General features: G+C 44.4%; 106 protein-coding genes, 1 riboswitch and 1 other annotated feature (1 of these 108 running past the window's edge). Of the genes, 68 read left to right on the forward strand and 38 right to left on the reverse strand.

The window, feature by feature from the left end:
* Positions 1–354 precede the first annotated feature (354 nt).
* The 13 genes from cmk to L1D60_RS20445 all read left to right on the forward strand — a co-directional run bounded on the left by cmk (position 355) and on the right by L1D60_RS20445 (position 16,908).
* Positions 355–1,035 carry a (d)CMP kinase gene (gene cmk / locus L1D60_RS20385; protein WP_239842704.1) on the forward strand — a complete coding sequence of 227 codons (681 nt, stop codon included), beginning with the start codon at positions 355–357 and terminating at the stop codon, positions 1,033–1,035.
* 107 nt (positions 1,036–1,142) lie between these two features.
* Entirely contained in the window at positions 1,143–2,813 is a 1,671-nt protein-coding gene (gene rpsA / locus L1D60_RS20390; RefSeq protein ID WP_239842705.1) for a 30S ribosomal protein S1, read from the forward strand.
* 100 nt (positions 2,814–2,913) lie between these two features.
* A complete protein-coding gene (ihfB, locus tag L1D60_RS20395) occupies positions 2,914–3,198 on the forward strand; it encodes an integration host factor subunit beta (protein WP_239842706.1) in 285 nt (94 codons plus the stop codon).
* Positions 3,199–3,326: 128 nt separating this feature from the next.
* Positions 3,327–3,599 (forward strand): lipopolysaccharide assembly protein LapA domain-containing protein, encoded by a 273-nt coding sequence (locus tag L1D60_RS20400; protein ID WP_239842707.1) that lies wholly within the window; start codon positions 3,327–3,329, stop codon positions 3,597–3,599.
* A gap of 23 nt (positions 3,600–3,622) precedes the next feature.
* Complete coding sequence (gene lapB / locus L1D60_RS20405) at positions 3,623–4,798, forward strand: lipopolysaccharide assembly protein LapB (protein ID WP_239842708.1); 1,176 nt, start codon at positions 3,623–3,625, stop codon at positions 4,796–4,798.
* Positions 4,799–4,894: 96 nt separating this feature from the next.
* Positions 4,895–5,605 carry an orotidine-5'-phosphate decarboxylase gene (gene pyrF, locus L1D60_RS20410; protein ID WP_239842709.1) on the forward strand — a complete coding sequence of 237 codons (711 nt, stop codon included), beginning with the start codon at positions 4,895–4,897 and terminating at the stop codon, positions 5,603–5,605.
* A 400-nt stretch (positions 5,606–6,005) separates the two neighbouring features.
* A complete protein-coding gene (locus tag L1D60_RS20415; protein ID WP_239842710.1) occupies positions 6,006–7,028 on the forward strand; it encodes an ABC transporter permease subunit in 1,023 nt (340 codons plus the stop codon).
* Positions 7,025–8,068, forward strand: coding sequence for an ABC transporter permease subunit (locus tag L1D60_RS20420; protein ID WP_239842711.1), 1,044 nt, complete (start codon positions 7,025–7,027; stop codon positions 8,066–8,068). The genes L1D60_RS20415 and L1D60_RS20420 overlap by 4 nt, the downstream gene beginning before the upstream one ends.
* 83 nt (positions 8,069–8,151) lie before the next feature.
* Complete coding sequence (locus L1D60_RS20425; protein WP_239842802.1) at positions 8,152–9,960, forward strand: extracellular solute-binding protein; 1,809 nt, start codon at positions 8,152–8,154, stop codon at positions 9,958–9,960.
* An 11-nt stretch (positions 9,961–9,971) separates the two neighbouring features.
* Positions 9,972–10,862, forward strand: coding sequence for an ABC transporter ATP-binding protein (locus L1D60_RS20430; RefSeq protein WP_239842712.1), 891 nt, complete (start codon positions 9,972–9,974; stop codon positions 10,860–10,862).
* 4 nt (positions 10,863–10,866) lie between these two features.
* A complete protein-coding gene (locus tag L1D60_RS20435; RefSeq protein WP_239842713.1) occupies positions 10,867–11,688 on the forward strand; it encodes an ATP-binding cassette domain-containing protein in 822 nt (273 codons plus the stop codon).
* A 191-nt stretch (positions 11,689–11,879) separates the two neighbouring features.
* A complete protein-coding gene (locus L1D60_RS20440) occupies positions 11,880–12,752 on the forward strand; it encodes a hypothetical protein (RefSeq protein ID WP_239842714.1) in 873 nt (290 codons plus the stop codon).
* Positions 12,753–12,780: 28 nt separating this feature from the next.
* Entirely contained in the window at positions 12,781–16,908 is a 4,128-nt protein-coding gene (locus tag L1D60_RS20445; RefSeq protein WP_239842715.1) for a zinc-dependent metalloprotease, read from the forward strand.
* Positions 16,909–17,059: 151 nt separating this feature from the next.
* On the opposite strand, the gene miaE is transcribed toward L1D60_RS20445, so the two are convergent.
* Positions 17,060–17,824 (reverse strand): tRNA isopentenyl-2-thiomethyl-A-37 hydroxylase MiaE, encoded by a 765-nt coding sequence (gene miaE / locus L1D60_RS20450; RefSeq protein ID WP_239842716.1) that lies wholly within the window; start codon positions 17,822–17,824, stop codon positions 17,060–17,062.
* 127 nt (positions 17,825–17,951) lie between these two features.
* The gene (locus L1D60_RS20455; protein WP_239842717.1) at positions 17,952–18,716 is read right to left on the reverse strand and encodes a DNA repair protein; all 765 of its coding nucleotides are present in this window, start codon (positions 18,714–18,716) and stop codon (positions 17,952–17,954) included.
* Between the two features lie 342 nt (positions 18,717–19,058).
* Between L1D60_RS20455 and cysB the strand changes: the two genes are divergently transcribed.
* Entirely contained in the window at positions 19,059–20,033 is a 975-nt protein-coding gene (gene cysB, locus L1D60_RS20460; protein ID WP_239842718.1) for an HTH-type transcriptional regulator CysB, read from the forward strand.
* Between the two features lie 114 nt (positions 20,034–20,147).
* Positions 20,148–21,350: a methyltransferase gene (locus L1D60_RS20465; protein WP_239842719.1), complete on the forward strand. Its 1,203-nt coding sequence runs from the start codon at positions 20,148–20,150 to the stop codon at positions 21,348–21,350.
* Between the two features lie 108 nt (positions 21,351–21,458).
* Here L1D60_RS20465 and ald read toward each other — a convergent pair whose 3' ends face one another.
* Complete coding sequence (gene ald / locus L1D60_RS20470) at positions 21,459–22,583, reverse strand: alanine dehydrogenase (protein WP_032552080.1); 1,125 nt, start codon at positions 22,581–22,583, stop codon at positions 21,459–21,461.
* A gap of 174 nt (positions 22,584–22,757) precedes the next feature.
* On the opposite strand from ald, the gene lrp reads away from it, so the two are divergent.
* The 6 genes from lrp to L1D60_RS20500 all read left to right on the forward strand — a co-directional run bounded on the left by lrp (position 22,758) and on the right by L1D60_RS20500 (position 30,459).
* Positions 22,758–23,252, forward strand: a complete 495-nt coding sequence (lrp, locus tag L1D60_RS20475; RefSeq protein WP_004734558.1) for a leucine-responsive transcriptional regulator Lrp — start codon at positions 22,758–22,760, stop codon at positions 23,250–23,252.
* A gap of 129 nt (positions 23,253–23,381) precedes the next feature.
* Positions 23,382–26,480 (forward strand): DNA translocase FtsK, encoded by a 3,099-nt coding sequence (locus L1D60_RS20480; protein WP_239842720.1) that lies wholly within the window; start codon positions 23,382–23,384, stop codon positions 26,478–26,480.
* Between the two features lie 83 nt (positions 26,481–26,563).
* On the forward strand, positions 26,564–27,160 hold the full coding sequence (lolA, locus tag L1D60_RS20485; protein ID WP_239842721.1) for an outer membrane lipoprotein chaperone LolA: 597 nt from the start codon (positions 26,564–26,566) through the stop codon (positions 27,158–27,160).
* A 43-nt stretch (positions 27,161–27,203) separates the two neighbouring features.
* A complete protein-coding gene (locus tag L1D60_RS20490; RefSeq protein WP_239842722.1) occupies positions 27,204–28,553 on the forward strand; it encodes a replication-associated recombination protein A in 1,350 nt (449 codons plus the stop codon).
* A gap of 143 nt (positions 28,554–28,696) precedes the next feature.
* Complete coding sequence (gene serS / locus L1D60_RS20495) at positions 28,697–30,004, forward strand: serine--tRNA ligase (RefSeq protein ID WP_032552084.1); 1,308 nt, start codon at positions 28,697–28,699, stop codon at positions 30,002–30,004.
* A 188-nt stretch (positions 30,005–30,192) separates the two neighbouring features.
* Positions 30,193–30,459 (forward strand): DksA/TraR family C4-type zinc finger protein, encoded by a 267-nt coding sequence (locus L1D60_RS20500; protein ID WP_239842723.1) that lies wholly within the window; start codon positions 30,193–30,195, stop codon positions 30,457–30,459.
* A 104-nt stretch (positions 30,460–30,563) separates the two neighbouring features.
* Here the strand turns inward: L1D60_RS20500 and bioA are convergent, their stop codons facing one another.
* Positions 30,564–31,841, reverse strand: coding sequence for an adenosylmethionine--8-amino-7-oxononanoate transaminase (gene bioA, locus L1D60_RS20505; RefSeq protein WP_239842724.1), 1,278 nt, complete (start codon positions 31,839–31,841; stop codon positions 30,564–30,566).
* A 161-nt stretch (positions 31,842–32,002) separates the two neighbouring features.
* Here bioA and bioB point away from each other — a divergent pair, with 161 nt between their 5' ends.
* From bioB to bioD, 4 genes are read left to right on the forward strand one after another with little or no spacing between them, the layout of a single operon-like run.
* Entirely contained in the window at positions 32,003–33,055 is a 1,053-nt protein-coding gene (gene bioB, locus L1D60_RS20510) for a biotin synthase BioB (RefSeq protein ID WP_032552087.1), read from the forward strand.
* Positions 33,042–34,205 (forward strand): 8-amino-7-oxononanoate synthase, encoded by a 1,164-nt coding sequence (bioF, locus tag L1D60_RS20515; RefSeq protein ID WP_239842725.1) that lies wholly within the window; start codon positions 33,042–33,044, stop codon positions 34,203–34,205. Before bioB ends, bioF begins: the two co-directional genes overlap by 14 nt.
* A complete protein-coding gene (gene bioC / locus L1D60_RS20520; RefSeq protein ID WP_239842726.1) occupies positions 34,206–35,009 on the forward strand; it encodes a malonyl-ACP O-methyltransferase BioC in 804 nt (267 codons plus the stop codon).
* A complete protein-coding gene (gene bioD / locus L1D60_RS20525; RefSeq protein ID WP_239842727.1) occupies positions 35,006–35,689 on the forward strand; it encodes a dethiobiotin synthase in 684 nt (227 codons plus the stop codon). Before bioC ends, bioD begins: the two co-directional genes overlap by 4 nt.
* 122 nt (positions 35,690–35,811) lie before the next feature.
* On the opposite strand, the gene L1D60_RS20530 is transcribed toward bioD, so the two are convergent.
* On the reverse strand, positions 35,812–35,979 hold the full coding sequence (locus L1D60_RS20530; RefSeq protein WP_167332347.1) for a hypothetical protein: 168 nt from the start codon (positions 35,977–35,979) through the stop codon (positions 35,812–35,814).
* A gap of 275 nt (positions 35,980–36,254) precedes the next feature.
* Between L1D60_RS20530 and htpX the strand changes: the two genes are divergently transcribed.
* Entirely contained in the window at positions 36,255–37,118 is an 864-nt protein-coding gene (htpX, locus tag L1D60_RS20535; RefSeq protein WP_032552091.1) for a protease HtpX, read from the forward strand.
* 248 nt (positions 37,119–37,366) lie between these two features.
* On the opposite strand, the gene purB is transcribed toward htpX, so the two are convergent.
* From purB to mnmA, 3 genes are all read right to left on the reverse strand, one after another.
* Positions 37,367–38,737, reverse strand: a complete 1,371-nt coding sequence (purB, locus tag L1D60_RS20540; RefSeq protein WP_117234328.1) for an adenylosuccinate lyase — start codon at positions 38,735–38,737, stop codon at positions 37,367–37,369.
* Between the two features lie 142 nt (positions 38,738–38,879).
* Entirely contained in the window at positions 38,880–39,497 is a 618-nt protein-coding gene (gene hflD / locus L1D60_RS20545) for a high frequency lysogenization protein HflD (protein WP_032552093.1), read from the reverse strand.
* Between the two features lie 23 nt (positions 39,498–39,520).
* Positions 39,521–40,657, reverse strand: coding sequence for a tRNA 2-thiouridine(34) synthase MnmA (mnmA, locus tag L1D60_RS20550; RefSeq protein WP_152469003.1), 1,137 nt, complete (start codon positions 40,655–40,657; stop codon positions 39,521–39,523).
* Positions 40,658–40,861: 204 nt separating this feature from the next.
* On the opposite strand from mnmA, the gene L1D60_RS20555 reads away from it, so the two are divergent.
* Complete coding sequence (locus L1D60_RS20555; RefSeq protein WP_032552095.1) at positions 40,862–41,131, forward strand: hypothetical protein; 270 nt, start codon at positions 40,862–40,864, stop codon at positions 41,129–41,131.
* A 102-nt stretch (positions 41,132–41,233) separates the two neighbouring features.
* Complete coding sequence (locus tag L1D60_RS20560; RefSeq protein ID WP_239842728.1) at positions 41,234–42,538, forward strand: inosine/guanosine kinase; 1,305 nt, start codon at positions 41,234–41,236, stop codon at positions 42,536–42,538.
* A 677-nt stretch (positions 42,539–43,215) separates the two neighbouring features.
* On the opposite strand, the gene L1D60_RS20565 is transcribed toward L1D60_RS20560, so the two are convergent.
* Positions 43,216–43,626 (reverse strand): H-NS family nucleoid-associated regulatory protein, encoded by a 411-nt coding sequence (locus tag L1D60_RS20565; RefSeq protein WP_239842729.1) that lies wholly within the window; start codon positions 43,624–43,626, stop codon positions 43,216–43,218.
* 365 nt (positions 43,627–43,991) lie between these two features.
* Positions 43,992–44,169: riboswitch (Lysine riboswitch) on the forward strand.
* 115 nt (positions 44,170–44,284) lie between these two features.
* Here L1D60_RS20565 and L1D60_RS20570 point away from each other — a divergent pair.
* From L1D60_RS20570 to hisIE, 9 genes are all read left to right on the forward strand, one after another.
* Positions 44,285–45,877: a Na+/H+ antiporter NhaC family protein gene (locus tag L1D60_RS20570; RefSeq protein WP_239842730.1), complete on the forward strand. Its 1,593-nt coding sequence runs from the start codon at positions 44,285–44,287 to the stop codon at positions 45,875–45,877.
* Between the two features lie 187 nt (positions 45,878–46,064).
* Positions 46,065–46,201, forward strand: a sequence feature (His leader region).
* 53 nt (positions 46,202–46,254) lie between these two features.
* Positions 46,255–47,151 (forward strand): ATP phosphoribosyltransferase, encoded by an 897-nt coding sequence (hisG, locus tag L1D60_RS20575; RefSeq protein WP_239842731.1) that lies wholly within the window; start codon positions 46,255–46,257, stop codon positions 47,149–47,151.
* Positions 47,151–48,455: a histidinol dehydrogenase gene (hisD, locus tag L1D60_RS20580; protein WP_239842803.1), complete on the forward strand. Its 1,305-nt coding sequence runs from the start codon at positions 47,151–47,153 to the stop codon at positions 48,453–48,455. The genes hisG and hisD overlap by 1 nt, the downstream gene beginning before the upstream one ends.
* A 22-nt stretch (positions 48,456–48,477) precedes the next feature.
* Positions 48,478–49,518 (forward strand): histidinol-phosphate transaminase, encoded by a 1,041-nt coding sequence (gene hisC / locus L1D60_RS20585; protein ID WP_239842732.1) that lies wholly within the window; start codon positions 48,478–48,480, stop codon positions 49,516–49,518.
* Positions 49,519–49,610: 92 nt separating this feature from the next.
* A complete protein-coding gene (gene hisB, locus L1D60_RS20590; RefSeq protein ID WP_239842733.1) occupies positions 49,611–50,699 on the forward strand; it encodes a bifunctional histidinol-phosphatase/imidazoleglycerol-phosphate dehydratase HisB in 1,089 nt (362 codons plus the stop codon).
* A gap of 9 nt (positions 50,700–50,708) precedes the next feature.
* Positions 50,709–51,323, forward strand: coding sequence for an imidazole glycerol phosphate synthase subunit HisH (hisH, locus tag L1D60_RS20595; protein WP_239842734.1), 615 nt, complete (start codon positions 50,709–50,711; stop codon positions 51,321–51,323).
* A 42-nt stretch (positions 51,324–51,365) separates the two neighbouring features.
* On the forward strand, positions 51,366–52,103 hold the full coding sequence (hisA, locus tag L1D60_RS20600) for a 1-(5-phosphoribosyl)-5-[(5-phosphoribosylamino)methylideneamino]imidazole-4-carboxamide isomerase (RefSeq protein ID WP_032552104.1): 738 nt from the start codon (positions 51,366–51,368) through the stop codon (positions 52,101–52,103).
* The gene (gene hisF, locus L1D60_RS20605) at positions 52,085–52,858 is read left to right on the forward strand and encodes an imidazole glycerol phosphate synthase subunit HisF (protein WP_032552105.1); all 774 of its coding nucleotides are present in this window, start codon (positions 52,085–52,087) and stop codon (positions 52,856–52,858) included. The genes hisA and hisF overlap by 19 nt, the downstream gene beginning before the upstream one ends.
* Positions 52,855–53,490 (forward strand): bifunctional phosphoribosyl-AMP cyclohydrolase/phosphoribosyl-ATP diphosphatase HisIE, encoded by a 636-nt coding sequence (gene hisIE, locus L1D60_RS20610; RefSeq protein WP_239842735.1) that lies wholly within the window; start codon positions 52,855–52,857, stop codon positions 53,488–53,490. Before hisF ends, hisIE begins: the two co-directional genes overlap by 4 nt.
* 171 nt (positions 53,491–53,661) lie before the next feature.
* Here the strand turns inward: hisIE and L1D60_RS20615 are convergent, their stop codons facing one another.
* The 4 genes from L1D60_RS20615 to L1D60_RS20630 form a co-directional block, all read right to left on the reverse strand.
* Positions 53,662–54,171, reverse strand: a complete 510-nt coding sequence (locus tag L1D60_RS20615; RefSeq protein WP_239842736.1) for a YchJ family protein — start codon at positions 54,169–54,171, stop codon at positions 53,662–53,664.
* A 100-nt stretch (positions 54,172–54,271) separates the two neighbouring features.
* Positions 54,272–55,489 carry an EAL domain-containing protein gene (locus L1D60_RS20620; protein WP_239842737.1) on the reverse strand — a complete coding sequence of 406 codons (1,218 nt, stop codon included), beginning with the start codon at positions 55,487–55,489 and terminating at the stop codon, positions 54,272–54,274.
* Between the two features lie 116 nt (positions 55,490–55,605).
* Positions 55,606–56,349 (reverse strand): UDP-2,3-diacylglucosamine diphosphatase, encoded by a 744-nt coding sequence (gene lpxH / locus L1D60_RS20625; protein WP_239842738.1) that lies wholly within the window; start codon positions 56,347–56,349, stop codon positions 55,606–55,608.
* A 79-nt stretch (positions 56,350–56,428) separates the two neighbouring features.
* Positions 56,429–56,923 carry a peptidylprolyl isomerase gene (locus L1D60_RS20630; RefSeq protein ID WP_032552110.1) on the reverse strand — a complete coding sequence of 165 codons (495 nt, stop codon included), beginning with the start codon at positions 56,921–56,923 and terminating at the stop codon, positions 56,429–56,431.
* 191 nt (positions 56,924–57,114) lie between these two features.
* Between L1D60_RS20630 and cysS the strand changes: the two genes are divergently transcribed.
* Positions 57,115–58,497 carry a cysteine--tRNA ligase gene (gene cysS, locus L1D60_RS20635; RefSeq protein WP_239842739.1) on the forward strand — a complete coding sequence of 461 codons (1,383 nt, stop codon included), beginning with the start codon at positions 57,115–57,117 and terminating at the stop codon, positions 58,495–58,497.
* Positions 58,498–58,593: 96 nt separating this feature from the next.
* The gene (locus L1D60_RS20640) at positions 58,594–59,172 is read left to right on the forward strand and encodes a thymidine kinase (RefSeq protein ID WP_239842740.1); all 579 of its coding nucleotides are present in this window, start codon (positions 58,594–58,596) and stop codon (positions 59,170–59,172) included.
* A gap of 98 nt (positions 59,173–59,270) precedes the next feature.
* On the opposite strand, the gene L1D60_RS20645 is transcribed toward L1D60_RS20640, so the two are convergent.
* The 3 genes from L1D60_RS20645 to L1D60_RS20655 all read right to left on the reverse strand — a co-directional run bounded on the left by L1D60_RS20645 (position 59,271) and on the right by L1D60_RS20655 (position 61,134).
* Complete coding sequence (locus L1D60_RS20645; protein ID WP_275665776.1) at positions 59,271–59,915, reverse strand: YdcF family protein; 645 nt, start codon at positions 59,913–59,915, stop codon at positions 59,271–59,273.
* Positions 59,899–60,741, reverse strand: coding sequence for an NAD-dependent epimerase/dehydratase family protein (locus L1D60_RS20650; protein ID WP_239842742.1), 843 nt, complete (start codon positions 60,739–60,741; stop codon positions 59,899–59,901). The genes L1D60_RS20645 and L1D60_RS20650 overlap by 17 nt, the downstream gene beginning before the upstream one ends.
* Before the next feature lie 162 nt (positions 60,742–60,903).
* A complete protein-coding gene (locus tag L1D60_RS20655) occupies positions 60,904–61,134 on the reverse strand; it encodes a TIGR02647 family protein (RefSeq protein WP_239842743.1) in 231 nt (76 codons plus the stop codon).
* A gap of 260 nt (positions 61,135–61,394) precedes the next feature.
* Here L1D60_RS20655 and L1D60_RS20660 point away from each other — a divergent pair, with 260 nt between their 5' ends.
* Positions 61,395–62,702 carry an ATPase gene (locus L1D60_RS20660; RefSeq protein ID WP_239842744.1) on the forward strand — a complete coding sequence of 436 codons (1,308 nt, stop codon included), beginning with the start codon at positions 61,395–61,397 and terminating at the stop codon, positions 62,700–62,702.
* A 362-nt stretch (positions 62,703–63,064) separates the two neighbouring features.
* Positions 63,065–63,907, forward strand: a complete 843-nt coding sequence (focA, locus tag L1D60_RS20665) for a formate transporter FocA (RefSeq protein ID WP_239842745.1) — start codon at positions 63,065–63,067, stop codon at positions 63,905–63,907.
* Positions 63,908–64,191: 284 nt separating this feature from the next.
* Here the strand turns inward: focA and L1D60_RS20670 are convergent, their stop codons facing one another.
* Positions 64,192–64,986 (reverse strand): ABC transporter permease, encoded by a 795-nt coding sequence (locus tag L1D60_RS20670; RefSeq protein ID WP_239842746.1) that lies wholly within the window; start codon positions 64,984–64,986, stop codon positions 64,192–64,194.
* Positions 64,987–65,423: 437 nt separating this feature from the next.
* Between L1D60_RS20670 and torE the strand changes: the two genes are divergently transcribed.
* Genes torE through torA form a run of 3 tightly spaced genes read left to right on the forward strand, consistent with a single transcriptional unit; the run spans position 65,424 to position 69,325 of the window.
* Entirely contained in the window at positions 65,424–65,606 is a 183-nt protein-coding gene (gene torE / locus L1D60_RS20675) for a trimethylamine N-oxide reductase system protein TorE (protein WP_032552119.1), read from the forward strand.
* Positions 65,607–65,656: 50 nt separating this feature from the next.
* Positions 65,657–66,838 carry a pentaheme c-type cytochrome TorC gene (gene torC / locus L1D60_RS20680; RefSeq protein WP_239842747.1) on the forward strand — a complete coding sequence of 394 codons (1,182 nt, stop codon included), beginning with the start codon at positions 65,657–65,659 and terminating at the stop codon, positions 66,836–66,838.
* Positions 66,839–66,862: 24 nt separating this feature from the next.
* Entirely contained in the window at positions 66,863–69,325 is a 2,463-nt protein-coding gene (gene torA, locus L1D60_RS20685; RefSeq protein ID WP_239842748.1) for a trimethylamine-N-oxide reductase TorA, read from the forward strand.
* Positions 69,326–69,575: 250 nt separating this feature from the next.
* On the opposite strand, the gene L1D60_RS20690 is transcribed toward torA, so the two are convergent.
* Complete coding sequence (locus L1D60_RS20690) at positions 69,576–70,100, reverse strand: putative manganese transporter (RefSeq protein WP_239842749.1); 525 nt, start codon at positions 70,098–70,100, stop codon at positions 69,576–69,578.
* A gap of 215 nt (positions 70,101–70,315) precedes the next feature.
* Here L1D60_RS20690 and L1D60_RS20695 point away from each other — a divergent pair, with 215 nt between their 5' ends.
* Positions 70,316–71,221: a manganese-dependent inorganic pyrophosphatase gene (locus L1D60_RS20695; protein WP_239842750.1), complete on the forward strand. Its 906-nt coding sequence runs from the start codon at positions 70,316–70,318 to the stop codon at positions 71,219–71,221.
* A gap of 163 nt (positions 71,222–71,384) precedes the next feature.
* Positions 71,385–71,774, forward strand: a complete 390-nt coding sequence (locus tag L1D60_RS20700) for a DUF2750 domain-containing protein (RefSeq protein WP_032552123.1) — start codon at positions 71,385–71,387, stop codon at positions 71,772–71,774.
* 9 nt (positions 71,775–71,783) lie between these two features.
* On the opposite strand, the gene L1D60_RS20705 is transcribed toward L1D60_RS20700, so the two are convergent.
* From L1D60_RS20705 to pspF, 7 genes are all read right to left on the reverse strand, one after another.
* The gene (locus L1D60_RS20705; protein ID WP_239842751.1) at positions 71,784–72,563 is read right to left on the reverse strand and encodes a DUF2927 domain-containing protein; all 780 of its coding nucleotides are present in this window, start codon (positions 72,561–72,563) and stop codon (positions 71,784–71,786) included.
* 39 nt (positions 72,564–72,602) lie between these two features.
* Positions 72,603–73,385: an ATP-binding cassette domain-containing protein gene (locus tag L1D60_RS20710; protein ID WP_239842752.1), complete on the reverse strand. Its 783-nt coding sequence runs from the start codon at positions 73,383–73,385 to the stop codon at positions 72,603–72,605.
* Positions 73,382–74,383, reverse strand: coding sequence for an oligopeptide/dipeptide ABC transporter ATP-binding protein (locus tag L1D60_RS20715; RefSeq protein ID WP_239842753.1), 1,002 nt, complete (start codon positions 74,381–74,383; stop codon positions 73,382–73,384). Before L1D60_RS20715 ends, L1D60_RS20710 begins: the two co-directional genes overlap by 4 nt.
* Positions 74,383–75,270, reverse strand: coding sequence for a putrescine export ABC transporter permease SapC (sapC, locus tag L1D60_RS20720; protein ID WP_032552127.1), 888 nt, complete (start codon positions 75,268–75,270; stop codon positions 74,383–74,385). Before sapC ends, L1D60_RS20715 begins: the two co-directional genes overlap by 1 nt.
* Positions 75,257–76,219: an ABC transporter permease subunit gene (locus L1D60_RS20725; RefSeq protein WP_239842754.1), complete on the reverse strand. Its 963-nt coding sequence runs from the start codon at positions 76,217–76,219 to the stop codon at positions 75,257–75,259. The genes sapC and L1D60_RS20725 overlap by 14 nt, the downstream gene beginning before the upstream one ends.
* On the reverse strand, positions 76,219–77,844 hold the full coding sequence (gene sapA, locus L1D60_RS20730) for an ABC transporter substrate-binding protein SapA (protein ID WP_239842755.1): 1,626 nt from the start codon (positions 77,842–77,844) through the stop codon (positions 76,219–76,221). The genes L1D60_RS20725 and sapA overlap by 1 nt, the downstream gene beginning before the upstream one ends.
* Positions 77,845–77,946: 102 nt before the next feature.
* Positions 77,947–78,960 (reverse strand): phage shock protein operon transcriptional activator, encoded by a 1,014-nt coding sequence (gene pspF / locus L1D60_RS20735; protein ID WP_239842756.1) that lies wholly within the window; start codon positions 78,958–78,960, stop codon positions 77,947–77,949.
* Between the two features lie 240 nt (positions 78,961–79,200).
* Here pspF and pspA point away from each other — a divergent pair, with 240 nt between their 5' ends.
* From pspA to L1D60_RS20780, 9 genes are all read left to right on the forward strand, one after another.
* Entirely contained in the window at positions 79,201–79,872 is a 672-nt protein-coding gene (pspA, locus tag L1D60_RS20740; protein ID WP_032552131.1) for a phage shock protein PspA, read from the forward strand.
* A 14-nt stretch (positions 79,873–79,886) separates the two neighbouring features.
* Positions 79,887–80,120, forward strand: coding sequence for an envelope stress response membrane protein PspB (pspB, locus tag L1D60_RS20745; protein WP_239842757.1), 234 nt, complete (start codon positions 79,887–79,889; stop codon positions 80,118–80,120).
* Complete coding sequence (gene pspC, locus L1D60_RS20750) at positions 80,113–80,499, forward strand: envelope stress response membrane protein PspC (protein WP_239842758.1); 387 nt, start codon at positions 80,113–80,115, stop codon at positions 80,497–80,499. The genes pspB and pspC overlap by 8 nt, the downstream gene beginning before the upstream one ends.
* 158 nt (positions 80,500–80,657) lie before the next feature.
* Positions 80,658–81,692: an efflux RND transporter periplasmic adaptor subunit gene (locus L1D60_RS20755; RefSeq protein WP_239842759.1), complete on the forward strand. Its 1,035-nt coding sequence runs from the start codon at positions 80,658–80,660 to the stop codon at positions 81,690–81,692.
* Position 81,693: 1 nt separating this feature from the next.
* A complete protein-coding gene (locus L1D60_RS20760; protein WP_239842760.1) occupies positions 81,694–82,779 on the forward strand; it encodes an efflux RND transporter periplasmic adaptor subunit in 1,086 nt (361 codons plus the stop codon).
* Positions 82,772–85,867: an efflux RND transporter permease subunit gene (locus L1D60_RS20765; protein ID WP_239842761.1), complete on the forward strand. Its 3,096-nt coding sequence runs from the start codon at positions 82,772–82,774 to the stop codon at positions 85,865–85,867. The genes L1D60_RS20760 and L1D60_RS20765 overlap by 8 nt, the downstream gene beginning before the upstream one ends.
* Positions 85,868–85,953: 86 nt before the next feature.
* Entirely contained in the window at positions 85,954–86,526 is a 573-nt protein-coding gene (locus tag L1D60_RS20770) for a DNA-3-methyladenine glycosylase I (RefSeq protein ID WP_239842762.1), read from the forward strand.
* Between the two features lie 95 nt (positions 86,527–86,621).
* Entirely contained in the window at positions 86,622–87,503 is an 882-nt protein-coding gene (locus L1D60_RS20775) for a winged helix-turn-helix domain-containing protein (protein ID WP_239842763.1), read from the forward strand.
* Positions 87,491–87,961, forward strand: coding sequence for a hypothetical protein (locus tag L1D60_RS20780; RefSeq protein WP_239842764.1), 471 nt, complete (start codon positions 87,491–87,493; stop codon positions 87,959–87,961). Before L1D60_RS20775 ends, L1D60_RS20780 begins: the two co-directional genes overlap by 13 nt.
* Positions 87,962–88,053: 92 nt before the next feature.
* Here L1D60_RS20780 and L1D60_RS20785 read toward each other — a convergent pair whose 3' ends face one another.
* Positions 88,054–89,238, reverse strand: a complete 1,185-nt coding sequence (locus tag L1D60_RS20785; RefSeq protein WP_239842765.1) for a cystathionine beta-lyase — start codon at positions 89,236–89,238, stop codon at positions 88,054–88,056.
* Between the two features lie 147 nt (positions 89,239–89,385).
* Complete coding sequence (gene cls, locus L1D60_RS20790; RefSeq protein ID WP_239842766.1) at positions 89,386–90,840, reverse strand: cardiolipin synthase; 1,455 nt, start codon at positions 90,838–90,840, stop codon at positions 89,386–89,388.
* 366 nt (positions 90,841–91,206) lie between these two features.
* Here cls and L1D60_RS20795 point away from each other — a divergent pair, with 366 nt between their 5' ends.
* From L1D60_RS20795 to L1D60_RS20810, 4 genes are all read left to right on the forward strand, one after another.
* On the forward strand, positions 91,207–92,640 hold the full coding sequence (locus tag L1D60_RS20795; RefSeq protein ID WP_239842767.1) for a sodium-dependent transporter: 1,434 nt from the start codon (positions 91,207–91,209) through the stop codon (positions 92,638–92,640).
* Positions 92,641–92,834: 194 nt separating this feature from the next.
* Positions 92,835–94,451, forward strand: a complete 1,617-nt coding sequence (locus L1D60_RS20800) for a methyl-accepting chemotaxis protein (RefSeq protein WP_239842768.1) — start codon at positions 92,835–92,837, stop codon at positions 94,449–94,451.
* 130 nt (positions 94,452–94,581) lie between these two features.
* Positions 94,582–95,280, forward strand: coding sequence for a TIGR01621 family pseudouridine synthase (locus L1D60_RS20805; RefSeq protein WP_239842769.1), 699 nt, complete (start codon positions 94,582–94,584; stop codon positions 95,278–95,280).
* An 8-nt stretch (positions 95,281–95,288) separates the two neighbouring features.
* Entirely contained in the window at positions 95,289–96,236 is a 948-nt protein-coding gene (locus L1D60_RS20810; RefSeq protein WP_239842770.1) for a class I SAM-dependent methyltransferase, read from the forward strand.
* Positions 96,237–96,332: 96 nt separating this feature from the next.
* Here L1D60_RS20810 and L1D60_RS20815 read toward each other — a convergent pair whose 3' ends face one another.
* The 5 genes from L1D60_RS20815 to L1D60_RS20835 all read right to left on the reverse strand — a co-directional run bounded on the left by L1D60_RS20815 (position 96,333) and on the right by L1D60_RS20835 (position 101,140).
* Complete coding sequence (locus L1D60_RS20815; RefSeq protein ID WP_239842771.1) at positions 96,333–96,950, reverse strand: CDP-alcohol phosphatidyltransferase family protein; 618 nt, start codon at positions 96,948–96,950, stop codon at positions 96,333–96,335.
* Positions 96,940–97,590, reverse strand: a complete 651-nt coding sequence (locus L1D60_RS20820; protein ID WP_239842772.1) for an ATP-binding cassette domain-containing protein — start codon at positions 97,588–97,590, stop codon at positions 96,940–96,942. Before L1D60_RS20820 ends, L1D60_RS20815 begins: the two co-directional genes overlap by 11 nt.
* Positions 97,556–99,256, reverse strand: coding sequence for a thiamine ABC transporter permease (locus L1D60_RS20825; protein ID WP_239842804.1), 1,701 nt, complete (start codon positions 99,254–99,256; stop codon positions 97,556–97,558). The genes L1D60_RS20820 and L1D60_RS20825 overlap by 35 nt, the downstream gene beginning before the upstream one ends.
* A 5-nt stretch (positions 99,257–99,261) precedes the next feature.
* A complete protein-coding gene (locus tag L1D60_RS20830) occupies positions 99,262–100,425 on the reverse strand; it encodes an ABC transporter substrate-binding protein (protein WP_239842773.1) in 1,164 nt (387 codons plus the stop codon).
* A gap of 268 nt (positions 100,426–100,693) precedes the next feature.
* Positions 100,694–101,140, reverse strand: coding sequence for an META domain-containing protein (locus L1D60_RS20835; protein ID WP_239842774.1), 447 nt, complete (start codon positions 101,138–101,140; stop codon positions 100,694–100,696).
* Between the two features lie 177 nt (positions 101,141–101,317).
* Between L1D60_RS20835 and L1D60_RS20840 the strand changes: the two genes are divergently transcribed.
* Both L1D60_RS20840 and L1D60_RS20845 read left to right on the forward strand, forming a co-directional pair.
* Positions 101,318–101,581 (forward strand): DUF1289 domain-containing protein, encoded by a 264-nt coding sequence (locus tag L1D60_RS20840; protein WP_239842775.1) that lies wholly within the window; start codon positions 101,318–101,320, stop codon positions 101,579–101,581.
* Positions 101,582–101,676: 95 nt separating this feature from the next.
* Complete coding sequence (locus L1D60_RS20845) at positions 101,677–101,844, forward strand: hypothetical protein (RefSeq protein WP_239842776.1); 168 nt, start codon at positions 101,677–101,679, stop codon at positions 101,842–101,844.
* A gap of 124 nt (positions 101,845–101,968) precedes the next feature.
* Here L1D60_RS20845 and L1D60_RS20850 read toward each other — a convergent pair whose 3' ends face one another.
* Positions 101,969–102,190: a hypothetical protein gene (locus L1D60_RS20850; RefSeq protein WP_032552151.1), complete on the reverse strand. Its 222-nt coding sequence runs from the start codon at positions 102,188–102,190 to the stop codon at positions 101,969–101,971.
* 313 nt (positions 102,191–102,503) lie between these two features.
* Positions 102,504–103,736 carry a DEAD/DEAH box helicase gene (locus L1D60_RS20855; RefSeq protein WP_239842777.1) on the reverse strand — a complete coding sequence of 411 codons (1,233 nt, stop codon included), beginning with the start codon at positions 103,734–103,736 and terminating at the stop codon, positions 102,504–102,506.
* Positions 103,737–104,011: 275 nt separating this feature from the next.
* On the opposite strand from L1D60_RS20855, the gene L1D60_RS20860 reads away from it, so the two are divergent.
* Positions 104,012–104,368, forward strand: coding sequence for a PilZ domain-containing protein (locus L1D60_RS20860; RefSeq protein ID WP_239842778.1), 357 nt, complete (start codon positions 104,012–104,014; stop codon positions 104,366–104,368).
* A gap of 100 nt (positions 104,369–104,468) precedes the next feature.
* Here L1D60_RS20860 and L1D60_RS20865 read toward each other — a convergent pair whose 3' ends face one another.
* Positions 104,469–105,593 (reverse strand): M14-type cytosolic carboxypeptidase, encoded by a 1,125-nt coding sequence (locus L1D60_RS20865; RefSeq protein ID WP_239842779.1) that lies wholly within the window; start codon positions 105,591–105,593, stop codon positions 104,469–104,471.
* 73 nt (positions 105,594–105,666) lie between these two features.
* A complete protein-coding gene (locus L1D60_RS20870; RefSeq protein ID WP_239842780.1) occupies positions 105,667–105,942 on the reverse strand; it encodes a nitrogenase-stabilizing/protective protein NifW in 276 nt (91 codons plus the stop codon).
* A 317-nt stretch (positions 105,943–106,259) separates the two neighbouring features.
* Here L1D60_RS20870 and L1D60_RS20875 point away from each other — a divergent pair, with 317 nt between their 5' ends.
* The 5 genes from L1D60_RS20875 (at position 106,260) to L1D60_RS20895 (ending at position 113,385) form a co-directional block, all read left to right on the forward strand.
* Entirely contained in the window at positions 106,260–107,354 is a 1,095-nt protein-coding gene (locus tag L1D60_RS20875) for a NapC/NirT family cytochrome c (protein ID WP_239842781.1), read from the forward strand.
* 24 nt (positions 107,355–107,378) lie between these two features.
* Positions 107,379–109,826, forward strand: coding sequence for a molybdopterin guanine dinucleotide-containing S/N-oxide reductase (locus tag L1D60_RS20880; protein ID WP_239842782.1), 2,448 nt, complete (start codon positions 107,379–107,381; stop codon positions 109,824–109,826).
* A 239-nt stretch (positions 109,827–110,065) separates the two neighbouring features.
* The gene (locus L1D60_RS20885) at positions 110,066–110,530 is read left to right on the forward strand and encodes a DUF2846 domain-containing protein (RefSeq protein ID WP_239842783.1); all 465 of its coding nucleotides are present in this window, start codon (positions 110,066–110,068) and stop codon (positions 110,528–110,530) included.
* Positions 110,531–110,835: 305 nt separating this feature from the next.
* Positions 110,836–113,046 carry a TonB-dependent siderophore receptor gene (locus L1D60_RS20890; protein ID WP_239842784.1) on the forward strand — a complete coding sequence of 737 codons (2,211 nt, stop codon included), beginning with the start codon at positions 110,836–110,838 and terminating at the stop codon, positions 113,044–113,046.
* 126 nt (positions 113,047–113,172) lie between these two features.
* On the forward strand, positions 113,173–113,385 hold the full coding sequence (locus tag L1D60_RS20895; RefSeq protein ID WP_239842785.1) for a TIGR02450 family Trp-rich protein: 213 nt from the start codon (positions 113,173–113,175) through the stop codon (positions 113,383–113,385).
* Positions 113,386–113,471: 86 nt separating this feature from the next.
* Here L1D60_RS20895 and L1D60_RS20900 read toward each other — a convergent pair whose 3' ends face one another.
* Together L1D60_RS20900 and L1D60_RS20905 are read right to left on the reverse strand one after the other, a co-directional pair.
* A complete protein-coding gene (locus tag L1D60_RS20900; protein WP_239842786.1) occupies positions 113,472–114,203 on the reverse strand; it encodes an HAD-IIB family hydrolase in 732 nt (243 codons plus the stop codon).
* Between the two features lie 263 nt (positions 114,204–114,466).
* On the reverse strand, positions 114,467–114,838 hold the full coding sequence (locus tag L1D60_RS20905; protein ID WP_239842787.1) for a nuclear transport factor 2 family protein: 372 nt from the start codon (positions 114,836–114,838) through the stop codon (positions 114,467–114,469).
* Positions 114,839–114,952: 114 nt separating this feature from the next.
* On the opposite strand from L1D60_RS20905, the gene L1D60_RS20910 reads away from it, so the two are divergent.
* A protein-coding gene (locus tag L1D60_RS20910) for a LysR family transcriptional regulator (protein ID WP_239842788.1) crosses the window boundary here: on the forward strand, positions 114,953–115,343 show its 5' end (the start). It continues 488 nt past the right edge of the window; 391 of the gene's 879 nt are visible here — the first part of the coding sequence; the start codon lies at positions 114,953–114,955; the stop codon falls past the right edge of the window.

The following is a 115,343-nucleotide window of genomic DNA, read 5'->3' on the forward strand; positions in this document are numbered from 1 at the left end:
TTGAGCAACATCAACAGCGCATTCTTCGAGAAAATCAGTAAAACAGTTTTGAATAGACATAAAAAATCGGAAACCTAGAAATAGGTTTCCGATTGTCTCTCATCAGAAGGATCGGTCAACCGATCCTTATCTGATCTACATTGCGCATAGTCGCGAGGTTTTTTTATTTTAGTAACTATAAATTTAAACTTGAGCATATGAAATTTATAGATATCTTGCTGTCTGAGTTCTAAAGGGATTAATGTGAGATTTACCTCGCCCCGACACCAATTTTTCTCTATAATATGCCGCCTGTTAACGCAGTTGTATTATGCGAGTGCGGAATAAAACTTACGAAGAAACGTGGAGTAAAACATGCCTTCTCAAAGCCCAGTGATTACGGTTGATGGCCCAAGTGGTGCAGGTAAAGGTACCCTATGTATGTTGCTAGCTGAAAAGCTAGGTTTTCACTTACTAGACTCGGGTGCTATCTATCGAGTGCTTGCATTAGCGGCAATCCATCACGGTGTAGACACAGAGTCTGAAGACGCTCTAGTACCTTTAGCAACGCATTTAGACGTCCAGTTTATTGCTGAAGGTGAGTTGGTAAAAGTGATTCTTGAAGGCGAAGATGTCTCTGGCGAGCTTCGTAAAGAAGAGACGGGTATGGCAGCTTCAAAGGTTGCTGCTTTACCACGTGTTCGTGAAGCACTGCTACGTCGTCAACGTGCATTCAATGCTGAGCCAGGACTTGTTGCAGATGGCCGTGATATGGGTACAGTTGTTTTCCCGAGTGCTGAAGCGAAAATTTTCCTAGATGCTAGCGCTGAAGAGAGAGCGAATCGCCGCCTTAAACAGTTGCAAGGCAAAGGCTTAGATGTTAAATTTGACGACCTTTTGAGCGAGATCCAAGAGCGAGACGACCGAGATCGTAATCGCCCAGTAGCGCCATTACGCCCTGCTGAGGATGCGCTTGTGCTTGATTCTACCTCAATGAATATTGAGCAGGTAGTTGAAAAAGCACTACACTATATTGAATCGAAACTGGCTGGGTAACTTTTACCGAGCCGGCAAGAACGTTGGTTGCAAGGATGATAACCGGCGAATTTATCAACCCCATGCGGTAGGATACCCATGGACGTTTAATTATTGAAGATTAAATAATGACTGAATCTTTTGCTCAACTCTTTGAAGAGTTTCTAAACGAAACAGAATTCCAACAAGGCAGCATCGTTAAAGGTACTGTAGTAGCTATCGAGAACGGTTTCGTTCTTGTTGATGCTGGTCTTAAGTCTGAATCTGCTATCCCTGCTGAACAGTTCAAGAACGCTGCTGGCGAACTTGAAGTTGAAGTTGGCGCTGAAGTAGACGTAGCTCTAGACGCTGTTGAAGACGGTTTCGGTGAGACTCAACTTTCTCGTGAGAAAGCTAAGCGTCACGAAGCTTGGATCGTTCTTGAGAAAGCTTGCGAAGAAGCTGAAACTGTTGTTGGTATCATCAACGGTAAAGTTAAAGGCGGTTTCACTGTTGAACTAAACGGTATCCGTGCTTTCCTTCCAGGTTCTCTAGTAGACGTACGTCCTATCCGTGACACTGCTCACCTAGAAAACAAAGAGCTAGAGTTCAAAGTAATCAAGCTAGACCAGAAGCGTAACAACGTTGTTGTTTCTCGTCGTGCTGTTATCGAATCTGAGAACAGCGTTGAGCGTGACGAACTTCTTGAAACTCTACAAGAAGGTACTGAAGTTAAAGGTATCGTTAAGAACCTTACTGACTACGGTGCATTCGTTGACCTTGGCGGTGTTGACGGTCTTCTACATATCACAGATATGGCTTGGAAGCGCGTTAAGCACCCATCAGAGATCGTTAACGTTGGTGACGAAATCCTAGTTAAAGTTCTTAAGTTCGACCGTGAGCGTACTCGCGTATCACTAGGTCTTAAGCAACTAGGCGAAGATCCATGGGTAGCAATCGCTAAGCGTTACCCAGAAGGTCACAAGCTTTCTGGTCGTGTTACTAACCTAACTGACTACGGCTGCTTCGTTGAAATCGAAGAAGGCGTTGAAGGTCTAGTACACGTTTCTGAAATGGATTGGACTAACAAGAACATCCACCCATCTAAAGTTGTTAATGTTGGCGACGAAGTTGAGGTTATGGTTCTTGATATCGACGAAGAACGTCGTCGTATCTCTCTAGGTCTGAAACAGTGTAAAGCTAACCCATGGCAGTCATTTGCAGAAATGCAAGCTAAGGGCGACAAAGTTACTGGTAAGATCAAGTCTATCACTGACTTTGGTATCTTCATCGGTCTTGAAGGCGGTATCGACGGTCTAGTACACCTATCTGACATTTCTTGGAATGTTGCTGGTGAAGAAGCTGTACGTGAGTACAAGAAAGGCGACGAAATCTCAGCAGTTGTTCTTGCAGTAGATGCAGAGCGTGAGCGTATTTCTCTTGGCGTTAAGCAAATGGAAAACGACCCGTTCAACGCATACGTTGCTGACAACAAGAAAGGTGTTCTTGTAAACGGTACTGTTACTGCAGTTGACGCGAAAGGCGCTACTATCGAGCTAATCGAAGGCGTTGAAGGTTACATCCGCGCTTCTGAAGTTTCTCGCGACCGCGTAGAAGATGCGTCTCTAATCCTAAGCGTTGGTGACAGCGTTGAAGCGAAGTTCACAGGTGTTGACCGTAAGAACCGCGTAATCAACCTATCTATCAAAGCTAAAGATGAAGCTGAAGAGCAAGAAGCAATGGCTTCACTGAACAAGTCTGACGAAGGCGCGTTCGGTAACGCAATGGCAGACGCATTCAAAGCTGCTAAAGGCGAATAATTTAATTTTTCGCTAAGAAAGGGACCTTTGGGTCCCTTTTTTTTTGCTTATTTTTCCGATAGGTCTATAATTTCTAAAAAGAAAACCAACGAGGGTAACTATGACTAAGTCTGAATTAATTGAAAGGCTATGCGCTGAGCAAACGCATCTTTCTGCAAAAGAAATTGAAGACGCTGTAAAAGACATTTTAGAGCACATGGCTTCAACATTAGAAAGTGGTGATCGCATCGAAATTCGTGGTTTTGGTAGCTTTTCGCTGCACTACCGTGAGCCTCGCATTGGCCGTAACCCAAAAACGGGTGACAAAGTAGAGTTAGACGGTAAATACGTTCCTCACTTCAAACCTGGTAAAGAGCTACGCGAGCGAGTAAATACAGGAATGTAGACTACTTATCGGAATTTAGAAAAGCGGCATACTACAATGTATGCCGCTTTTTTATGACCATAATATGGTGGTCTGATAAGTAATTTTCCTGCATAATCGTACTGCTAATTAACCAATGAGTGATGAATATGAAAATTATAAAAATAGTCGCTGTTATTGCACTTTTCCTAATTGCACTGGCTTTAGGCTCTCAAAACCAAACTATCGTGAACTTCAACTATCTGCTTGCCCAAGGTGACTTCCACCTATCTACATTACTTGGTGTAGTATTTGTATCGGGTTTTGGTCTAGCATGGATTGTGTTTGGCAGCATGCACATGAAATCTCAGCTACAGATCCATCGTTTAAAGAAAAAGCTAAACAAGCAATCAAAGCAAGTCGCTGTAGAATCAAAAGCTTGATAGCTGAGAAAGGCTAATACTGAATGTTAGAGTTACTGTTCTTACTTTTACCCATTGCAGCTGCTTACGGTTGGTATATGGGTAATCGTAATGCTCAGCAAGAAAAGCAAAAGCAATCTCATCAGATATCTCGTCAGTATGTGACAGGTCTGAATCTACTTTTATCTGATCAGTCAGATAAAGCGGTAGACCACTTTATTGAACTGCTTCAAGTTGATAACGAAACGATTGATACACACCTAGCGTTAGGTAACCTGTTTCGTTCTCGAGGGGAGGTTGATCGCGCTATTCGAATCCACCAAAACCTTATTTCCCGTTCTGGTCTTACTATCGACCAAAAAAATCTCGCACTACAGCAACTCGCAAAAGACTACATGGCTTCAGGCTTTTTAGACCGAGCAGAGAAAATCTTTGAGCAACTCGTCGATGAACCTGAGCATAAAGAGAGTGCGCTTCAACAGTTGGTTTCTATCTACCAGCAAACTCGAGAATGGAGTAAAGCCATTCAATATGGCAATGTGCTGATTAAGATTAGCAAGAAGAAGCTTAAGATGCGTGCTACGGTTGCTCATTTCTGGTGTGAAATGGCGATGCAGGAGCAGGCTGAAGGTAATAAATCAAAGGCGATACAGCACTTTAAAAAGGCACTCAGCGAAGATCCTAAATGTGTTAGGGCTAGCATTGCATTATCTAAACTTCATTTAGCCAATGAAGAATATAAGAAGACGATCGAATATCTTGAATCTGTTATCGATCAAGACATCGACTTTATCAGTGAAGTACTACCGACTTTAGCGGATTGTTATCATCACTTGGGGCAGGAAGCTCAACTTGTCGAATTCCTCAAGGCTTGCATTCAAAGAAAAGCAGGCGTATCCGCTGAGTTAATGTTGGCACAATTGGTTGCTCAGCATGAAGACATCGGCTCTGCACAAGAGCTTCTGACGAAGCAACTTCTGAAAAATCCTACCATGAAAGGCTTCTATCGATTGATTGATTATCATATTGCAGAAGCAGAAGAGGGTCGCGCTAAAAACAGTTTGACCACTTTACAATCTATGGTTGGCGAACAATTAAAAATGAAGCCTCACTACCGCTGCCGGAAGTGTGGTTTCTCTACCCACTCTCTATATTGGCACTGCCCTTCGTGTAAGGGGTGGGGAACGATCAAGCCGATCCGTGGACTTGATGGTGAGTAAATTTATGGTCAATGTTAGACCAAATTATATAGTGCAGCTTTCGGGCTGCATTTTTATGAGTAAAATTTAAGACAATAAACTGCGTTAGGAGATGAAATGAACGATCAAAAAATCATTGTAGCACTGGATTACGACAACCAAGCAGACGCTTTGGCCTTCGTTGACCGAATTGATCCAGCATCTTGTCGCCTAAAAGTAGGTAAAGAGATGTTCACTCTATTCGGGCCAGAGTTTGTACGTGAGCTGCATAAGCGTGGTTTCTCGGTTTTCTTAGATTTGAAATTCCACGATATCCCAAATACATGCTCTAAAGCGGTACGTGCAGCAGCAGAAATGGGTGTTTGGATGGTGAACGTCCACGCTGGCGGTGGTGAGCGTATGATGACAGCATCACGTGAGATTCTTGAACCTTACGGAAAAGACCGTCCATTGCTGATTGGTGTAACAGTACTTACAAGTATGGAGCGGCAAGATCTTGCAGGTATTGGGCTTGATATCGAGCCACAAAAACAGGTAATGCGTCTGGCAAACCTAACTAAAAATGCAGGTTTAGATGGTGTTGTTTGTTCAGCGCAAGAAGCCTCTTTGCTTAAGGGTGAATTAGGCCAAGAATTCAAATTGGTTACTCCAGGTATTCGTCCAGTAGGCGCTGAAGTCGGTGACCAAAAACGTATTATGACACCAACAAAAGCGATTCAATCCGGCTCAGACTACTTAGTTATTGGTCGTCCAATCACTCAAGCCGCTGATCCTGCTGAAGTGTTAAAGAATATTAACAACGAATTGTTACATATGAACAACAACTAATTATTCTGCAGGTGCATGGTTTTACTTGTTTGATTAAATTAGCAAACGTTTAAACTGTGCACCTTGTAGTGATAATCACTATATAAACCTGTTTCTATAACTTTCCCTTCTAAAATATATACTTATCAGCATATTCCTTCGATTTTATTTTCACTTAACCTAATTATGGGCTAAATAAACCGACGCATATTGTGGTTTTACATCGGGATTTCCTAAGTTTAACTATAATAATATGACTTGGGTCGATAATTTTTAATGTTAATTGGATGTAATTATTTAATTCAATATTCTTATGAATTAGAGTTTACGAATTGTTAACTCATCAGACCAGTGTGTAAGTTGGTAATAATACCTACAGGATGTGGTTTAAATGTAATTAATTGGTACGGAGTACTTCCAATTGTTAGCTTATATATTGAGGCGTTTATTACTTGTCATTCCAACATTTATAGGAATAACAATCTTAATATTTGCCATTACTCGTTTTGTTCCAGGTGGGCCGGTGGAAAGAATGCTGTCAAAAATGCATTCTGGAACGGACAGCGCTGCAGTAAGTGTCGCAGGTAATAATTCATCATTATCAGATGAACAAATTGCCGAGCTCAATGAGTTTTATGGATTAGACAAACCTATATTAGAATCTTATGTTGATTGGTTGTCTAAGATCGTCGTATTAGATTTTGGTGAATCAACACGCTATTACGAACCTGTAAATGACATGATTGCTGAACGTTTACCAATCTCGTTGTTTTATGGAGGCATGACGTTTTTTATCAGTTATTTTATATCCATTCCACTTGGATATTATAAGGCGATAAAGCATGGCTCGGTATTTGATTCTGCATCTTCTATTTTAATATTTATTGGTTACGCATTACCCGGGTATGTGGTTGGTGTATTTTTAATCACTCTATTTGCTTATAACCTTGATTGGTTCCCAATGGGTGGGTTCGTCGGAGATGATTTTGAGGACTATGAAAATTGGGTAGATCAATTTAAGGACATTATGTGGCATGCAGTACTTCCTCTCATTTGTTATTTGATTGGTGACTTCGCTACATTAACGATGACCATGAAAAATAATCTGATGGAAAACCTTTCTGCAGATTACATTCGAACAGCAATTGCAAAGGGGCTACCTTTCAAACAAGCGGTTAAAAAACATGCATTGCAGAATAGTTTAATTCCGATAGCGAGTCATTTTGGTAACTCATTATTGTTCTTTATGTCGGGTTCTTTTCTAATTGAAGTTATTTTTAACATTGATGGCATTGGCTTGTTAGGTTACGAGTCAATAATGGAGCGTGATTATCCGGTTGTTATGGGGATAGTTGCTATCAACGCGGCGATGTTGATGATTGGTAATATTCTATCTGATCTTTGTGTTGCGGCTGTCGACCCTAGAGTGAGGTTTGGAGCATGATTAGATTAACCCCACTTACACAGAAAAAGATCAAACACTTTAAAGAAATAAAGCGTGGATATTGGTCGTTGATCGTCCTCAGTTCACTGTTGATTCTGTCTATTTTTGCTGAGCTTTTAATTAACAGTAAGGCGTTGGTCGTCAGCTACAAAGGAGAGTGGTCATTTCCAGTTTTCTCTGACGTCAGGTCGGGTACGGACTTTGGGTTGAGTTACGCGAGTGAAGCTGATTATAGAAAATTGCAGCAGATATTTGCAGAAGAAGATCAGGGCGACTTTGTCATTATGCCTATCGTACCGTGGAATCCATATGAACAAGACTTTTCCGGAGACTTTCCTCCGCTAGCACCGAGTATTGATAGCAAACACTATTTGGGTACAGATGCGATAGGCCGCGATATCTTAGCTCGTTTGGTCTATGGCTTTCGTATAGCGATGGGCTTCGCGTTGATGACAATGGCGATCTCTTATGCAATAGGCACTGTAGTTGGATGCTGTATGGGGTTCTTTGGCGGTAAGTTTGATTTGTTTGTTCAAAGGCTTATAGAGATTTGGTCAATGGTACCATTTCTCTACGTCATTATGATTTTGGTCTCAATAACTCAACCGACGTTCACACTGTTTGTTGCTATTAATGTGTTATTCGGTTGGATGGGTATCACTTGGTATATGAGAACCATGACGTATAAAGAATCAGCTCGCGAATACGTTATGGCAGCAAGGGCTTTAGGGGCCTCAACAACACGTATTTTAGTGCATCATATCTTGCCTAATACTATGGTTATGATTGTTACATTAGCGCCCTTTACGATCGCCGCTAATATTACCGCTCTCACGGCGTTGGACTATCTAGGGCTTGGTTTAATGCCTCCTACGCCGAGTTGGGGGGAACTATTGCAACAAGGTAAATCGAATCTTGACGCCCCTTGGATTGTGGCTTCAGTAGTTGGGGCGATAGTAGCGGTATTGGTCATGGTGACCTTTATAGGTGAAGCGATACGCTCGGCATTTGATCCCAAAAAGTTTACACGTTACGTATAGCTTGAATTCAGACATTTACAGGAAGTATCCAGTTACAGGATGTAATTATGAATAAAACACTCTCAATATGTATTTCCGCGCTGATGGCAAGCTTGTCACCATCAGCCTTTTCTCAAACCGCGACTTTACCTCAGGGCTTGGAGTGGTTATCCAATAACAATGAACCTCTATTCGCTTCGGAAGATGCGATACGCGGTGGTACATTGCGTACATTCATGGCTAGCTTCCCTCAAACTCTACGTAGCGTTGGGCCAGATGCGAACTCGGGATTACGTCATTATTTTATGGATGGCGCTCCGAAGCTGGCTCAGCGACACCCGAATACAGGAAAGTGGATCCCTCAGTTAGCAACTGATTGGGCTTTTTCTGAAGATAACAAGACAGTTTATTTTAAGCTTGATCCTAATGCGATGTGGTCGGATGGTGAGAAGATAACGGCCGATGATTACCTGTTCATGCTCACTTATTACCGTTCTAAAGACATCGTCGATCCTTGGTACAACGATTTTTTCTCAACGTCTATCGTCGATGTAACCAAGGTTGATGAATACACCATTGCAGTAGAGACAGCCGTAGAGCAGAGTCAAGATGCACTTATGGTGCTGATCAACATGCCAAGTAATGGCTTTCAGCCAAGACCTGAACACTATTTTGCAGGCGAGAAAGACGCTAATAATGACGGAATGGTGGATAATTTTGTCCGAAAATATAATTTTAAAAGTGAACCTACAGCTGGGCCTTACTACCTAGACAAAGTGAAAAAAGGTAAGAGTGTGACCTTTAAGCATGTCGGAGAAACTTGGTGGGGTTACTCCAATCGTTATTATCAGAATCGTTATAATGTCGATAAGGTGCGCATTACCGTTATTCGAGACTTTGATATCGCACTTAAGCATTTTGAAAAAGGAAAACTGGACTATTTTGATTTAGTTCTTCCAGAGTACTGGCATGGAAAATCTGACTCTCAAGCGTTTAAAGACGGTTATATCCAGAAGTTTTGGGGCTTCAACCAAACGCCTCAAGGTGCCGGTGGTTTGTGGATGAATACAGCGCAGCCATTACTAGAGGATATCAACGTCCGCAAAGGTATTATGCACGCTACGGATTATGACGGCATGATTAAAAACATCATGCGTGGGGACTATTCTCGTAAGCCACATGGGTTGGGCTTTGGACATGGGCAATACGATAACCCAGCCAATAAAGCACCTGAGTTTGACCCTCAGTTAGCGGCTGAACACTTCGCAAAAGCGGGGTTTGATATTATCGGATCAGATGGTATCCGCATCAATAAGCAAGGGCAGAAACTTTCATTTGCGATTACGTATGGTTACAACGCTTGGACGCCAAGAATTGCGTTCCTTCGAGAGCAAGCGAAGTTAGCGGGGCTCGACTTTACACTTAACTTAGTCGATGGCTCATCAGCTTTTAAATATATCCTAGAGAAAAAGCACCAGTTGGCTTTTCTTAATATGGGATCAGGCGAAATTCCATCTTACTGGGAGTATCTGCATTCAGACAATGCGAACAAGCCGCAGACCAATGCACATACCAACTACAGTAGCCCTGAGCTGGATAAATTAATAGAAGCCTATGATGCTGAGTTTGACCAAAACAAACGCTACAAGCTCTCTTATCAGATTCAAGACTACGTTACACAAGCAAACATCATCGTCCCAGGTTATATGGTGCCATACTCACGTGCAGCGCATTGGAGGTGGGTTCAGTACCCGGAGAACCCAATGACCAAGCAGACTGAGTCTATTTTCCATCCGATGGATATTGGCAGCTTTTGGATAGATTCATCGGTTAAAAAAGAGACGCAATCGTCGATGAAGTCAGACAAAACCTACACTCCGGTTTCATTTGTTGATGATCGTTTTAAACTGTGACGGATGTTGGTATGAGCGTGGAATATAAACAAGATCCCAATTGCGATGTGGTGTTGGAAGTAAAAGATCTGGAAGTCACCTTTGATACTGACTCAGGAGTTGTACAGGTACTCCATGGCGTTAGCTTTAAAGTGAAGAAAGGAAAAACCTTAGGTCTCGTTGGCGAATCTGGTTGCGGTAAAAGTGTCACGTCGATGTCGATTATGGGGCTGCTCCCTAAACCTTATGGTCAGGTTGTCGGTGGTAAGATTCTTTACAACAATCAAGATCTCGTCACTTTGCCACCACACTCTATGTACGAAATGCGCGGCAACGCGATCTCTATTATCTTTCAAGATCCAATGACGGCGCTGAATCCAGTGCATAGTATCGGAAAACAGCTGACGGAGGTTTTAGCCCTACATCGACCTGAGCTGAAAAAAAATGATAGGCGAGAGTATGCAATCAGAATGCTCGAAAAGGTCAAAATCCCAATGCCTGAGAAGCGTATTGATGAATATCCTCACAACTTATCTGGGGGGATGAGACAGCGTGTAATGATAGCGATGGCACTTGCCTGTAAACCGGATGTCTTGATTTGTGATGAGCCTACGACGGCTCTGGATGTGACGGTTCAAGCTTCTATTTTGGAATTAATGATAGAGCTACAACATGAGACTGGAATGGCGATGTTGTTTATTACTCATGATTTAGGTGTTGTGGCAGAGGTGTGTGACGATGTGGCTGTTATGTACGGTGGGCGTATTGTCGAGCATGCAGACGTATTTGAATTGTTTGATTCCCCTAAACATCCTTATACAAAACGATTGCTAGGTTTGATGCCAAGCTTAGATCACCCACCGAAACAACAGATAGAGATCAAGCCTATTGATACTTCCCTGTTTCCTGAGTTTAAGGGGTAGTTAAATGTCGGAAATATTGAGAATAGAAAACCTTACTCAGCATTTTATCTCCGGAAAAAGGCTGTTCTCAAAAGGGTATGTGATAAAAGCCGTCGATGGTGTTTCTTTTTCTTTGCACCAAGGGAAGACCTTGGGGTTAGTAGGGGAGTCAGGATGCGGAAAGAGCACATTAGGGCGCACGATCTTAAAGTTATTTGAACCGACTTCTGGACGAATCTTCTTTGAAGGGCAGGACATCACTGATTGGAAAGCTAAGGAGATGAGACCACTTCGTAAAGAGATGCAGATCGTCTTTCAAGACCCAATGGAATCTCTAAATCAAAGGCATACAATTGGTATGATTTTGGAGGAGCCCTACATTATCCATAATGTAGGTACTCATAAAGAGCGCAAGCAGTGGGTATTAGAGTTACTCGACAAAGTAGGATTAGCTAGAGAGTCGGTTGATCGATACCCTCATGAGTTTTCTGGTGGACAACGTCAACGAATTGGAATTGCTCGCGCTATTGCTCTGAAACCTAAGCTACTTATCTGTGATGAGTCTGTTTCAGCACTAGATGTGTCAGTTCAAGCCCAAATTATTAATTTGCTCTTAAACTTACAAAAAGAGATGAATCTGGCAATTATCTTTATTTCACACGATCTTTCTGTTGTAAAACAGGTCTCTGATGATGTTGCTGTCATGTATTTTGGGAAAATTGTGGAATATGGCTCTGCAATAGATTTATATAAAAATCCACAAAATGATTATACAAAGAAGTTGCTTTCGGCAATACCAATAACACACCCTAATCGCAGGAAGCGTATAAAGGGAAAAAAGCACTAATACAATTCTGTACAAAATAATACAAAGAAAAAATGTAATTTAATTGTAAAGTAATTTGGCAGCAAGGTTCTGTTGCTAAAAAGTCTATCGATATTTAGTGATAAATATTGAAGTATTCGTTCACTTAAAATTCGATGGGCTATTTAAATAAGCTCAATAATTGAGCTTAACATTCATGGAAGTTAAAAAGCATGCATAACACAATAAAGTGGAAGGTGAATCCGATCGCAATATTGTTAGGTACTATGTTTTCTTTATCTGTTTACGCAGAGGAAGGTAATAGTGTTGACAATATTAACGATAAGGTTGAATCAACACAAAATGAAAGCGATGCATCTTGTATAACTTGTAATATCAGCGGCTCCGTTACCGCTGGTTATTCAACAAATATATACAATAAAGATGACTATCGTGCAAAGCGAAGCTTCTCATGGAATGGCACACTGAAATATACACTTTCCGAAAGTATGAAAGCGTATATATCTTCGGGCGGGTATCGAGCATTAGATGATGAGGTAGGGACTTACGCTACCGACTCAGTAATAGGGCTAAGTCACTCGAAGTTATATGAGTTTGGTGAAAGTGGAAAAATAGGTGCAAGTGGGCAATTTACTATTCCTACTTCTGAAGCGTCTCGTAACGATAAGTTACAAACTGCATTCAGGCTAGCTGTTCCAATTAGTTTCGAACACTGGGGGGTGAGTTTCAATATATCGCCTCGGATAAGAAAGAACTTCCATCAATATAAAACATATGGTGGCAAGTCTCTCACTGAATGGACTTATTCCTTATTTACAGGAGCAAGTTACAGTTGGGAAAAATTAACTTTGGGAATTGATGCTTTGGGTGGAAACACTATCAGTTATCAAGGAACCAGACGTGATTCAGTAGACTATGGCGGTTCTATCTATGGAGCCTATGACTTTAACGATAATTGGTCATTCACTCTTAAAGCTGCAACGTCAGGCGCATACGCAGATGCAGAGCGAGGCACATTGGGCAATATCGATCTATTTGATGCAGATAAAGCCTCTTACTCAGCAGATATAACATTCTCATTCTAGGGAAATAAAAATAATAAAAGGATTCAATATGGACTTTAAAAAGATTGCATTAAGCTCCGCAATCACGGCTATTTTGGCTGGGTGTGGTGCTGATGATCAAGCATATGAGCTTCAAGAACGAGACTCTAAGGAAGTCGCAGTACAAGATCTTAAAGATGGTCGTTGGTTTTATGTTCCCACAACAGGTGCTGCTCCACGATTTGCACTCAACCAATTTCCATTCTTACAAGGTATGGGGCGCTATGTAGAACTCTGTTATACCAAACACGGTTTAGAGGTTCGTGCGTTTGATAAGGATTACCCTGAATCTTCGTTACCAAAAGACGAAAACAACTATTGTGAAAACGAAGACGAAGATATTATCGCCAGTGATGATGCTCTCAACTTCGCACAAGTGTTACAAATTCCGGGTGACTTTGCCGCTTACCGCTGTAAGGAAGATGCTTACGACGACTGTACTAATACCGAAGAGATCAATGAAGATAAAAGTTTAGACTATCGTAAGAAAACTCACTTCACACCTAAACCAGAAGAACTGATCGTATCTGAGTTTAACTACGAAGACTTATACGGTTTGAAGGATGGGATTACTGAACAGGGAACTGCAAAAGTTGTATCTTGGGACTTTGATCCTAAAAACGGTATTCTCAATTTCGAGTTAGAGCGTACTTTCCGAGTCGATTTAGATAACCTTTCTGACTACATTAATTTCTCAACTAAATCTGGCTTAGAAGAAGCACTGGTTGATGGTGCATTCAAGGCGCGTTTCTACTACTCACTGGTTCACGAAAGCGTAGTTGCATCTGACAACTACCAACCTGTGATGTACCCAGTCGGTGATGAAAACGATATTGGTTTCTTTACTACACAAACGAAAAAGCTCAACCCGATCACCAACAAATATGATCGTGACGTGGTGTATTTGAATCGATTTAACCCAAATAACGGTACGATCAAATACTATCTGACGGACAACTTCTTCGAAGATAAGAATAAGCTTTTCTTAGACTCGACTATTCAAACTATCGACAAAATGAACAAAGCGCTGTCTTTGTTTGGCAATGATGCCGGTAAACCTGCGATTGAAATCGTAAACTCAACGGCGCCAGCAGGTATCCACCCTGGTGACCTGCGTTATAACATCATTAACTTAGTCGACGAGCCATTAGCTAATGGCCTATTAGGTTATGGTCCTTCGGTAGCTAACCCAATGACGGGTGAAATCATCAAGGCGCATGTTAACCAATATGCAGGGGTGGCAAGAACAGGTGTACCTTATTACTGGGATAACCTAGCGCGTTTTTACAACCGAAATGAGCTGTCTCTGAACGGTTTACCAGCACTACCGACTGAAGATGATGCAGCTCCTGCCGTTGCAGAAGTAGAAAGTCGTATTCAACAGCTATCGACGATGGCAGCAATGTCGAAGTTGCCGCAAGTTGATGACGCAGCGCCAGCCTTGACTAAAGAAGAGCTCACGGGTGACCGAACTCCTTCGCAAGCACCGACTATTCTTACTAAGAATTTTAGTGATGATATGGACTTTGAAGATGTCGTAGCCGCTGAAGAGAATCGTTTGGCATTTTGGTCTGAAAACAATGCTTACCCAATTGAAGCATCATGGGTCTCTTCAACCAGTAAAGCGATGCTTGATAATCTTAAGTTCGATGATGACCGCTATTTCAACATTAAGGTCGATGATAATGGCGTAGAAACGTCACGAGAACTACGACGCTGGAAGTATTTACCAAAGGATCTCCAACAAGAAGCGGCTGACGCGATTACTGTTGCGACTTACAGCAATACACTTGTTCATGAGATTGGCCATAACGTTGGTTTACGTCATAACTTTAAAGGTTCAAATGACAAGGAAAATTACTACACCTTGGAACAGGCTCATGCTCTTGGGTTGAATAACATTCCAGCCTACAGCTCAACCATGGACTATGCACCAAGCATGTTGGATGAAACGCCAACATGGGGTCTATATGATATTGCAGCGTTCAAGTTTGGCTATGGGCGTAAAGTTGAGACCATTCAAGACTCTTCATCAACAATGCCAACGGCAGTTGCCAACCCAGGTGATGAAGGTACTGACGAAGAGAAAGCGGCATATCAGCAATATCTTGCGGATCTGCAGTCGTATCAGCAAAGCTTTGCCAACCGTTTTGGCAACAATGTGGATAACGACTCATTGATGGTATGTAGTGAAATCATGACGTTATCGGGTGATCAAGCGGGTAAGTCTCTATACAACTGTGACTTTAGTCGTTTCGATATTGCCGCGTTAAGTGATGATCCTGAAGATTATGCCAAAACTCGATATGGTGTGCTTTACTACCTAGATAATGTTCACAATATCGAGCGTAAGAGTTACGGCTTCTGTACCGATGGTAACGTTTCTCTCAACAGTGATTGTAACCGATTTGATGAAGGTACAAGTCTTAACGAGATCGTTGCGTATGAATGGCAGAGCTACTTAGACAGCTATGACCGTCGTAACCTTGCAGAATACAGCACCAACGGTTTGTACTCTTCAGATTACCCTGGCTACATTGTTCGTCGTTATCGTGAGATGACATCAATCCGTGACAAGATGGAAGATCTAGAACGCATTGATGATCTATACAATAACCTAGGCTACACCTCTTCTACGGATAAGCCGGGTGATTTCTTACTGCGATTAGCTTCTAACGAGACTTACTGTACAACACCAGGCGCTGAAGCAAATTTCTGGTTCTGTGATTATGCAGATGGTGCGAAGAACGCAGCAGCATACTTCTTGGATGTGTTAGCGACGCCAGAGCATCAATGTGTTATCGAAAATAAGGATGGCAATCAAAAGGTCATTTCATTTGGTCAGCTCCTTAACAACAACTCTCACTTGCTACCTGCTAACTACGATTTAATTGATGCGAACTGTTTTGATGAACAAGCTGCTAAATTTATCGAAGATTCAGATAGTGGCTATGTCGCTGTAGCTGAGACGAAAAATGGTCGCTTCTTGACTTCGATTGGTAGTTTTGATCCTGATTATCCGTGGTCAAATGCAGTATCTGTATTGGGTAGCTGGCCAGACAAAGCGTTAGCAAGCTATTTCCTGGCTCGTCGTTACTCAAATCGTTATACCGATGAAGTGAGCTTCGCATCGCTATTAGATCTCCCTGGAGTTCAAGAACAGTATGAAGATATCATCTCTAATATGATCTCAAACGAAGGCTTGAATACACCAGTAGAGTTGGTTGATGCTGAAGGTAAAGCCTACACCAACCTAAAGGGCGTTGATGTAAATCTGCACATTACGGAGAAGATGGAATCATTGCCTCCAATGCCGCGAGGTATTGAGCGATTCTTCGGTATATCTGGTCGAGACCGTCAACGTATTGGTGACTTGATTTTGAGGCTGGGCGTTTACCAAATGCAGTCGAATGACTATACGGTGAGGTCTCTGGGTAAGGCTCAGCTGGATGCCTTTACTAAGCAACAAGACCGTTATGGTTTGATTGCCGGTGACAAAGTTGAGTTTGTGATTGATGGCGAAACTTACGTGGCGACTAAGTCAAATAAATTGGCTTATGAGGCAGCGACTCAGCTGGTTAGCACTGATGGCTATGCGTTGAAAGTTTACTTAGATAATTATGATCCAGTGGATCTAGCCAACATTGCGTCGGGTATTGAAACTGCATGGGGAAGTTTTAGAACTGATATTCTTCCATCGTATCATGATGCTGTTCTATTGCTCGATGCACCGATGGTGAATGCGATGAAGGCGAACATCGATGTGGATATCGCAGCAGGAACCTTAAACTTTGCAACGTCATTTAGTAACTTTGTTGACGCAGGTATTGCTTCGGGTGATGTTGTTTACGATGCATCAGCAGGCACTGTGCAATATAAAGGTGGTGAGGCTCATGCTGTATCGAAAGCTTATGCAGCGTATTCAGATGCTATGATTCTGATCTTTAATGACTTAGGTGACTCTATGATGTCGGCTGTTGATAATGTACATGCAGGCTACGTTGCTGCACCGGACGCAGACAAAGACTTATGGCTGAAAGATTTCAATATGATCCAAGCTTATATTGGTGGTGATATTGCAGCGGTAGCTGGTAAATACTACGAGCTGCTTGATCGTCTACCATACTTAACTCGTTAACTCTAATTTTTGACAATCTTGTTAGTTTAATTATGTTGGCTATGCTGCTCTTACAACGGTCACATAATTTTAATAAACGGTTTCAAAAATAACAAAAGGCTCGCATTTGCGAGCCTTTTCGTTTTTTAAGTCATATTCTCGTTAGGTGTCACTAAGCAGCGATAACCGGAGCACCACTATGGAATTTAAAGTCGCTGTCTTCGGATGTAATGAGTTCTGCTTCTACACGAGCGAAGTGAGCAACGCGTTCCGAAATGTCCTTTCCTGCAATTTGTTCCGCAAGCTCTAGATAATCTTGATAGTGGCGAGCTTCCGAACGAAGAAGAGAAACATAGAATTTTTCCATATCATCTTCTAGGAAAGGTGCGAGCTTGGCAAATCGCTCACACGAACGCGCTTCAATAAACGCACCGATAATCAATTTGTCGACCAAAGCATCCGGCTCATACGTTTTCACATGTTTGATTAACCCTTTGGCATAGCGACCTGCTTCGATAGGCTGATACGTTACACCTTTCTTTTCCATTAGCTCCATCACTTGGTAGAAGTGATGCAGTTCTTCTTTGATTAATAGCACCATCTTATCGATAAGATCGTCGCCATAAACACAACCATCTTTGGCTGTGATCTGCTTTGACGCATTGCTCTTACCACGCAGCGATTCTAAATCACCTTTACGACGGTAAGCGAACTCTTCGTATGGCTTAATCCATTCGTTTAGCTGAACTGCACTCTCTTTATCAACCGCGTACTTGCGAATCAGAAATAGCGCACTTTGAGCCGCTTTTAGTTCACACAACATATGGTCGCGCAAAATAATGTGCAAGTTTTCAGGTTTCTTGGCTTCGTCGATCCAAGAGTCTGGCGTTTCGGCTTTTAGGAATGAGTGGATAGGAGCTAATAGTTCTTGATACATGCTAGAGCTTGAATAGTTTGGAAAAACGAGATATTACCACAGGAACTTTAAGGTTAGGAGGGACTTTCTTGGTGTAAAAAAGGCCGCCAGTGAGGCAGCCTTAGAATGGGGAATCAAAAGAGTGGGATTACCACTTCTTCTTCTGACCAAATAGTGCATCCATATCGTCTTCGCGTTCTTTTGACTCCATTTGTTGAAGTTCTTGTGCGTTGCGATCTTGGCGCTTTTGATCAAGGTCGTTAAGCATCTCTTGTAGCTTTTCGCGAGCCTGATTTGAATATGGATCGTTTTTCGTGGTCAGTGCGTCGATGCCCTTGCGCAGCAGTTGAATGGCTGTGCCAGGCTGACCGCGAGCAATTGAGTCGTTCGCACGTTTAATTACGTTCTCGATGTTGATTCGAATCTGGATTGTCTCTAGACGAGCATTCTCTGCAACGTACGCTTGAGTCTCGAAGCGGCCTTTGTTGTGTTCACTGCGAATTGTGTCGCGCAGGCGCTTAACCAACTTCAGCATCATGATGGCTTGCTTATCGCTACTCGGTACACGGAAAGCCGTGCTTTCGCCACCTTGGTAATTCTCTTTGAGCTGAGTGATTTGTTGCTTCACACTCTCAATACGCTGAGCGAGCTGTTTGTTCTTTGGGTCCAGCTGATACATGTTTTCAAGCGAGTCGAGGATTCGTGTGTTTAAACACACTAGCAGGTCTTGGCTAAACGGCATGTGATGCGCGTTACCAATCAGTTCTTCCGTTCCATCGATAATGGTCAAATAACGAGAAGATTCCTGTTTCTTCGCTGTTTCCACCTTAACTTTATACTGAAGCATGATGTTGTAGCCCAATACCAACACCAAAAGAATGGCTACTAAGGCAATAATTAAACCAATATTCATATAATTGCGTCTGCTTGTTGTGTTCTATCGCTAACTTCAGAGGATACACGATTCCATAGAGTATCTACACCCGTAAATCGCTTATCTGGCTTGTAAATCGTGATTTGTGATTATCTCTTGTTCATGCAGCCACGTAATCAAAAAGTGAAAACTATTTATTGATAATGAGGGATGGATTACAAACGAGTGGTGACGGTTTCATATCAAGCTCTATAAAAACTCAATTTTTCTATCATTTTCGCCTGTAAGACGTTATAACTAATTATTATATTTACTAAGTTTAACTCGCTCACTTTTTTAATAAGTTAGCACTGAAATGAGTAAAGGATTACGAGGTCACCGATGAAGTTACAACAACTGAAGTACATTGTTGAAGTAGTCAACCACAATCTAAATGTGTCGGCGACGGCTGAGAGTCTCTACACTTCCCAGCCGGGCATCAGTAAGCAGGTTCGTTTACTGGAAGATGAGCTAGGTATTCAGATCTTTGAACGTAGCGGTAAGCACTTAACTCAAGTGACGCAAGCGGGTGAAGATATTGTTCGTATCTCGCAAGAAATTCTTGCCCGTGTAGAGAGTATCAAAGCGGTGGCTGGAGAACATACTCATCCAGAAATGGGTACCCTGAATATCTCAACCACTCACACACAAGCTCGTTATGCACTGCCTGATGTGATTAAAGGCTTCACGGCTCGTTATCCAAAGGTATCGCTTCATATGCACCAAGGTACGCCTAGTCAGATGTCAGAAGCGGTCGCTAAGGGGACGGCTAACTTTGCGATTGCGACAGAAGCACTCCATCTCTATCAAGATGCAATCATGCTGCCGTGTTACCACTGGAATCGCTCAATCGTAGTGACTAAAGATCACCCGTTGGCACAAAAGCAGAACGTAACCATTGAAGACTTAGCAGCATACTCTTTGGTGACGTATGTCTTCGGCTTCACTGGTCGTTCAGAACTGGATACCGCCTTTAACAAGGTTGGATTAACACCACGCGTTGTATTTACAGCGACTGATGCCGATGTGATCAAAACTTACGTACGTATGGGCATCGGTGTTGGCGTTATTGCGAGTATGGCGATAGATGCTGAGCAAGATACGGATTTGGTCGCAATAGACGCTAGTCATTTATTCGGCGCAAGTACAACCAGCATTGGCTTCCGTCGTGGTACGTTCTTACGTTCATACATGTATGATTTCATGGAGCGTTTTGCACCACATTTAACGCGCCCTGTCGTTGAACAGGCGATTTCTTTGAAGTCTAACGAAGAAATTGAAGAGATGTTCAAAGACATCGAGCTCCCAGTAAGATAGCTAAGATTACTTACAGGCCTACTTTTTGAGTAGGCCTGTTTTCTTTCAACTCTTCACCACTACTTCCTATTTGTGTGGGTTCCACCTACAATCCCTTCCATTATAGGGGGCCACATGCTATCTAAATTCCAAACTCTCGATACCTTTCTTTATCAACATCAGGTTTATTGGCGATCTGAACCGTTTCATCTTTGCCAACAGGATGAGCTCCCGTGGCGACGTTACAACGAGACTTTGTTTGCTTGGCTGCAATCACTCGATGAGCAGCAAATCCAGGTGTACAAAGATCAGCCTGAGTCCTTGGCTGAAGAGCTAGGTGCGTTTTTCCCCGACTTAAATGACATTGTTGATGTTATCCAGATACCAACATTAAATCGAGAAGGGTTAGATCTACCCAAAGGAACGGATACAGGCATACCTGGGCGGAAACTTGAACAAATCATGTCGATGAGTGAAGCGGTATTGGGTCATCACAAGGGCAGTGAATGGCTTGAGTGGTGTTCTGGTAAGGGGTTTCTCGGCCGGATTCTATCGCAGCAATCGAAACAACCTGTGACCAGTTTTGAATGGCAACAATCTTTGTGTGACAGTGGTCAGGCGATTGCCGATGCACAGCAATTACCGATGCAGTTTGTTCAAGGAGACGCTTTCTCTGAAGACGCAAACAAGGTGTTTAACCACAATCAACATGCAGTAGCACTTCATGCTTGTGGTGACTTGCACGTGACTTTGCTTAATAAGGTTATTAATTATTCGCTTCCTGCGGTTACGATTTCGCCATGTTGTTATCACTTGATTCAATCGGAACGCTATCAAGCGATTTCAACCGTAGCGCAATCTGCACAACTCTCTTTATCTAAGTCGGATTTGCGAATTCCATTGCAGGAGACTGTCACTGGTGGAGAGCGTGTTAAAAGGCATCGTCAATTGGAGATGAGTTTTCGATTAGGCTTTAGCCAATTACTTAAGCGTGAGCTTGGGGTTTTAGAGTATCTACCAGTACCAAGTATCAAAAAATCGGAGCTTGCCGAAGGCTTTGAAGCGTTCTGCTGGTGGGCTGCGAATCAAAAAGAGATAGCTTTGCCGAGTGGGCTGGATTTTGATTTTTATGAAAGGTTAGGGGAACAGCTTTTTTGGAATATGGAACGGCTTAGCTTGGTACAGCAAGTGTTTAGAAGACCATTAGAGATGTGGTTAACCTTGGATAGAGCGCTTTACCTAGAAGAACAGGGCTACCAAACGTCGGTTGAACAGTTCTGCGAAAGACATATCACACCACGTAATATTCTTATTCGAGGCTGGAAGGTGGATAAGTGAAGTAAGCACTAACTAGTATTGACGGCTATAAGATATAAAAAAGCCAGCTTGAAAAGAATCAAGCTGGCTTTTACATTTCTAGTCAGTCAAAACTGTCTATCAATGTTCTTAGTTGAACATTGCGATAGCTTCAGCTGGGTCTACGTATTCTAGGTCAAAGCTTTCTGCAACTTCTTTGCAAGTTACTTTACCGTGGATAACGTTTAGGCCTTCTAGGAAGCCTTTGTCTTCTAGAAGAGCTTCACGGTAGCCTTTGTTCGCTAGCTTAACAATGTAAGGAAGTGTTGCATTGTTTAGTGCGAATGTTGAAGTGCGAGCAACAGCGCCTGGCATGTTAGCAACACAGTAGTGAACTACGTCGTCAACGATGTAAGTTGGTTCCGCGTGTGTTGTTGCGTGAGAAGTCTCGAAACAACCACCTTGGTCGATTGCAACGTCAACAACAGCTGCGCCTGGCTTCATCTTAGCGATGTGCTCTTTTGTTACTAGTTTAGGAGCAGCTGCGCCTGGGATTAGTACAGCGCCGATAACTAGGTCAGCTTCTAGAACGTGCTTCTCGATAGCGTCTTCAGTAGAGTAAACCACTTTTGCGCGACCTTGGAACTCTTCATCTAGGCGACGAAGTGTATCAACGTTACGATCTAGGATAGTTACGTCAGCACGTAGACCAACAGCCATACGAGCTGCGTTAGCGCCTACTACGCCGCCGCCAACAACAACAACTTTTGCTGGCTCAACACCTGGAACGCCGCCAAGTAGAAGACCACGACCGCCGTGAGATTTTTCAAGAGTTTGTGCACCCGCTTGAATAGACATGCGACCTGCAACCTCAGACATTGGCGCAAGTAGTGGCAAGCGACCCATATTATCTGTTACAGTCTCATAGGCTACGCAGACAGCTTTGCTCTTGATAAGCTCTTCAGTTTGTGGAAAATCTGGTGCAAGGTGTAAATAAGTAAATAATATTTGCCCTTCACGAAGCATAGCTCGCTCGACAGCTTGAGGTTCTTTAACCTTTACAATCATATCTGCTTTCGCGAATACGTCAGCAGCAGTAGGAAGAATGGATGCGCCTACAGCGATGTAATCATCGTCTGAAAAACCGATACCATTACCGGCATTGGTTTCAACAAAAACTTGGTGACCATGTGAGATTAGTTCTCTCACGCTAGCTGGGATCATACCAACACGGTACTCGTGGTTTTTGATTTCCTTAGGTACGCCAATAATCATCCTGACTCCTCATTTTATTTTGGTTGTATAATCTATAGTAGTTGTATTAACTGTGTGTAGGGTAATTCTGTCGAATTAATATCTAGTATAGATATGTTGAGATAAAATTTGATACTGAATATTAAAAAGTTGTAGTATATTTTTTTGCAAGGAAGTAATAAGGTGGAATAAAAAATGGCAGACAACTATAAGAAGCCGTCCAAGGAACTAGACCGTATCGACCGCAACATTCTTAATGAGTTGCAAAAAGACGGTCGTATTTCGAACGTTGAACTATCAAAACGAGTGGGTCTCTCTCCGACTCCGTGTCTTGAGCGTGTTCGTCGTTTGGAGCGTCAAGGGTACATTACAGGGTATACAGCGCTGCTTAATCCTCAGTACTTAGATGCATCACTATTGGTGTTTGTAGAAATCACATTGAACCGCGGTGCGCCAGATGTGTTTGAACAATTTAACACTGCCGTTCAAAAACTAGACGACATCCAAGAGTGTCATTTAGTGTCGGGTGACTTTGACTACCTTCTAAAAACACGTGTATCGGATATGGGTGCTTATCGTAAACTTCTAGGTGACACGCTACTGCGTCTACCTGGTGTGAACGACACTCGAACTTACGTGGTAATGGAAGAAGTGAAACAAACCAACCAGCTGGTGATTAAAACTCGTTAATGATCGATGGTCGAACAGCAAGAAAGCGGAACTTAGTTTCCGCTTTCTTGCTTTCTGGAATTGGGTTTTTCCGTTTGATATGGTTAAATCAACAGTAGTTTTTATCAAACATATATATAAAGCTGGTTTATGTTCAAAGAGAGCGGCAACAAAGTCGAAACAATCATCAAAACGAGTGAAGAGCCTCAGTCTTCTCGTTTGACGGGTACCCAACGCTTAAAAGAGTGCAGCCTTATCTTAGGCGTACTCTTTTCAATTCTTCTGGCTGTTGCACTGCTGACGTTTAGCCCTGCAGATCCTTCTTGGTCTCAGACGGCTTGGGGCGGTGACATTCAGAATGCGGGCGGCTACGTTGGTGCTTGGTTGGCTGATACCTTATTTTTTGTTTTTGGTTCTTTAGCTTACCCTCTACCGATTCTTGTTACGTTAGCGGCTTGGGTTCTTTTTCGTAAACGTGATGAAGATGAAACTATCGATTTTATGTTGTGGGGGACGCGTTTACTCGGCCTCACGATCCTTCTATTAACCAGTTGTGGTTTGGCTGATATCAACTTTGACGATATCTGGTACTTCTCATCAGGTGGTGTGATTGGTGATGTATTAACAAGTTTAGCTCTACCAACACTAAACATCCTAGGTTCGACATTAGTTCTGCTCTTTTTATGGGGAGCAGGTTTCACGCTACTTACTGGTATCTCTTGGCTTAGTATTGTTGAATGGCTAGGCGACTCTGCTATTCGTTTATTTACCGCTCTTGTAAATAAAATCCGAGGTCACGACCAAGAGGTGATGGAGCCAGAGTTAAGAGAAACAGAACAGCATGATGAGCTGCAACTTGAGTCTTCAAATCCGCCGATTGAAGGCGTTGCGGAACAAGTCGAAGAACGAAACGATCCACTGACGAGCGATCCGAGCCTACACTTCTCGGCAACAACTGAACCAGAAGTAGAACCGCCTGTGGCAGAGCCTAAGCGTCACTTCAATATTCATATGCCAGAGAAGGCGCCTGAAGTTGCGGTTAAGGCATCTCCAGTGGAAGTCAGTGAGCCAGTTGTGTTTAAGCAAGAGATTGTTGAGCCTCAACCAGTAGAAGCGTCTAAGCCAGTTGAAAAGCCTCAACCCGTTTATCATGCTCCGGAAGAGCCGTTAGAAGAAGGTGTTGAACGCTCTAAACAACTTAACGCGACTATTGAGCAGTTAGAGCACGCAGCGATGGTTGAGGATGATTTGGCTGAGCAAACACAGGCAGAAGCCCATCATTCGCAGGCTGCTTACCAAGAGTACATGCAAGAGCAGCCAGTTGAGCCTCAATTCACTCCAGAGCCAAGTATCGCTGTTGAACAAGAGGCAGAATTTAATGCTGAACCGATGCGCAGCAATGAACCAACAGAAACTGTCTCTTTTACCTCCGAGCCCGATCCAGAAGTTGTGCCAGAACCTATGTTCATCGAACAACCTGTTGTTGAAAGCGCAACAGCTGATGATGTGGCATTTGAAGAGACTCCATTACACGAGTCTCATGTTGATGAAGTCGAAGAGCCAATCTCTGATAATGGTCATCAAGCAGAAGAGTCTGCGATCGACTTGCCTTGGGAAGAAGTAACGGACGAAGAACCGGCACATCCAGACCAAGATGTTGCAGCGTTCCAAAATATCGTTTCTGAAGCGCAAGCGAATATGGCTGCAGCACAAAACCCGTTCTTGGTGCAAAAAGAGCCGAACTTGCCTAAGCCAACATCTCCGATGCCAACCCTAGAGCTACTTTACCACCCAGAGAAACGTGATAACTTTATCGATCGCGACGCATTAGAAGAGATTGCTCGTTTGGTGGAATCGAAACTGGCTGATTACAAGATCAAAGCTGAGGTTGTCGATATCTTCCCGGGACCTGTGATTACTCGATTCGAGCTTGACCTTGCACCGGGCGTGAAAGTCAGCCGTATCTCGAGCCTGTCTATGGACTTGGCTCGTTCACTCTCTGCTATGGCAGTGCGTGTTGTTGAAGTGATTCCGGGCAAGCCTTATGTGGGGCTTGAGTTGCCAAATATGAGCCGTCAAACGGTGTTCTTCTCAGACGTAGTAGGTAGCCAGCAGTTTATTGATGCCAAATCGCCAACAACCGTTGTAATGGGACAAGACATTGCTGGTGAAGCGGTGATTGCCGATATCGCGAAGATGCCTCACGTGCTGGTGGCTGGTACAACAGGTTCTGGGAAATCGGTAGGTGTGAACGTCATGATCTTGAGTATGTTGTATAAGGCAACACCAGAAGATCTGCGCTTCATTATGATCGACCCTAAAATGCTCGAGCTTTCTATCTATGAAGGTATCCCGCATCTATTATCAGAAGTAGTGACCGATATGAAAGACGCATCAAACGCGCTGCGTTGGTGTGTGGGTGAAATGGAACGTCGTTACAAACTGATGTCAGCCTTGGGTGTACGTAACATTAAGGGCTACAACGATAAGCTGAAGATGGCAGCAGAAGCAGGGCACCCAATCCATGATCCATTGTGGCAAGCGGGCGACAGTATGGATCCTGAGCCGCCATTGCTAGAGAAACTGCCTTATATCGTTGTTGTTGTCGATGAATTTGCTGACTTAATGATGGTTGTCGGCAAGAAAGTTGAAGAATTAATTGCGCGTCTTGCTCAGAAAGCGCGTGCAGCAGGTATTCACTTGATCCTAGCTACGCAGCGTCCGTCGGTTGATGTCATCACGGGTTTGATTAAAGCCAACATCCCAACTCGTGTAGCCTTTACGGTATCGACCAAAACCGACTCTCGTACTATCTTGGATCAGGGCGGTGCAGAATCTCTGCTAGGCATGGGTGACATGCTTTACTTACCACCTGGCTCAAGCCATACCATTCGTGTTCACGGTGCATTTGCATCGGACGACGATGTTCATGCTGTCGTTAACGACTGGAAAGCGCGTGGTAAGCCGAACTATATCGATGAAATCACCAATGGTGAGCAGACACCTGAAACCCTGCTTCCTGGAGAGAAGATGGAAGGCGACGAAGACGTTGACCCACTGTTTGATCAGGTTGTTGAGCATGTGGTTCAGTCACGTCGCGGTTCGGTATCGGGCGTTCAACGACGCTTTAAGATTGGCTATAACCGCGCAGCTCGTATTGTTGAGCAGTTAGAAGCCCAAGGAATTGTGAGCCCACCAGGGCACAATGGTAACCGTGAAGTATTAGCACCGGCGCCGCCGAAAGAGTAACCGCTTAATTGCGTAGATAGGAACTCAACCTTTAATAATCGGTCATAGTCTTATGACCGATTTACCTTGTAACAGGATAATTAATGAAAAAAGCACTCGCACTTCTATTTATGAGTTTTTCCGTGTTCGCTTCACCAAAGGAAGAACTGAGCAACCGATTAGCGCTAAACGCAGGTTTTAGTGCCGATTTCAAACAGGTTGTCACAAGCCCTGATGGCGATATTGTCATGGAAGGAGAGGGCACAGTTGAAATAGCGCGCCCAAGCCTATTCCGTTGGGAAACGACTTTCCCAGATGAAAACCTCTTGGTCTCTGATGGCCAAAGCCTTTGGTACTACAGCCCATTCATTGAGCAAGTCAGTATTTACTGGCAAGAGCAAGCAACGGCGCAAACACCATTTGTATTGCTTACTCGCAACCAACAGAGTGATTGGGATAACTACGATGTAACCCAATCGGGTAATCAGTTTACGCTGAAGCCAACGGCGGTTGATTCGAATCAAGGGGATTTCCAAATTCAGATCAACGACAAAGGCATCGTTCAAGGGTTTAATGTTATTGAACAGGACGGTCAAAAAGGTGAGTTCACATTTAGTAATGTCGAGCTTGGTAAGCCAGGCAGTGATCGTTTTACATTCGTCGCTCCAGAAGGTGTCGAAGTTGACGACCAAAGAAACTGATTCTTTGATATCGTCCATTTAATCGCGAATCAAGAGATAGCCATTGAGTAATTACAGTTTAGACTTTTCGGGGGACGAAGATTTTCGTCCCCTTGCTGCTCGTATGAGACCAGAAACCGTCGAGCAGTACATCGGTCAACAGCATATTCTGGGACCCGGTAAACCTCTGCGTCGAGCGCTTGAAGCCGGGCATATTCACTCCATGATTTTATGGGGGCCTCCGGGTACCGGAAAGACGACTTTGGCTGAAGTGGCTGCCAATTACGCCAATGCTGAAGTTGAGCGTGTGTCAGCGGTTACCTCAGGTGTGAAAGACATTCGTGTCGCGATTGATAAAGCGCGTGAAAATAAGCAAGCTGGACGTCGAACTATTTTGTTTGTAGATGAGGTACATAGGTTTAACAAAAGCCAACAAGATGCATTCTTGCCACACATCGAAGATGGCACAGTTACCTTTATTGGAGCGACGACAGAAAACCCGTCTTTTGAACTCAATAACGCTTTGTTGTCGAGAGCGCGTGTTTACAAACTGACTTCTCTCAACACGGATGATATCTCGCTTGTTATCCGTCAAGCCATTGAAGATAAACAGCGTGGTTTAGGTGATGTAAGTGCCCACTTTGCTGACAATGTACTTGATCGTTTAGCGGAGCTAGTGAATGGCGACGCTCGCATGTCACTGAATTATCTTGAGCTTCTATACGACATGGCCGAAGACGACGACAAAGGTCGTAAGTCGATTACGCTTCAACTGTTAGCAGAAGTCGCTGGTGAAAAAGTGGCTCGTTTCGATAATAAAGGTGATATTTGGTACGACTTGATTTCGGCTGTGCATAAGTCGATACGAGGCTCAAACCCAGATGCGGCGCTGTATTGGTCGGCGCGCATGATTGCTGCTGGCTGCGATCCTTTGTATATCGTGAGACGTTTGTTAGCGATTGCATCGGAAGATATCGGCAATGCAGATCCAAGAGCAATGCAAGTTGCCATTTCGGCTTGGGATTGCTTTACTCGTATTGGTCCTGCAGAAGGTGAACGAGCGATTGCACAAGCGGTTGTCTATCTTGCGTGTGCGCCAAAGAGCAACGCTGTTTATACCGCGTGGAAGCAGGCGCTCACTGATGCGCATAACTTACCCGAATACGAAGTGCCTCATCATTTAAGAAATGCACCAACAAGTTTGATGAAGGACATGGGCTACGGGCAAGAATATCGTTATGCTCATGACGAACCTGGTGCCTACGCTGCGGGTGAAAAGTATCTGCCGCCTGAAATGGGCGAGCGACAATACTATTACCCAACAAAACGAGGCTTAGAGACCAAGATTGGCGAAAAGCTAGATTATCTGGCGGATTTGGACGCAAAAAGCCCACAAAAACGCTATGAAAACTAGCCTTTTTTGGATATCTTAACCTAGTCATAAAATTCAGATTAAATCGTTAAAAAATGATGAAATAATCATCAGTTTTGGCGGTTTAGTGGTGTTTCAGTGGTCAAGCTACTGAATATTCAAATAACTAAAGCATAGGATTAGCAATGCTGGATTCTAAATTACTTCGAGCTGAGCTGGATGAAACAGCGGCAAAATTAGCACGTCGAGGCTTTGACCTTGATGTAGAGACAATTCGTGAACTTGAAGAAAAACGTAAGTCCCTTCAAATGAAAACTGAAGAACTGCAAGCGTTACGTAACTCTCGCTCGAAGTCCATTGGTCAAGCAAAAGCGAAAGGCGATCACGAAGAAGCTGAACGCATCCTTGCGGAAGTAGGTAACCTAGGTTCTGAACTAGACGCAGCTAAAGTTGCACTTGCTGACCTTCAAGGCGAACTTGAAGCGATCACTATGGCGATTCCAAACCTGCCAGACGAGTCAGTACCAGCAGGTAAAGACGAAGATGACAACGTAGAAATTTCTCGTTGGGGTGAGCCAAAGACTTACGACTTCGAAGTAAAAGATCATGTTGATCTTGGTGAGCTTTCTGGTGGTCTTGATTTCGCAAGCGCGGTTAAGATTTCAGGTTCTCGCTTCATCGTAATGAAGGGTAAATTTGCGCGTCTACACCGTGCAATCGCTCAGTTCATGCTAGACCTTCACACTGATGAGCACGGTTATACAGAAATGTACGTACCGTACCTAGTGAACCACGATAGCCTATACGGTACTGGTCAACTACCTAAGTTTGGTGAAGACCTATTCCACACAAGCCCGCTAACAGAGCAAGTAAGTGACGTTCCTCTTAAGAAACTATCGCTTATCCCTACTGCGGAAGTACCAGTAACTAACCTTGTTCGCGATACCATTACGGAAGAAGCTGAACTGCCACTTAAGATGACAGCTCACACGCCTTGTTTCCGTTCTGAAGCAGGTTCTTACGGTCGTGATACTCGTGGTCTTATCCGTATGCACCAGTTCGACAAAGTTGAGCTTGTACAGATCACTAAGCCAGAAGATTCAATGGCAGCACTAGAAGAGCTAACAGGTCACGCTGAGAAAGTACTTCAACTTCTAGAGCTTCCTTACCGTAAAGTAGTTCTATGTACTGGTGATATGGGCTTCGGCGCTGCGAAAACTTACGATCTAGAAGTATGGGTTCCAGCACAAGAGACTTACCGTGAAATCTCTTCTTGTTCAAACATGTGGGACTTCCAAGCTCGTCGTATGCAAGCTCGTTTCCGTCGTAAAGGCGAGAAAAAACCTGAGCTAGTACACACACTAAACGGTTCTGGTCTTGCTGTAGGTCGTACAATGGTTGCGATTCTAGAGAACAACCAAGAAGCAGATGGCCGTATCGCAATCCCAACAGTACTTCAGAAGTACATGGGTGGCGTAACGCACATCGGTTAATCGTCTAGCTTTTGAATTGAAAACCCAGCCTAAGTGCTGGGTTTTTTATTGCCCGAATCTAGTCATTGTTACAATTAGGTAATAGTTATTTGCTCATGCGCTAGATTATATCCAATAGATATTGTTCGTATAATGGTCGCCTACCGCGGTAGGAATTGATTTTCTCATTCAGATATTGAGGAGGGCATATGGCTGTAGGATGGGCAGGCGACGATAGCGTTAGCCAGCAAATTCAAGATACGATTTCCGATGAGATCTCTCGTGTTAGAGGGAACATTAAAATCGGAGAGAGTGCTCATTACTGTGATGAGTGCGGTGATGAGATCCCTGAAAAAAGACGACTCGCGATACAGGGAGTACGTATGTGTATTGAGTGCCAATCGATGTTAGAGCACTCTGCGCATCAGCATGCACCTTATAATCGTCGAGCAAGCAAAGACAGTCAGTTGCGATAGTTGTAGTTACAGCAACTGCGTCACTAGGTAGTTAGTAGGGTAGTGGTATGAATGGTTGTTCAGCTTTGAAACCATTCATACCCGATTGGTGGGTGCAATACTTGCTATTGGAAACATTCTGGTCGTTGGAGTGCGCTATCAATGGCGGAGACCAATTGCTCGATATGATGTGCTTCACTGATAAACGGAGGCATCATATAGATCAACTTGCCAAAAGGTCTGATCCAAACCCCTTGTTCAACAAAGTGCGCCTGTATCAGCTCCATATCAACAGGGGTATGAGTTTCTACTACACCAATCGCCCCTAACCAACGTACATCTTTGACCAACGAATGTCGCTTGAGTTTTGGAAGCATCTTTGAGAACAGCGATTCGATTTGTTGCGTCTGTGACTGCCAATCACCCTGTTCGATTAACCCAAGGCTTGCCGCCCCAACAGCGCACGCAAGCGGATTCCCCATAAATGTTGGACCATGCATAAAGCACCCAGCTTCACCGCCGCAAACCGTATCGGCAACATCTTTGCTCGCAAGCGTCGCCGAAAGAGTCATATACCCTCCCGTTAATGCTTTGCCGACACATAGAATGTCCGGTTGAATATCGGCATGTTCACAAGCAAATAACTTACCTGTACGACCAAAGCCGGTGGCAATCTCGTCAAGAATCAAGAGCACGTTGAATTCGTCACACAGTGCTCTCACTTGCTTCAAAAACTCCGGGTGGTAAATACGCATGCCGCCTGCACCCTGAACAATGGGCTCTAAGATCACAGCGGCAACCTCTTGATGGTGTGCACTCAGTTTTTCTTTAAAGCTGTTGATATCATCAGGGTTCCATTCATCCCAGAACCCCGTTTTTGGCGAAGCGGCGAAGACATGTTCTGGTAGGAACCCTTTGTACAGGCTATGCATTGAGTTTTCTGGATCAGTAACCGACATCGCAGCGAACGTATCACCATGATAGCCATCTCTTAACGTTAAGAACTTGGAGCGTGGTTGGCCTTTTGCGTGCCAATACTGCAATGCCATCTTTAAACTCACTTCAACCGCTACGGATCCTGAGTCAGCCAAAAATACATGTTCTAAATTGCTTGGTGCGAGATTGAGGAGCTTCTTACATAGATCAATTGCAGGTTGGTGAGTGATACCACCGAACATCACATGTGACACCTTGTCGATTTGGCTGTGCGCAGCTTTATTTAGCACGGGATGATTGTATCCGTGGATGGTAGACCACCAAGAAGACATGCCATCAATGACTCGCTTTCCATCTTCCATTTCCAATAAAACACCCTCGGCTCCAACAACGGGGTAGCAGGTCAGAGGTGTGAGAGTCGAAGTGTAGGGATGCCAGATGTGCTGGCGATCAAAGGCGAGATCCATAGCAATTTCCATGTGTAATTTGATTAAAAAATAACCAATTGTAAACTTTTGTTTTTATCAATGTGTTGACAGTCTAAAGCTTGTCGGTAGACTAGCCAAGCATAAATGCAAAACCTCAAAGTGGATTTGCGCAAAATAAGATAAAAGAAAAGGATCGACACGTGGAAGTTCGTCATAACTGGACAGTAGCTGAAGTAAAGGCTCTGCTTGAAAAACCGTTTATGGATTTGATGTTTGAAGCTCAACTCGTTCATAGACAGTACCAACTGCATAACCATGTGCAGGTGAGTACCCTTCTTTCTATTAAAACCGGTGCTTGTCCAGAAGACTGTAAATACTGTCCACAAAGTGCACACTACCGCACTGACGTTGATAAAGAGCGCTTAATGGAAGTTGAGCGTGTACTTGATGCGGCTCAGAAAGCGAAAAACGCAGGCTCTACGCGTTTCTGTATGGGAGCTGCATGGAAGAACCCGAAAGAGCGTGATATGCCTCATCTAACAGAGATGATCAAAGGCGTAAAAGGTATGGGTCTAGAGACGTGTATGACGCTAGGTATGTTAACACCAGAGCAAGCCGGTGAGTTGGCAGACGCTGGTTTGGACTACTACAACCACAACCTTGATACCTCTCCAGAGTTTTACGGCAGCATTATTACTACTCGTACTTATCAAGATCGTCTAGATACGTTATCTCACGTTCGTGATGCAGGCATGAAGATCTGTTCAGGCGGTATTATTGGTATGGGTGAAAGCACCAATGACCGTGCCGGTCTGCTTGTCGAGTTGGCTAACCTACCTGTTCACCCTGAGAGTGTGCCAATTAACATGTTAGTGAAAGTAAAAGGCACCCCGATGGAAAACGTCGATGATGTTGAATCTTTCGACTTTATCAAGCTCATCGCAATTGCTCGTATCATGATGCCGAAATCTGCGGTTCGCCTATCTGCTGGTCGTGAAAACATGAACGAACAGATGCAAGCAATGTGCTTCATGGCGGGTGCAAACTCTATCTTCTACGGTTGCAAACTGCTAACAACGCCAAACCCAGATGAAGATACAGATATGCAGCTATTTAAAAAGCTGGGTATCAACAGTCAAGAAGTGGCTCAAAAGCCAGACGAAATCCAAGAAAACGAACTGTTAGATCAAGTTGTAGAGCGCGTTGCGGCTCGTCCAACGAAAGATGACATGTTCTACGATGCCAGCGTTTAATTCTCGTATTCAAAAAGCCCTTACTGATCGCCTTCAGCAAGGGCTCAACCGTCAGATTAATGTGCTTAATCCGGTCGGTCGCTCTGAAATTGAGCTGGGTTCGAAGGTATACAGTAACTTTTCTAGCAACGACTATTTAGGCTTGGCGAATGATCCAGAGCTCGTGTCAGCTTGGAAAGACGGACTGAGTCAATACGGTGCGGGTAGTGGTGCTTCACCACTGGTGACAGGCTTTAGTGCAGCACATCAGAATCTAGAGTCGCAGCTATGCGAATGGTTAGGCTATGAGCGTGCGATTCTGTTTAGCTCTGGCTTTGGCGCCAATCAGGCGTTGCTGTTTTCCCTTCTCGATAAAAACGACACTCTCATTCAAGACCGTTTGAATCACGCTTCTCTAATGGAAGCGGGGGCGTTGTCGCCTGCAAGAATGAAACGCTTCAAGCACAACGATGTTGATCATTTGGCTTCGCAGCTTACTGTTTCAGAAAATGCGTTGGTGGTAACTGAAGGCGTCTTTAGTATGGATGGCGATCAGGCTCCTTTGAACGAGATTGCAAAGCAGACCCACCAACATGATGCTTGGTTAGCAGTCGATGATGCTCATGGTATTGGCGTCTTGGGTGATTATGGCGCTGGGAGTTGCGCAGCCGCGGGTGTTAAGCCTGAATTACTCGTGGTGACATTTGGTAAAGCGTTTGGCTTATCTGGCGCTGCGATTCTTTGTAGTAAAGAAGTTGGAGACTACTTAACCCAGTTCGCAAGACATCATGTCTACTCAACGGCGATACCTCCGGCTCAAGCCTACGCATTGAGTACTGCGTGTCGAATGATACAGAGCCAACAGTGGCGTCGAGATAAGCTAAGCGAGCTACAGGCGATTTATCATGAAGGTATGAAAGAGCTAACGGGTTATGTTGAAACCAATACACCGATAAAGCCATTTGTGGTCGGTCAGTCAGAGCATGCCATTAGCATTGCAAACCGAATGAAAGAGAGTGGTATTTGGATGACCGCGATTCGTCCGCCGACGGTACCGGTAGGGACTGCTCGTCTTAGAATCACGTTGACTGCCAATCACAGCCCAGAGCAAGTGTCCCAGCTGACTCATTCGTTAAAAAGCGCGCTACAAGCGCAACGTGAGGTAGAGTAAATGTCACAGCAAGCCGTCGTAGATAATTACACTGTCCAAGATAAAAAGGCGATTGCAGATGCCTTCGGAAAAGCTGCTAAAAATTACGATAAACATGCTGAGTTTCAGCGTGATGTAGGTCAGCGCCTTCTGGAGAAGCTACCTAACGATCTATCCGGTTATCAGGTATTAGATTTAGGATGTGGCACGGGCTACTTCTCTCAGTTACTCGTCGAAAGAGGTGCAACTGTTATTTGTGCTGATTTGTCATTAGGCATGTTAGAACAGGCCAAGCAAAGATGTGGAAATGGAGTCTTTGCTTATCAGCAAGCGGATGCTGAAGCTTTGCCATTTGAGGATGATCGCTTTGATTTGGTGTTCTCTAGTCTGGCTCTACAATGGTGTGATGATCTCTCCATACCATTGCGAGAAATGAAAAGAGTGACACGCCAGGGGGGCTCAATCGCTTTCTCCACCTTGTTAGACGGTTCTCTGGTTGAGTTGAAAAAGGCGTGGAGTAAAATTGACTCACATCAACACGTCAACCACTTTATTACCGCCAATCAGGTAAAAATTGCGTTAGCGCAATCTAGCTGCTCGCACCATCAACTAGACTTGCCCTCCATCACAGTATGGTACGATTCAGCGTTTGAATTGATGCGCGACCTTAAGGGGATTGGTGCCAACCACGTAAGTGGTCGCTCACAAGGTCTGACCAGCAGAAGAATGCTGCAGCTTGTTGAGCAAGAGTATCGAACATTTCAAAACCATCAAGGTTTCTTACCAGCAACATATCAAGTTTGTTTAGGGGTTATTCAATTATGATTGATGCATTATTTATTGCAGGTACGGATACCGAAGTGGGCAAAACCGTGGTTTCAAAAGCGATCTTACAAGCTTTTGCCGCAAAAGAGTTATCAACAATTGGCTACAAGCCAGTTGCCGCAGGCTGCGAGCAATATCCAGAAGGCGCGCGCAATAGTGACGCTCTTCACCTACAAGAAGCAGCGACACAAGATATTGATTACGATGATGTTAATCCGTATGCATTGATGCTTCCAGCGTCACCACATATCGCTGCTAAGCGCGATGGCGTGGTAATTGATGAAGCGGTGCTTTCTCAAAAACTGGAACAACATAAGCAGAATTCAGACTTCGTGTTAGTTGAGGGCGCTGGTGGCTGGCGTGTGCCAGTATCTGACGATGAGTGCCTATCGAACTGGGTTAAGAAAGAGCAGCTTCCAGTGGTTCTGACGGTTGGTATTAAGCTTGGTTGTTTGAGCCATGCTCTACTAACTGCAGAAGCGATTCGTGCAGACGGCCTAAACCTAGTCGGTTGGGTGGCTAACCGCATTAATCCGGGCACTGAACATTACGCAGATATTATTGCGATGCTGGAAGACAAGCTAGGTGCACCAAAACTGGGGGAGATCCCTTACGTACCAAAAGCGAAGTCTAAGAATATTGGTAAGTACATCAATGTGGAACCATTGATGGCGCTATAACGACAACATCGTCGGTTATGACCATAGAAAATTGAAAAGGGCTGCAAAAATGCAGCCCTTTCGTTTATCTGTCGATCTCTTAAGCCAGTAGATCTTTAGAACAGTAGGTCAAGCAAGCAGTATTAGTGGTCTTTTGTTAGACCCATTAACGCTTGTTGTGTCTCTGTAATATTATTTTGTGCCGCTTCTGGCGTCACGATACCAATCTGTTTCTTCGCTTCTTCTTCAGTGATACCTAAGTGACAACACAGTAAATCAATAGCCATTTGAGTGTTAGTACCTTCAACCATGATCCTTTCCTTTTGTTACTCGGACTAGCCAATAAATCATCTAGGCACACTGTAAACGGATCAGTCGATGTTCTCTATACGACTTAGGTCTAATGCCAAAGTCTTAATCGAATACGGTCTAGTAATTAAATGTTGCAATTTAATGCTTAACCTTGTTTTCTAATTCTTAGACTATATGTATAAGTTAATAGAAGTGTTCAAAGCGAGACATTCACTTGTTCGCTTTGTCTATAATGATAAATTTTTATAAAACAGCTTTCATGCGGAGATAAGTAATGAAGCGAGTAATGTTGTTCCTTGCAACCAACTTAGCGGTTGTATTGGTACTAAGTGTTGTTCTTAATATTGTATATGCTGTAACGGGGATGCAGCCAGGCAGCCTTTCTGGATTGCTCGTGATGGCTGCCGTATTCGGTTTCGGTGGTTCTTTCATTTCTTTGATGATGTCAAAAGGAATGGCTCTGCGTTCTGTTGGCGGTATGGTGATTGAGAGCCCTCGCAATGAAACAGAACATTGGTTGATGGAAACGGTAAGCCGCCAAGCCCAACAAGTAGGTATCGGCATGCCAACAGTCGCTATCTATGATTCACCAGACATTAACGCATTTGCTACTGGTGCAAAACGTGACGATTCGCTGGTTGCGGTATCAACAGGTCTACTACACAGCATGACTCGTGACGAAGCCGAAGCAGTACTTGCTCATGAAGTTAGCCACATCGCAAATGGTGACATGGTGACAATGACGCTGATGCAAGGCGTTGTGAACACCTTTGTTATCTTCCTGTCTCGCTTTATCGCGAACATCGTTGCTTCTAACGACAACGAAGAAGAGGGTGGTAGCAATATGATGGTTTATTTCGGTGTGTCTATGGTGCTTGAGCTAATCTTTGGCTTCCTAGCAAGCTTCATCACGATGTGGTACAGCCGTCACCGTGAATTCCACGCAGACGCAGGCGCAGCTCGCTTAGTCGGTAAAGAAAAGATGATTGCAGCCCTAGAGCGTCTAAAAGTGAGCCATGAGCCACAGCTTGAAGGCTCAATGATGGCATTTGGTATCAACGGTAAGAAATCACTTAGTGAGCTACTTATGAGCCACCCACCGCTAGACAAGCGTATCGCGTCTCTACGCAACATGTAATCTTAAATAGATTCACGATGAAAAGGCTTCCTACATGGAAGCCTTTTTTTATTGCTGAATCAATAGGGATGTATATAGGTGAATACTCTACTTTGGCGTAGCCGCTGGTTTTTGCTTGAGCTTTATTTTCTATTAATAGCGGGGCGAAGTTGTGGGCGTGCTATTTAATATTACGAGTCGAGCACAATCGAATAGATACAAAAAAGGCTTCCACTCGGGAAGCCTTCTCATATTATTCGAATTTCGAATTACAGCTTGTCAGTCAGCTCGATTGCTTGACCGATGTAGTTAGCTGGCGTCATCTCTTTCAGACGTGCTTTCTCGTGCTCTGGAAGCTCAAGACCGTCGATGAAGTTACGCATTGCTTCGCCATCTACGCGCTTACCACGAGTTAGCTCTTTAAGCTTCTCGTATGGTTTCTCGATACCGTAACGACGCATTACCGTTTGTACAGGTTCAGCTAGAACTTCCCAGTTTTGGTCTAGTTCTGCTAGTAGAGCATCACGGTTAACTTCTAGCTTGCTAATGCCTTTCAGAGTTGAAGTGTATGCAATGATAGCGTAGCCAACACCAACACCTAGGTTACGAAGAACTGTAGAGTCAGTAAGGTCACGCTGCCAACGAGAAATAGGTAGTTTCTGTGCTAGGTGGCCGAATACTGCGTTAGCAAGACCTAGGTTACCTTCAGAGTTCTCAAAGTCGATAGGGTTAACTTTGTGAGGCATTGTTGATGAACCGATTTCACCAGCAATTGTCTTCTGCTTGAAGTGACCTAGAGCGATGTAGCCCCAAACGTCACGGTCAAAGTCGATTAGAATTGTGTTGAAACGTGCAACTGCATCGAATAGCTCAGCGATGTAATCATGCGGTTCGATTTGAGTTGTGTATGGGTTCCAAGTTACACCTAGAGATTCAGTGATGAACTCTTCAGAGAACTGGTGCCAATCTACTTCTGGGTAAGCAGAAAGGTGAGCGTTGTAGTTACCTACAGCGCCGTTGATCTTACCTAGGATCTCAACGTTAGCGATCTGCTTGTATTGACGTTCCATACGGTACGCAACGTTTGCCATCTCTTTACCCATCGTTGATGGAGATGCTGGCTGACCGTGTGTACGAGATAGAAGAGGGATGTCGCGGTATTCAACAGCAAGTGCTTTGATAGCATCGATGATGTTTTGGATTTCAGGAAGAATAACTTCGTCACGAGCTTCTTTCAGCATTAGAGCGTGAGAAGTGTTGTTGATGTCTTCTGAAGTACAAGCAAAGTGGATGAACTCGTTTACAGCGTGAAGTTCAGGAACACCAGCTACTTTCTCTTTTAGGAAGTACTCAACCGCTTTAACGTCGTGGTTAGTTGTGCGCTCGATCTCTTTGATACGTGCTGCATCTTCTTCAGAGAAGTTTGCTGCTAGTTCATCTAGAAACTTGTTTGCTTCTGCACTGAATGCTGGTACTTCTGCGATTGCGTCTGTTGCCGCAAGCTTTTGTAGCCAACGAATTTCAACGATAGAGCGGTACTTTAGTAGACCAAACTCACTAAAGATGCTGCGAAGTGCAGTTGTCTTGCTTCCGTAACGGCCGTCTACTGGTGAAACAGCAGTCAATGCTGACAGTTCCATGGTGTTCTCCTGAATTGAGTTTCTAAATTTTGTGAGCTTTATACCAGTAACTTTGCAGTTTGTCACGCATATTGCGCAAACGTTTGCGTGAGGTTTATTTTGGTACAAAGAATAAGCTCGCGACAGTGCGCGAGCTGGTGTATTACATTCTTGCTAAGAGGATTTGAGCTTGCTCAACCATCTTCTTGCGTCCAAAGATTAGGTGGCGACGTTTGCCTCCCACTTGGCGCCAAAGAACGGCACTGCGAATTCCAGATAGAAGCAGCGCACGTACTTTATGTTGATTTGATGTTTGCTGTAGAACTGACGGTGTACCAGAAACCTGAATACGCGGGCCAATCGGGCTTACCACGTCAAGGTAGATACTTGCTAGGTTACTCACCATCTGCTCGTCGAATAGATCAAAGTGTTCAGCTTGGCGTTCTGCAGTTTGAATGCGATCGCCTAGTTGAGACATCGCATCGTTGCGACCTGACAACTTACGCTCAAGCGCCATCAAGCTAATGATGTAACGCGTGATATCGCTGCCAGCAGGAGTACTATCGATACCTTTTACTAGGCACTCTAAACCAAGCTTTAAGTTTGATTCGCGACCAAATACACCAACAGTATTTGCTGGATTGGTATTTAAGATCGCACTGAGTGAAGCTTCGAAGGCATCTTTATCACAATAGCCGTCTTTTGCTACCTGTTGCACCAAAGCGACAGCTTGGCAGATTCCAGCGAAAGCGATTGTACGGTCATAAAGTGTGTTGGCCACGTAGTAACTCCTAGTTCTTTTTATTAGATGCGTTTTTCGATGATGCCGCCACCAAGACAAACTTCACCTTGGTAGAATACTGCTGATTGACCCGGAGTCACTGCAATTTGAGGCTCGTCGAAGATAACCTTGATGTTCTCATCGTCAATTGGAATGATTGTACAAGGAATATCTGTTTGGCGGTAACGAGTTTTTACTGTGCACTTCAAAACATCGGTAATTGGTGCGCGGTCTACCCAATGCAGTTGCGACGCAATTAAACCTTCAGATTTTAGAAGAGGGTGGTCTTTACCTTGTACCGCAATCAATACGTTACGCTTAAGGTCTTTCTCACCAACAAACCATGGAGCTTCGTTGCCGCCACCGCCTTTAGTGCCACCAATATGTAGGCCTTTACGTTGACCAAGAGTGTGGTACATCAGACCGTTGTGCTTACCAATCACTTTGCCTTCTGGTGTTTCGATATCACCTGGCTGTGCTGGCAGGTATTTACCTAAGAATTCCGTGAACTTGCGCTCACCGATGAAGCAGATACCGGTTGAATCTTTCTTCTTAGCAGTGATTAGGTCTTGCTCTTCCGCAATTTTACGTACTTCTGGCTTCTCTAATTCACCCACTGGGAATAGGCTACGCGCAACTTGATCTGAGCTCAGTGTATATAGGAAGTAGCTTTGGTCTTTATTACTATCTAGACCACGAAGCATTTCAGGTTTTTTACCTGCATCTAGCTCTTCTTGTGTTGGGAAAGTACGACGAACATAGTGACCCATTGCAATGTAGTCTGCGTCTAATACTTCATCCGCAAATTCAAGGAAGGCTTTGAATTTAATTTCTTTGTTACAAAGAATGTCTGGGTTCGGTGTACGACCTGCTTTGTATTCAGCTAGGAAGTATTCGAATACGTTGTCCCAGTACTCTGCTGCAAAGTTGATAGTGTGAAGGTGGATACCTAGCTTATCACAAACCGCTTGCGCATCCGCAAGATCTTCAGCTGCCGTACAGTACTCTTCGTTATCGTCTTCTTCCCAGTTTTTCATGAAAAGGCCTTCTACCTGATAGCCTTGTTGCTGGAGAAGATACGCCGAAACTGACGAATCTACACCGCCGGACATACCGACAATTACTTTCTTTTGGCTGTTTCCAGAGCTGATATCTGACATGTCTAAACACCGTTACTATTACTTGGTCGCAGATTCTAACAGAAAGAGAAACAACGTGACAGATCCGAGACCGGAATCACAGTTTCTTTTGCACAAGAAGTGCGCTGTCTTTCAATGGGAATCTGATGAAAGCGAAGCGAGTCGCTAGGATGTCAGACCTATATGTGGCATAGTCGCTGAAAATCCAAGACCTGAGATAAAAAAATGTCTGAACAAGATGAATTTATGCAAGAAGAACAGTTGATTGAAATTATTGAGAATCAACTAGAAGATGGACAACCGATCAAGGTAAAAGAGACCTTAATGCGTCTGATGATGACAGGTCACTCTCGCGAAGATGCGATTGCAGCGATGGCATGTGCGCTTGCGATTGAAGTATTTGATGTCATGAAGAACAACGCTGAGTTCAACCAAAAGCGTTATGCAGAACATCTGGATATGTTGCCAGATCTAAGCTTTATGGAAGGCGAATAAAAAAATACCCATGCAAACGTTTGCTATAGTTTGAGTGATTGCCGCGCTAAATATAGCGCGGTAGAATCCGCCCCCTATTTCCCCTTGACTTAGACTAGCCTTATGAAATTTCCTGGACAACGTAAATCAAAGCACTATTTTCCGGTTCATGCTCGTGATCCATTAGTGAGCCAATCTCAGAACAGCAAAAAGATGTCTCGCACTCATATTATTGGTATTGACCAAACTTTGGTGGATATCGAAGCGAAAGTGAGTTCAGAATTAATTGAAAAGTACGGTTTAAGTAAAGGCCATTCGCTGGTTATCAATGACGAAGCTGCAGAATCTCTATACCAAGAGTTAAAAGAGCAGTGTCTTATTACTAATGAATACGCTGGTGGCACAATTGGTAATACGCTTCACAACTATTCTGTATTAGCTGATGATCGCTCGACACTACTGGGTGTAATGAGCCAAGACATTAAAATCGGCAGCTACGGCTACCGTTACCTGTGTAACACATCAAGCCGAATGGATCTGAACCATTTACAAGGGGTAGATGGCGCAATCGGTCGTTGCTTTGCTTTAATCACAGAAGATGGTGAACGTACCTTTGCAATCAGCGAAGGTCAAATGAACCAGCTAAATCCAGACAGCATTCCAGAGAAGATTTTTAAAAACGCATCTGCACTAGTGCTTACCGCATACCTTGTTCGCTGTAAGCCAGGTGACCCAATGCCTGAAGCGACGATGAAGGCGATTGAATACGCGAAGAAATATGATGTACCTGTAGTACTTACACTGGGTACAAAATTCGTTATACAAGACGATCCTGAGTTCTGGAAAGATTTCTTAGAGCAGCACGTTACTGTTGTCGCGATGAATGAAGATGAAGCAGAAGCACTAACGGGTGAAAGCGATCCGTTGGCAGCATCAGACAAGACGTTAGACTGGGTGGATTTAGTTTTGTGTACCGCAGGTCCTGTGGGTCTATTTATGGCCGGTTACACGGAAGAGGCTGCAAAGCGCGAAACGACATTGCCATTGCTACCGGGTTCTATTGCTGAGTTCAACCGCTTTGAATTTAGTCGTCCTGCGCACAAGGCATTGTGTGAGTCTCCAATTAAAGTGTACTCGCATATCGCACCATACATGGGCGGACCTGAAAAAATTAAGAATACTAACGGCGCAGGCGATGCCGCATTATCTGCGTTGCTACATGATATGGCTGCTAATAAGTACCATAAAGAGAACGTGCCAAATTCAAGTAAGCACCAACACTCGTTTTTGACTTACTCTTCGTTTTCACAAGTATGTAAATATTCAAACCGTGCAAGTTACGAAGTATTAGTTCAGCACTCTCCACGTTTATCTCGTGGTCTTCCAGAGCGAGAAGATAGCTTAGAAGAAGCGTACTGGGAGCGTTAATCTCTTTCGCTATTTAAAGTTGAATCGACTAAAAACCTCAAATCTAGTTTGAGGTTTTTTTATTTCTATTAATATTTGAATGTGTGATTTAGGTTTCAAATAGTCGATAGTCAAGCAGGTAATAGTAAGGGAAACCCCTCGTATTTTATTTGTGTAAGTGGTTGTCGAAAGTTCTTAAGAAAGGTCTCGAAATATTCGGCATGTATAATGCACAGATGATTATCATGTGCGTGTATATACATAATAATAATGAGACTATTACACAATGGGGCGGTTATTGATGAGAGCATTATTCGTTACAGGCAAAAATGGAACAGCATTCACAGGCATATATACTTTAGTATAACGCTGGATAAATTTCGTGTTTTTGGTAATTAACGTTGAACGTGATGAACCTGCTTATTCTCACTTGGGTCGGTGTAAAACAAAAGTACGTAGCCTTGTGTTTGATGAATAGCTTGGTTAAAAAATACAGTTAACAACGGTAGGTGATGCACCTAGCTTTGAGTGTTTATTCCAAAGAGATTTGGTTTGGTTGTGGCTGTGTTTAGCTAAAGGAAAGGCAGTGATGGTATCGACACTGTTTAAGAGGGAAAAGTTAAAAGAGTAGTTTGATGCAGATAAAAATAAAGGCCTATCGAAATAGGCCTTTATTATATGAATTTGATTGCTAATTATTAGATAGCGAAATCTTCTAGAGATTTACCAGCATCAAGTTGCTGTTGGATAGCAGAAGGCGTACGACCTTGACCAGTCCAAGTTTTCTCTTCGCCGTTTCCATCAACGTATTTGTATTTAGCAGGGCGTGGAGCACGCTTAGATTTAGTGCCTTTTGCTTTTGACTCGCCAGAAAGAGCAGCAATTAGATCTGCAACGTCAATGCCGTCTTTAGCAATTTGATCTGCGATTGCAGCTAGCTTAGCTTCTTGTTCTGCACGAGCAGCACGTTCTTCAGCTTCAGCTTCTTGACGCTCTTGTACAACAATAGTCAGTTTGTCTAGTGCTTCTTCTAGTTGCTCAAGAGTTAATTCACGTGAGAATGCACGAAGGCTACGGATATTTAATAGAGTTTTTGTTAATTCAGACATGATATTTCCCATCAAGATAAATTAATTAATCCTCCTAATAATAAACAGAGGTATAAAAGAAAACAAACAGTATTTTTTATCGGAACTTATTTAAATATTGAAAAAGAGAGGGAACTTTCAGAAAAACCGATGAGTAGGTAAGTTTAAGATATAATAATTGTAGTGCTACTCTATAAATGTGATATGTGACTAGTGGAGTAGGCGTGGCTATGTTGTGAGCACCTTGATTACTTTACTAACAAAAAAGTCATTTTTCTCGGGATGATATGTTGCATTGTTGCTTTTGTTGAGTACAATTGCGGCTACCTGATGCGCTACGCTGGTTAAATTGTTGTTAAATTAAACTAACAATAGTTAAAAGTGTTATCGCACGTAGAGGTGCAATTGCAAAGAGTAACTCTCATTGGGGTGATGCCAATGAATGGGAGCAAAAGGTGTAATTGCCGAAGTAAATTGTATATCTAAGCAATTTGCTGGGGTTGTGCTAAATAGGTACAACACTGCCATAGTCTTAATTTTAAACTATGGAGCGCTACTGTAGGGTTGGGTGAAGTGTTCACTTCCCTTTCGCTTAGTTCAACATGAGCTTGGTCACCTGTACCGAGTTTGTCTGCAGTAGATCTCTAGCCAAATAAAAATAAACTGGTTTTTGAAGATCATGAATTTAATAGATTTTGCAACATCGCCTTTATCATTGCTCCCGCCGCTTGTGGCATTGAGCCTTGCTATTGTGACTCGTCGTGTTTTAGTTTCTCTTGGTGTCGGTATTGTAATGGGCGCTATCCTACTGGCTGACTATTCAGTTGGTAATGCAGCGAGCTATGTTGTTACTAAGGTATCGGGTGTTTTCATTGAAGACGGCGGTATTAACACTTGGAACATGAGTATTGTCGCGTTCCTTCTTCTATTGGGTATGATGACGGCGCTGCTAACGCTATCTGGTGGTACTCGAGCGTTTGCTGAATGGGCACAGTCTCGTGTTAAGAGCAAACGTGGTTCTAAACTATTGGCTGCATTCCTAGGTGTATTCATCTTCGTTGATGACTATTTCAATAGCCTAGCCGTTGGTGCGATTTCTCGCCCTGTAACAGACCGTTTCTACGTATCTCGCGCTAAGCTTGCTTATATCCTAGACTCAACCGCTGCGCCAATGTGTGTGATCATGCCGGCATCAAGCTGGGGTGCATACATCATGACTATTATTGGTGGCATTCTTGTGACTCATGGTATGACCGAGTACTCGGCACTGGGCGCATACATCCGTCTTATCCCAATGAACTTCTACGCAGTGTTTGCACTACTTATGGTATTTGCAGTGGCGTGGTTTGGTCTTGATGTAGGCAAAATGCGTGACCATGAGATTGAAGCGTCTCAAGGCCGTGGTTTTGAAGGTGATAATGACAGCCAACAAGCTCACGACCTAAATGAAGAGCTAGACATTGAAGAGAGCCAAAATGGTTCAGTGTCTGACCTAATCATGCCTATCGTATCGCTTATCGTGGCGACAGTAGCTGCAATGCTTTACACAGGTGGTGCAGCACTGGCAGCAGACGGCCAAGCGTTTAACTTACTTGGTGCATTTGAAAATACAGATGTAGGTAAGTCGCTTGTTTACGGTGGCATCCTAGGCCTACTTGTTGCTCTAGCAACCGTGGTTAAGCAAAAACTTCCAGTTGTAGAAATTGTTCGCACTATGTGGATTGGTGCTCGTTCAATGTTTGGTGCAATTCTGATCCTAGTGTTCGCATGGACAATCGGTTCAGTTATTGGCGACATGAAAACGGGTACATACCTATCTTCTCTAGCAACGGGCAACATTGATTACCACTGGCTACCTGTGATCCTATTCTTGCTTGCAGGCCTAATGGCGTTCTCTACAGGCACATCATGGGGTACGTTCGGTATCATGCTACCAATCGCAGGTGACATGGCTGGCGCGACCGACCTTGCACTTATGCTACCAATGTTGAGTGCGGTACTAGCGGGTTCTGTATTTGGTGATCACTGTTCCCCAATCTCAGATACAACGATCCTGTCTTCAACAGGTGCTCGTTGTAACCACATCGACCACGTAGCAACACAGCTTCCTTACGCGCTGTCTGTGGCTCTAGTATCGTGTGTAGGCTTCATCGTTCTGGGTATGACGGCTTCTGTCGCGCTTTCATTCTCAGCGGCGGCACTGACATTCGTTGGCGTGTGTTTCGCACTGGGTTACTTCTCGCGCTGCAAAATGGCAACGTGCAAGAGCTAATCAGTGAAATTACAAGAATTAAGAGGGAAGCTACGGCTTCCCTTTTTTATTGGCGTTAAATTAATTTTAAAAATCGTGAAAAAAGTTCGAATAAATGGTTGAAAAAGACCATCACCTTGGTTAGTGTGGAGATAAGACAGCAAACAACATAAGAGCTGATAAGTATGCGTAAATTAGTAATGAACATTCATCACCATCATCACCCTATCTAGTCTTTCGGGGAGATATACGCGTACCCGGGAGCAAGATTACTCCCGGAGGTTAAGTCAAAAGAATTTAGATTTAAACCCTCGGGATGACAAAGTCTTCCGAGGGTTTTTTAGTTTTAGCGCTTTAAATTATTAAATAAATTCAAATATTTGCACAGGGATACAGCAATGCAGACACAACGCCTAAGAATCGCAATTCAAAAGAAAGGTCGCCTAAGTAAAGAGTGCCAAGACCTCCTAAAAAAATGTGGTGTTAAGTTCAACATCATGGGTGAGCGCCTAGTTGTACATTCACTAAATATGCCAATCGACCTATTACTGGTTCGTGATGATGACATCCCAGGTTTGATCATGGACGGTGTCGTTGACCTTGGTTTTATCGGTGAAAATGAACTAGAAGAAGTTCGTCTAGATCGCCTTGCTCTTAAAGAGCCTGCAGAGTTCCAAACACTGCGTCGTCTTGATTTCGGTGGTTGCCGTTTATCTATCGCAATCAACAAAGACGAAGAGTACAACGGACCGCAAGACCTAGCAGGTAAGCGCATCGCAACCACTTACCCTCAACTTCTAAAAGCTTACATGGATGAGCAAGGTGTTGACTTTAGCACTTGTATGCTAACAGGTTCGGTAGAAGTGGCTCCTCGTGCTGGACTAGCCGATGCGATTGCTGACCTAGTTTCGACTGGCGCAACATTAGAAGCAAACGGTCTAAAAGAAGCTGAAATCATTTTCCAATCTAAAGCGACGCTAATTCAACGTACTGGTGAATTTGACGCAGACAAGACGGCACTGATTGAAAAGCTACTTACTCGTATGCAAGGCGTACAGCAGGCAAAAGAGTCTAAGTACATCATGCTACACGCTCCCACGTCTCAGCTTGAACAGATCAAAGCACTGCTGCCTGGCGCTGAAGATCCAACGGTTCTACCACTTTCTACAGACAAAGATAAAGTTGCTGTACACCTAGTAAGTACAGAGAACTTGTTCTGGGAAACGATGGAACAACTGAAAGAACTAGGTGCGAGTTCAATCCTAGTACTACCAATCGAAAAGATGATGGGGTAATCCGCATGAGAACCGTTGTTTGGCAATCTTTAAGTGAATCTCAGCAAGATTCTGTACTAGAGCGTCCTGCGATCAGTGAGGGCGCAAACATCACCGCGGCTGTTTCTGAGGTTATCGCCAAAGTGCGAAGTGAGGGCGATGCTGCGCTGACTGAACTGACCGAAAAGTTTGACCGAGTGACACCAAAATCTATTCGCGTTTCAGCGGGTGAGATTGAAGAAGCGAGTGCTCGTTTAACGCCTGAGATGAAGCAAGCGCTAGAGCAGGCTTACAATAACATCGCTAAGTTTCACGAAGCACAAAAGCCACAACCGATTAAGGTTGAGACTCAACCTGGCGTCGTATGTGAGCAAGTGACTCGTGCTATCAATACGGTAGGTCTTTATATTCCGGGTGGCAGCGCGCCACTTCCGTCAACGGTTCTAATGCTAGGTGTTCCAGCTCAGATAGCAGGTTGCCGCAAAGTCGTGCTTTGTTCACCTCCACCTATTGCTGATGAGATTCTATACGTCGCTAAGCTTTGCAAAATTGATGAAGTTTATAATGTTGGTGGCGGCCAAGCGGTTGCAGCGATGGCTTATGGTACAGAGACGGTCTCAAAGGTTGATAAGATCTTTGGTCCGGGTAACGCTTATGTAACAGAAGCAAAACGCCAGGTGAGCAACGACTTCCGTGGCGCAGCGATCGATATGCCAGCTGGGCCTTCTGAAGTACTGGTTATCGCAGACGAAACAGCCGATGCCGATTTCATTGCGGCTGATTTGCTGAGCCAAGCCGAACACGGACCTGATTCTCAAGTGGTATTGGTAACACCATCACCAGTGATTGCAGACCAAGTAACGGAAGCGGTGCAAAAACAGCTTAAAGAGCTGTCTCGTGCAGATATCGCGCAGCAGGCGTTGGCATCTAGTCTAATTATTATTGCTGAGTCGATTACCCAAGCGGTTGCTATCTCGAACTTCTATGGTCCAGAGCACCTAATTGTTCAGACCAAGAGCCCACGTGAACTTCTGCCTCTGCTTGATAATGCAGGTTCTATTTTCTTAGGTGACTGGTCACCAGAGTCTGCGGGTGACTACGCGTCGGGTACTAACCACGTTCTGCCTACTTACGGTTACACCAAAACCTACTCTAGCTTAGGCTTGGCTGATTTCTCTAAAAGAATGACCGTTCAAGAGCTATCTGCAGATGGTTTGAAAGGCCTAGCACCAACGGTGGTTACGATGGCTGAAGCTGAAGGGCTTGATGCACACAAACGTGCTGTAACCATCCGAGTTGAAAAACTAAGTCGTGCCGAAGCATAGAATTAAAGAGAGTAAGTTGTTCATGGAAAAGCTAGCAAGAAAACAAGTTCAAGCCCTCACTCCTTATTTGTCCGCGAGACGAATCGGTGGTTCTGGTGATGTGTGGCTAAATGCCAATGAATCTCCATTTGATAACGAGTACACGCTTAATCTTGCACGTCTCAATCGTTACAGTGAGTGCCAACCAAAAGAGATGATTGAAGCATATGCCGAATATGCAGGTGTCAAAGCTGAACAAACAATAACAACTCGTGGTGCTGATGAAGGTATTGAACTGCTTATCCGTGCTTTTTGTGAGCCGAGTGAAGACGCAATTCTTTACTGTCCGCCGACCTATGGCATGTACGCTATCAGTGCTGAAACCATCGGTGTCGAGCGTAAGGTGGTGCCACTAACTTCGGATTGGCAATTGGATCTCGACGCCATCGAAGCTCAGCTTGATAACGTTAAGGTTGTGTTTGTATGTAGCCCGAACAATCCAACTGGTAACCTGGTTGAGCGTAAAGACATCATAAAGCTGCTTGAGATGACTCAAGACAAGGCTGTTGTGGTGATGGATGAAGCGTATATCGATTTTTGTCCTGAGGCGTCAACGGTCGACCTGCTTGAGCAGTACCCAAACCTAGCGATCCTAAGAACACTATCGAAAGCTTTTGCGTTGGCAGGTCTGCGTTGTGGCTTCACTTTGGCAAACAAAGAGCTCATCGATGTACTGCTTAAAGTGATCGCACCTTACCCAGTGCCAGTTCCTGTCGCTGAGATTGCGACTCAAGCGCTGTCACAAGAAGGCTTAGCGCGTGCGAAGTTCCAAGTGTTGGATCTGAATGCCAACCGTGCCTATTTACAAGCAGGACTGATGGGAATGCCACAACTGACGGTATTTGATGGTTGGGGTAACTACCTGTTAGTGAAATTCCCTGATGGTGATGCATTGTTCAAAGCGGCATGGGACAACGGCATTATTCTGCGTAATTCGCCAATTGAAGATTGCGTTCGAATCAGTGTTGGTAATCGAGAAGAGTGCGAAAAGACACTTGGCTTTATTCGAAACTTTTACCAATAGAGAACTGCTATTTATTACGCTAAGTAACTAGATTGATTTGGCTTAGACGTCATTATCTAAGCCACAAGATTTAAATTTAAAAGGAAGTTCCAGTGAGTAAACAACAGAAAATATTATTTATCGACCGTGATGGCACCTTAATTGTTGAGCCACCTGTCGATTTTCAAGTTGACCGTTTAGATAAACTAAAATTTGAACCGCTTGTCATTCCAAGCCTGCTTGCACTGCAAGATGCGGGCTATCGCCTAGTGATGGTTACAAACCAAGATGGTTTAGGTACTGATAGCTACCCACAGGCAGATTTCGATGCACCACACAACATGATGATGGACTTCTTCGAGTCTCAAGGCGTTAAGTTTGATGACGTGCTGATTTGCCCTCACTTTGACGAAGACAACTGCTCTTGTCGTAAACCTAAACTAGGTATGGTTAAAGAGTATCTGCAAGGTGGTAAAGTCGATTTCCAAAACTCTGTTGTGATTGGCGACCGTGTTACTGACCTACAACTGGCTGAAAACATGGCCATTCGTGGTATCCAGTACAATCCTGATCCAAATGCTGAAGGCATGATGAACTGGCCTCAGATCTTAAAAGATCTAACAGTGAAAGCGCGCGTTGCAGAAGTGGTTCGCACAACCAAAGAGACTGACATTAAAGTTGCTGTAAACCTTGATGAAACGGGCGGCAATAAAATCGAAACAGGTATGGGCTTCTTCGACCACATGCTGGATCAAATCGCGACACACGGCGGATTCCAGATGAATCTATCGGTGAAAGGTGATCTACACATCGACGACCACCACACAGTTGAAGACACAGCGCTAGCACTTGGCCAAGCACTAAAAGATGCGTTAGGTGATAAGCGTGGCATTGGCCGATTTGGCTTTAGCTTGCCAATGGATGAATGCCTAGCTCAGTGTGCTCTCGATCTTTCTGGTCGTCCTTACCTGAAATTCGATGCTAAGTTCAGTCGTGAACAAGTCGGCGATCTTTCAACTGAAATGGTGGTTCACTTCTTCCGTTCATTAACCGATACGTTAGCGTGTACGCTGCACCTATCATCTGCAGGTGATAACGATCACCACATCATTGAGAGCTTGTTTAAAGCATTCGGTCGTACTTTGCGCCAAGCAATTAAGGTTGAAGGCAATGAGTTACCAAGCAGCAAAGGTGTACTGTAAGGAATGAACATGAAAGAGCAGAAAGTCGTCATCATCGATACTGGCTGTGCCAATGTTTCGTCGGTTAAGTTTGCCATTGAACGTCTGGGTTATGCCGTCGAGATTTCTAAAAATCCTGCGGTAGTACTGGCTGCGGACAAACTGTTTTTGCCGGGAGTTGGTACGGCAAGCGAAGCGATGAAAAATCTTGCTGAGCGTGATCTGATTTCACTGGTTAAACAGGTAGAAAAGCCGCTGCTTGGTATATGTCTGGGTATGCAGCTTCTAGGCAAGCTTTCGCAAGAGAAAGGCCAAAAAGCTGATGAGTTAGTTGAATGTTTGGGTTTATGTGAAGGTGAAGTTCGCTTAATGGATACCGGTGATTTACCGCTTCCTCACATGGGGTGGAATACTGTGAAATCAGTACCGGAGCACCCTCTGTTTAAAGACATTGAAGAGGGCGAGTATTTCTACTTCGTACATAGCTTCGCAATGCCGGTAGGGGATTACACCATCGCACAATGTGAGTATGGAAATCCATTTACCGCGGCTGTTCAAAGCGGTAATTACTATGGTGTTCAGTTCCACCCAGAGCGTTCATCAAAAGCTGGTTCTAAGCTGATTCAGAATTTCTTGGAATTGTAATAAAGGATTGGGCGGCGAGTCGCTGCCATAAAAGGAATGTACATGATTATTCCCGCGTTAGATTTAATTGAAGGCCAAGTTGTTCGCTTATTCCAAGGGGACTATGGCCAAGTAACAGAATACAAAGTTGACCCAGCTGAGCAGTTTAATTTATACCACCAAGCGGGTGCCAATTGGCTTCACCTAGTTGATCTTACTGGTGCTAAAGATACAACAGCGCGCCAGCTAGACCTGATCGCTAAGCTACTTGCTAGCACGCCAGCCAACATTCAGATTGGCGGTGGCGTTCGTAATGAACAAGACGTTGTCGATCTTCTTGAAGCTGGTGCCCAGCGCGTTGTCGTTGGCTCAACAGCAGTAAAACAACCTGAGCTGGTTAAAGGTTGGATGGAAAAGTACGGCGCTGAAAAAATCGTACTTGCTCTGGACATCAATATTGATGAAAACGGCACTCGTAAAGTGGCGATTTCTGGTTGGCAAGAAGATTCAGGTGTGACAATTGAAGCACTGATTGAAGACTACTTAACCGTAGGTCTGAAACACGTGCTATGTACTGATATTTCACGTGATGGAACGTTAGAAGGCTCCAACGTAGAGCTTTACGTTGACCTATGTAAGCAATATCCACAGGTTCAATTTCAATCATCAGGTGGCATCGGCAGCTTGGCAGATATTGAAGCCTTGAAAGGCAGCGGCGTGGCTGGCGTTATCGTTGGTAGAGCACTTCTAGATGGCAAGTTCACCGCAGAGGAGGCATTTGCATGCTGGCAAAGCGAATAATCCCTTGTTTAGACGTCCGTGATGGACAAGTAGTAAAAGGCGTTCAGTTCCGTAATCACGAGATCATTGGTGATATTGTCCCGCTGGCACAACGTTATGCGGAAGAGGGTGCCGACGAACTGGTTTTCTACGATATTACGGCATCAAGCGATGGCCGTGTTGTCGATAAGAGCTGGGTAAAGCGTGTCGCTGAAGTGATTGATATTCCATTCTGTGTAGCGGGTGGTATTAAGTCGGCAGAAGACGCGGCTCGTATCCTCGAATTTGGTGCGGACAAGGTATCCATTAACTCTCCTGCACTTGCTAACCCTCAACTGATTACAGACCTTGCTGATAAGTTTGGTGTGCAGTGTATCGTTGTCGGTATCGACTCTTACTACGATAAAGAGACGGGTAAATATCAGGTCTACCAATTCACTGGTGACGAAGCGCGTACCAAGGCGACTCAATGGGAAACCAAAGATTGGGTGCAAGAAGTGCAAAAGCGCGGCGCTGGTGAAATTGTATTGAACATGATGAACCAAGACGGCGTGCGCAACGGTTATGACTTAGAGCAACTCAATATGGTGCGTGAAGTATGTAAAGTACCGTTGATTGCATCAGGTGGTGCAGGCGCAATGGAGCACTTTGCCGAAGCTTACAACAAGACAAATGTGGATGGAGCACTAGCTGCGTCTGTATTCCACAAACAAGTCATCAATATTGGTGAATTGAAGCAATATCTAAAACAACAAGGTGTAGAGGTGCGTCTATGAGTTTTGCAGCGACAGAAGTAAACACGCTAGCTGAACGTATCAATTGGGATAAAGTCGACGGTCTCGTTCCTGCGATTGTACAAGATTTCCAGTCAAGCCAAGTGCTGATGATGGGTTATATGAACCAGGATGCGCTAACCAAGACAGGTGAAACGGGTCAAGTGACTTTTTTCTCTCGTACCAAAGAGCGCCTTTGGACCAAGGGTGAGACTTCAGGAAATGTTCTGCAATTGGTGAATATGTCACTGGATTGCGATAACGATACCTTACTGGTAAAAGTGAACCCAATTGGTCCTACGTGTCATCTAGGTACGACAACTTGTTGGGACTCTGACCCGCAAGAAGAATCTCAGATGGTGTGGCTTCATCAACTTGAGCAGCTACTGGCTGCCCGCAAGGATTCAGACCCTGAATCTTCTTACACTGCCAGCCTATATGCCCGTGGCACCAAGCGTATTTCGCAAAAAGTTGGTGAAGAGGGCGTTGAAGTCGCGCTTGCGGCGACGTCGGGCGATAAGGCGGAATTAGTTTGCGAATCTGCGGATTTGATGTACCACCTAATGGTTCTGCTTCAAGACCAAGGTCTATCGATGAACGATGTGGTGAATAAGCTAAAAGAGCGCCATAAGTAATCTATCTTTCGGATACCTTTAGGTAAATAAAAGCCCCGTAAACATAGCGTTTACGGGGCTTTTTTAGCGTTCTATCCTATGTGTCTCTCTTACATTTAGGCCTCGTCATTCCGAGGAGCCTAAGCGACATCAGGAATCTCTTCTTCTAATCTGACTTCCTATACGTACGAGTTAACCGCAGCACTTTTTGTACTTTTTGCCGCTGCCACAAATACACGGGTCGTTACGACCGATCTTAAAGCTTTCGACGGTTTGGTTGAGGCGAGGGTCTATCTCTGGCTCTGCTTGGTGTTGTTCAGGGAATTCACCATCAATATAAAACCACAAGCCATTTTCACGTACAAAACGCGAACGTTCTTGCATGCAATATTGTGCGCCGTCTTCATTGAAATATGCCTTAAACTCAACAAAACCCTCGTTGTCGTGAGAGCCTTGAGCAGTATCAATAACTTCTAGACCTGCCCAGTCACTATTAATTGACTCAGCAATACCTTCACGTTGCTCCTCTGCATGGCAGCTTGGATGATAAGTATTGACGACATAGTCAACTAAACCGAGCACATGGGCGCTGTATCTCGAACGCATCAATTGCTCTGGAGTGGTAACGTTATGATGATCTTGATGTGCAACTTCACAACATGTGGCGTAGCTCTGCTTGCTACCGCATGGGCATTGAGACATTAATTTTATCCTATAAAAATGGCCTCAATTGAGAGGCCATAAATGTTGTCTGCATGTACATTATCGCTAGTCTAACAAAACTCCAAGGAGCGATACACCTTTATACCGTCACTGGCGAAAGCAGATCTTGCGCCCAGTTGGTTGCCTCATCATAAGTTTGGCCCAATTGAGCCTCTGTCAGTTTTAATAAGTTTCGAATACGTGTCGCTTCATCCCAGCGTGCCTGCTCATAGGCGACAACCATGGCGAGTACCGCTCCTAGTACGCCCTTTCGGTTTACTAGAGCTTGCTTGATCTCTTCGTCGATAGGTACTGCGTTTAATACTTCTTGCAGAGGTTGGTCGAGTAGGGAATCTAAAAGAGAGAACATACCGGTTAGGAATGCTTGTCCGGGTTCCTCTTTAACGCGCATTTTTTCGATCAGCAGCTCACATTGTCGAGCTCGAATCACTGCTAGTCCATATAGAGAGTCAGGCTTATCTTCTTTAGCCGATGCAATCGCGACCAAAGAGACGAACTTACGCAATTTTTGTTCACCTAGATACACCAGCGCTTGTCGGAACGAACGAATGGTTGTCGTCGCACCGCCGGCAGAGTTTACGTAAGTCAGTAGCTTGTAAGATAAGGTGACGTCTAAGGTTATCAGGCGTTCAACTTCATTGAAGTCGATTGGCTCGTTGGCGATCTCTTTGCACAATTGAATTGTGGTCAAAAATGCAGGGTTCAACGCACGCGTTTGAATCATCTCCGGCTTGCTAAAGAAATAACCTTGGAAGTAACTAAAACCTGCCGCTTTTGCTTGCTCATACTCTTCGTGTGTTTCGACTTTTTCAGCGAGGAATTTAATGTCGAGATCACGCATCGTGCTCATGAACATCGAAGCCTTTGCGATTGGTACAAGTCGGATATCAAACTTAATGATCGAGACGTAAGGGAGGAAGCGTTTCCAAGCCTTGCTCGGTACAAAGTCATCCAGAGCGATGGTATAGCCCGCGTCGTAGATGGTTTTGATAGCCTCTAGCAGCTCATCCGTCGGCTCACAGTCTTCAAGTATCTCAACTACTAAGCTCTCTTTCGGGAAAAGCGTAGGGACAAGATTAACTAAGCTGGCGTATGGGAAATTAACAAAACCGAGCTTGTCCCCGAGCGTATTGTAGTGGGTAGACAAGAAATGGTCAGACAGTAAGCGACTGGTAGCAAGCTCAGGCTCTACTTCTGGAAACGTATTTTTTGGGCCGTCTCTAAAAAGTAACTCGTAACCTATGGTTTTTTTATCAATATCAAGTATTGGCTGGCGTGCTACGTATGAATATTTCACTTAGTATTGCGTTCGGTTTAGTTCTAATAGACTGATGATATCTAATTCTGAGGAAATTACCATATACAATCATAGAAAGTCTGACGCATCATAATAAACCGTATGAAATAGCGGGTTTAGTTATGAAATCGGTTGCTAAACTCTCTCGATTGCAATTCAAATCCTTCTGGTGTTACTACCAAAACAGAACCTTGGGTATACCAATCACCAAGCACGATGCGAGTTTGTTCCTGATTATCAGCATTGGTAAAACGGTGAACGTTAGGTCGGTGCGTATGCCCGTGAATCATCAGGTCTACCTGGTTATCCTTCATCACCTTTTCTACTTCAGATTGGGTAACATCCATGATATCGAGTGACTTTGTCTGCTTATCGTCTTTGATGTCAGATTGTACTTTGGAAACAATCTTCTTTTTAATGAAGAAAGGAATTCGGTTGAACACCCATTGTAGCCATGGCTGGTGGACTTTTTCTCTGAAAGCGAGGTACTTAACATCGTCGGTGCACAGTGTGTCGCCGTGGAGAACGACCGCTTGCTGTCCATAAATGTCTATGACTTCGACTTCGTCGAGTAGCTTAACGCCTGTTTGTTTGGCGAATCGCTTACCGACTAGGAAATCTCTATTCCCTTGTGTGAAGTAACATGGAACACCTTGAGCGACTAAATCGATAAACGCCTGACGAATGGATCGTGCAAAGTCGCTGGTATCATCATCTCCGATCCAGAATTCAAAAAGATCGCCAAGTACATAGAGTGCATCGGCTTCTACCGCTTCATTTTTCATGAACGTAAAGAAGCACTCAGTAATGTCTGGTCGAGAAGGGGTGAGGTGCAGATCTGAGATAAAATATGTTTTCATACCGTTTAAAAAAAGGGAGCGAGCGCTCCCTTGTCCTAATTATTGATGTATCAATGGTGAATACGAATCGAAGGCTAAATTAAGCTTCGATTGTTGTACCAGTGATGATCACTTCTTCTAGTGGTACATCTTGGTGCATACCCATAGAGCCAGTGCTAACACCTTTAATTTGGTTTACTACGTCCATGCCTTCAACAACTTCAGCGAATACACAGTAACCCCAACCGTCTAGGCTTTCGCTACGGAAATCTAGGAATTTGTTGTCGTTAACGTTGATGAAGAACTGAGAGCTTGCAGAATGTGGTTCCATTGTACGAGCCATTGCAAGTGTGCCTACTTTGTTGCTTAGGCCGTTGTTTGCTTCGTTCTTGATAGTTGCGCGAGTTGCTTTTTCTTTAAGGCCAGAAGTCATGCCGCCGCCTTGAATCATGAAACCATCGATAACACGGTGGAATAGTGTGTTGTCGTAGAAACCGTCACGGCAATACTGTAGAAAGTTTGCGCTTGTTTCTGGTGCTTTTTCTTCGTTTAGTTGAACTTTGATGTCACCAAAATTTGTGTGAAGGATGATCATGATTGTTACCTTACTGTCTTTTTTAATATGAAAGGCGATTCTAGCCTAGTTTGATTGAGTTTCAAAATACGAAATCATCAATAGATAACAAGGAGTTTAGCCGATTTGGCAGCGAAAGGTATTACCTAACAACTAATGACTTGTTATACTGCGAGTCTTATTTTGATTAATCCACAATATAGATAGAGATCATGTTGAAGATATATAACACACTCACAAGACAGAAAGAGGAATTCAAACCAATTACAGCTGGCAAAGTCGGCATGTATGTCTGTGGGGTAACCATTTACGATCTCTGTCACATCGGTCATGGCCGTACTTTCGTCTCTTTTGACGTTGTGTCTCGTTACTTACGTTACTTGGGCTATGACCTAACATTTGTTCGTAACATCACTGACATTGATGACAAAATCATCAAGCGTGCAAACGAAAATGGCGAATCTTGTGACTCACTAACAGAGCGCCTAATCGGTGAAATGCACGCGGACTTTGACGCGCTAAACATGAAGCGTCCTGACGTTGAACCTCGCGCAACTGAATTCATTACTGAGATCATTGAGTTGGTTGAGACTCTGATTGCTCGCGGCTTTGCTTACGTGGCAAGCAATGGCGATGTCATGTTCGAGGTTAAGAAGTTTGACGAATACGGTAAGCTATCTAAGCAAGACCTTGATCAGCTTCAGGCTGGTGCTCGTGTTGATATTGAATCAGCAAAACGTAGCCCACTCGATTTCGTACTTTGGAAAATGTCTAAGCCGGGTGAACCTACATGGGAATCACCATGGGGTCCAGGTCGTCCAGGTTGGCACATTGAGTGTTCAGCGATGAACTCTTCAATCCTAGGTAATCATTTCGACATTCATGGCGGCGGTTCTGATCTGCAGTTCCCACACCACGAGAATGAAATCGCGCAATCTTGCTGTGCACATGGTACTGACTATGTAAACACATGGATGCACAGTGGCATGGTGATGGTCGACAAAGAGAAGATGTCTAAATCTCTAGGTAACTTCTTCACGATTCGTGACGTACTTGGTCACTACGATGCGGAAACGGTTCGTTACTTTCTAATGTCTGGCCACTACCGCAGCCAGCTAAATTACAGCGAAGACAACTTGAACCAAGCTCGTTCTGCGCTTGAGCGTCTGTACACATCGTTACGTGGTCTTGACCTAACGGTAGCACCTGCAGGTGGCGAAGAGTATGTGACTCGCTTTACTACTGCGATGAATGACGACTTCAACACACCAGAGGCTTACTCAGTTCTGTTTGACATGGCACGTGAAGTGAACCGTCTGAAGACTGAAAACCTAGAAAAAGCGAGTGAGCTTGGCGCGCTAATGCGTGAACTGGCTGACGTAATTGGTATTCTTCATCAAGATCCTGAAGCATTCCTTCAAGGTGGTGCTGGCGATGACGATGAAGTGGCTGAGATCGAAGGTCTAATCAAACTTCGTAACGATTCTCGTGCTTCTAAAGATTGGGCGAATGCTGACTTGGCACGTGATAAGCTTAATGAGCTAGGTATTATCCTAGAAGACGGTCCAGAAGGTACCACTTGGCGTCGTAAGTAATCTTATAAAAGGGCTGATTTTCAGCCCTTTTTTCTAGCAAAAATTTCTATATTTCCATCTTTTTATATTCACCTTTTATTGAACAGGAATATTTCTGTGGCTCAGATGTATTTTTACTACTCGGCGATGAATGCGGGTAAATCAACAACGCTCTTGCAGTCTTCTTTTAATTATCAAGAGCGGGGCATGACCCCGGTTATCTTTACTGCAGCGTTAGATGATCGTTATGGTGTTGGCAAAGTGAGCTCGCGTATTGGACTCCAGTCGGAAGCGCAGTTGTTCAAGGCAGATACGGATCTGTTCCAAGCGATTGCTGCACTGAATGAAGAAGAGAAACGCCACTGTGTATTGATTGATGAGTGTCAGTTCTTGTCGAAAGAGCAGGTTTACCAGCTTACAGAAGTGGTTGATAAGCTGCATATCCCTGTTCTGTGCTATGGCTTGAGAACGGATTTTCTTGGCGAACTGTTTGAAGGCAGTAAGTACCTACTATCTTGGGCAGATAAGTTGGTTGAACTGAAAACCATTTGTCACTGTGGTCGCAAAGCAAACATGGTGATTCGTACTGACGAACATGGTGTTGCGATTGCAGAAGGGGATCAGGTTGCAATTGGCGGCAACGATAAATACGTTTCTGTGTGTCGTCTGCACTACAAAGAAGCATTGGGTAAGTAATACCAATCTTATAAATAAAAACGGTGGCTATTGAAAAGCCACCGTTTTTTTATGTCTACAGAAATGGATTGTCTAAAGTGATAAAGATGTTTACTTAATCAAGCCTCGAATCCTACCTTCTTGAGTTGTTGGTAGGCCAACTCAACATTATCTGGAATGGGAAGGGCAATTTGGAAACCTAATGTGGGGTATTCCTTTATACGCTCAAAATCAGCGATTAAAGCACCTAACACCATCTCTAAGGGTAGCTCTTCATTGTAGTAGTCCACCCAGTGTAGCCATTGAGAAGTCACGGTGATCTGTGCGTCTTTATCCGGCCATTGCTGTTTGAAGGTTGCGTAGGTTCGTTTCTCCATAAACGGCTTTTGAACTAGGGTCAGTCGTTTAGGAACGTCGCCTTGGCTTTTTAGCAAGTCATAGGTAAAGCGAACGTTCTCTCCGGTGTTGCTTGCCTTCGTTTCCACGATAATTGCTGAGTCGGGAACACCGCAGTCACGAGCTATAGTGGCAAAGGTTTCGGCTTCGCTACGATTGAACTGTCCCTCGGTAAACCGTCCCACGCCACCTGAAAAAACAATATATGGGGCGAGCCCTTGCTTAAAAAGTTCTGCAGCGTACTCAGCGACACGGGTATCGTTGCTACACAAAACAAATATACAGTCGGACTTTGAAAGCGTATCTCCGGTCTTCATGTAGTTCCATAAAGTATCAATGGCTCTGTGCAATTTAGTCATCGAGGGCATCCAAGGTTGAGTTGTATTTGAACGAGAAGCCTAGGCTAAGAATCTTTTCTGATGAGACTCTTTTATCCGGTGTGTCGACAACCGGAGGAAGAGGCTCTTTGCTATTAGCGCTCTTTAAAGCTGCAGCATAGAACTCAGCTTTACTCACGGTATTCGGTGTTGTGACATTAACAACTTGGTTGTGCAGCTGCGTGATTGCAAAATCGACTCCGCGAATGGCATCGTCTAAGTGAAGCATGTTAGCTGGAGCCTGAGAGCTCACTTGTTTTAGCTTGCTGGCAAAACGAGATGGGTGGCGATTGGGTCCAATCAAACCACTAAAGCGCAATATAGTGTAATCGATACCTGAGTCGATGACAGACTGTTCTGCGGTTAGCATTATCTTTGCGTTGTCAGAAAAGGGGTAAGTTGAAGACGAAGATGCGATTGATAGCGATGCATCATTCTCTTCGATAGTTCCGGGCTTCTCTGGATAAACCGTCGTAGAGCTCACCATGATCAGCTTTTTGATATTGGCTTTTTGACTCGCTGCGACTAACTGTTGCCAATGCTTGGCGTAAGCATGCCCTGAGCCTTTTCTAAACCCCGGCGGAAAACTACCAATCACGATCTCGATGTTATTCTCAAGCAGCAGGGAGTAGAGCTTTGAAACGGTGTCTTCAGTTTCACTAAAGCAGAACTCCACCCCATGCATTTGCTGCTGTTCAAGCTCTTCCACACCTTGAGGGCTCGTTTTTGTTGCTACAACGCTGTGTCCATGGCGACCTAAATGATCCGCCAAGGGTGCACCAACCCAACCAGCTCCTAGAACGAGTATAGATGCCATAATTTCCTCACTTCCTTTACCAATGTTCATTGGTGACTTGACCTCAGTTAAGAGTCATAACCTTTTCTTTAAGCCTAACAAACCTTTGTAAAAAAATGAAAAGCCCTTAAATGAAAAAACTCCATTGCCGAAGCGAATGGAGTCTGTATCTGGAATGCGAGCTTATTTTAAAATGCGTAATAGCTTATCTGCACGCTCTGCAGTTTCTATACCCTCATCAGTGAGGTAACCGCCGTCTGGCTGAGTACAAAGGCCTTTGTCGAACAAACGTTGTACTGCTTCTTTCATTTCCGTAGAAGCTTCTTGATGTACTTTAATGCCCGTCGCAGCGCTGCTTACATCGAACTGAAGAAGAAGGTTTAAATCTGCAATGTGTTCAGTGGTGTACTTCATAATTGACCTATAAATTTTAATGTCTTCTGTTTTCACAATAGTGCGCAATGATAATGCAGGCAATAGAAAATCGAGAGAATTGATAAGTGATACCAAATTGGGTGTTTAATCAACGAATAGCTTGGTGTCTCAAACTAAATTGACTGAATTATATTCATTTAAGCTATGGGTGATGTTCATTTCCGGACGCTTGTAATATATTGGACTGACAAAAATCTAATGGCACCGAGATGGTGTGAATTATAAAAAGGAAAATGTCAGTGAGAGCCAAGAAGATAGCATTAGTGGTGGGTATGCTACTGGGTGTTGCTGGGTGTCAAAGCACGCCGGCGGATCAAAGTGGTACGAGCCAAGCAACGAATAAGGATGTTCAAGCGTCCGTTGAAGTACGTTCGTTTGATTCTATTCAAACAACCTACACAGAATGGGAAACTAAGCTAGAAGAGCACTCACAATACGCACTGTATGCACCTGAAAACTACAAAGAGTTGTTAGGTGCGTGGGCAGATGCGCAAGAGATTTATGCAGACATCGCAAAAGACCAAACATTGATCGCAGACAGTTACTCTATCTTCTCAAGCCAAACATATGCGCAGGCGTTTGATGAGAAAATAGAAACGGTGCAATCAAACTATGAAGCGATTCTGGTGCTAAAAGATAAAGCGGACCAAGTGCTGGCAGACTCTATTGCACAAATGGATTACTTGAAGCTATTGGGCGCAGATACGATGTTTAAGTCAAACTACAAGCGTCTGTATTCTGAATACACCGAGTTATTCAACTATGTATTAGTGGATGAGTTGGAAGATGCTCAAGAAGCGCAGGTAGAGTTTTTGAACAATGCGCGTGTACTTGAAGTAAAAGTCGCGCACAAGAAGTACATTGTTCCTCTAAAAGAGAAGCTAGAGCTGCTTGAAGATGAAGACTTCCACGAAGTCGTGCCATTAACTTTTGCTAAAGCAACCTCACAAATTGAACTGGCTGAAAGCAAAGTTAAGGCGACACCACGCGAGAAATCGATCATTCAAGATGCCATTGCTGCCGCAGAATTTGAGCTTAACCACGTACGCAGTGTGGCTCACGAAGTAAAACTGCTCGCAAGCATCAAAGACGACAAGTTCGAACAAGCGGTATTGAATGCTGAAAATCAACTGCTGAATATTTCTAAAGCGGTTAATGAACAAGATTACCGTGATGTGGGACTGCGTCTTCAATCAGAAAAGATTGTTGCTAGCATCAAAAAGTTAAAGAGTTCAGATCTTACTTCAGAGCTTACCCAAGAGATCGAGTCTCTGACGGCAAAACTGGCTAAGTTAGAAACTGAAAATCAACAACAAGCTCAACAGCTCATTGATACCAATAAACAAAGTGAGTTATTGACTGAACAGGTTTCAAAAAGTGATGCACATATCAAGAGTCTTGAAGACTTGGTATCAAGTTTGAAGATGCAGGCAAATGGAGCATCAGCCGAGTCTACTGCTAAGCCTGCCGTTGAAGCAGCGTCTGAACCAGTAACTGAGGCAGCGCAACCAGAGGTTGACGTTATCGCTGAAGTTGAAAACTCGTAGCGACCAACAATTACCGTTATTTCTAATTCAAAAGGCGCCCTCGGGCGCTTTTTTACTTTCTGTTGATCTGCGTCAAAATTTCTCTTTTGGACGACAGCAGATAGAAAGTTAGCGCATAGTGTTCTTGTGTGGTTTTTATTAACTAATTGAATTTTAATGGCTTTGTATAATATTGAGGTTTTTGATTAAGGCGAGGGACGACTTCTGGCTAATCCTAAAGTCGTATGCTTTTCGCCAAATTCTATGTAATTTTTGAATGAGATCTGGATCACGATAATTAGCGTGAAAATTAGCACTTGAAATACAAAATAAAAGAGAGGATTATCGCGCTCCCGACGACATGTTTCAAAATGTAAACAACCATGAACCTAAATCAATTTGACTCATTATTACCGCCTCAAATGGCTGAGCGCGCTGCGGATATCGGCGTAGGTAAAGCAACTAAAGATCCAATCAAATCTTTCCTATTGGCAATCTCTGCTGGCATTCATATTGGTATCGCCTTTGTTTTCTATACCATAGTGACAACAGGAGCAGGGGACTTGCCTTGGGGTATTACTCGTTTGATTGGTGGTCTTGCCTTTAGTTTGGGTCTTATCTTAGTGGTTGTAACCGGTGGTGAACTATTTACCAGTTCAGTGCTTACGCTGGTGGCGAGAGCAAGTGGTAAGATTTCATGGAAAACGTTAATCAAAAACTGGGCGACCGTTTATATCGGCAACCTGATTGGTGCACTGCTGCTGGTCGCTTGTATGCTTTTAACCAAGCAGTACATGTTTGATCATGGCCAGGTTGGTTTGAATGCAATGGCCATTTCTCAGCACAAACTTCACCATGATTTTATTCAAGCCGTAGCCCTTGGCATTATGTGTAACGTGCTGGTCTGTATTGCAGTGTGGATGACATTTAGCGGCCGAACTCTTACTGATAAGATCGCCGTAATGATTCTACCTGTCGCGATGTTTGTTTCAGCAGGTTTTGAACACTGTATTGCGAACATGTTCCAAGTCCCATTAGCGATCGGTATTAAAACTTTTGCACCTGCGGAATTTTGGACCATGACAGGGGCCAATCCAGCAGATTATGTAGACTTAAATATGATGGACTTTTTGGTCAATAACCTACTGCCTGTGACACTAGGTAATATCATCGGTGGTGGTATCTTTGTCGGAATGTGGTATTGGTTGATCTATCTGCGTGATTGATTCTGACTAACTTCAGCACAGTTTCTAACGGCTCACTTCGGTGGGCCGTTTTTAATTGTGGACAAATAACCGAGATAGAGAAAATTCAAAGTTGATTAAAAAATCAACTATTCGGTAACCCGTTTCTATATATCGTTGAAAAGGGGAGAGATGCGGTTAACTTGGGTTGTTGATAAGTTGAATGTGACTGGGTCACCTTTGTTGCATTCGGTTATCCACAGTTTCTGTGGATAACCTGTCTTAAATTCCGTGAGTAACCCTATTTATAAGGATCTAAATGGCGATCAAGTATTATTTTTGATCTTTGCTTTCACTCGCCCTTCTTTGGTTAGCGTCGCTTTTAGTGAAAGTTTCAAAGCGACGGCTAATGAGGTACTCATCATGATGAAGATCGCGAGCATGATCATCAATTGATACTTAATGGCAATCATAGGAGAGGCGCCTCCCAGAATTTGCCCCGTCATCATACCTGGAAGGGTAACGAGCCCTGTGGTCGCCATAGAGGCCATGATTGGGGACATAGCCTTCTGCATCGCATTTCTTACAAACGGGGCTGATGCGTACATTGGAGAGGCTCCCAATGCTATTGCAGCTTCATATTCCGACTTCTGAGTTTCAAACGCACCAAATAAGTTCTGCAACGCCACAATATTACTGCTTAAGCTATTACCGAGTAACATGCCAGCGATAGGGATCAAGTATTGAGCGCCAAACAGTGGGGTCGGTTTGATGATATAGAAGCAGATGAAAAGCACGATAGGGATGCACGTAACGGACAATCCAGTTGCAATGGGTAACAAGAGTAGCTTTCTTGGTAGCTTTGCTTTTTCAACAATCGAACTCGCGCCGATGACGATCATAGTGCTCAACCAAAGAAGGTTAATCCAGATGCTATCGAGCTCAAATAGATACTCAAGATACAAACCCACGAGGAATAGCTGGGTCGCCATTCGAACAATGCTGATACTGGCTTCTCGAGCGAGACCGAGTTTGAAGTGATGATTAATGCCAATGGGAAGAATCAGTAGCGAACTAAAGAGTAATAACTGCCACCATGAGATATCGATAACGTCTTGCATAAAGCTTCCTTATTTAGTCCTCTTATACTATCTGAAACTCCCTTCGAATTCATTTTCTCTCAAAGCGTCCGCAGCGCGTTTTTGTATCAATTATTTAACAAATTTTGCACATAAATCTCGCTGTTTTCGTCTAATTTGGCTACTACTTAGTAGGTAAAACGTTACAATTGGTTACGCAACTGTTGGTTTGTTGTGTAATTTTAACAACTGGTTAATCTACTTAATTCTTCACATTTGTTAATACTTTTTAATATGTTTCTTTAACTGAAAACAACTCTGGATGAGCTCAAAAAAGTATTGATTAGCAAGGGTTAAGAGCGGGGATTTGATTGAACCCTACTTTGAGTATGGTCTAAAATTTGTTGTTAGATACTGATGAACTTTAGCCCCTTAGAATGGGCTTATCGAAATTACTAAATACAAAATAGGCAAAATGTATGAGTGATGTTAATAAAATTGAAACTGGCGAAAAACGCTCGTTGGAGTGGAAGTCATTCCTCTTCATCGCAGTGGTTCTCTTTCCTGTATTGAGTGTTGCTTTTGTAGGCGGCTACGGCTTCTTAGTTTGGGCGCTTCAAGTGTTCGTTTTCGGACCTCCAGGTGCTCACGGCGGCATGTAATGCCCTCACGTAACAACATTTTCTAGAACAAATATTTAAGAGAGCTAATCATGAAGTCATTTTTAGTTAAACTGTGGCGCACAATGACACGCCCTGCAGTACACATCAGCCTTGGTGTACTAACCATGGGTGGTTTTATCGCGGGTGTTATCTTCTGGGGTGGTTTCAACACTGCACTAGAAGCAACCAACACTGAAGAATTCTGTATCAGCTGTCACACCATGCGTGACAATGTATACGTAGAACTACAAGACACGGTTCACTGGAAAAACACATCTGGTGTTCGTGCAACTTGTCCAGACTGTCACGTTCCTCACGAATGGACAGCTAAAATCGCTCGTAAGATGCAAGCATCTAAAGAAGTATTCGCACAAGTTTTCGGTGACCTAGATACACCTGAAAAATTCGAAGCACGTCGTATCGAGTTGGCAAAACACGAATGGGATCGTTTCTCTGCAAACAAATCTCTAGAGTGTAAAAACTGCCACAACTACGACTCAATGGACTTCGACAACATGCGTCCTACTGCGCGTATTCAAATGAAGAATGCAGCGGAACGTGACCAAAGCTGTGTTGACTGTCACAAAGGTATTGCTCACAACCTTCCATTAGATATGGAATCGGCAAGTGGTATCGTTGGTGAGCTTGAGCAAGTTGCAGGCAGCACTTCTTACGCGAACGGTTCTGACGTAATCTCGATTCGTCATCTACCAATGTACACAGACGAAACAGCAACAGTTGAAGCGGGTCTATTAAGCCCAGCAAGTAAAGTTGCAGTGATCGACGAAAAAGGCGACATGATCAAAGTTCAGATCGATGGCTGGCGTAAAGCGAAAGGCTTCGGTCGTGTAATCCAAGAAGATTTCGGTATGAACATCTCTACTGCAATCTTGACCAAAGAAGTGTCTCAAAGCGACGTTATCACTGTTGGTGAGAAGAAAGAAGATGAGCTAACAGGTCTTCCATGGGAAGAAGTTAACCTAGCACTATGGATGAAGAAAGAGTCTATGGTTGATAACTTCGATCCAATCTGGGATGCAGCAGGTCAGGCTTACCAGTCTAACTGTTCAACGTGTCACTCACAGCCAGATGAAGCACACTTTAGTGCGAACGGTTGGGTAGGCATGCTAGATGGTATGATCGCATTCGTTAACTTCGACACTGATACAGAAGCACTTGTCCTTAAGTATCTACAGAAGCACTCATCAGATTTTTCTGAAGGCCATCACTAATAAGACGTCAATTGGAGTAACACAATGGCAATTACAAGAAGAAGTTTTCTGAAAGGTGTCGCGACAACAGGTGCGGCATCAGTTATGGGCCCAAGCCTATTAGTGTCGGCTTCTGCATCAGCAGCAGAAACAGACGGCACGTGGAAAGTCTCAGGTTCTCACTGGGGTGCATTCCGTGCGCGTGTTTACGCTGGTAAGGTTCAAGAGATCAAGCCACTAGAAATTGATAAACACCCAACAGAGATGTTGAAGGGTATCAAAGGCATTATCTACAGCCCATCACGTGTGCGTTACCCTATGGTTCGCCTAGATTGGTTGAAGAAGCACAAGTACAGCGCAGATACACGTGGTAACAACCGCTTTATTCGCGTGACTTGGGATGAGGCACTAGACCTTGTTTACCGCGAGCTAGAGCGCGTACAGAAAGATTACGGCCCATGGGCGCTTCACACTGGTCAAACTGGTTGGAGACAAACAGGTCAGTTCCACAGCTGTACTAACCACATGCAACGTGCAATGGCGCTTCACGGTTCTTCTGTGAAGAAGATTGGTGACTACTCTACGGGTGCTGGTCAAACAATCATGCCTTACGTTCTAGGTTCTACAGAAGTATACGCACAAGGTACTTCTTGGGAGCTTATCCTTGAGAACAGTGACAACATCATTCTTTGGGGTAACGATCCAGTTAAGAACCTACAAGTAGGTTGGACGTGTGAAACTCACGAATCGTTCGCTTACCTAGAACAGCTAAAAGAAAAAGTTGCTAAGAAAGAGATCAACGTTGTCTCTGTAGACCCTGTTAAGAACAAAACAGGTCGTTACCTAGAAAACGAGCAGTTCTACATCAACCCACAAACTGACGTGGCGTTCATGCTGGGTGTTGCTCACGTACTTTACAATGAAGGTCTGTACGACAAGAAGTTCATCGAAACTTACTGTCTAGGTTTTGAAGACTTCATCAAGTACGTTCAAGGTGAGACGAAAGACAAAGTAGAGAAGACTCCTGAGTGGGCTTCTGCTATCTGTGGCGCAAGTGCGGACTCAATCCGTGACTTCGCTAAGATGCTGGTTAACGGTCGTACACAGATTCTTGTTGGTTGGAGTATCCAGCGTCAAGAACACGGTGAACAGCCTTACTGGATGTGTGCAGTTATTGCAGCAATGGTTGGTCAAATTGGTCTACCAGGCGGTGGTATCTCTTACGGTCACCACTACTCAGGTATCGGTGTATCTTCAACTGGTTTCTCAGCTCCGGGTTCATTCCCGCTGAACATCGACCAAGGTCAAAAGCCGAAGCACACGAACACAGATTACAACGGTTACAGCCGCGTAATCCCAGTTGCTCGTTGGGTAGATAGCCTGCTAGAGCCTGGTAAGAAGATCAAAGCGAATGGCGCAACGGTAACACTGCCTGATATCAAGATGATGGTATTCAGCGGTAACAACCCGTGGCACCACCACCAAGATCGCAACAAGATGCGTAAAGCATTCAAGAGCCTACAGACTGTAGTCGCTGTAGACTTTACTTGGACAGCGACGTGTCGTCACTCTGATATCGTGCTTCCTGCATGTACTCAGTGGGAACGTAACGATATTGATGGTTACGGCGCATACTCTGGCCGTGGTTTGATCGCGATGCACAAACTAGTGGATCCTCTGTTCCAGTCTAAGACTGACTTCGAGATCATGTCTAGCCTAACTAAGCGTTGGGGTCGTTACGACGATTACACTCGTGGCATGGATGAAATGCAGTGGGTTAAATCTCTGTACGACGAATGTCGCGCAGCAAACGAAGGTAGCTTCGAAATGCCTGAGTTCGCTGAGTTCTGGGAGAAAGGTTTCTTAGACTTCGGTAAAGGTAAGCCATGGACTCGTCACGCTTCATTCCGTGAAGATCCAGAGATCAATGCACTAGGTACACCTTCTGGTTTCATCGAAATCACAAGCCGTACTGTGGGCAACATGGGCTACGAGCACTGTCAAGAACACCCAATGTGGTTCGAGAAATCTGAACGTTCACACGGTGGTCCAGGCTCTGATAAACACCCGTACTGGCTACAATCTTGTCACCCAGATAAGCGTCTGCACTCTCAGATGTGTGATTCTGAAGAGTTCCGTGCAACTTACGCGGTACAAGGTCGTGAGCCTATCTACATCAACCCAACAGATGCTAAGAAGAAAGGCATCAAAGATGGCGATGTGGTACGTGTATTCAACGATCGTGGCCAACTTCTGGCGGGTGCTGTTCTTATGGATAGCTACGCACCGGGTGTTGTACGTATCGAAGAAGGTGCTTGGTACGGCCCAATGAACGAGAAAGTGGGCGCGCTAGATACTTACGGCGATCCAAATACACTAACTCAAGACATTGGTTCTTCTGAGCTAGCTCAAGCAACCTCTGCGAACACATGTCTGGTCGACTTTGAGAAGTTCACTGGTAAGCTACCTCCAGTTACTTCATTCGGTGGCCCAATCGAAGTCGCTTAATGCACTCGATATCAAACACTGAAAGATAGGTAAAAGCCCCTGTAAGCGATGCTCACAGGGGCTTTTTTATATTTTAAGATTATGGCGCTAATGTTATTTGAATACGGTTAGTGTGCCATTAAGGGCTTTTTACAGGGTACAGTAGTGACGATGGAGAACGCTCCAAGGCTACCAGTAATCCTGACAGCTAGCCTTGGAACGAACGTAAACACGGGAGCGGTTAATTGATGGTGATTATCTCAATTTGAAGCTAATTGGGGCGCAACAAGTCTTCGACGTGCGATAAGTTAATGATCTTACCCAAAGCACTTCCTGCAATGACACTTAATGCGATGGCCGCTATGCCAACGCTCATGTCATCTGCAACAAACAAAAAGGCCGCGTTACCCAATGTGCTAATAAGGGCGGCAATAAGTGCACCAATACTGATTTTTCCTGCCACATACAGAGAAATGATCGAAACGATACCACCACAACCAGGAATCGCTGCCATGACAGAAGCACAGACAACCTGATTGGAGCGACATTGATGTGCCAGTAAGCTCTCGGCATTGACGTTGAGAGTTAACCATTGGTAACCGACCAAGCTCAATATAGTGTAAAGCGAAGAAGCTAAAACGAAGTCTGATACAGTTGTGACCGTTAGATCTACGAGCGATGCAATCACAATCAAAGTAGCGAGCGAAACAGTAAGAAATATTCGCTTACGAAATAAGGATGACGGCATTAATTTTAAAATGTGATTATCTGGTGCACGTTGGAATCGTCGATTCATAACAGTTACCCCGATATATATAGACTTAGATATAACTATATACGAATAAGAATGATTATCAATTGTATTGTGTGGCTTTTATGACAACTCTCATAGGCAAATAGTCTAACAGGCAGTAACGAAGCGATGATCATTGTCAAAAAATAGGGTAAAGTAAGCGAAATAAAGAGATGCTCTATAGGTAGAGCTGTAATTTTAGTGTAATAGGAAGAAACATGATTTTAGTTGTTGGTCACAAAAACCCTGATAGTGACAGTATTTGTAGCGCGCTAGTTGCAACTGAGCTTCTTAAAGCTCGTGGCGAAGAAGCGACACCAATTCGCCAAGGCGAGATCAACCGCGAAACTCAACACATTCTAGAAGTTGCTGGCGCAGATATGCCAGAGCTTCGTACTTCTGTTGCTGGCGAGAAAATCTGGCTAGTAGACTACTCAGATCTAGCTCAAGCACCTGATGACGTTGCTGACGCAGAAATCCTAGGTATTGTCGATCACCACCGTCTAGGCGACGTGATGACAGTAAACCCAATGGAAGCGTGGATCTGGCCTGTTGGTTGTACAAACACTGTACTATTCAACATGTTCAAGATTGAAGGTCACGAAATCACTCCACAAATCGCTAAGCTAATGATGTCTGCTATCCTGTCAGACACAGTAGGTTTTGCATCTCCGACTTGTACTCAAAAAGACAAAGACGCAGTTGCTGAACTAGCAGAAATCGCTGGTGTAACTGACGTAGACGCGTTCATCAAAGCACTGCTAATCGCGAAAACAAACATCGAAGGCCTATCTGCTGCTGAGCTAGTAGAAAAAGACCTTAAAGGTTACCCGTTCAACGGTCGCGACGTAGTAGTTGGCCAAGTTGAGCTAGCAACACTTGAGCAAGTTGATGGCATGATTGAAGCACTTGAAGCGGACCTAGAATCTCGTTGTGAGAAAGACGGTCTAGCATTCGCTGCAGTAATGTTAACTGACATCACAACAGCTCAAACTCGTCTTCTTTACAAAGGTGAGTGGGCTGAGAAGCTAGTTCAGCACGAGCAAGATGGTGTATTGATGATGGAAAATACACTAAGCCGTAAGAAGCAAGGTTGGCCTTGGCTTCAAGGTGAGCTTGCTTAATTAAGCTGCTGACTAATTAAACGCCTGCTTTTTAGCAGGCGTTTTTCTTTGGCAATGAATTGCATCCCATTAGACTATTTCTTTGAATAGAAGTATTTGCAGTTCAAAAAGCTCGACATACACTGTATGAGAGTGACCGCACTGACAAAAGTAGGAAACGACAATGACGACACCGTTAGACGAGCAGAAAATCGCAGAAGTGAACAAATACACGGGTGAGCAGCGCTTTAAGTACTGTGTAAAAGAGATCGTAGCTAATCGCGAAGTATGGATCCTAACCGATGAGCACGGTTGTGTGATGCTAAATACGGAAGATGAAGACTGCGTTCCTGTTTGGCCAAATAAAGAGTTCGCTGAATCTTGGGCAACAGGCGAATGGGCTGAGTGCAAGGCTGAAGCAATCTCATTGAATAAATGGCACAGTCGTTGGACTATGGGTCTAGAAGATGATGAACTTGCTGTTGTTGTCTTCCCAAATGAGCAGGAAGAGGGCGTAGTACTTTTCCCTGATGAATTCGACTTTGAACTGAAGAAGCAAGCGGCAAAGCGTTAATTCACACTGTCAACGAAACAGTTCGTATAAGGGAGCCTGTCTGGCTTCCTTTGTTGCCCCTTCTAACACTCCCTTTTTTTGATATTCCCTTACTATCCGTTTTACGATTGGCTTCGCCTCTGAGAGCGTCATGCCCGCTTTTAATTTTGGCTCGTAGAGCAACTTCAATAAAACTACGTCTAAAGGCGCTAGAAGCTCCTCTGGTGTGTGATCATTAAAGATTGAGGGGAAGGCGTATTCGGAATCGTTCGGTAATCCTAGCGCTTGTGTGATTTCTTCTACGACACACGCTAACAACTTGCCGCGTGATCTTGCCAAATCAACAGGAATGACGAGAGCAGCAGAGACGATATGACCACTCGCATCGGTTCTATATCCAGCGGTACAAATCGCGGTATTTAAATGCTGAGTCGATTTCAAGTTGAGTGCTGATTTTGCGTCCTTAATCCAGTGTGACTCGCGTGTATAAATCCACTGCACATTGGCTTGCGATTTTTGGCTGACAAACTCAATAGATAGGCCTGTGATTTGGGCTAGGTGCTTAACATGCAATTCGGCGAGTTCTTGATGAAGGGCTTGGTCTCCGACACCGTGGTTGAGCCATATTCGAATGGGTTGGTTCCACTTAGCCAGTGGGTGATTGCCATCAGCATATTCACGTTCGAGAGCCACGCTATAAAAAGCGCGCTCAACAAAGTCGGGCTCGAGCCAAGTGAGTCCAGTAGCCCTACAAGGAATTGAAAATAGGACGAAAAAAAGGGAATAAATGTAGAACGGATACAGTTTCATTTATTCCCTCACTTTTAAGCATTAATGCATCTTCTACGATCAGTAGTTCGGCGCTTTAAAGAAGTGACTCTCTACCAAACGCTGCGTGATTTGATGAGACGGATTGGACAGCACCTCATGGGTTTCTCCGGCTTCCACCACATCGCCTTCATGCATAACGATGATCTTATCGGTTATGTGTTTAATGATGCCGATGTGTTGTGAAACGTATACAAACGAAACGCCCATCTCTTCTTGCAGCTCCAAGAATAAGTTAATGATCTGAGAGCGCATTGCCATGTCCAAACCATTCAACGCCTCGTCGGCAACAATAATGGATGGTTGAAGTATCAAAGCACGTGCTAAACAGACCCTCTGCTTTTGGCCAGCAGCGAGCATTTGAGGATAAAAGTAAGCGTGCTCCGGTAGAAGGCCCACTCGCAGCAGTGTGTCTTTTACGCGTTTCATTCGCGCTTCTGGAGGCATGTTGGTGTTTCGCTTCAGCGGCCCCTCAAGAATACGACCAATCTGAATACGCGGGTTTAGTGAGGTGTTTGGATCTTGGAAGATCATCCTAATCAGTTTACAACGGGTCGAATAATCTTTGTGCTCAAGCTTTTCACCATTGACTCGAATCTCACCTGATGTGGGCTCAACCATGCCAGCCAACATACGAGCAAGCGTAGACTTACCAGAGCCATTTTGTCCGATAAACCCAATTGTCTGTCCCGCTTCAAGAGTGAAGCTCACCGGTTTTACCGCTTGATGAATCTTCTTACGAAAAAGCCCAGAGCGTGTCGTAAAATCTTTGGAAAGATCACTCACTTCTAATAATGCACTCATGATTTCTTTTTCTTCTCCATGTTCAGTGGGAAGTGACAGTTAAACTTGTGGTTCTTTACACGACTGGTGTGTGGAATCTCAACACACTGCCTTTGTGCATACGGGCACCTTGGGCCAAGACGACAACCAATTGGTAAGTGCTGCAAAGGGGGAATCGAGCCCGGCAATGATTGCAACTTCTCTTTGTGGGGTATCCAATCATTGAAGTCTGGCATCGCTTTAAGAAGCGCCACTGTATATGGATGCTTAGGTGCATCCAGCAGTTTTTGTGTGTCGGCGGATTCAACCGATTGTCCACAGTACATTACCGTGATTCGTGTTGCCCATTGAGTAATGGTGGTTAAGTCATGGCCAATCAAAATAATGGTTGTATTGTGTAGCTGATTCATACGACTCAACAGACGCAGAATCTGAGACTGAGTGATTGGGTCTAAGTCGTTTGTTGGTTCATCAGCAATCAATACTTTTGGCTTGGCGGCGATCGCCATCGCAATCATCACTTTTTGACACTCACCGTCGGTCAGCTCATAAGAGTAACTGTCCATCAAGCGTGAGTGGTCTTTGATACCGACCTTGTGAAGTAGAGCAATCGCCTGCTTTTTACGCCATTTAAAGCGTTGCCACCATTTGCCTTCGAAGGCATGAGACGGAATCGACTCGATAAGTTGGTGTCCCACTTTTTCTGAAGGATCGAGACAGGTTGAAGGCTCTTGAAAGATCATTGCGATATCGCGAGCGATGACACGTCGACGCTCTTTGGGTGTCAACTGAAGCAAGTCGATATTACCCAAACGCATTCGATCTGCAGATACTTTCCAGTTCTCTTTACATACGCCAACAATCGCTTTGGCTACCAAGCTTTTACCTGAACCTGATTCACCTACTAGGCCGCGAATTTCCCCTTCATTCAGAGTAATGCTCATACGGTCTACGGCTTTAACTAAGCCCTGAGGTGTTTCGATTTCGATGGTCAGATGTCGAATATCAAGTAACGGCATTATTCGATTCCTGCATTAAGTGCTTGGCGTACGCCTTCACCGACTAAGTTAATGACGATAACAGTAAACATGATTGCGAGACCGGGTAAGGTTACTGTCCAAGGCGCTAAGTAGATAAGTTCTACCGAGTCACCCAGAATCGAACCCCATTCCGTGCTAGGTGCTTGAGCACCTAAACCTAAGAAGCCTAGTGCTGTAATATCGAGAATCGCTACAGACAACGCTAGCGTTACTTCAAGCGCAATAACCGTAAGAATATTCGGTACGATGGAGTTCCAAAGTAGGTAAAAATCGTTAGCACCATCCAAACGCGATGCCATGATGTAATCTTTCTCTACTTCTGCGTGAACGGCGATATAAACCGAGCGGATGAAGCGCGGAATCAACGCAAGGCAGATCGCCAGTAAGATATTGAATTCACCAAAGCCTAGGAAGGCTACAAAAATAATGGCCAACAGCAAAGATGGGATAGACATTACCGTATCAAGCAGGTGGTTTAATGTACTTGATAGGAGACCACGCGTCATGCCTGCTAGTACACCAATTAAGCAACCAATCACAGCGGCAATGAACGTAATCACCACAGCTGCGCCAAAGGTAAGCTGAGAGCCAATGATAAGACGTGACAGAATATCGCGACCTAAATCATCGGTACCTAGGAAGTACTCAACCGTGCCAGCAGGATCCCACGATGGTGGCGTCAACAAGTGACCAGTCTGCTCTTGAGCATCATGAGGCGCTAGCCAAGGTGCGGTAATGGTGACGAAGATAATCAGAACCAAGCACCATAGGCCAAACATCGCCAAATTGTTGTTGCGGAAGCTGCGCCAAAAACGCTCAAACTGAGTCGGGATGCGCTCTTCTTGATAGACGTTACTTGTTAGCATACCACTCTTTCCTTACTAGAGGATTGATCATCGCGCCGATCAGATCCGATAGGATATTCGCTGTCAGTACCAGCGTGGCCACGACGATCACACCCGCTTGAATTGACACGTAGTCTTGATTAGAGAGCGCATCGAGCAGCCAGCGGCCAATACCCGGCCAGTTAAAAATAGACTCGGTGATGATGGCCAGCGTTAACATACTGGATAGCTGCACACCCACCTTAGGAACGATCGGTGGAATAGCATTGCGCAGTACATGCTGAGTGACGATCTCATGGGTTGAAAGGCCCTTGATACGCGCTGCTCGAATGTAGTTTTGAGTCATAACTTCAGCCACAGACGCACGCATTAAACGAATAACTTGTGTGGTTGGCGCTAATGCCAGAACCAAACAAGGCAGTGCCATATGCTCAATCACACTCTGCAGTGCATGAGCTTTGTAGCGACCTTCGGCAAAGAACGCATCAATGATTGCAAACCCAGTAACATGTTCGATTTCGTACAGTAAATCGTAACGTCCGCCGACAGGGAACATCTCAAAGTGCAATGAGAAAACCATAATCATCAGCAGAGCTACCCAGAAGATAGGAGCTGAGTAACCCGACATGGATGTAAACGAGATAGTGGTATCAATAAACTTACCTTGGCGCATGCCCGCAATCGTACCTAGAGGGATACCAACTAGAAGTGCGAGTAGAAACGCAAAGAAACAAAGCTCAAGTGTCGCGGGGAAGACCACGACCAACTCGTCATAGATAGGCACACCATGCTTACTGATGCCGAAGTTCAGTGTTGATAGTTCACCAATATAGCTTATCCACCCCGGCCAAAACTCTTGAATAGCCCAAGGTGATGTTTGGTCCAATCGCAATAATGAAAAGCCAACAATAGTCAGTATTGCGAGGGTAATAACGAATAGATTGATGCGTCTTAACGTATACCAAAACATTACGGTTGCACCTCTCTTGTCACCTGGTCGAAAGGCTGAGCATTAAATGGACTTTGCTTGAAGCCAGTTAATGAACGGTCATGTACACGGAATTGCACGCCATGAGCCAGTGGGATCACAGGGAACTCTTCGTTAAGAATATTCTGTGCTTGGTGATACAAGTTCACTCGGTGTCTCTGTTGGTTGATCTCTAGCGCGAGGTCAAGAAGGAAATCGAAATCGGAATTACACCACATAGATACATTCAAGCCTGCACGCTCTGACTGACATGAGAGTAGTGGACGCAAGAAGTTGTCTGGGTCGCCAGTGTGGCCAATCCAACCGGTAAGCAGGAGGTCCGTCGATGCGATAGAAGATAGCTGAGTTCGGTCAAAGCGATCGTCAGTATAGAGTTTTAAAGAAATGCCGATATCCGCAAGGTTGGCTTGAATCAGCTCCGCCGTCTTGCGTGGGCTCGGGTTGTAGGCTCTTGGCTCAAGTGGTACCCACATTGAGAGCTCTAAACCGGGTTCAACACCAGCATCTTTAAGAAGTGCGACTGCGTAGTTGCGGTCATAACGAACCTGAACTTGGTCTTTTTGATATGCCCACGAAGTCGGCGGCAACAGCGTGTAAGCTTTACTGCCTGTTCCGTAATACACCGAGTCCAAAATATTTTGGCGGTTGATCGCAAGGTTCAGAGCCTTACGCACACGAGCGTCACGCAGTGCGGGGTGTTCTGTGTTTAAGGCGATGAATGAAACGTTCACAGCAGGTGTCGCCGTAATCTCAAGCTCCTCTTGAGCCTGAATAATCGGGATCTGGCTTGAGATAGGTGAGTTGAGTACGTCACATTCGTCGCGTAGGAGTTTTGCGAGGGTACCGGTACCACGTTGTGATGTATCAAACACCACTTGGTCCATTTTCACTTCACTCTTCCAGTAGTTCTTGTGTTTTTTCAGGCGTACTAGGTCGTTAATCTGAAAATCATCAAGATAAAATGGTCCTGTACCAACTGGGTGTGAGTCTAAACGGTTTTTCTCATCCATCTGAATAAGATGACTCGCGTACTCTTTTGAATGGATCACTGCATAACTGGTGGCTATGTTGGTTAAAAAAGAGTTGTCTGGGCGAGTTAGGGTAAACTTCACAGTCAGGTCATCTACAGCTTGAATATTGTCGATGAGATTGGGGAAGTCGATACCAGCAAACCATGGATATAGTCCGCCACCAACATAGTGAAATGGGTGGGTGCTGTTTGTGATACGTTCGAAGCTAAAGACAATATCTTGTGCATTCAGAGCACGAGTAGGCGTGAACCAATCGGTCGTCTGAAATTGCACCCCAGGACGTAACTTAAAGGTATATTCAGTACCCGCCTTGTTCACCGTCCATTCGGTCGCAATATTTGGCTGCGGGCGATAAGTCTTAGGGTCTAACTGCAGTAGCGTGTCGAAGATCTGAGGGCTTAGCGATTCAGCGGTAATACCACTGTCTACCAACTGTGGATTAAAGGTACTTGGGTTTCCTTGGCCACAATAAATAAAGCCTTTTTCTCGGATCTGGTCGTGATCGACGCTCTCTCCACATCCGGCTAAAAAGCCTAGCGTGAAGATACCCAGTGACAGTCTTAATAGTGCTTTCATAAAAAGAAATACTTTTCGAAACGAGGCGAAAGAGGAGCCTCAAGATCCGGATAATTTAACATTTTATTTATTGCGCTCCAAATAATAATCCTGTGCTAGCAGCTATTTATCGCTATTTTGGCCGACTATCGAATACTTCCTCACCATGCCTCTTAATTGGTTGTAAGTAAGGCCAAGCAGCTCAGCTGCCTGTTTTTGATTGTATTTGCTTGTTTTTAATGCCTGAGTGAGGAGTGCGATGTCTTGTTCCTCTTGCCAAGCTTTGTAGTCCAAAGGAAGAGAAAAGCTGCGCTCATTTGCAGTATGGTCGCTTGGTGCAGGATTGTCAGTTTCAGCTGACGTTTCACTCCATGCTGGTTGGAAAGGATTAAACACAAGAGACTCAATCGGATTTGGGTTTCGACCATGTTGATAGATAGCTCGCTCAATCACGTTTTTAAGTTCACGCACGTTACCCGGCCAAGGATAATCAATGAGTGATTGTGCTGCTTCTGGAGAAAAGCCGACAAACAGTTCTAATTCAAGCTCTCGGCACATTTTTATTGCGTAGTATTCCGCCAGCAATGTGATGTCCTCTTTTCGCTCACGAAGTGGAGGTAAAGTAATGACATCAAAAGCTAATCGATCCAAAAGATCGGCTCTAAATTCCCCTTTGCTTGCCATATCGGGAAGGTTGGCGTTGGTCGCACAAACGAGCCGAACATTTGCACTCAGTGCTTTTTGACCACCGACCCGTTCATATTGTCCGTATTCGATCACACGAAGAAGTTTTTCTTGAACGGCAAGGGGAGTCGTGGCCAGTTCATCCAAAAACAAAGTGCCACCCTCTGCGCGCTCAAATCGACCCTGATGGCGACCTTTTGAACCGGTAAAAGAACCAGATTCATGACCGAAGAGCTCAGAATCGATCAAGCCCTCACTTAAGGTAGAGCAGTTTAATGAAATTAATGGTTGGTCCCAACGCTTAGAGAGGTAGTGAAGACGCTGTGCAATCAACTCTTTACCTGTACCGCGTTCACCAATAATGAGTACCGGTCTTTCAATCGGTGCTAATTGAGAGACCTTATCGAGGACGGACAGGAAACTCGGGGATTCGCCAATTAAATTTTGCTGCATAGGTGGCCTTATCGTGTGATGTTGTGATACTGGTGGTGAAAAATACCAACACTTGGTTAATTTCATCATAGCATCTGTTGTTATAATCACCACATATTATTAAGTTATTGATTTTTAATGGTTATAAAATTGGCACGCAATTTGGATTACTAAGAGTAAGTTTATCCGCGAGTGATAACACCATTCGCACAGTAACTTTGGTTTTACCATTGATTAAGTTGATTATTTAAGGAGTTCCTTATGGGTATTTTTTCTCGCTTTGCAGACATCGTAAATTCAAATATCAGCGCATTACTCGATAAGGCTGAAGATCCTGAAAAAATGATTCGCCTTATCATCCAAGAGATGGAAGATACGTTGGTAGAAGTTCGTACCAACTCAGCAAAAGCCATTGCTGATAAAAAAGAGCTCGCACGTAAAGTTGAGTCTATCGAAGACCAAATCGCAGATTGGCAGCAAAAGGCAACGCTAGCACTAACGAAACAGCGTGAAGATCTAGCGAGAGCAGCTCTGATTGAGAAACAGAAGTTAGAAGACATCATCAAAAGTCTTCACACCGAGCAGACTTTGGTTGAAGAGACCATTGAAAAGCTAACCAGTGAAATTGGAAAGCTTGAAACTAAGATCGCTGAGACACGCGCAAAGCAGCAAGCACTTGCGATTCGTAACAACGCTGCAAGCAATCGTCGCGATGTTCAAAAGCACCTTCACTCAAGCAAAACTGATGAAGCAATGGCGAAATTCCAGCAAATGTCACGTAAAGTAGATGAACTAGAGGCGGAAGCGGATCTGTATGCTAAAACTGGTAACGCTAAATCCCTTGACCAAGAATTTGCTGAACTGCAAGCTCAAGATGAAATTGAGAAAGAACTTGCAAAACTGAAGCAGCAAGTCGAAAACCGCGATAAATAACCCAGGAGTTATCTATGTCATCATTTCTAATAGCTGGTCCACTGATTGTCTTTCTGATTTTTGTTGCTCCGCTATGGTTATTTTTGCACTACCGCAGTAAAAAGAAGTCGAGCAATGGTTTGTCTGAGACAGATTTACAAAGGTTGCACCAACTTTCGCAACAAGCGGAGTCGATGCAAGATCGTGTTAAAACCTTAGAAAAGATCTTAGATGTGGAGTCCCCTAACTGGAGACGAAACTATGAGTAGAGAGCTGTATCGCGACCCCATTAACGGCAAGTTATCAGGTGTTTGTGCAGGCCTAGCAAACTACTTTGGTCTAGAAGTATGGCTGGTACGGATTATGGTTATTTCTGCGGCGCTTTTAGGTGGTAGTTTCTTAGTGATTCTGGCTTATTTGGCTATGACGTTCATGATCGAAAAACAGCCTCGACGCTATGTCGATGAACTCAAGTCAAAGCAACAGCACACGCTAAAGCAAAAACCGTGGGAGCAAGGACAGACACCAGAATTCCTGCTCAATACGCTAGAGAGTGATTTTGAGAAGATAGAGCGTGATGTGCGCAACATCGAAGCTTATGTTACATCTGATAGTTTTAAAGTGAATCGCGAATTTAAAAACATGTAGCACGTGAACTGGTTAACTTCCTATAACGGCTTGGATGAATATCGTCCAAGCCGTTATTTTTTTTGGATATTTTCTCAAAATAATTCCGGACATTAACTGGTAAGTTAGATGTGATTAATCTATGTTAATAAAATATTTATAGATATGGATGATCTCAAATGTACAAAGCCTCCCTTGTCCTTATGACAGCGCTAGCAGGGCTGTCTGGGTGTGGTAAGGAGCTGCCTCCTGTCCCCGAACCTGAATCTCGACCTGCCAAACTCTTCACTGTTTCTGTCGGCAACAACACTTTCAAACGCGACTTTCCAGCCACAACAGAAGCCGGTGATAAAGCAGTCCTTGCATTTCGTGTCCCTGGGTTATTACAAAATATTGAGGTGACTGCAGGTCAAGTCGTGAATAAGGGTGACACGCTCGCTGTGCTCAACCCAGATGAATATCAACTGTTAGAAAAACAGGCGAGAGCAAATTATCTGTTAGCGGATGTTCAGTTTGAGCGTGCTAAGAAACTGCGCAAAGACCGCGTTGTTTCCGAACAAGATTTTGATGAAGCCAAAGCCAATCACAACTCTGCAAAGGCGGTATTAGACCAAGCCAAGGCTAATCTACGCTACACCAAACTCGTAGCGCCTTACGATGGCACCATATCAATCATTCCCGCTGAAAATCATGAATATGTCGCTGCTAAAGAAGGCATCATGAATATTCAAACCAACCAGATTATGAAGGTTGTGTTTCTGCTTCCTGACCAATTAATCACACGCTACTCAGCGGGCTTCGAGACTGAGTCTAAGATGGTGTTTGATGCTTTCCCTGATTACTCCTATCCACTGACATTCCAAGAAGTAGACACTGAGGCAGACCCTAAAACCGGTTCTTATAAAGTGACCATGGTCATGGAGCGTCCAACAGACATCGGCATTCTGCCTGGCATGTCGGGTAACGTGTATCTCTCTTCTAACCGAGGAGCCGCGACTAAGATACCTAGCGCAGCGATGATCACTGAAAATGATGATACCTATGTGTGGCGTGTAAACAGCGACGGTATTGTCGAGAAAGTTGCGATAGTGACTGATGAAAAACGTCATATTGTTTCCGGTTTAAATGATGGCGATCGCATTGTTACTTCTGGTGTGAATGAACTGCAGTCTGGCGAGAAAGTTCGCGAATGGGTTAAAGAGAGAGGGCTCTAATATGAAGAATATTAAAAGAGCTATCGGGCTCTCATGCATCGCATTGCTTGTCGGTTGTGAGCGTGCCGAAGTGAAGTCAGAAATCAGTGCACCCTTGGTACGAGCTATGGAAGTACAAGTGCTCGACTTTCATGACAAGCTCTACTTCCCGGCAGTCGCCAATGCGGCTGAAAAAGCGCACCTTAGCTTTCGCGTAGCGGGTGAAATTAACCGACTGACCGTAAAAGAGGGTGAGCGTGTTAAAGAGGGCGACATCATTGCCGAGCTTGATCCAACCGATTATCAACTAGAGGTTGATAACGCTCAGGCTCGTTACACCGTGGTCAATAATCAATATAGACGTTCGAGTCCGCTGGTTAAGAAAGGCTTATTGGCGAAATCCCAGTTTGATGAAATTGCAGCACAGCGCCAAATAGCGTTTGCTGAGCTTGAGCTTGCGAAATTACGCCTCTCTTTTACTAAATTACGAGCGCCAGTTGATGGGATCATTTCTCGTGTTAGCGTCGACCAGTTCGAGAACATTCAGGTTGGTCAGCAAATCGTGAATATTCACAGTGTGGAAGACGTAGAGGTTGTAATTCAGCTGCCGGATCGTATCTACGTCAATCAACCTACTGAAACTTTGGTATCCGATATTCGAGCTTTGGTGCGTGTTCCTAGTGGCAATGAGTATGAGTCGAGAATCAAGGAGTTCACTACCGAGCCTGATCCAAGCACAGGCACATTTACTGTAACTCTCGCGCTACCAATGCCGAAGGATGACCTCATTCTCGATGGTATGGCGGTAGAGGTGACTTCATACGGTCGTGATATCGGCTTGGAGCTTAAAGCGGGGGTACTTATCCCAATTGAATCGGTGTTTAATGCTGATGGTGACTCACTTGAAAACAAAGACTCTTATGTTTGGGTCGTCAATGACGATGACACCGTGACTAAGCAACAGGTCGTTTTAGGTAAAGCTAATCAAACAACTCTGCAAGTCGTTAAAGGTTTAGAAATTGGGCAGCGCATAGTAACCGCAGGTGTGTCGAAATTAAGAGATGGGATGACAGTGGAAGTATTGTCTCAGGAGACGAATAATGAGTGAAGTGAATAATAAGTCTCAAAGCGATGATGAAGTAACAGGAGTTGCGGCATATTTCATACGCAATAAAGTGATCAGTTGGATGTTATCACTCATTTTCTTGATTGGTGGTGTCTCAGCGTTTTTTGGGCTAGGTCGATTAGAAGATCCAGCGTTTACTATCAAAGACGCAATGGTCGTGACTTCTTATCCGGGGGCGACACCGCAACAGGTTGAGGAAGAGGTTACGTATCCGCTTGAGAAAGCGATCCAACAACTTACCTATGTTGATGAAGTGAACTCGATTTCAAGCCGAGGGTTGTCTCAGGTCACTGTAACAATGAAAAACAACTACGGCCCTGATGATCTTCCACAGATTTGGGATGAGTTGCGTCGGAAGGTTAACGACCTCAAAGGTCAGTTGCCACCGGGGGTTAACGAGCCGCAAGTGATCGATGACTTTGGTGATGTATACGGGATCCTACTCGCCGTTACTGGTGAAGGGTACTCCTATAAAGAGCTTCTCGATTATATCGACTACCTTCGCCGTGAATTAGAACTGGTAGACGGGGTGAGCAAGGTATCGGTGTCTGGCGCACAACAAGAGCAAGTTTTCATTGAAATCTCGATGAAGAAAATTAGCTCTTTAGGCCTCTCTCCAAATACCGTTTTTAATCTCCTTTCGACACAAAACGTCGTATCTGATGCAGGTGCGGTGCGTATCGGTAATGAATATATCCGCATTCATCCGACAGGTGAGTTCCAGAATGTAGAACAGCTTGGGGATTTAATTCTGACGGAAGGGGGCGCTCAAGGCCTTATCTACTTAAAGGATGTGGCTGAGGTTAAGCGTGGTTACATCGAAGTACCGACTAATATCATCGGCTACAACGGCAAATTGGCGCTCAACATGGGCATCTCGTTTGCTCAAGGGGTTAACGTAGTAGCTGTCGGTGAAGCGTTTGATCGACGCTTAGCTGAACTGAAATACCAACAACCTATCGGTATTGATATTTCAGAGGTCTATAACCAGCCAAAAGAGGTTGAAAAGTCGGTCAGTGGCTTTGTGGTCAGTTTAGGGCAAGCCGTTGCTATCGTAATTGTGGTACTGCTGTTCTTTATGGGACTGAGATCAGGCTTGTTGATTGGTTTGATTCTATTGCTGACGGTATTAGGCACCTTTATCTTCATGCAGTACTTTAAAATCGACCTGCAACGTATCTCATTGGGGGCCCTGGTTATTGCGCTGGGGATGCTGGTGGATAATGCCATTGTGGTGGTCGAGGGCATACTCATAGGCACACAAAAAGGCCGAACGCGTATGCAAGCTGCAACCGATATTGTTACGCAAACCAAATGGCCTCTGTTGGGCGCGACCGTTATCGCGGTGACAGCATTTGCACCTATCGGGCTCTCTGAGGACTCAACCGGTGAATATTGTGGCACCTTGTTTACGGTACTGCTTATCTCATTGATGTTGAGTTGGTTTACTGCGATTTCAATTACCCCATTCTTTGCTGATCTGTTCTTCAAAGGTCAGAAAGTTGATCCGGACAGTGAAGGCAAAGACCCATACAACGGGATGGTTTTTGTTATCTACAAAAAGTTCCTTGAGTTCTGTATGAAGCGCGCGTGGCTAACCATGGTCGTTTTGGTGATTGGTTTAGGCGCGAGCGTGTATGGTTTCGGTTTTGTAAAACAAGCCTTCTTCCCATCATCAACTACTCCTATGTTCCAAGTGGACGTGTGGATGCCGGAAGGAACTGATATCCGAGCAACCAATACTAAACTTAAAGTGCTAGAGAACTGGCTATCTGAGCAAGAGGAAGTGGAACACATAACGACCACCGCAGGTAAAGGTTTGCAGCGTTTCATGTTGACCTATGCGCCAGAGAAGAGTTACAGCGCTTATGGCGAAATTACAACGCGTGTGAAGAGTTATGATGTTCTTGCTCCGCTAATGAAGCGCTTTAGAGAGTACGTAGATACGAGCTTCCCTGAAATAGACTACAAATTGAAACAGATTGAATTAGGTCCAGGTGGCGGTGCGAAGATTGAAGCTCGTATCGTAGGTTCCGACCCAACGGTGCTACGTTCAATTGCGGCTCAAGTGATGGATATCATGCATGCCGATCCAGGTGCATTCAATGTTCGTCATGACTGGCGTGAGCGTACTAAGGTGCTAGAGCCTCAATTCAATGAAAGTCAGGCGCGTCGCTACGGTATAACCAAGTCTGATGTGGATGACTTCCTTGCGATGTCGTTCTCGGGTAAGTCCATCGGTGTTTACCGTGACGGTACAACATTGATGCCTATCGTAGCTCGTTTGCCGGACGATGAGCGTATCGACATCAGAAATATCGAAGGGATGAAGATCTGGAGTCCAGCGTTGAGTGAGTTTATTCCGCTGCAACAAGTGACCTTAGGTTACAAGATGCAATGGGAAGACCCGTTGATCATACGTAAGAACCGTAAGCGTATGCTGACGATCATGGCTGACCCAGACTTGTTGGGTGAAGAGACAGCGGCGACGCTACAGAAACGCCTACAGCCACAAATTGAAGCGATAGAGCTTCCACCTGGTTACTCGTTGGAATGGGGTGGTGAATACGAGTCTTCTGCAGATGCGCAAGCGTCGCTGTTTACCACTATGCCTATGGGCTACCTTTTCATGTTCTTGATTACAGTGTTCTTGTTTAACTCAGTAAAAGAGCCGTTGATTGTTTGGCTAACGGTGCCATTGGCATTGATTGGTGTAACAACCGGTCTTCTGGTGCTTAATACGCCGTTTGGCTTTATGGCGCTGCTTGGTTTCTTGAGTTTATCGGGGATGTTGCTTAAAAACGGGATCGTACTGCTTGACCAAATCGATATTGAGATGAAGTCAGGGAAAGAACCTTACATCGCAGTGGTTGATGCGGCATTAAGTCGTGTAAGACCTGTATGTATGGCTGCGATCACGACCATTCTGGGCATGATTCCGCTGTTACCGGATATTTTCTTTAAGCCGATGGCGGTAACCATCATGTTTGGTCTAGGCTTTGCGACAGTATTGACACTGATTGTAGTTCCGGTTCTGTATCGTATGTTCCACAAAATCAAAGTGGTATAACATTTTCATTTTAAGTTAAAGACTATAGTGCCCCACCAAGGGGCACTATTTTTTGGTCGCTATGCTGATCGCGAGGGAGAACATCAATGACGACACAACAAACTGAACAAACCTGTGCGTGGGCATTGAAGCACGAGTTGGAAAGGGAGTATCACGATAACGAGTGGGGTATTCCTGTTCACGATGATCAGGTTCTGTTTGAGTTTATTACACTTGAAGGGGCGCAAGCTGGCTTGAGTTGGATTACGATCTTGAAGAAGCGAGAAGGTTATCGAGCGGCATTTAAAGAGTATGATCTAGAGGCTCTAGCAGAAATGGATGAATCACACGTCGCTGGTATCATTGAGAGTTATGACGTGGTTAAGCATAAAGGAAAAATCGCTTCTGTATTTACTAATGCGCGTGCAGCGATTGAGTTACAAAAGGAGTTTGGCTCTATTTCTGACGCACTTTGGCAGTTTGTTGACCATCAAGTGGTTATGAACAACTGGCAAGAAATGTCTCAAGTTCCTGCTTCAACTGAACAATCTAAGGCTATGAGCAAGTTCCTCAAAAAGCGTGGTTTTAAGTTTGTAGGGGAGACTATTTGCTATGCGTTTATGCAAGCGGTAGGCATGGTAAACGACCATCTGGTTGATTGCCCAAAAAAGCAACGATAAAGCGGGGGTAATTTAGTCGTTAGTGGAAAATAGACTATTCTTTTCTATACTTTTCAATATTATATGCGGCCAGTGATATAGATTTATAAAAGAATGTGAAAAGACAGAATTATCAAATATGTGAGGCAACCTACGATCCACTACGTAGGCAGTTTCACTTCAATGATGGTGACATTGAAACCCTCTCTCCACTTGAAGGCAAAGTGTTTGTTTTCTTGCTGCAAAATGTAGGCGATTGCGTAGAGCGCAGTGCGCTCTTCAAAGAGTGCTGGGGCGATGTCATTGTTTCTGAACAAGCGCTAACTAATGTAGTATCCAAGCTGCGAAAAACACTCGCAAAAGTGACATGTGATTGTGCCGTTATTCGAACCGTGAGCAAAACTGGCTATTCACTCGAAATATCTTCATCGACACCTATCCAACCTCAACGAATGTCGGACTCGGATGTTGGCTTTGAACCTGAGCGAGAACCAGAAACCTCTTCTGCTAAAGATGCTCTACAAGTAACAGGAGAGCCGTTAGAGAAAACCAGTTCAAATACAAAGACGTTATCGATTCAAAATGGCCGAGGCTTCAATATTGGATTTTATGTCATCGCTGTTCTTTGTATTTCCGTTATCGCGTTTAATTTATATCGCGCCTTTGACTCTTCGCTACCTTACTTTGTCGATCAATCGCAGTATTCGTCCAGTTATATTGATAACAGTAATCAACATTATCTCCATGTTGTGAGAGAGGAGCGTTACTCGATTGATGAGCTTGAACTCGTTCTTGCAACAATGCTACCTAAGCATTGTCACCTACGTGTTTTCGTCCGTATCTACCCATCGGTTGATGAGCCAGAAAATGATGCTTTGAGTATGTTTGTACAAAAAGAAAATGGGCAGTCATTCAACTACATCGTGTCGGTATTCGATCCTAAAACATCGTTCGACTCTTTCAAAAAATATGTAGCGACTAGCCTATGCGGATTATAATTTTAGCAGTCTTGATTTTTACTATGGGTATGAGTTTTATGCTGGAGAAAGAGTCTCTCTCTGGTAGCCGCTGGCATTGTAAAACTATGAAAACGGATTTCCTTTCTAAAGCCTTTGAACCATATCAATCGCTCTATGAAAGGATGATTTTTACTTTTCAATCGAATGAAACATTCAGTATTAAAGAGTTTGTCACTATTACGGACAAAGATGAATCGAGTCATGTGGTAGAAAATTTGTATAGCGGATACTACAAACAACAGGGTGACCGTCTATCAATGACCATTGTTGATGTACGAACCGCAACTGAGCATCCTGATCCGGTGATCAACGCAGAATACAGTGAATATCAAGGGATCACGATCGATTACCACTATCAAGTGTTGGATGACTATCTTTATCTCTTCAATGATAACCGCTCAGAGATCTTTAACTCGATTTGTTACCAAGTAAATTAATCAAGTAACTGAAAAGAAACCCCAAGAGTAGAGAATCAAAAAGGCAGCCCAGTGGCTGCCTTTTAGTTTAGTGTTGAAATTAGACCTGCGGTCTACAACAGTGCGTTGTAGCGCTCAAAGCCGGCTTCTAAATCAGCAATTAAGTCTTCAACATCTTCAAGGCCGATATGTAGTCGGATAAGTGTGCCTTCGAAATTTGGGTTTGCTACCGTTCGCAAGTTATCAAAGCTTTTCGGTTCGTTAGCGAGAATTAAGCTTTCAAAACCGCCCCAAGAATAACCCATGCTAAAGTGCTTCATGCCATCCAATAGTGCAGTCGTAGCTCGTGGGTAGCTAGTTTTAAGCACAAACGAGAACAGACCATTACCGCCAGTGAAATCACGTTCAAAGAATTCATGACCAGGGCAGCTCTCTAGAGCAGGGTGACGAACATGATCAACTTCTGGGCGAGTTTGTAGCCATTGAGCAACTTTTAAGCTGTTCTCTGCGTGTTGGCGTAAACGCACATCCAGCGTTCTAATACCACGTAGTCCAAGATAAGCATCATCAGGTGACACACACTGCCCCATTAGATAGCTTTGCTCGCGCAGTTGGTCCCAATGTTTTTCATTGGCAACGGCAGTGCCAAGCATGACATCTGAGTGACCAACGATGTATTTGGTTGCTGCTTGAATCGAGATGTCGACTCCGAAGTCAAATGGCGAGAAGTTCACGCCCGCGGCCCACGTGTTGTCGAGCATAACGATAATATCGTGCTGATGAGCAATACGAGCCAGTGTAGGAATATCTTGGACTTCCATGGTGATGGAGCCCGGAGATTCAGTAAATAAGACCTTAGTGTTTGGTTGAATAAGATCTTTAATGCCTTCGCCAATGGTTGGCTCGTAATAGGTCGTTTCTACGCCCATTTTTTTCATGATGGTGTCACAAAAATCGCGTGTTGGTTCGTAGCACGTATCCACCATCAGAATGTGGTCGCCTGCTTCAACAAACGAGAGGATGGCGTTAGAAATTGCCGCCGTACCACAAGGGTAAAGTGCACAGCCTGCGCCGCCTTCAAGGTCGACCATTGCGTCTTGGAAAGCAAAGTGGGTGTTGGTGCCTCTACGGCCGTAGAATAGAGTTTTGTTGGCACGGTTTACGGTTGCTTTGTGTTTGTCTGCAACGGTATCAAATACAACAGTTGATGCACGCTGAACGGGTGGGTTAACCACACCATTAGTCCACTTTTTATCGCGGCCCGCTGTGATCAGTTTTGTTGTTTTGCTTTCGGACATACTCTGAATTCCTTATCAATCTATTATCCTTTATTTAAAACATGCCATTGGGTACGAAAGCAAGGGAAGTTAAAGAGTTTTTAGGAATTAACTAGACCCTTTAGTGAAAAAGGGTCTGCAAAAGAAATTGTAGAGAGGAATCAAAAGCTAGAGTAATGGATTGAACAGGTAAAATAGACGCTCAAAGAAGCGTGATTGAAGGCTTCGTTCTTGCCATTTATCGAGGCTAACTGGATGAGAACTTTCAATATATGATTCTTGAAGGTCTGCGAGCTGGCGCGTAAAGTCCACGTCATCGACGGCGAGAGTTACTTCGAAATTAAGCCAGAAACTGCGCATATCGATGTTTACCGTACCAATAAGGCAGAACTCCTCATCAATCACTACCGACTTGGTGTGCAGTAAGCCGCCGTAGAATTCGTAAATCTTAACACCAGCTTCAAGCAGCTCGGTATAAAATGCGCGAGATGCCCATTTAACCATCAGAGAGTCGTTACTGTGCGGAATCACCAGTTCTACGTTTACGCCTCGTTGCGCAGTCATCTTAAGAGTTTCGAGCAGATCGGCACTCGGTACAAAGTAAGGTGTGGTGATTCGAACCGAGCGATTGGCTTGGTTAATCGCAATGCTTAATACCTGTAGAATCAAATACTCGGGCATTCCGGGACCCGAGGGCACGACTTGAACCGGGTGTTGAACTTCTGATTCGTCAACCTTGCATTCGGGCAGAGCGGGTAAAATACGTTCTCCGGTTTCAACTTCCCAGTCCCAGCCATGTATGGCAGACAAGACATTAACCGTCGGCCCTGTCACTCGCACCATTACATCTATCCACTGTCCAACGCCAGCACCTTGTTTAAAGTGCGCTGGGTCAACCATATTCATGGAGCCTGTGTAGGCGACGGTTTCATCAATCACGATGATCTTGCGATGTTGTCTAAGGTCTAGACGGCGCAGGAACATACGCCAAGGGCTTACCTCAAGAGCTTGGATAACCTGCACACCCGCATCGCGCATCATAGAACGCCAGTGACTCTTAAAGAAACGAGGAGATCCTGCCGAATCCAATAACACTTTGACGTCGACGCCACGCTTTGCCGCTCGTATCAAAGCGGAAGCGACAGAGTCCGTTAACCCGCCTGGGTGCCAGATGTAGAACACCATCTTAATGCTAGTTTGTGCATTTTCGATGTCTTCGATGATCGAATGTAAGATCTCTTCGGGGGAAGATTGCAAAGAGAGGGTGTTGCCGCTTAAAGCTGGAATGCCCATGCGGTTGTTACACAGTTCATCAATTTTGTGGATCGGTGAGCCGACTTTGCCAGGCACATGCACTTGGCAGTGGTTCAACTGTCGGAACCAATCACCAAAAGGTGTAAACATACGCTGGGCGCGTTCTGCTCTTTTTCTTCCTAAATTCAATTCACCGAATAGGAAATAACAAGCAACGCCCACGATTGGAACAATGTAAATAACGAGTAGCCAAGATAAAGAGACGCTAACTGAGCGTCGTTTTAGTACGACTCGAAGCGTTACACCCGCAACCAGCACCCAATAGAGCACAACGGCGGCCAAAGTTAAGAAATGATAGAGCTTTTCCACATCTAATACTCGAAAAAAGAGACACTTAGATAGTAATGCTATTTTGACAATTTGGGAATTTTACAGAACAACTATTTACAAATTAGAGTAAAGGCTGTAAATAGAGTAAAGTTGTTAAGTTTTAGTTAACTTAAGACGAAAACGATTGTTTTGTATGAAAAGTCGGCATTTAACCATAATATTTTACATTGGTAACGAAATATGTACGGTTCGGGCTTCCAATTTTAATCTTAAACTGGTTTACTTGCTATACAACGAGCGTCAATCAAATTTTTTAGGATGTAAACGAAGATTTACACCTTCTTTTTATAAGACGCCACCCAAAGCAAACACAACATTACACAACATACAAATTTTGGAGTTAAAGTGGCTACTAGTAATACAACCACAAAGCCTCGTGATACCTGGGGTTCGAAGTTAGGATTCGTAATGGCTGCAGCAGGTTCTGCTGTTGGTCTAGGTAATATTTGGAAGTTCCCATACACAGCAGGTGAGAGCGGCGGCGGTGCCTTCGTTGCAATCTACCTATTCTTCGTGATTTTCATCGGTTTCAGTGTAATGCTGACTGAATTTGCTATCGGCCGTCATACGCAAAAATCAGCAGTAGGTGCATTTAAATCAACAGACCGTCGTTGGACGTTCGCTGGTGTTATCGGCGTAGTGAGTGGTCTACTTATCATGGGTTTCTACCCTGTAGTAGGCGGCTGGTCTATTGCTTACATCGGTAAGATTGCTGGTGGTCTTCTAGACGCACCTGAAGCAATCGGTGACAGCTTCGGCGGTTTCATCTCTAACCCAGTTCAACCACTAATGTGGATGGGCCTATACCTACTACTTAACGTTGTTATCGTTATGAAAGGTATCTCGGGCGGTATCGAGAAAGCAGGTAAGGTTCTAATGCCGCTGCTATTCCTGATCCTTATCGTAGTATCGATCAAAGGTCTAACGCTTCCAGGTTCTATGGCTGGTCTTGAGTTCCTATTCAGCCCTGATTTCTCTAAGGTAGACAGCAACGTAATTCTTGCTGCACTTGGTCAAGCATTCTTCTCACTATCTCTAGGTATGGGTTGTATGTTGACTTACGGTTCTTACCTTAAGAAGAAAGAAAACCTAGTTCAGACTACAGCTATGGTTACAGCGATGGATACCGGTGTTGCTATCCTAGCTGGTGTTGCAATGTTCCCAGCAATGTTCGCATTCGGTATGGAGCCAGCAGCAGGTCCTGGTCTAGTATTCGTAGTTGTTCCTCAGCTATTTGCTGAAATGGGCGGCGTAATCGGTCTTCTATTTGCACTTATGTTCTTCATCGGTCTAAGTGTTGCGGCTCTAACATCTTCAGTTTCTCTACTAGAGGTTGTGGTTTCTTACCTAATCGATGAGAAAGGCATGAAGCGTGTAACAGCAGTAATCTCTGCAAGTGTTGTAATGGCTGCACTATGTATCTTCGCTTCTCTATCTCTAGGTGGCGTTGGTCCAACACTATTCGACACTGGTGCGTTTGATATCTTCGACCTTCTAACAGATAAGATCTTCCTAGCAGTTGGCGGTATGTTGGTATGTATCTTCGCTGGTTGGAGACTAAACCGTGCAGACCTAGAGAAAGAAATCACTAACGACGGTGAAGTATCTTTCCCACTATTCGGTCTATGGTACAACCTAGTTAAGTTTGTAATCCCAGTAGCAATCGCAATCGTTGCATTCATGGGTATCTCTTCTGGCTTCGATAGCGGTAAAGGTGCAATCATGCTACTAGGTATCGGTATCATTGCAGGTTCAGCGGTAATTTCTAAGAAATTGTAATCGCGACCTTAAAAGTCAAAATCAACAGAAAGCGAGAGTCTTAGGGCTCTCGCTTTTTTTTGCTTCATTTCTAACCTTTTCTTATTTATAGGGTTTTCCGTACGGTTTTTTCTAAAGTTATTCGCATAGTTGTCGATATAGATTAAGCATAAAGATATGCGAAGTGAATATTGACTCCCTTAGGAAGGTGAAACGTGAAATTGTCTGTAAGAAAAAAGTTATATGCAGGCTTTAGCTCTATATTGGCGCTAATGATTGTATTGGTGGCATTTGTCTGGATTGAAGTAACTGGCTCACACCGAGTAGCCGACGAAATACGCATGGATGATGTACCTGAGTTAGTCAACTATCTCGTACTTGTAGATGAAACGGCGGACGTCTATCGCGATGCGATGGGGACTGTAACCCATGTGAATGGTGCGTTTAACGACTACCGAGCAAACAAAGGGCAGTTCTTCGAAGCGATTGATAAGGTGAAAGCGCTGGAGAGCGTGGGGACGCCTGATTACCGCCGAATCGAGCGTGTTGAAAGCTTGATGAAGGAGTTCAATACTGCGTTTGAAAACCAGATTGCGCCAAAAGCGAATCAAGAAGCGGCTTTCTTGGATAATATTCGCGATTTACGTTCTCTTTACGAACAACACTTGGTTCCGATAGAAGCGTTATTAGATGAGGCGTCAATGGCAGAAGAGGTGCAAACGGATAAAGCCTTACTTGCTCTAACAGACTCATTTACAGCAATGGAACGTATGATCTTGATCTTAACGGCCATCTCTATTGCTGCCGGTGCTGTGATCGCTTATCTATTGTCAAATTCAATTACCAGCCGCTTAACCAAAGTAGAGCAGGTAGCACGTAAAGTGGCGAGCGGCGATCTGACCGCAGAAGACATTGTGGATAATTCGGATGACGAGCTAGCTCACCTTGGTCAGTCTATTAACCAGATGCAGAAATCCTTGGTTGGCTTGATCGGTTCTATTTCGTCTGTGACAAATCAAGTGCAAACCGCAACGGGTGAGCTTTCGTCGATCAGCCAAGACATTGTTTCTGGTGCGTCAGCACAGGCAGATAAAGCAACATTGATTGCAACCGCTGCAGAAGAGCTAAGCCTAACAATTTCAGAAGTTGCTCAACAAGGTACATCGACTTATGAAGAAGCGCGTCGCTCTGAGACATCAGCAGAAGATGGTCGATCAGTTATCGTTGAAATGGTGACAAGTATTCAGCAGGTTTCTGCACAAATGGGTGAAATGTCAGAACAAATGAATACGCTTGGATCTCATGGTGAGCAGATTGGTAGTGTCATTAAAGTGATTGAAGACATTGCCGAGCAGACCAACTTATTGGCGTTGAACGCGGCGATCGAAGCTGCGCGTGCTGGTGAGTTTGGTCGTGGCTTTGCGGTTGTAGCGGACGAAGTACGAGCGCTTGCTGAGCGCACGACTAAAGCGACTCAAGAAGTATCAGGTATCATTCAAGCGATTCAATCAGGCACTCAGGAAGCGGTAACTTATACCCAGGACAACTGCCGTTTAGTTGATATTGGCGTTGAACAGAGTTCTGGCGCAGTGCAAGCGTTGGAAGCGATTGTAAATGGTGCGGCTAATGTTCAAAGCATGGTTAACTCTATTGCAACGGCTGCCGAAGAGCAGACAGCGGTAACCAAAGAGATTGCTGCCGATATTACCGCTATTAGTGATATCTCAGAATCTTCATTGCAGTTGGCAACACGCAGCTCTGAGAGCACGATGAGTCTAAACGCTAAGGTTCAAGAGTTAGAAGGGCTACTGGCTCAATTTAAACTGGCTTAGCCGGCTTCACAAAACGGATAACAGCTATCAAGCCCACGATTGTCGAACACTCAGTCGTGGGCTTTTTCACTACTGTTATCTGATGTTAGACAAGGTATACTTCACGCTCGATTACGGAGTAAGCCTTTTCATGTTCGATATTCTTGTAAACCATTCAGATTTTTTACTTATCAATAAGCATCCGGGCGTGAGTGTCCACAAGGATGACGGTGATACTATGCTGCTTCAAGAGGTGGCAAAATCACTCAACATTGAAAAGCTCTATCTTGTGCATCGTCTAGATAAAATGACGTCAGGTATTCTATTGCTCGCAAAACATGCAGCTGCGGCCAGTGAGCTGTCTCAGTTGTTTGCGAACCGAGAGGTTGAAAAGTACTACCTTGCAATAGGCTCTAAGAAGCCGAAAAAGAAACAGGGCTTGATCGTGGGTGACATGGAGCGCTCTCGACGCTCAAGTTGGAAGCTGATCAACAGCAAGCAAAACCCAGCGGTGACCCAGTTTTTATCGGCGGCAGCAGAGCCAGGTGAACGACTGCTGCTTTGTAAGCCGTACACCGGGCGCACTCATCAAATCCGCGTGGCGATGAAGTCGATAGGTTCGGCGATCGTTGGCGACCCAATTTATAATTCTTCAAGTCAATCTGATCGTGGCTATCTGCATGCCTTTGCGATTCGATTTACCTATCAATCTCAAGCATATCAATATGTGTGCGACCCGAGAGCACACCAATCTCTAGGTCAAAAATGGTCGCATGAGGCGGTATCGACAGGTTTGGATACTTGGCTTGAACCTTGGTCACTGGCGTGGCCAAAGCTAAACATTAAGTGAGAGATATAATGGAAGCATCTGCTTTACCGGTATTTTTTGAACATATCGAACAACAATTAAATGAAGTACCTAACGAGCTACGTCGTATTTTCCATGGTCGTGGTAAATATTGGCCAGGCCTAGAGCAATTAACGTGTGATTGGGTCGATGGTCAGTTGTTGGTGAACATTTTCAAACAGGTCGATGAAGAGTTCCTATCTGTTTTGAAAGAGGGCCTTGTTAAACTGACAGAGCAGCCAATTTGGCAACAGAAGCAGGGCACAAGTGTTGTGCTGCAACATCGCTATACTGAAGGCAGCCCATCGGAAGTGATTTGGGGTGAACTAGACTCATCACCAGTTGTTATTGAGCACGGTCTTAAGTACCAGTTGAACATCGGTCGCAACCAGAACTTCGGTTTATTCTTAGACATGCGTAATGGCCGTCAGTGGGTTCAAGAGAACTCTCAAGGTAAGAACGTATTAAACCTGTTTGCTTACACCTGTGGCTTTTCTGTAGCTGCGCTAGCGGGTGGTGCGCGTCAGTGTCTTAACGTAGATATGTCTCGCGGTTCATTAAGCAAAGGTCGCGACAACCACCGATTAAATGAACATGACATGCGCTCAGTGAACTTCTTGGGTTATGACATCTTCAAATGTTGGGGAAAAATCAAGAAAGGTGGTCCATACGAGTTGGTGATCATCGACCCACCATCTTTCCAGAAAGGCAGCTTTGCACTGACCAAAGACTATAAGAGAATTCTGCGTCGCCTACCTGAACTTCTTAAAGAGGGCGGAGAAGTGATCGCTTGTGTGAACTCTCCGATGGTTTCACCTAACTTTCTGATTGATACCATGGCGGAAGAAGCGCCGAATGTGAAATATCTGGAACGCTTACCAAACCCACCAGAGTTTGTCGATGTTGATGTTGATTCGAGCCTGAAAGTACTTCGCTTTAAGTTAGAAGCTGCAGAATAGCACTGAGCTATAGCTAAACGAAAATGAAAGCGCCGAATTACTCAATGGTAACGCGGCGCTTTTTTATGGAATCAATGTTATTTGTTTCGAAGCGGTTTAGGTTTTTACATTATTGAGCGTTTGAAAACCAAAGTAGATACGCATAAAAGTAGTCAGCCAACACGCAGCGCCAAACGCGTAGGCGATTACGGCAAAATGTTGCGGCCAAATACAGAACGCGATGAAACAAGCGATGGTTTCGGTTCCCTCGGTTAATCCCGACATGTAGTACAAAGATTTATGCTTATAGACTGGGTTCTCTATTCCTTGCTTGCCTGCCATGACTGCGAAGGCTAAGAAGCTGCTGCCGGTACCTATGAAGGAGAAAATCAGAAAAGCGCCCGCGACGGCATTCGCATCGGGGTTCGCAATCACAAAGCCAAAAGGTATCAACGAATAGAACAAGAAATCGAGGCTGATATCGAGAAAGCCACCGGCATCGGTAATTCCTTGGATGCGAGCAAGAGCGCCATCAAGCCCATCGCAGATACGATTTAACACTACAAACAACAATGCTAAGTCATATTGTTGAAAAGCGAGCGATGGGAAGGCTAAACAGCCAATCAAAAATCCAAAAAATGTCGTTTGATTAGCCGTGATGCCAGCGCCGTTCAACACTTTAGCTGATTGTGTTAAAGGCCAGCGAATCACCTTAATAGAATACTTATCTAGCATTTTCAGTGCTCCATGGCCAATTCAGTACTCGCGCGGTGGGTGGAATATCTGTTTCATCATGGGTCACCATTAAGGTTGGAATATTCGCTTTGCTCAACTGTTCAAAGACCCAATCACGAAATTGAACACGCAGTTCAGGATCGAGTTTGCTGAAAGGTTCATCCAATAACGCGACTTTAGGTTTGGCGAGGAGCATTCTGGTTAAACTGACTCGCGCTCGCTGCCCTCCCGAGATTTGATCTGGGAAAGAGTCCGCAAGCCTTGTTAGCTCAATCTCCTTAAGGGCATCAAATGCTCGTTGTTGGCGCTCTTTCCCTTTAATGCTATTTGGCAACGCAAAAGCTAAATTTTCCCAAACTTTTAGGTGAGGAAAGAGCAAATCGTCTTGAAACAGGATCCCTACCTCACGTTGATGAGGAGCAATTTGATCGATTCGCGCGTTGTTGACGTGGACTTGTCCTGTGTATTCAAACTCGTTGCTAAGGTGACCAGCAATCACATCCAGCAGAGTCGATTTTCCACAGCCACTCGGGCCCATTAGCGCCAACACTTCACCAGCGTCCAAATGGAGGCTAAGTGACGAAAACAGTTCGTTACCATCGAGTTTATGGATGGCGAGGTCTTTGAGAGATAGACTCATTAGGCAATAAACCCTTGAATGAAAGTCGGCGATACTTTACCTGTAAGCGGCTAATAAGAATCGCAAATGAGAAAAAGAATAGAGGGAGTAATGCTTGCCAAATGGCATAGATAGCAGTGACTCTACGATCGAACCCACTTGTTAGTGCAACTGCTTCCGTTGTAATGGTACTGATTCGTCCCGCACCCAACATCAAGGTTGGTAGGTATTGAGCGAGGCTCACACTAATCCCCACAGCCCAAGCAAAAACCATAGCTGGCAGGAGTATTGGTAGTTTAACGGTGAGCCAGCTTCTAAGTGGCGATTTTCCAAGGCTTAGAGCCGCCTTAATCAACCCTGGTTCAAAGCTGCGCCAAGGACCATCTAATGACAAGTAGACGAACGGGAAAGCAAAAAATATATGCGACCAGATAACCCAAAACTCATAAGCGGTGCTATTGAGATAAAGAGTTGTTACCTGCAAACCGAACAGTACTGAAAGCTGAGGAATGAGCATCGGAATAGCGATAATGTACCCCGGGATCTGCCAACGATGCCGAATACGATACTCATGAGCAATAAGTGCCAATACTAAGGCGATGGTCGCCGACATGAGGGCAATCCACAGGCTTTGTCCTATGGTACTCGTTATTGCATCCCACTCGTATTCCCAAAAGCGAGTGCTGTATCGACTTGGCAATAGGTCTGGAAAACGCCAACGTTGAGCAACACTCCACAGCAACATCAAAGGGAACATTGCTGCTGTCAGTAGGGCCAAGAAAGAAAACAGGCTACGTCCGGGTAGAGTAAGGCCAGAACGACCAGACACCTGCCAGCCACGGAAGCATTTAAGAATGGACCATTCAACCAATCGAGCAAAGGCAATTAACAAGCTAGCTAAGCCAAATAAAACAATGGCACCAGCAGCCGCTCGGGGAAGAAGGTTTAGGTCAGGGTCATTGAACCATTGCCATACTAAAACAGCAAAAGTCGGTGGGTTTGTTGGGCCTATGATTAGCGCTATATCCACGACGGATAAGCTGTAAGCGAGTACTGCCAACATAGGAAAGCGTAATTTGTTGAACCATTGTGGGAACACACACTTCCACCAGATCTGTGAACGACTGTAACCGAGTGACGCGCTCACTTTGGTGATTTTTGGAATGTCTAACTGCTGCAGAATCGAGATACTCATTAACAGCAAAAACGGGATCTCTTTTAACGCTAACATCACAATCAAGCCCAAGGCATAAGGGTCCTTGACGAGCAAAGCAAGTTCACCGTTGGTTGATGTTACTCCGACGATGCTGTGTAACGTTCTCATTCCTAAACCGCTAGGGCCAAATAGAAAGGCAAATCCAATCGCAAAGGCGACATGAGGAATTGCAAGCATAGGGGAGAGCGTAAGTTCTATTTTACGCCAAAACGGTTTGTCCCAAGTGGCTTGAAGAATACAGAAAGTAAGAAAGCAGGCAAGGTAGCTACTGACAACTGCTGAGCTAAGTGTAAGCCCAATAGAGTGATATACGCCTTCCCACGCGAATACTTGTAGGAAGCCTACGGTAGAAAACTGTTCTAAACCCAGCGGGGGTATGTAACTGAGTGATGAAGCAATAACCCCAACTACCCCTGGGATAGTTGGGAGAATGCACACCGCTATAACAACAAAATATAGAGCGTGAAGAATCAAACTTAGTTACCGTAGCGCTTTAACCACTCAGACTCGAGTGCGGTTTGCCAGCTTGGGTGCGGCTCATCTACCGATTTGAACTGCTGAGTATTGCGAGCACTTCCAGTTAGGTACTTACTGCTTAACACTGACGGGTCGCCCCAAATATTAAGGTCGCCCTTGCGCGATTGGGCTTCTGGGCTCAATAGGTAGTTGATCGCAACTTGAGCGCCTGCCGATGCGTTTGCATTCCAAGGAATGGCTAAGAAGTGAATGTTAGATAGTGCACCACTTTCGAAAGCAAACGCTTTGGTTGTTTCTGCAAGTGTACCGTTAGCTTGAGCAGAGAAAACCGCATTAGGGTTAAAAGTGATGGCTAGGTCGATCTGGCCATCATCAAGAAGTTGAATACTTTCAGATGTACCGGCAGGGAATTGTTTACCACCACGCCATGCAACCTTGTGGAACTCATCGAGGTATGCCCACAGTGGTTGAGTGATGGTTTGGAATGTTTTTTCATCAACTGGTTTAGCCAGTGCAGGATCGTTTTTTGTCAGCTCGATCAGAAGTGATTTTACAAAGCTGGTACCGTGAAACTCTGGTGGACGCGGGTAGCTTAAGCGGTTCGGGTACGCTTGTGCATAGCTCAGCATTTCAGAGAAAGAATGAGGTGGGTTGTTCAGCGTTTCTTGGTCGTGAATAAAGACAAGTTGTCCAACACCCCAAGGTGCTTCAAGGCCTTCAGTTGGCTCTGAGAAATCAACATCGATTGGTAGAGATTTATCGACATATTGCCAATTCGGCAGCGTTTCAGTGAACGGGCCAAACAGTAGAGCGTTGTCTTTCATTGAACGGAAGTTTTCACCGTTGATCCAGACCATATCGACACTACCACCGCTGTTTTTACCCGCGGCTTTTTCTGCGATTAGGCGGGTGGTCGTCTCTGCGATGTCGGTTACCTTAACGTGCTTGAGTGTCACACCATGGTTTTGTTGCAGTTGTTTGCCTGCCCATTGGATATAACGATTGATCTCTTGGCTACCACCCCAAGCGTGAAAATAGACAGTTTGTCCTTCGGCTTCACGTTCAATTTGGCTCCACTCTTGCGAGTTTGTGTTGTCTGCATAAAGTGTTGCGCTGTAGGCTGTTGTGGCCAGTAATCCAATCGTACTAACTAATTTGTTCATAAACTTTTCCATATCTTTGTGAACGGCTGAGGGCAATGCATTTGTTACATCCTTTAGGTTATTCTATCTGTTTCTGAAATAATTTCTAATTCAATAGTAAATTCAAAGGATTACTTATTGAATTATGTGACCTTACCTATGACCGAGTTTTTGAGTAAATAATTGCAGAAAAAATGGAAATTTTTCAAATGATTGAGAAATACCCTTCAGGTACGAAAAAAGGAGCCAAATGGCTCCTTTTAAAATTCAAAATAACACGTTATTGGGATTAGTTTTTCCAATCACTTAGCGTGTAAGTCAGAGTATGTACGTCGTTCTTCAGTACCAGTGTATCTTTGGTCAGAGTTACGTCACTCCACTCTGCAAGTGTTGCAGAAACCGACTGTTCGATGTCCATTGCCGCACCGTGACACATCTTCATTGTCATGCCCATCTGTTTAATGCGGAATTGACCGTCTTTCAGTTCGCCTTGACCAAAGAAATTATTACAGCCTGCGATGCCGTTAGCTGTCAGCTTTTCGCCGATTTCTAGGCGAGGTGCTGCTTCGTGTTCGCTTTTCTCAATGTCTTTGCCGTCGATTTGTGCCAGTTCCCAATTATGGTGCTGTAGATCGGTAGCTGTTACTTGCATTGCGTCATCACCTGTTGTTGTACATGCAGCAAGCATGATAGGTAAAGCGGTTACTGCTAGTAATTTTTTTGAACTAAACTTCATATAATATGGCTCCAAAGGAATAAACGAAGTTACCAAAGATGCGTAACTTGATTGGTGAAAAGTATAGTTAACAAAACGCTATATGTGTCAGTATACGGTCATAGTTTAGTATGTTTTCGTTAGTTTCGATGATTTTATAATCATAGAATCAGGCACATAGAGTACTCAGGAGGAGTCGTGGAGCAGTTAGAATTTTTTCAAGTTCCAAGCCCTTGTGTGGGAGTATGTTCAACGGATGAAAAAGGCTATTGCAATGGTTGCATGCGAAAGCGGGAAGAGCGTTTCAATTGGATGTCGATGACGCCTGCTCAACAGCTGCATGTAATTAAATTGTGCCGGCAGAGATATCGAAGAAAACGCCTTGCTCAGTTGAACAATGGATCGAAACCGGAACAATCATCAGAAGAGGTAATGAGCCCGCAACAAGATCTTTTTGGATAATTGCGACTCATACAGCCTGTTTTTAACAAACTCTTTACATCGAGCGGCAGGTGTAATATTAAAGAGAATACGGTGCCAGAAGGGATGATGTTGGTATGAGTAAAAAAGAGAGTAAAATTAAGAGCCAGCCAATAAAGTCGCTCGATAAAGAAAGTATTGAAGATAAAGACGACCCTGAAAGAGTCGCGCGTGATTGGCACAGTATGACTGAAGAAGAGCAAATGGAAGTGCTATCTCACCTCTCAGATATGCCGTTTCAGTAATCTATTTTCGCTATCCAGAAATACACACAATAACTGAAGACTAAAAAGCCACCCAACGGTGGCTTTTATGTATTTAAAGTATGTAAAACACGTAAAGCATGGGATTCTCTCTTTTGGGCTTTAACTATTTAGATCCCCAGTGATCGCTTACCCAACCACCAATATGCTCATCAAAGTGATTACCACTGAATCGGTGATTGCGTTCTACAGAACTGTCACTCTCATCTTTATTATCTAATAGCGTTTGAATGTAGTTAGCCATCGGGTCATTAGAACGCTGACGATCGCGTCGGGTCGCTACTTCTTTAATCAGTTGTAATCGGTATGCAGAGCTAGCACGTTTCATTTCAATGACCTCCTGGTTATAGACACTAATAGAAAAATCTAGTTGGTGGTTTTGTGACCGTCAACGCGATTTTGAAGTATTTTTTTTGACCAACGAGGAATCAATCAGTTGAGTGCGTTATTCATAAAAATGTAATTTAAAGCAGCATAAATCCGAGCCTCAAAATAAGGCATTTTATATGTGTGAAGATGACTATTTTGCGCGGTTCAGGTGTAAAAAAGCCCAGTTCTGAGCTGGGCTTTGAATGAATGTACAATTTTTGAATAAAAGCGCTATTGTTTTGCAGTGAGCGATGGCTTGCTCCCGCGTTTGATTAACGTGAGTTTTTACTCTTGAACTGCTTAATGCTCTTTTTCTTAGCTGTGCGACGGTTTGCCTGTTTGTCTTTTGGTGGGCGTTTACGTTGTGTACCTTCAGTAGCAGGCTTATCTGTTACTGGGAAGCCTTCTAATGACTGAACAGGTAACGCTCGCTCTGTTAACTGGCGTATTGCATTTAAAGTTTCAGCTTCACTGTGACTCACTAATGAAATTGCATGACCAGTAGCGCCAGCCCGAGCTGTGCGCCCAACACGATGGACATAGTTTGCCGAATGCGCTGGCAATTCGAAGTTAATCACGAGAGGTAGAGCATCAATATGGATACCACGCGCCATCACGTCGGTTGCAACCAGCGTTTCAATACGCCCTTTTTTGAAATCTTCGAGAATCTGGCTGCGCTCTTCTTGGCTTTTATTCCCGTGTAGTGCTTCTACGTTGAGTTTGGCTTTCTTAAGCTTTTTGGTCAGAGCGTCCGCGTTGTCTTTAGCTCCGATGAAAACCAGAGATTGAGTGTTTTTGTACTGCTGCAATAGGCTGATAAGCGCTTGGGGTTTACTGCCTTTGTTGACTAAGTACAGTGTCTCTTTGATGTTTTGAGCCACGCTGTTTTTTGGATGAACGTTGACTTTTAGAGGCTTGAATAGCAATTCATCAGCTTGGTGCTCGAGTTCGCTTGGTAGTGTCGCGGAGAACAGTAGAGTTTGATGTTTTGCCGGCAAGGATTTTTTGACCACTTGAATGTCAGGCCAAAACCCCATGTCCAACAGGCGGTCAGCTTCATCTAGCACCAATGCCTGGCAATGCGACAGTGACAATAAACCTTGTTCAATCAAGGATACTAAACGGCCAGGCGTGGCCACGACCATCTGTGGTTTACTGCTTAGAGCATCATTAACATTCTCTTCACTCATGCCACCTATGAAGGTTGCAACACGAATGGAGAGCGCGCTTGCAAAGGGCGTTAATGAAGAAGATATTTGGTTGGCCAGTTCACGAGTTGGCACCACAATCAGGCTTTGAACAGCATTGATATCACGTTCAAGGTTCTGTAACCCACCCAAACCAAATGCAAGTGTTTTCCCGCTACCCGTTTGAGCCAGTGCCAGTAAATCTCTTTTATCTAAGATCGCTGGAATCGATTTATGTTGGATCTCGGTTGGTTGTTGTAGAGCTTTAGGAAGAGCATCGATAAGCTCAGGACACAGGTTTAGAGATTTGAACGTCATAGTGTGAACCAATTGAAAAGAGGGAAAGGAGTCTAACAGCGGATATGTGCAGAGTGAACCATTTTAGCAAGTCAAAGCTATGTGGTTTCATCCGACTGACTGATCACCTTGATGAACGAAATGCGAACTCTGTCTCAACACTTGTTGATATTTTAGCTAAAGGTCTGACGAGCGTTGTCGATAATTAAATCTAATGATGATTTATGTTATCTTTATTTGTTAGGTGGATATTGAATTTGGTGCTTAATTGGTGCCATGTGTAGGGAGACAGATAAATGAGTGACGGGTCGTTTACCCAAAAACGCCAGTACTATCGCTTAAAATACCCAAAGGGCGCTAGGCCGATCATGCGTATCAAAGATGAGCTCTTTCAAGTGAGCGAAGTATCTGAGAAAGGCGTGCGTGTTATGACTCGGAATGTCAGTCATTTTTATCGTGGGCTCTCTATGGCGGGCACACTCGATCTGCATGATGAAAAGCGAGTCGATGTTACAGGCGCGGTATTACGCTTTGATGGCAATGAAGTGATCATTCAGTTGTCTCGTGGGCCGAGCTTTAAAGACATGGTGTCTGAACAACGACATATTCGCCAACGTTACCCCGCATTTTTCGCAAGTTTAAGAGCGGCATAATAAAGAATAATAAAAAGCCCGAGAGTGAAGTGACTCTCGGGCTTTTTGTATCCATAGCTGCGATAAATTTATAGAGCTACTCGTACATAGCTTAAATGGGTTACAGTTTTGGTACTGTTGCCCAAACTGCCGCTAGCATATCGTGACCAAATGCCACGCTGCGCTCTGGCGACCAGCCGTAAAGCTCTTCTGCATGACTAATGTGGTCTTTAAATGGCATTTCAACCGTATAAGAAAGACATTTGAACTGCTCACCTACCCAGTTCGAGCCAACGGTTAAGTTTGCTTTACCTGGCTCGTCTTTATCGTAACCAACTTCATCTTGGAATTCTGGTGTGATAGTGAATAGTGCTTGTTTGAAGTGCTCTTCCAAACCTTGTAAACGAGCATCGTAAGAGGGAATACCTTCACTACCCGCAACAAAGTTGTATGGGATTGCTTCGTCGCCGTGAATATCCAAGAACATATCAACGCCAGTCTCCAACATGCGCTCACGAACTAGGTAAACCTCTGGGCTACGCTCCATTGATGGTGTTTGCCATTCGCGGTTCAGGTTTACGCCTAAACCATTGGTGCGTAAGTGACCTCGGATGCTGCCGTCTGGATTCATGTTTGGTACTGCGCGAATCACAACCTTATCGAGTAGGGCGCGGCCAACGGTATCTGTCTCATCAAGAAGGCGCTGTAAGAAGCCTTCAATGAACCATTCTGCCATTGTTTCACCTGGGTGCTGACGACCAATGATCCAGATATTCTTTTTCTCTGGGCTTGGTTCGCCAATGGTCAGTAGGCTGATGTCGTTGTTGTCGTTAGTTACACCTAGCGTTTCAAGCTTACAAGCAGGGTGCGTTTGAGCACTGTGCAGTAAGTCTTGGTGGCGGTCATAAGAGTAAGGTGCGAAATACGCAAAGAACATAGATTCATGCTCAGGAATGATGTCGAATTGTAGTATATCGCCATCAAATTTTGCTGGAATGCGGAACCACTCTTCGCGATCGTAAGAAGCAACAACGTCGTAGTCTTTCCAACCCTCAGGGTAGGCGGACTTTGCTAAGCCTTGGATTTCAAAATGGTGAGAAACTTGCGCTTCGCTTTCTAAGCGGAAATGAAACCATTGAGCAATGTCTGTGTGTTTATCCGCTGGGATAGTCAGTTGGATGTTTTGTGGAGAATCTGCATTAACGACATTAATATTGCCGCTTTCAAAATTACTGAAAATGTTCATTGTAGTTATTATCTCGTGGTTGAGTTGCACTAAGATTAGCACACTTCATTTCAAGCAAACTACTCAGAAAAGGTTAGCGACGCTGACAAGATGTACAACCACGGCATGCTGAGCGCGTATGTTTGTCTAGCTTGCTACGCTGAACCTTACAGTACGCGTTTTTTAACGCTCGTCGTCCTGAGAACCAATCATCGGGTTTTGTCAAAATCAGATAACCATTAAAGCGTTTCACTAATTCACTTCGGTTCTCTTCAATAAACCGACTATCAAAACCGATCTCAAAATAATCAAGCGCTTGTTCAATACGGGTAAAACCAGCAATTTTTTGCAAAAGTTCAGAGTGACTCATGATTGTCTCATAGTACGTAAATCGCCGATGACTTTACCTGACTTAACGAGGTTTTAACTTGATATGCCCCAAACAAAGGGGGCTTTTCTTGTAATGAATATCGCTGAATTTATTTGTTCTGGCTATGGGATGGGTAAGGGTCTATTGATATTTGTATTGGGTGCGCATTCATTGAATTGTAAATCTACAACCTGGCTCCCACTGTACGGCATATTTATTATCAAAAAAGACTAATTATGACATAAATCAATAAGGGCTAACCCTAAAGTATTACTCTGATCGCAATTGCAACCAATTGTTAAAGATGATTACTAAATATGTCTATTAAAAAACGTTATATCGCTGTTATCGCGGCGGTAGGCATAGGAATTGGGTGGTTGACGTTGGGGGGCACGGCTGCGGTCATGCACTACACATCAAGCACAGAGTTCTGCGTTTCTTGTCACACCATGCAGATCCCATACGAAGAGTATGAAGGTTCAATTCACTTCAGTAACGCCAAAGGAATTCGAGCTGAATGCTCAGATTGCCATATTCCTTCGGATCCAATTGACTACGTAATCACAAAAATTCGTGCATCTAAGGACATTTATCACGAATTTGTGACCGGTAAGATTGATACCGAAGAGAAGTACGAAGAACACCGTATGGCGATGGCTGAAACAGTGTGGGCACAGCTGCGTGAAAATGACTCTGCTACCTGTCGCTCGTGTCATACCTTTGATGCGATGGACAGTTACGAGCAGTCTGAAGATGCAGCCAAAATGCACGCTTACGCTCAAGAGAGCAATCAAACCTGTATCGATTGTCATAAAGGTGTGGCGCACTTTGCTCCGGAACCTGAAATGGATAGCGAAGCGTTCGATAACCTCATGGCGTTCACAGAGAAAACTGCACCAGACGCAAAAGTGGTTTACCCGGTAGAAACTATCGAGATGGGCGAGCTTGGCACGATCAATCCGACTGCGAAACTGGATGTTGTTTCAATAGAAGGCACTGAGCGCACAGTGGAACTGCACGCTTATCAAATGAAAGGTGCTGAGCAGGTGCTGTACTACGGCGAAGGTCAACGCGCGATTGTCGCGATGCTGACAGAAGCTGGTCAAAACGCGCTAGAAACTGGCGAGTACCACGCAGACGAATACGGTAATGAGTGGCGTACGGCAGTGATTACCGCGCAGATCGATGCTGATGTGTTGGACTCTCTTGAGCCTATCTGGGACTACGCAGAAGAACTCGACAATGTTTACTGTGCAACTTGCCACGCAAAAATTCCAGCGGGTCACTTTACCGTTAATGCTTGGGGCCCAGTGGCGAAAGGCATGGGCGATCGTACTGATATCTCCGCTGAAGACTTAGAGCTTCTAACCAAATTCTTCCAGAACCACGCCAAAGATGTGGCTGGCCACTAAATAAGAAACGAAAGGATAACAACAATGACTGATATTACTCGTCGCGGATTCCTTAAAGGAACAGGTATGGCAGCCGGCGCTCTTGCCTTTACGTCGCTAACACCAATGACAGCGGCAGCCGCTAACAAGCGTGGTAAAGGGGTACTAACGGCTGGTCGTATGGGGCCAATGATCTGTGAAGTCAAAGATGGCAAGTTGGTATCAACCACCAACGCGCTGGCTCAAACAGTACCAAACAGCCTACAAACAACAGGTCCAGATCAAGTCCATACTAAGGCTCGAATTAAATATCCAATGGTTCGTAAAGGATTCTTGGAAAACCCATCGGCACCGACAGGTAAGCGTGGTGATGATGAATTCGTACGTGTTTCTTGGGATGAAGCTTACAAGCTCATTCACGAACAACATATGCGTATTCGTCAAGAGAGCGGCGCAGAGTCTGTATTTGCTGGCTCTTACGGTTGGCGTTCAAGTGGTGTTCTACACAAAGCACAAACACTGCTTCAACGTTACATGAGTATGGCGGGTGGCTATTCAGGTCACTTAGGTGATTACTCGACAGGTGCTGCGCAAGTCATCATGCCGCACGTTATGGGCTCGATTGAAGTATACGAACAACAGACAACACACCCAGTTGTTCTAGAGAGTTCTGATGTTGTTGTTCTTTGGGGTATGAACCCGTTGAACACGCTTAAGATTGCTTGGAGCTCAACAGATTGCTCGGGCCTAGAGTTCTTCAACCAACTGAAGAAATCGGGTAAGACCATCATTGCTATCGACCCAATGAAATCTGAAACCATTGAATTCTTCGGTGACGCTGTTCAGTGGATTGCTCCGCGCCCAATGACAGACGTGGCGATGATGATGGGTATCGCACACTCGTTGGTTAAAAAAGGCAAGCACGATGTTGAGTTCCTCAACAAATACACAACAGGTTATGACAAGTTTGAAGCTTACCTGATGGGTAAAGAAGACGGTGTTGAGAAAACTCCGGCTTGGGCAGAAGAGATCACCGGCGTACCAGCTAAACAGATGGAAGTGCTGGCAGACATCTTTAGTCAAAATCGCACCATGCTAATGGCAGGTTGGGGTATCCAACGTCAACAGTTCGGTGAGCAGCGTCATTGGATGGTGGTAACGCTGGCAGCAATGCTGGGTCAGATCGGCCTACCAGGTGGTGGTTTCGGTTTCTCTTACCACTACTCTAATGGCGGTAACCCAACTCGTGACGCTGGTGTACTTCCTGCAATTTCTGCTTCTATTGGCGGTGGTTCTTCTGCAGGTAATGACTGGGCGGTATCAGGTGCTGTGAATGCATTCCCTGTCGCTCGTATTGTGGAAGCGCTAGAAAACCCTGGTGCTAAATTCATGCACAATGGCCACGAACTAACCTTCCCAGACATCAAGATGATCTGGTGGGCAGGTGGCGGTAACTTTACACACCACCAAGACACCAACCGTTTGATTAATGCATGGCAAAAACCTGAGCTGGTGGTTATCTCTGAGATCTACTGGACGGCAGCAGCGAAGCACGGTGATATTGTTCTACCGATTACCACATCGTTTGAGCGCAACGATATGACCATGACGGGTGATTACTCTAACCAGCACCTAGTACCGATGAAGAAAGTGGTTGAGCCACAAGGTGAAGCGCGCAACGATTTCGACGTATTTGCTGACATGGCTGAGATGATCAAAGCGGGTGGCCGTGATGTGTTTACCGAAGGTAAAGACGAAATGGGTTGGCTGAAAGGCTTCTACGATGACGCTCAGAAAGCAGGTAAGAAGGCGCGTGTTCGTATGCCTAAATTCGGTAAGTTCTGGGATGACAACCAGCTGATCGAGATGAAGTTCAACAAGAAGGCTGCGCAGTTCGTGCGTCATGCAGACTTCCGTAAAGATCCAGTGATGAACCCACTAGGCACGCCTTCAGGTAAAATTGAGATTTACTCAAAAACGATCGAAGGCTACCAGTTAGAAGACTGTCCTGCTCACCCAACTTGGATGGAACCTACTGAGTTCTTTGGTAAAGCGAAGAGTGATGAGTTGCAGTTGATGACTGCGCATGCTGCGCACCGTCTACATAGTCAATTCAACTATGCGAAGATCCGTGATGAGTACGCAATCGCTAATCGTGAGCCAATCTCAATCAACACCGAAGATGCAAAAGCGCGCGGTATTAAAACGGGTGATTTAGTACGTGCGTTCAACGACCGCGGTCAAGTACTGGTGGGGGCTTTGGTCACTGACGGTATCAAGCAAGGCGCGGTGTGTATTCACGAAGGTGGCTGGCCGGATCTCGACAAAGAGACAGGTTTGTGTAAGAACGGCGGTGCAAACGTGCTAACGCTTGATATTCCAACTTCGCGTCTAGCAAACGGCTGTGCAGCGAACTCGGCACTAGTGAAAATTGAAAAATACACCGGTCCAGCTCTTGAACTGACCGCATTTATTCCACCTAAGAACGGGTAGTGTAAATAACCTAATCTGTTGAAAATAAGCCAGCGTAATGCTGGCTTTTTTCTTTTAAAAACAACTGACTACAGTTGTTAACAATCGTAACAATGTGATGGGTTTATAAAATACAAATGAGAAATTCTCGCAATATGTTACTTATGTCGAGGTTTTTATAAATTCAACATGATTCATATTTTTGGGTGTATATCATTTTGCTGAATCATATATGGAAGTTATTTGGCAAAGGTAAACAAATGAAAACTAAACTAATTTTTGGTGCAATCGCACTGTCTGTTCTTTCTGGTTGTGCGACAGTTCCAACGGCTGATAAAGCTGAGTCAACTAAATTGAAGCAATTTGCAGAACCGGCAGAAGGCATGGCAGGTGTTTATGTATATCGTGACAACTCATCAGTTGGCGCGGCATTGAAAAAAGATGTCTACATTAATGGTGACTGCGTTGGTGAGACTGCACCTGGTGTTTTCTTCTACCAGCAAGTTTCGGGTAACCAAGAACATACGATCAGCACTGAATCTGAATTTTCTGCGAATGATCTCACTCTGTATACAGAAGAAGGTCGTAACTACTTTGTTCAGCAGTACATCAAATTGGGTGTATTCGTTGGCGGTGCAGCGTTAGAGCAGGTTGAAGAGCAAACGGGTAAAGCAGAAGTTACTAAGACGGATCTTGCAATTCAGGGTACCTGTACTTCTATGTAACCGTATTGCCACTAAATTACAGTTACTTTTGGGCGAATTGAATCATCTTGGTTCAATTCGTCTTATCTAATCTCCTCAGTTGATTCTTTTCATTTTCTTTAATCCCTCTTGCTCACTGTGTTCAGCAACGCACTATTTTTAACAATACAGTCAACCAATTATACGTGCTACTGATCACTTGTTTCATACCATCTTGATTTATAAATTCCCTTTCATTTTTCTGCTGTTACAATTCGCTTGATGAATACAAATGATAATAATTTGTATTCAATTTGATTTTTGTCAATTTAGCTAAGGAAAGAAGAATGAAATGGCAGCTTAAGCTCACCCCACTTTCAATTGCAGTAGCCGCATTATTGAGTGGAGGAGTAGTACACGCCGCAGAAGATGAAACGCTGGTCGTGATTGGTCAGCAAGTCGACGATAATGCTGTGGGACCTGATTTTAGTTATGTCGGTGAGAAAAGCCAAACGGCTACCAAAATGCCACTTGCTCTGCATGAAACCCCTAGAGCAGTCTCTGTGGTGACTAGAGAGCAGATGGATGACCGTGCCTCTATCAGTATTTCAGATGCCCTTCAGTATACGCCGGGTATTCAAACCAACTATTTTGGTGAAGATAATAAGCAAGATTGGTTTGTTATACGTGGATTTCAACAAGCCGGAACAGGCTTATATCAAGATGGTACGCGCCTCTATTCGGCAGGTTTTTACAGCTGGCAAATTGACCCGTTTGGTTTAGAGCGTGTAGAAGTGTTACGTGGCCCTGCTTCCGTATTGTACGGACAAAACCCTCCGGGCGGTTTGATTAACGTTGTCAGTAAACGTCCGCAATTTGATGGCGGATCAGGGCAAGTGGGTATCGATGTTGGTTCATTTGATCGCACGCAAGTGACACTCGATGTGAATAACGAAGTCAGTGATGACGTGGCGTTTCGTTTGGTAGCGCTTGGTCGAAAAAACGGTACTAAGGTTGATGATGTTGAGGCACAGCGCTTTTTGGTTGCACCATCATTGACGTGGAAAATGAGCGATAAGACAGACATCACTTTCTTAGCCAGTTATCAGAAAGATGACTCCGACCCTTATGTGCAATTTTTGCCAATGGAAGGCACGTTGACTGGCAGCCAAAATGGAAAGATTTCAGACAGTACCGCGGTAGGTAACCCAGATTGGGAAACCTTCGAACGTGATCAGCTCTCTTTAGGATATGAGTTTAATCATGAGTTTAATTCAGGACTAAGTTTTGGGCAGTCTGTACGTTATAGCCGGATGGATATTAACTTAAAGCAGATTTATTCTTTAGGTTATGCTCAAGATATAAATGCTGCACTTGATCCTCTTGGAGAGCGAAAAACGATCTTGCGTCAGGCATCTACAGAAGATGGTCAGTCAGATGCTTTGAATGTCGACAATAGGTTGGTCTTTGAATTCAGAACTGGAGCCGTTGAGCATACATTACTGACCGGTGTCGACTATCAAGCTATTGATATTGATAGCCAAGACTATGCCTTTGACCCACTAGTGGCTGATGGCAATACGACCATACCACCGGGTATTAATAATCCTCTGTTTGATATCTATAACCCAACTTATACAAATAACGTAGTGCTGCTAAATCCTACGACATTCCAGCCAATGACTGAGGCTGACTTGCAAAACAATACAACTAAGAACCGTCAATTAGGGCTATACGTTCAAGACCAAATTCGATTCAATGATTTGATTGTCCAAGCAGGGCTTCGTTACGATGATACGTCTAACGAGCAGTCTAATGAGACGACAGGCAGTGTTCACAAAGCGGATTATGAAGAGTGGACGACGAACTTAGGTATTGCTTATGTCACATCCGCCGGTTTTACCCCTTACTTTAGTTATGCTCAATCTTTTGAACCTATCATTAAAACTTCAGTGGCGAATCAAGCGGCAAAACCAGAACGTGGTGAGAGCTACGAAGCCGGCGTGAAATACTTGCCTAACAGCTTTGATGGCCAGTTCAATGTTGCCGTTTATGAAGCGACTAAGACAGATGTTGTCGATGTGCTCACTGGCAGTAATGAAGTCAATCAAATTGGTGAAATCCGTAATCGAGGCGTTGAATTGGGCGCTGTTGCCAACGTGACTGAGTCACTGACACTGATCGGTAACCTTGCATTTTTGGATTCTGAGATCACTAAAGATCAAGATGCGAATCAAGTGGGTAAAACGCCTGCGCAAGTGGCTGACCTGGTCGGTTCAGCGTGGGCGAAATATCAGTTCTTTGATGGTGCGTTAGATGGGCTGAGCATTGGAGGTGGTGTGCGATATATTGGCGAAACCTACGGCGATAATTTCGAACAAAACAAAGTCCCTTCATATACTTTGTATGACGCGACAGTGAGCTACCGATTCGCGGATTACAAACTGCAAGTAGCCGCAAAGAACGTGTTTGATAAAGAGTATGTCGCAACTTGTAATTACTATTGTTACTACGGCGACCGTCGCAACGTGATAGCAAGCTTAACTTACGATTGGTAAGCTACGCGTAGACTATAACGTGGATATTAAGCATGGTGATATCGAATCATCATGCTTTTTTTGTTTGGAAGTGATCTAAATAACTCTTTGAAGCTTATAGATAAAATTAGAAAGTAGGAGAGTAGTATGAACAGAATCAACCCTAAGAAGTTACTACACAGTAAGTGGACGGCAGTTTCACCAGTCAATCGAGAAAAGCACTTTATGATTACCGAGATGGAATTTGAAGAAGACGTGGTTGTGCGGTGTGTTCTGGAAGCGGTCATGACCAAGCGGGCGCGAGATATTGATTGGCATGACCTGACTGACAATTCACTATGGAAAATGGGTTGGAAGTGAGCCCAAACATAAGACTAACATTAGATAACGTTATTTGTAGAAAAAGGTACTTGTAGGTCTCGTTGCTTGTAGCCTGAGTTATTTGGCTATCTCGGCTGACCTTGCCAGTATTGCAGCCCTTCTAAAACACCTGCAGCATGAGTCGCCTTGCTGGTGTAAACATTGTCTCTTTGTGAGAGATGAGCAACTTCTGGATAGTGGTTGGCAACCAATATGGAGTTAACACCATTGATGGTTAGCATTGAGGTGTCGTTAGCGGAATCTCCTGCTACACATACTTCATCAATGTTTAAATCATGTTGTTTCAACAAGTGATGGATAGCAGACGCTTTGTTGATGTTTTTTGGAGTCACGTCTAAGTACCAATCGTGAGAATAGGTGAGGTCGGCTTGGGCCCCGTGAGCTTCTAGTGAGCTCGCAATGAGGCTTCTTTGGTGATCAGTTAATGACCCTTCAAATGTAATTTTATAGTCGCCTTGATGGTTCGGATCGAGTTTCCCCATAAAGTCAAAACCTGCCAAAGCTTGTTCTACTTTTCGTTTATCCCATGTTGCTTTTAATCGTTGATGCCAGTGTATGTCAGGTTGTTGAACTGGTTGGTGATGGTGAATCTGCGTACCAACATCGCTGATAATGCTATGCGGGGTTGGGTAATTATCCGAAGCTAGTCCGCTTTTAATTGAAGGAAGAGTTCGCCCTGTCGCTATGACGAAACGGATGCTAGGTTGTTCGCTCAAGTAGTCAAACAGCTGGTTGACCCCGTCAGATGAACCGCCATCCAAGGTGCCATCAAAATCACATACCAACATCTTAATCATTGTTTTTTCTCCATTAACCATAGCCTTCCTTTACTTAAGGTTGGCCTACTAGCCTCCGAATAACAAGGTCAATTTACGTCACTGAGAAATTAAAAGATCAGTTTGTCACGAGTATCACGTTTGGTAGGTTGGTCTCACTTGATAGCAGATTTATCGGTTCGCTGAACCGAGTTATCGAATAGATCAATCGAACAAAAAAGGTCAACTATGATTATCATAGTCGACCTTTTGAAATCGTAATATTTCCGCGTTTATATAGACGATTAGCGCTCGCCTTGCACTTCAAAGTCGTCGCTGATCAAGCGAGCCTGTCCGTCTTCTTCCACTACCCAGTGTTCACGATGTACTACACCAAACGCCTTATTCATTGTCCAACTAGACGTTAAAATGTAACCGCCGTCTTGGTGCTCTTCCCATTTTACGTCGGTGTAATCTACATCTTTAAAGCCTTGGTCAATGATATTCTGCCAGAAAGCTTGGATCGCTTCTCGTCCTTCAAAAGTACCAAATGGACGAGCATGCATAATACATGTTTCATTGTACTGGGCTGCACAACCTGCAGCGTCTTGGCTGTTGAATGCGGTTTGCCATGCTGCAATGCCTTTCTTACACGCTTCTAAGACTTGATTGCTCATCTTTAACTCCAATATGTTTGTTGTGCTGATTCATTGATACTGAGTTTAGAGCTACTCTTTATTTTGAAAAACAGAGATAATAGAAATGACTGTTTATAAAAAGAGAACAATAAAATGCACAAACTCAGGCAGATGTCGATTTTCGCTCATATTGTTGAACAGGGCTCTGTGTCTGCTGCTGCGTTAAAGCTAGACCTTTCAAAGTCAGTTGTTAGCCAACACTTGAAGCGACTTGAGGAGGAGCTTGGTGCGTCATTGCTAAAGCGTACTACTCGCCGGCAAGTTCTTACTCCAATGGGAGAGCGCTTTTATCTGAGCTGTAAAGATCTGAACAATCTTGCAGACTCAGCGTGGGAGTCGGCTCAATCTGAACTGGAGGAGCCGCAAGGGCGCATTAAAATAACCGCTCCAAATGCGTTGATGGATGTATTGGTAGCACCTGTGATAGCAGAGTTGATGAAAACCTACCCTAAACTTCAACCTGAGTTGTTGAGTGATGATCAGC

The organism is Vibrio sp. Isolate30, assembly GCF_022397975.1.
GTDB classification, from domain to species: Bacteria; Pseudomonadota; Gammaproteobacteria; order Enterobacterales; family Vibrionaceae; genus Vibrio; species Vibrio fortis.

What these genes read in the sequence shown, in the direction of transcription:
- L1D60_RS20420 (WP_239842711.1), top strand. Translation starts at nt 7,025, where the DNA reads ATGATTAGATTAACCCCACTTACACAGAAAAAGATCAAACACTTTAAA.
- L1D60_RS20870 (WP_239842780.1), bottom strand. Translation starts at nt 105,942, where the DNA reads ATGAGTCACTCTGAACTTTTGCAAAAAATTGCTGGTTTTACCCGTATT.
- hisH (WP_239842734.1), top strand. Translation starts at nt 50,709, where the DNA reads ATGAAAGAGCAGAAAGTCGTCATCATCGATACTGGCTGTGCCAATGTT.
- torA (WP_239842748.1), top strand. Translation starts at nt 66,863, where the DNA reads ATGGCAATTACAAGAAGAAGTTTTCTGAAAGGTGTCGCGACAACAGGT.
- L1D60_RS20885 (WP_239842783.1), top strand. Translation starts at nt 110,066, where the DNA reads ATGAAAACTAAACTAATTTTTGGTGCAATCGCACTGTCTGTTCTTTCT.
- L1D60_RS20805 (WP_239842769.1), top strand. Translation starts at nt 94,582, where the DNA reads ATGTTCGATATTCTTGTAAACCATTCAGATTTTTTACTTATCAATAAG.
- L1D60_RS20900 (WP_239842786.1), bottom strand. Translation starts at nt 114,203, where the DNA reads ATGATTAAGATGTTGGTATGTGATTTTGATGGCACCTTGGATGGCGGT.
- L1D60_RS20650 (WP_239842742.1), bottom strand. Translation starts at nt 60,741, where the DNA reads ATGGCATCTATACTCGTTCTAGGAGCTGGTTGGGTTGGTGCACCCTTG.
- L1D60_RS20755 (WP_239842759.1), top strand. Translation starts at nt 80,658, where the DNA reads ATGTACAAAGCCTCCCTTGTCCTTATGACAGCGCTAGCAGGGCTGTCT.
- focA (WP_239842745.1), top strand. Translation starts at nt 63,065, where the DNA reads ATGAACCTAAATCAATTTGACTCATTATTACCGCCTCAAATGGCTGAG.
- L1D60_RS20705 (WP_239842751.1), bottom strand. Translation starts at nt 72,563, where the DNA reads ATGAAACTGTATCCGTTCTACATTTATTCCCTTTTTTTCGTCCTATTT.
- bioC (WP_239842726.1), top strand. Translation starts at nt 34,206, where the DNA reads ATGTCACAGCAAGCCGTCGTAGATAATTACACTGTCCAAGATAAAAAG.
- miaE (WP_239842716.1), bottom strand. Translation starts at nt 17,824, where the DNA reads ATGTATCAAGAACTATTAGCTCCTATCCACTCATTCCTAAAAGCCGAA.
- L1D60_RS20530 (WP_167332347.1), bottom strand. Translation starts at nt 35,979, where the DNA reads ATGGTTGAAGGTACTAACACTCAAATGGCTATTGATTTACTGTGTTGT.
- L1D60_RS20655 (WP_239842743.1), bottom strand. Translation starts at nt 61,134, where the DNA reads ATGAAGTACACCACTGAACACATTGCAGATTTAAACCTTCTTCTTCAG.
- L1D60_RS20770 (WP_239842762.1), top strand. Translation starts at nt 85,954, where the DNA reads ATGACGACACAACAAACTGAACAAACCTGTGCGTGGGCATTGAAGCAC.
- L1D60_RS20820 (WP_239842772.1), bottom strand. Translation starts at nt 97,590, where the DNA reads ATGAGTCTATCTCTCAAAGACCTCGCCATCCATAAACTCGATGGTAAC.
- ald (WP_032552080.1), bottom strand. Translation starts at nt 22,583, where the DNA reads ATGATTATTGGCGTACCTAAGGAAATCAAAAACCACGAGTACCGTGTT.
- hisG (WP_239842731.1), top strand. Translation starts at nt 46,255, where the DNA reads ATGCAGACACAACGCCTAAGAATCGCAATTCAAAAGAAAGGTCGCCTA.
- L1D60_RS20765 (WP_239842761.1), top strand. Translation starts at nt 82,772, where the DNA reads ATGAGTGAAGTGAATAATAAGTCTCAAAGCGATGATGAAGTAACAGGA.
- L1D60_RS20835 (WP_239842774.1), bottom strand. Translation starts at nt 101,140, where the DNA reads ATGAAGTTTAGTTCAAAAAAATTACTAGCAGTAACCGCTTTACCTATC.
- torE (WP_032552119.1), top strand. Translation starts at nt 65,424, where the DNA reads ATGAGTGATGTTAATAAAATTGAAACTGGCGAAAAACGCTCGTTGGAG.
- bioF (WP_239842725.1), top strand. Translation starts at nt 33,042, where the DNA reads ATGCCAGCGTTTAATTCTCGTATTCAAAAAGCCCTTACTGATCGCCTT.
- L1D60_RS20895 (WP_239842785.1), top strand. Translation starts at nt 113,173, where the DNA reads ATGAACAGAATCAACCCTAAGAAGTTACTACACAGTAAGTGGACGGCA.
- L1D60_RS20445 (WP_239842715.1), top strand. Translation starts at nt 12,781, where the DNA reads ATGGACTTTAAAAAGATTGCATTAAGCTCCGCAATCACGGCTATTTTG.
- cysB (WP_239842718.1), top strand. Translation starts at nt 19,059, where the DNA reads ATGAAGTTACAACAACTGAAGTACATTGTTGAAGTAGTCAACCACAAT.
- L1D60_RS20700 (WP_032552123.1), top strand. Translation starts at nt 71,385, where the DNA reads ATGACGACACCGTTAGACGAGCAGAAAATCGCAGAAGTGAACAAATAC.
- L1D60_RS20715 (WP_239842753.1), bottom strand. Translation starts at nt 74,383, where the DNA reads ATGCCGTTACTTGATATTCGACATCTGACCATCGAAATCGAAACACCT.
- L1D60_RS20710 (WP_239842752.1), bottom strand. Translation starts at nt 73,385, where the DNA reads ATGAGTGCATTATTAGAAGTGAGTGATCTTTCCAAAGATTTTACGACA.
- L1D60_RS20865 (WP_239842779.1), bottom strand. Translation starts at nt 105,593, where the DNA reads ATGAACATTTTCAGTAATTTTGAAAGCGGCAATATTAATGTCGTTAAT.
- bioD (WP_239842727.1), top strand. Translation starts at nt 35,006, where the DNA reads ATGATTGATGCATTATTTATTGCAGGTACGGATACCGAAGTGGGCAAA.
- L1D60_RS20810 (WP_239842770.1), top strand. Translation starts at nt 95,289, where the DNA reads ATGGAAGCATCTGCTTTACCGGTATTTTTTGAACATATCGAACAACAA.
- L1D60_RS20855 (WP_239842777.1), bottom strand. Translation starts at nt 103,736, where the DNA reads ATGACGTTCAAATCTCTAAACCTGTGTCCTGAGCTTATCGATGCTCTT.
- cysS (WP_239842739.1), top strand. Translation starts at nt 57,115, where the DNA reads ATGTTGAAGATATATAACACACTCACAAGACAGAAAGAGGAATTCAAA.
- sapA (WP_239842755.1), bottom strand. Translation starts at nt 77,844, where the DNA reads ATGAAAGCACTATTAAGACTGTCACTGGGTATCTTCACGCTAGGCTTT.
- L1D60_RS20435 (WP_239842713.1), top strand. Translation starts at nt 10,867, where the DNA reads ATGTCGGAAATATTGAGAATAGAAAACCTTACTCAGCATTTTATCTCC.
- lapB (WP_239842708.1), top strand. Translation starts at nt 3,623, where the DNA reads ATGTTAGAGTTACTGTTCTTACTTTTACCCATTGCAGCTGCTTACGGT.
- L1D60_RS20670 (WP_239842746.1), bottom strand. Translation starts at nt 64,986, where the DNA reads ATGCAAGACGTTATCGATATCTCATGGTGGCAGTTATTACTCTTTAGT.
- L1D60_RS20615 (WP_239842736.1), bottom strand. Translation starts at nt 54,171, where the DNA reads ATGTCTCAATGCCCATGCGGTAGCAAGCAGAGCTACGCCACATGTTGT.
- lolA (WP_239842721.1), top strand. Translation starts at nt 26,564, where the DNA reads ATGAAAAAAGCACTCGCACTTCTATTTATGAGTTTTTCCGTGTTCGCT.
- hisA (WP_032552104.1), top strand. Translation starts at nt 51,366, where the DNA reads ATGATTATTCCCGCGTTAGATTTAATTGAAGGCCAAGTTGTTCGCTTA.
- L1D60_RS20880 (WP_239842782.1), top strand. Translation starts at nt 107,379, where the DNA reads ATGACTGATATTACTCGTCGCGGATTCCTTAAAGGAACAGGTATGGCA.
- L1D60_RS20875 (WP_239842781.1), top strand. Translation starts at nt 106,260, where the DNA reads ATGTCTATTAAAAAACGTTATATCGCTGTTATCGCGGCGGTAGGCATA.
- L1D60_RS20645 (WP_275665776.1), bottom strand. Translation starts at nt 59,915, where the DNA reads ATGCCCTCGATGACTAAATTGCACAGAGCCATTGATACTTTATGGAAC.
- cmk (WP_239842704.1), top strand. Translation starts at nt 355, where the DNA reads ATGCCTTCTCAAAGCCCAGTGATTACGGTTGATGGCCCAAGTGGTGCA.
- purB (WP_117234328.1), bottom strand. Translation starts at nt 38,737, where the DNA reads ATGGAACTGTCAGCATTGACTGCTGTTTCACCAGTAGACGGCCGTTAC.
- hisF (WP_032552105.1), top strand. Translation starts at nt 52,085, where the DNA reads ATGCTGGCAAAGCGAATAATCCCTTGTTTAGACGTCCGTGATGGACAA.
- L1D60_RS20500 (WP_239842723.1), top strand. Translation starts at nt 30,193, where the DNA reads ATGGCTGTAGGATGGGCAGGCGACGATAGCGTTAGCCAGCAAATTCAA.
- L1D60_RS20425 (WP_239842802.1), top strand. Translation starts at nt 8,152, where the DNA reads ATGGCAAGCTTGTCACCATCAGCCTTTTCTCAAACCGCGACTTTACCT.
- L1D60_RS20815 (WP_239842771.1), bottom strand. Translation starts at nt 96,950, where the DNA reads ATGCTAGATAAGTATTCTATTAAGGTGATTCGCTGGCCTTTAACACAA.
- L1D60_RS20565 (WP_239842729.1), bottom strand. Translation starts at nt 43,626, where the DNA reads ATGTCTGAATTAACAAAAACTCTATTAAATATCCGTAGCCTTCGTGCA.
- L1D60_RS20555 (WP_032552095.1), top strand. Translation starts at nt 40,862, where the DNA reads ATGTCTGAACAAGATGAATTTATGCAAGAAGAACAGTTGATTGAAATT.
- L1D60_RS20890 (WP_239842784.1), top strand. Translation starts at nt 110,836, where the DNA reads ATGAAATGGCAGCTTAAGCTCACCCCACTTTCAATTGCAGTAGCCGCA.
- pspA (WP_032552131.1), top strand. Translation starts at nt 79,201, where the DNA reads ATGGGTATTTTTTCTCGCTTTGCAGACATCGTAAATTCAAATATCAGC.
- L1D60_RS20570 (WP_239842730.1), top strand. Translation starts at nt 44,285, where the DNA reads ATGAATTTAATAGATTTTGCAACATCGCCTTTATCATTGCTCCCGCCG.
- lpxH (WP_239842738.1), bottom strand. Translation starts at nt 56,349, where the DNA reads ATGAAAACATATTTTATCTCAGATCTGCACCTCACCCCTTCTCGACCA.
- lrp (WP_004734558.1), top strand. Translation starts at nt 22,758, where the DNA reads ATGGCAGACAACTATAAGAAGCCGTCCAAGGAACTAGACCGTATCGAC.
- L1D60_RS20845 (WP_239842776.1), top strand. Translation starts at nt 101,677, where the DNA reads ATGAGTAAAAAAGAGAGTAAAATTAAGAGCCAGCCAATAAAGTCGCTC.
- L1D60_RS20850 (WP_032552151.1), bottom strand. Translation starts at nt 102,190, where the DNA reads ATGAAACGTGCTAGCTCTGCATACCGATTACAACTGATTAAAGAAGTA.
- L1D60_RS20690 (WP_239842749.1), bottom strand. Translation starts at nt 70,100, where the DNA reads ATGAATCGACGATTCCAACGTGCACCAGATAATCACATTTTAAAATTA.
- L1D60_RS20725 (WP_239842754.1), bottom strand. Translation starts at nt 76,219, where the DNA reads ATGTTTTGGTATACGTTAAGACGCATCAATCTATTCGTTATTACCCTC.
- L1D60_RS20785 (WP_239842765.1), bottom strand. Translation starts at nt 89,238, where the DNA reads ATGTCCGAAAGCAAAACAACAAAACTGATCACAGCGGGCCGCGATAAA.
- L1D60_RS20400 (WP_239842707.1), top strand. Translation starts at nt 3,327, where the DNA reads ATGAAAATTATAAAAATAGTCGCTGTTATTGCACTTTTCCTAATTGCA.
- pspB (WP_239842757.1), top strand. Translation starts at nt 79,887, where the DNA reads ATGTCATCATTTCTAATAGCTGGTCCACTGATTGTCTTTCTGATTTTT.
- L1D60_RS20465 (WP_239842719.1), top strand. Translation starts at nt 20,148, where the DNA reads ATGCTATCTAAATTCCAAACTCTCGATACCTTTCTTTATCAACATCAG.
- htpX (WP_032552091.1), top strand. Translation starts at nt 36,255, where the DNA reads ATGAAGCGAGTAATGTTGTTCCTTGCAACCAACTTAGCGGTTGTATTG.
- pyrF (WP_239842709.1), top strand. Translation starts at nt 4,895, where the DNA reads ATGAACGATCAAAAAATCATTGTAGCACTGGATTACGACAACCAAGCA.
- sapC (WP_032552127.1), bottom strand. Translation starts at nt 75,270, where the DNA reads ATGCTAACAAGTAACGTCTATCAAGAAGAGCGCATCCCGACTCAGTTT.
- torC (WP_239842747.1), top strand. Translation starts at nt 65,657, where the DNA reads ATGAAGTCATTTTTAGTTAAACTGTGGCGCACAATGACACGCCCTGCA.
- rpsA (WP_239842705.1), top strand. Translation starts at nt 1,143, where the DNA reads ATGACTGAATCTTTTGCTCAACTCTTTGAAGAGTTTCTAAACGAAACA.
- L1D60_RS20630 (WP_032552110.1), bottom strand. Translation starts at nt 56,923, where the DNA reads ATGATCATCCTTCACACAAATTTTGGTGACATCAAAGTTCAACTAAAC.
- L1D60_RS20560 (WP_239842728.1), top strand. Translation starts at nt 41,234, where the DNA reads ATGAAATTTCCTGGACAACGTAAATCAAAGCACTATTTTCCGGTTCAT.
- L1D60_RS20480 (WP_239842720.1), top strand. Translation starts at nt 23,382, where the DNA reads ATGTTCAAAGAGAGCGGCAACAAAGTCGAAACAATCATCAAAACGAGT.
- pspF (WP_239842756.1), bottom strand. Translation starts at nt 78,960, where the DNA reads ATGCAGCAAAATTTAATTGGCGAATCCCCGAGTTTCCTGTCCGTCCTC.
- L1D60_RS20430 (WP_239842712.1), top strand. Translation starts at nt 9,972, where the DNA reads ATGAGCGTGGAATATAAACAAGATCCCAATTGCGATGTGGTGTTGGAA.
- ihfB (WP_239842706.1), top strand. Translation starts at nt 2,914, where the DNA reads ATGACTAAGTCTGAATTAATTGAAAGGCTATGCGCTGAGCAAACGCAT.
- hisIE (WP_239842735.1), top strand. Translation starts at nt 52,855, where the DNA reads ATGAGTTTTGCAGCGACAGAAGTAAACACGCTAGCTGAACGTATCAAT.
- pspC (WP_239842758.1), top strand. Translation starts at nt 80,113, where the DNA reads ATGAGTAGAGAGCTGTATCGCGACCCCATTAACGGCAAGTTATCAGGT.
- L1D60_RS20860 (WP_239842778.1), top strand. Translation starts at nt 104,012, where the DNA reads ATGAGTGACGGGTCGTTTACCCAAAAACGCCAGTACTATCGCTTAAAA.
- hisC (WP_239842732.1), top strand. Translation starts at nt 48,478, where the DNA reads ATGGAAAAGCTAGCAAGAAAACAAGTTCAAGCCCTCACTCCTTATTTG.
- L1D60_RS20780 (WP_239842764.1), top strand. Translation starts at nt 87,491, where the DNA reads ATGCGGATTATAATTTTAGCAGTCTTGATTTTTACTATGGGTATGAGT.
- mnmA (WP_152469003.1), bottom strand. Translation starts at nt 40,657, where the DNA reads ATGTCAGATATCAGCTCTGGAAACAGCCAAAAGAAAGTAATTGTCGGT.
- serS (WP_032552084.1), top strand. Translation starts at nt 28,697, where the DNA reads ATGCTGGATTCTAAATTACTTCGAGCTGAGCTGGATGAAACAGCGGCA.
- L1D60_RS20830 (WP_239842773.1), bottom strand. Translation starts at nt 100,425, where the DNA reads ATGAACAAATTAGTTAGTACGATTGGATTACTGGCCACAACAGCCTAC.
- L1D60_RS20760 (WP_239842760.1), top strand. Translation starts at nt 81,694, where the DNA reads ATGAAGAATATTAAAAGAGCTATCGGGCTCTCATGCATCGCATTGCTT.
- L1D60_RS20455 (WP_239842717.1), bottom strand. Translation starts at nt 18,716, where the DNA reads ATGAATATTGGTTTAATTATTGCCTTAGTAGCCATTCTTTTGGTGTTG.
- L1D60_RS20440 (WP_239842714.1), top strand. Translation starts at nt 11,880, where the DNA reads ATGCATAACACAATAAAGTGGAAGGTGAATCCGATCGCAATATTGTTA.
- bioA (WP_239842724.1), bottom strand. Translation starts at nt 31,841, where the DNA reads ATGGATCTCGCCTTTGATCGCCAGCACATCTGGCATCCCTACACTTCG.
- L1D60_RS20695 (WP_239842750.1), top strand. Translation starts at nt 70,316, where the DNA reads ATGATTTTAGTTGTTGGTCACAAAAACCCTGATAGTGACAGTATTTGT.
- L1D60_RS20905 (WP_239842787.1), bottom strand. Translation starts at nt 114,838, where the DNA reads ATGAGCAATCAAGTCTTAGAAGCGTGTAAGAAAGGCATTGCAGCATGG.